Genomic DNA, 112,213 nt, shown 5'->3' with positions numbered 1-112,213 from the left:
ATCGGGGAAGACGGTCGATGAGCCCTCGCCGCACCGCAGTTGGCCTTCGGCGCCGCTTAGCGGCATCGATCCCGGCTCACTCGGATTCCGCCCCGGAAGATCCCGGACGAACCGGACCAACAGGAAACAGTGAGGCGACATGAGGGAAGCAGTCATCGTTTCGACGGCGCGGACGCCGATCGGAAAGGCCTACCGCGGCGCGTTCAACGACACCCAGGCGCAGGAACTCGCCGCCCATGCCCTTTCGCACGCAGTGCGGCGCGCCGGGCTCGACGGAGGTGAGGTCGAGGATGTGATCCTCGGCTGCGCCGTGCAGCAAGGGTCTTCCGGTGGCAACGTCGCGCGTCAGGCCGCTCTCCGTGCCGGACTTCCGGACACCGTGTCGGGGATGACGATGGACCGGCAGTGCTCGTCGGGCCTGATGGCCATTGCGACGGCCGCCAAGCAGATCGTCACGGACGGCATGCAGGTGACTGTCGGCGGCGGTGTCGAGTCGATCTCCTTGGTGCAGAACGAGCACATGAACACCCACCGCATGGTGGATCCCTGGCTGGTCGAGCACAAGCCGAGTATCTACATGCCGATGGTGCAGACGGCGGAGATCGTCGCCGAACGCTACGGCGTGAGCCGGGAACGTCAGGACGAGTTCGCGCTGGTGTCGCAGCAGCGCACCTCGGCGGCGCAGGAGGCCGGCCGGTTCGACCGGGAGATCGTCGCGCTCAACAGCGTGAAGAAGCTTCTCGACAAGCGGTCCGGGGAGGTGCGGGACGAGGAGGTCACCCTGACCCGGGACGAGGGCAACCGCGCGTCGACGACGCGCGAAGGCCTGGCCGGGTTGGCGCCGGTGCTGCCCGACGGTCGGGTGAGCGCGCATTCCAGCGTGACGGCGGGCAATTCCTCGCAGTTGTCGGACGGGGCTTCGGCATCGGTGTTGATGGAGTCGCAGGAGGCCGAGCGCCGCGGACTGGAACCGCTTGGCGTCTACCGGGGTATGACCGTTGCCGGGTGCGGGCCGGACGAGATGGGCATCGGTCCGGTGTTCGCCATTCCGAAACTGCTGAAGCAGCACAACCTCTCCATCGACGACATCGGCCTGTGGGAACTCAACGAGGCGTTCGCTTCCCAGGCGCTGTACTGCCGTGACGAACTGCACATCGACCCGGAGCGGTTCAACGTCAATGGCGGCGCGATCTCGGTCGGTCATCCGTACGGAATGACCGGTGCCCGGCTGGTGGGGCATGCCCTCATCGAGGGCAAGCGCCGGGGTGTCCGGTATGTGGTGATCTCGATGTGTGTCGGCGGCGGAATGGGCGCAGCCGGACTGTTCGAGGTCGCCTGAGCTTTGCATCCCTGCTGGATACGGGCAGTGGCAAAGACCGGCCGCGTGTGCGGTACCGGGGGCACTCCATGAGAGCCGACGAAATAGGGCTGCCGTCGCATGGGCCGAGGGTAAGCCGACCGCGAGAGAGGCAGAGAGAGACGTGGATACTGTGTCGAACGTGGTGGAAAAGACCCGAACCGCCGTCCTGGTGGACTTCGGTGGCGTCATCACCTCCAGTGTGTTGCGGGCTTTCATCGACTTCGGCGCCTCGCTCGGCGGCGACCCGCGCCTGCCGTTGGACCTCCTCGGCCGGGACCAGCTATCACGCACCCTCCTGGTCGACCACGAATGCGGCCGTATCGACGCCGAAGCCTTCGAGCGAGGATTCGCCGAACGTCTCCGCGTCCACGGGGCCGACGTATCGGCCGAGGGGCTCACGGCCCGGATGCAGGCGGGAATGTCGATCGACCGGGACATGCTCGCACTGCTCGGTGATCTGCGAGCCGCCGGCCATCCCGTTGCGCTCGTATCCAATTCATTCGGTACCGGAACCTATGACGGCGTCGACCTCGCCGCTGTTGCCGATGCGGTCGTCATCTCCGCCGAGGTCGGGATCCGCAAGCCCTCCCGGCGTATGTACGCGATCGCATGTGAACGCCTCGGTGTCGACCCCGAGGAAGCAGTCATGATCGACGATCTGCAGCAGAACCTCGACGGAGCGGCACGGATCGGAATCGGGGGCGTACTCCACATCAGCGCCGCCGACAGCCGCCGCCAACTCGCCGAACGCTTCAGGATCACCGCCTGACGGTCGGCCGACCGGGCGCAACGAGGTGGGTCATCCGGCCGCACCGTTCGAGGGTCATGGAGAGGCCGGGCCAAGCCGACTGGTCGGCGAGGGTGAGACCCGTACCGTCACCTGCTCACCTCCCGGAAGGCGCCGCCCATGACAAGTGTTTACGAGTGATCGCACGGCACGGCCTCGACCCCGCCGTCGTGGGTGCGGCCGAGGCGCTCACGGTGTCCTTCTGGACGCTGTCCCCAGGGCGTCGGTTGCCGGCGCAACCCCTGTGTGCCCCGCGCGCCCTACGGCTTTGTGACTATGGCGTCGGATTCAAGTAGAGTTTCCGGGATGGACACCACCGCGCCCGAGGGGATCGAGGGCGAGCAGGCACCGCCCATGGCGCCCCTCTCGCACCTTCGCGAGCCGCCTGCGACGAAGCGCGGGGCGCGGACACGGGCCGCTTTGGTGAAGGCCGCGCGGAAGGTGTTCGAACGGGACGGCTACCTCGACACCCGCCTGACCGACATCACCAAAGAGGCTCAATGCGCGGCGGGATCCTTCTACACCTACTTCGCCAACAAGGAAGAGGTGCTTGCCGCCGTCCTCCTGGAGGCGCAGGAGGACATGATGCACCCCGGCATGGGCCGGGTGCCGGGTACCGGCGATCCTCACGCGGTACTCGAGGCGAGCAATCGCGCATATCTCGAGGCGTACAAACGGAATGCGAAGCTGATGGCCCTGCTTGAGCAGGTCGCACAGGTGGAGCCGGAGTTCCGTAAGTTCCGAAGCCGGCGCGCTGACGCGTTCATCCGCCGCAATGCCCGCGGCATCGCCGACCTGCAGGCGCGTGGTGTCGCGGACCAGGAGGTCGATCCCATGATGGCCTCCCGGGCGCTGTCGGGCATGGTCAGTGTCATGGCCTACAACGCCTTCGTGCTCGACGAAGGGCAAGAAGAAGGTGCGCCGGTGGACTTCGAGGAGCTGGTGTCCACGGTCACCCGTCTCTGGGCGAACGCCCTGCGGTTCCCCGGCCACCGCTGATCCGGCAGCCCGACCCGGGGGCGAGGCCTGCCGCTCGCGGCCGTTCGACGGTGCTGGCGCCGAGGCGGCACGAGGATCAGCGTGCGTGAACGCGCGCTCGACCGCCTGCCGCATCACACCCGGGTGCCCCCGGGTGCCTCTCTCCTTCTTGTCTCCTCCACGGGACGTGACGGTCATGCCAGGCGCATGGCCGTTTCCCTGGAAGCGAGCTCCTCGACGATCCGTTCGGTAGCCCGGCGATGCCGACGGTGATTTCCGCGTCCGCAATTCAGTGGGGCCGGGCGGCCCTCTCCGTGTGGTGGCGCGCCCGGTTCGCCGGGGCCCTCGACGTGAACCTGTGGGCTCCCGTCCTGGCGTACCCGTTCTCGGCCGAGGTGCAGTCCCCGGTGTGCGTGTCGCCGACGCACACCGCCACGACCGCCATCATCGGCGAGCGGAGTCCGATGTCGTACGCCTGCGCCGCGGCGAACAGCGGACCGCGCGTCGGTGCCACGCCGGCCAGGAGCTGGTCCAGGAGATCCCGGCGCTCCCGGTCCACGTCCGCCACCACGTGCTGCTGGTACTCGACGCGCAGCCCGGCCACGGAATCGACGAAGACGGCCGGGGCAACCCGTACCCGTACTGGGCGGCAAGGAAGGGGGCGCTCAGGTTGAGCGAGAGCTCGCGTTCCCACCGCTGCGGTGAGGTGTCCGTCAGGCCCGCGCCGAGGCCGATGCCGACGTTGACCACCACCGCGTGGAGTGCGCCGAGTTCGCGGAGAGCCTCGGCGAACATGGCCGAGGACTGGCCGGGATCCGTGGCGTCACCGATCACGGGGAGACGACGGGCACCTTCCTCACCGAACAGGGCGGCGGTGGCAGCCGCGGCGGAGGGGGAGACGTCGGCGCAGGCCACGGAGGCTCCCTCGCAGGCGGCCAGCATGGCCACCGCCCGCCCGTTGCCCGCGGGGGCCTTCGGCTTGTCGCCGGGGCGGGTGCCCTCACCGACCCGGTCCTGGCCGCGGTGCACTGCTCCTTCCGTGCCGCCGGCAGGGTGCTGGAAGCCGACTGTGGGTACGGTCTGCGCGGCGTGTACGGCCTGAGGCGCGCGAGCTCTCGAGGCCCGGACGCACTGACGATCACGCGCTGTTCATCGTGACCCGCTTTCGTGAGGTGCGGTCCATCGTGCCCGTCGTCATCCCTCAGGTCCGCCACGCCGTGCCACGCGGCGGGCGAAGCCGCGGACGCACCGGGTTTCAATAGGCTTACATGGCATCAGCAGGGCAGCGCGCATTGGGGAACGCCGAGCCACCGCCCGGACGCAGTCATGCCGGTCATCGGCGGCGGTCTGGACCCGCGGCAGAACATCGATGACCGAGTACAAGGTGGTGTCCAGCGGTGGAGGAGCGGATGAAGGAGTTCAGCCAAAGCCACGACGATCCGTTCGCCCTGCACCTCGCCGCCTTGGCCGTGCTCGACGACCGGGGAGCCGTGGTCGGATGGAGCCGGCGCGCCCAGGAACTGCTCGGCCATGCGGACACGGCCGTGATCGGTCGGCCGGCTTTCGAGGTCCTTGTCGATCCTCGCGATCTGCCGGCCGTCAGGGAGGCCGCGGCGAGCTCCAGGAGAGTCGGCGGCTGGTTCGGGATGCTCAACGTGCGGCACAGCGACGGGCGGTTCGTGGAGATGGGGCTCAGGGCGCAGGCGCTCTCGCGCCATGACCGGGTCCGTGAGTGGATTCTCGCCGGGGCACTCGCGGTTGACGTCCTGGAGTGGCAAAGAGACCGTGCGGTTCTCGACGGGTTGTACCGCCGGTGCCCGGTCGGTCTGGTCGTCCACGGCCCCGACCTGAGCATTCTCCGGGTCAACCGGGCCATCGAACGCGTCACAGGCGTCCCGGCAGCAGACTTTCGGGGGCTGCCCACGGGCTGTTTCCTGGTCCCCGATGACGCACGCGAGGCCGTGGACCGTGTGCGCCAGGTGATGGACACCGGAAGGCCATGGGTCTACTCAGAGCAGTTCGTTCGCCTGGAGCGGGATCCGGCACAAGAGCGCGTCGCGATGGTCTCGTCCTTCCGGATGGAGGACCCCTCCGGCCGCATCCTGGGTGTGGCCGAGATGATCGAGGACATCACCGAACGCCATCGAGCCCAGCGTCGGCTCGCGCTCCTCGACCAGGCCGGCAGCCGTATCGGAACCACCCTCGACGTGGCAGAGACCGCCCGTGAACTCGCCGAGGTGATGGTGCCTCACCTCGCCGACCATGCGTCAGTGGACCTGTTTCAGTCGGTGACGCGCGGTGAGGAACTGACGCGTGCCCTGGCAGGGCCTGTGGTGCGAGTGGGGGCCTGCAGCGTCGGTGCCCAGCAGCCTGGCCCACCCCACCCCCAGGGCGAGCCGGTGGAGTTCGGGCCCGACACACCGCAGGCCAGGTGTCTGGCCGAAGGGCGGCCCGTCCTGGAACCGGTTCTCCGGCCCGACTGGTTCTCCATGGCAGGTCGCCAGGGGGCCCATGCTCCGGACCTCGGCGTCCACTCGCTGATCGTGGTACCTCTTGCCGCACGTGGCCTGGTGCTGGGCGTGATGACCCTGTGGCGTTCGCTCCGTCCCGATCCCTTCGAGTCGGACGATCTCACCCTCGCCCAGGAACTCGCCTCACGTGCCGCCGTCGCCGTCGACAACGCCCGGCGCTTCACCCAGCAGCAGCAGACCGCGTTCACCTTGCAGAGCAGCCTTCTGCCCCGGGCGGTTCCGGACCAGTCGGCTGTCGAGGTGGCCCTGCGCTACCTGCCGGCCAGTGGGGCTCCGGGCCTGGGCGGCGATTGGTTCGACGTCATTCCCCTGTCCGGGGCCCGAGTCGCCCTCGTCGTCGGTGACGTGGTGGGACGCGGCATCCATGCTGCCGCCACCATGGGCCGGCTGCGTACCGCCGTGCATACGCTCGCCAGCCTCGACCTGGAACCGGACGAGGTCCTCTCCCGCCTGGACGACCTGGTCAACATGCTGGCGGCCGAACAGGAGGCAGCCGGCGAACGGCCCGTGGGCGAGCAGGTCGTCGGTGCCACCTGCCTGTACGCCGTGTACGACCCTGTCTCCCGGCGCTGTTCCGTGGCCCGCGCCGGTCACCCACCGCCGGTGGTGACGACTCCGGACGGTGAGGCGGCTCCGCTCGACCTGCCCGCCGGCCCACCGCTCGGCCTGGGCGGCCTGCCGTTCGAGGCCCGGGAGATCGAACTGGCCGAGGGAAGTCTGTTGTGCCTGTACACCAACGGAGTCATCGGCGAGCGTCACATCGATGCCGACGTCGGCCTGACGAAGCTGTGCGCGGCGCTCACCCGCCCTGCGGACGCGCTGGAGCGGACATGCCAAGCGGTGGTCGACTCGCTCGTGCCGTCGCGCCCCAGCGACGACGTCGCTCTGCTGATCGCCCGCACCCGCGTGCTGCCACCGGACGATGTCGCCTTCTGGAGTCTGCCGCTGGAGCCTGCCAGCGCCGCTCGGGCCCGGGAATTGGTCTCGGCCAAGCTGACCGAATGGGGTCTGGAGCACTTGGCGTTCACCACCGAGTTGATCGCCAGCGAACTGATCACCAATGTCTACCGGTACGCCAGCGGGCCTGCGACTCTGCGGCTGATCCGTGAACGGTGTCTGGTGTGCGAGGTCAGCGACACCAGCCACACCTCACCACACCTGCGCCGCGCCCGTGCCACCGACGAGGGCGGGCGCGGTCTGTTCCTGGTGGCCCAGATGGCCGAACGCTGGGGTGCCCGCTACACCCGTGAGGGCAAGACGGTGTGGACCGAACAACCACTGACCGGCCCACCCACCTGACCGCTTCAGGCCGTGCCGGGCTCTGGCGGGGGCAGGACGCGGAGCGCCGATGCGGGCGTACGGCGACAGGGCCGGAGCGAGCTGCGCTTCCGGGGGTCGGGCCGAGGACCACGAGAACATCGGGCAGCCGACACGGGCCGCCTCCGGGGAACTGTCCGAGAGCCGCAATCCAGCCCGCGTCGATGTCATGAGCACAGGTGGCCTCGACGCGCGGCCGGCATGAAGGGGCCGCGCGACGGGACTTGCCCCCTGGGCGGACCACGGCCGCGGCACCGAGGCCGCTCGCGTAGCCCGCCCCCGCCGGCGTGGTCATTCGGCTGCGGCGAGCAGCCGTGCCTCGCTCTCGTCGTACAGCCGCCGGTTCTCGTGACTGTCGGCGGCGCGGCGCCGGTGGTCAAGACGGCTGCCCAGCCAGCCCGCCAGGTAGCCGAACGGGATGGAGACCAGTCCGGTGGACTGCATGGGGAACAGGTCGAAGTCGGCGTTCGGGAAGACGGCGGACGGCGTGCCCGAGACGGCCTTGGAGAAGACCATCAGCAGCAGTGCGCAGGCGGCGCCGCCGTAGAGGGTGGCGAGCAGGCCGGTTCGAGTGAATCCTCGCCAGAACAGGGAGTAGGTGAGCGCGGGTGCCACCGCCGATGCCCCTATGCAGATGGCCAGAGTGGTCAGTACGCCGACGTCCCAGTTCTGGACCAGGGTGGAGAGCGCGATGGCAACGGTTCCCACGGCCACACTCGTCCACCCCGCCACCGTCATCTCCGTGCGCGGCTCCGCCCGTCCCCGTAGCACCGCATGGGCGAACAGGTCGTGGGCGAGCGACGAGGCCGCGGCCAGGGTCATCCCAGCGACCGACGACAGCAGCGTGATGAACACCATGCCCGCCACGGCCGCGTAGAGAATCGTCGCGCCTGCGGAGGCAGGGGCCCCGCCGAGTACCTGCGACAGCATGAGCACCGATGTTCTGCCTTGCGGGTCGGCCGCGGTGATATACCGCGATCCCACCAGCGCCGCCGCGCCCGTACCGATGATGATCACGAGCAGGCAGAACGCGGTGACCGTGCCGACTGCCCACGACATGGAGCGACGCACGGCCGGCACGTCCTGCGCGGAGTACAGACGCATCGTGATGTGGGGCAGACAGGCCACGCCGAGGACCACGGTGATCTGGAGACTGACGAAGTCCAGCCGGTCAACGGCCGAGGTGCCCAACTGAAGGCCCTGCCGGAGGAAGGCGGGGCCCGCGCCGCTGCCGTGCTGGGCGGCGCTGAGGACGTCGCCGGGGCTCCAGTCGAAGCGGTTCAGGACGAGAGCGGCGACGACGACGCTGGTGCCGAGCAGGAGCACAATCTTGATCATCTGTATGAGAGCGGTTCCTCTCATACCGCCGAGCGCCGCGTAAATGATCATCAGGCTGCCGACGATGACGATGCACGCCGTCCTGGCGCCGGCCACGTGCGGGATGTTGAGGATGAAGGTGAGCAGCGACCCGGCCCCGGAGAGCTGGACGACCAGGAAGGGCAGGGTCGCAGAGAGCGTCACCAGGCAGGAGGCGATACGCACGGCCCGCCCCGGCATGTTGCGGGCCAGGACGTCGCCCATGGTGAACCTGCCGGCGTTGCGCAGGGGTTCGGCCAGCAGGAACATCAGCAGCACCAGCGACAGGGCAGTGCTGACCGCGAGGACATAGCCGTCGTAACCGGCGAGCGCGATGATGCCCGTGGTGCTCAGCACCGTGGCCGCCGAGATGTAGTCGCCCGCGATCGCCAGGCCGTTCTTGAGCGGGGTGAGCGAGAGGTAGCCGGTGTAGAAGTTCGTCAGGTCGTCGCGGTCCGGTCCCGCCATGATGCACATCAGCAGCGTGACAGTGACCAGCGTGGTGAACAGAATCAGGACGGTGGCCTGCGTCCCGGAGTTGAACTGGTTCATCTCGCCGCCTTCGGGTTCCGGCCGGTGGGGACCGTCCGCTCCCTGACGGCGCGGGCCAACGGATCCACCGAGCGTTGTGCGCTGCGTCCGTACCAGAAGACCGCCGCAAAGGTGACGACGAGCTGGAGGACCCCCAGAGCCATTCCCAGGCTCAGCTCTCCGGCGATCTTGGCCCCCATCAGGCCTGGCGCATAGCAGGACAGCACGACGTACACCACGAAGGAGCCGAGCGCGGCGAGTGTGGAGATCCGTCGGAGCAGGCGGTAGGCCGAGCGCAGGGCGTCGAGGTCGGCACTGCGCCGATGCGTCTCGTGCGCGTACGGCTCATCCCAAGGGGCTGGCCCGTACGACCCGTACCGAGGGGCGTCGTGCCCGTACGACTGGGGCGCGGTGTGGGGCAGCGGCCATCTCGTCGCTGATTGCGGGTACTTGTTCTCATCGGGGTATGTCATCGCCTGGCCTTCCGCTTCGGCTCGGATCCGTGGAGGTGAACTGGGGGGAACGGGTTGGGCGGCGCACGATACCGACTGGTTGGAATGTCTGTAAGTCCACCAGGGGTTACGTTTCAGGGTCGATGCGGTTCCCCGGCAAAGATCGGCCGACCGCGTACGGATCAGGCCGACGGCCCTGCAGGACGGCTGGTGAACTCCGAACGAACCCTCATGCAGCTCCCAACGTGGGCCCAGGCCCTGGTCGGTGGCACGCGCGCGGTCGACATAGGGCTGGCGCCGGGTCGTCGCACTGACGAGGCCAGGAGGAAGTCGCGCTCGCCGGATCGCGTCCGCGGGACCGCCCGCGCCAACTCGATCACCGGCACCGGACCGCTCGGACCCGGCGCCTGTCCAGCCAGACCCGTCGCTCCACTCCACTCCTCACCGTGCCCGCGTCGCGGAACTTGAGCCAGAACCGATTTCCGCGAACAAAGCGCAGCGGAAGGTTCCGCAGCTCGTCGTCGGTGATGGGGATGACCTGCGCCTTGGTCAGCTCGTAGCCCTTGTCTTCGACTTGGGCGAGTACGGCATGCGAGGTGCTGGGGCTCAAGATTCACTTGGCAGAGGGGCGCCCGTTCGTCCGTGGGCGCCGGGAAAGTGGTGGAAGACGAGTGGCCCGTCCTGTCCGCCCTCCGGTGAGCTGAGGATGCAATCAGGCGTGACGGCCCGGTCCACCTGACCGGACCTTCTTCTCCTGGCCGATCGTCGGGCACGTCCAGGCTGTCTCTCGGGTGAGGTATCGAGGGCTCCCTGGGGGCGGCTACGAGTCGCGGCCGGGACCGTCTCGTCCGAAGGCCGGCCCTGTGGCGCGCGGTTCCCCCTTGCCTAGGGCGTCGGTGTGACCGAGCCGTTGCCCCCGTCCGTCGGTCAGCGGGTGTGGCGGCGGACCGCGTCGAGCAGCTGGTCGATGTCGGCGGCGCTGTGGGAGAAGGCGGTGACGAGCCGGACGATCCCCGGTTCCCAGCGGTCGTGGTAGAACACGTAGCCCTCGGCGAGGAGTCCTTCGGTGACCTGCTGGGGCAGGCGGCAGAAGAGGATGTTGGCCTGTGGGGTGGCCAGAAGGCCGGTGCCGGGGATGGACTTGAGGCCGTCGCCGAGGCGGGTGGCCATCGCGTTGGCCTGGCGGGCGTTGCGCAGCCACAGGCCGTCGGTGAGGTAGGCGTCGATCTGGGCCGCCTGGAAGCGCATCTTGGAGGTGAGCTGGCCGGCACGCTTGACGCGGAAGGCGAGTTCGGCGGCGAGTGCGGGGTCGAAGGAGACGATCGCGTCGGCGGTCATGGCGCCGTTCTTGGTGGCGCCGAAGGACAGGACGTCGACGCCGGCCTTCCAGGTCATCTCAGCCGGGGTGGCGCCGAGGTGGTCCAGGGCGTTGGCGAAGCGCGCTCCGTCCATGTGGACACGCAGTCCCGCGTCCTTGGCGATGGCGGACAGGCCGCGGATCTCCTCCAGGGTGTAGACGCTGCCGCTCTCGGTGGCCTGGCTGATGCTCACCGCAGACGGCTGCACGCTGTGCACGTCGCCGGCCCGGCGGCGCACCGCCACCCGCAGCACCTCGGGGTCGATCTTGCTGTCGGGGCCTGGCACACCGACGAGCTTGGCGCCGTTGGTGAAGAACTCCGGAGCGCCGCACTCGTCGGTGTTGATGTGGCTGTCCGGGTGGGAGAGCACGCTGCCCCACGGCGGGGTGAGGGCGGCCAGGCTCAGGCCGTTGGCGGCGGACCCGGTGGAGACCGGGAAGACATCGACGTCCCGCTCGAAGATCTCGCCGAGCCTGCGGCGGGCGCTGTCGGTGAAGGGGTCGTTGCCGTACGGCAGGACCTGTCCGGCGGCCGCGTCGGTGACGGCCTGGGCTATCCGCGGGGACGCCCCGGCCATGTTGTCGCTGATGAAGGCACGGCTGGAGGGGGTGATGGCGATGGCGGCGCTCATGAGGCGTCTTCCTTGGTCTCAGGTGGTGATGGGGGAGGCGAAGACGACGGTGATGTCCACTTCCTCCGCGCCGGTGCGGTAGAAGTGCGGGGCGTCCCCCGCGAAGGCGAGCATGTCGCCGGGGCCCAGATGGTGCGGGGCGTCGACGGGGCCGGCGGTGACGTGCCCGGTGGCGATGAGCAGGTGCTCGATGGTGCCCGTGGCGTGCGGGACGCCGGGCAGCTCCGTCTCGGGCGGAATGCGCAGCCGCCAGATCTCCAGGCTGTTGCCGCTGCTGATGCGGCGCAGCAGTTCGCGGGAGACCTCGCCGGGCTCGATGTCCGTGCCCGGTCGGAAGACCGGCCCGGTGTCGGCGTCACGCGCCAGCAGGTCGGCGATCGGAATGCGCAGGGCGATCGCGATCGCATCCAGGGTGTCGATGGTCGGATTGCCGTTGCCGGCCTCCAGCTGCGACAAGGTGGCCTTGCTCAGCCCGGCGCGCCGGGCCATCTCCGCGGCGCTCATGCCGCGCTGCTGGCGGCGCAGGCGGATCTTCGCGCCGACGGCGGCTGCGGTACTGCTGACCGGCCGGCGGCCGGACGGAGGGGGCGTCATCAGCGGCTCCTGGGGGTCGCGGTGCGAGGCACACCGATGCCGGCCGGAAGAACCCTGATCGAATGAACCATGCGTTCACTATACCGAACCCATCCGTCGAAGTGAACGAGGCGTTCGATTTAGTGAACAGCCCTGATTGAGGGAGATGCGCGCCACCGGTGGCTCATACGCAAGACCCGTGTCGGCCGGCCGCTGTGCTGCGGTCGGCCGACACGGGTGCCCCTCGCGGTTCGGTGCTCCGTCGGTGTCAGGAGCCGGTGAGGTCAGCCCGCCGTGATGCGCAGCCTGATCGTGCGGGCCTCGGGACGCAGGGCGAACTCGGGCCACACGTCCGGGCCGCACGACCGCGAACCGAGTCCGTGCTGCACCGCGTCGATGGTCAGACGGCTCGTCGTCGAGGCGGGGAGCTCATACGGATGTCCGGCCCGTGCGAGTTCCTGGGGCGTGTGGCGGCTGAGCGTGAAGCCGGGCCGCCGTCCCTGCGTGTCGGGCAGGGCCTCGACACGGAACACCTTCGCGCCCGTGCTCGTGAGGGTCAGCCGGCGCAGGCCGGACCGGTGTCCGGTCTCCTGGGGACGTGCGTAGTCGACCGAGAGGTCGTCGATGCCGGAGGAGAATCGGCCGGTGCGCGCCGCCCGCAGGCTGTCGGGGTACGACTCCGACGGGCCGAGCCCGAACCACTCGGCGCCGTCGACGGGTGCCCCGCCGTCGGGCAGGTCGAAGCGGATGCCGATCCGCGGCCACACCGTGCTCCAGCCCCTCGAGGGCTCGATCTCCACCCGGAGTTCGAGCTCACCGGCTTCGAGCGACCAGACGGACTCCACCATCACGAACAGGGCGGAGTTCGCCGCGGAGACCTTGTCGAGCGTGCGCAGCGCGTCCGCCGTGTCGTGGGGCCGCTCCACGGACACACGACGTGCGGTCAGCCGGTCGAGACCGTCGCGACGCCACAGCTCGGCGTTGGACACCCCCGGGACACTCGCGTCGCTCTCCTCCACACCGTCCGACGGGCTCTCGTCGTTGTCGGTCGGGGCACGGAACAACTCCAGCCGTGGTCCTGTCACGGCGCGGCCGGCCAGGCTCACGAGGCGTCCGTCCACGAACTCGGCGGCCCCGAGCGTCAGCGTTCCGGTGTCCGGTCGCCAGCCCGTGCGGTGCCGCACGGCGGGCACGGGGATGTGAGGCGAACGGTCCGACTGGACGGTGGCCACCACATGGCCCTGGGAAGCCCAGGGGGAGGCGGTCGCCAGGACCGCGTCGATCGTCAGCCATGTCTCGCCCTCGGGCGCCACCGGGACCGGCGGGAGGGACACCCACCCCGACTCGCCCGCCGCGACCACCGGGACCTCCAGGTCCCCGGCGTCCACAGGCGTTCCGTCGTGCTCGACCCGCCAGCGAAAACGCAGATCGGAGGTGTCGGCCGAGTGCCGCAGGTTCGTCACCGCGACCTTGTCGCCGTCGAAGACGAAACGGACCGGCTGTACGACCGCCTTGTACTCGTACAGGCTGGGCGTCGGGACGTCGTCGCTCAGCAGCATGCCGTCCATCACGAAGTTGCCGTCGTGCACGACCTCACCGAAGTCGCCTCCGTAGGCCTGGTACGCAGTGCCGTCCGGGGCCGTGGCCAGGATGCCGTGGTCGCGCCATTCCCAGACGAACCCGCCGTGCAGCCGCGGATGTTCGTGCACCAGCGCCTCGTACTGATCGAGCGCCCCCGGCCCGTTGCCCATGGCGTGGGCGTACTCGCACAGCAGGAACGGCTTGGCCCGCTGCCGGGCGCTCTGCGAGGGGGTGCAGTTCAGCAGCGGCGTCTCCGTGCCGTCCGTGCCGATGCGCTCGGTCTCCGGCACCGACGCGTACATACGCGAGTACACGTCGGTGTACTCGCCGGTGTAGTCGCCCTCGTAGTGCACGGGGCGTTCGGCGTCCCGTGCGTGCACCCAGGCCGACATGGCGGCGAGGTTGCTACCGGTACCCGACTCGTTGCCGAGCGACCAGATCACGATGCTCGGGTGGTTCTTGTCCCGTTCGACCGTCCGCCGGATGCGGTCGAGGTACGCCTCCCGCCACGCCGGGTCGTCGCTCGGGTTGCCCACCCAGCCGAGCTTCTCGAAGCCGTGGGTCTCCAGGTCGCACTCGAGCACGACCCAGAAGCCGAGTTCGTCGGCGAGGTCCAGCAGGCGCGGATGCGGCGGGTAGTGGCTGGTGCGGATGGCGTTCACGTTGAACCGCTTCATCCGGGCCAGGTCCTCGCGGGCGTGCTCCTCGTCGAAGACCCGGCCGCGCACGGGATGCGCCTCGTGGCGGTTGACCCCGTGGAACACGACACGACGGCCGTTGACCAGGAACCGGTCACCGCGGATCTCGACCGTACGGAAGCCCACGCGCAGCGCGATGCTCTCCGCCGCCGTCGACACGGTGGCGTCGTACAGGCGGGGCCGCTCGGCCGACCAGGGCTCCACCTCGCCGGCGTCGACCGGCGTCACGTCGGCCGCGGTCGCCCAGACCTGCTCGACGCCGAGTTCGGGGATACGCAGGGTGACCGGGAACGCGGACGCCTCGGCGGTGATCTCCGCCTCGACACGCCCGCGGCCGTCGCGGAACCCGGTCCGCAGCCAGACGTCCTCGATGCCGCCGAGCGGCCGGGCGGTCAGCGTGACGTCGCGGAAGATGCCCGGCAGCCACCACTGGTCCTGGTCCTCGACGTAACTGGCCGCCGACCACTGATGCACCCGTACAGCGACGACGTTGTCGCCCGGACGCACCGCCCGCGTGACGTCGAACTCGTGGGCGAGCCGGCTGCCGCCGGCGCTGCCGATGTCGACACCGTTGACCCAGACCCGGAAGAGCGACTCGACACCGTCGAACCGCAGCACGATCCGCTCGGCGTCGGACCAGTCGGCGGGTAGGGCGAAGTGACGCCGGTAGTCGCCGGTGGGGTTCTCGTCCGGGACGTGAGGCGGGTCGATCGGGAACGGGAACTGGATGTTGGTGTAGATCGGCCGGCCATGGGCTCCGTCGCCCTCCAGCACCCAGTGGGACGGCACCGGGATGCTCTCCCAGACGTGGTCGTCGAATTCTTCGGCCGCGAAGTCCTGTGCCACCGACGCCGTGGGCGAGAGCCGGAAACGCCAGGCTCCGTTCAGCGAGAGCGAGGGAGCGTCGGAGTGCAGCCACGAGCGCGCCGGGCGTAGCGCACCGCGCCCGGGTGTGGGGTCCGAAACGTACGCGGAAAGCTCGGAGGGCAAGAGGTCACAACTTTCTTGGTGGCAGCGGGGAGATTCTTCGAGGGCTAGCGGAGGACCACGGTGCGGATCTCCCAGGGGCCGAGGGCGAGTTCGAGGCCGTCGCCGGACGGTTCCGCTTCCGCGGAGAGCGGTCTTCCGAGCAGGTCGACCGCCGTCGCCTCGGTGAACGAACCCGTCACCCGGACGACCGAGCCGGTGTCGCTCATCGCGGCCAGCCGCACCTCGGTTCCGGACCCGCGCTCCTCGTCGGTGACGCGGCGGACACTGGAGACGAGGACGTCCCTGCCGTCGACCCGGAGCCCGGTCGCGTCGTCCGGCAGGTCGCCTCCGCCGGGCGCGGTGCCACGGGTGACGAGCACGTCGCCCCGGAACTCCTCGGCGAGGGCGACCGCGTCGGCCCCCTGCCAGCCGGTCGAGGAGGGCAGCACGGCGAAGCGGTTCGCGATCCGCATGCCGAGGTCCTGCGCACCCGGCGCGGCGATCTCGCTCGCCGCGGGCTCGTCGCGCAGGGGATGGATGTTGACGCTGATCGAGCCGATCGCGCGCAGCAGGGTGACGGCCAGTTCCGTGCCGTCGCCGACGAGTTCGTACTCGCTGGAGTGGTCGAGCAGCACGGTCGCCGGTCCGGCCGACACGAACGAGCTCGCCGGGAAGGTCGGGAGCGGATACTCGCCCCAGCCGCCCTCGGCGGTGAGCCCGCGCTCGGTCACGGCGAACTGACCGGCGGACGCGGAGACGGTCACCGGCTCCGGCAGCGGCACGTGGAAACGCAGCCGGTGGTCGGCGGACTGGTTCAGGAACGACGTGGAGACCCGGACGAACGGCTCGCCCGCGCGCACCTCCACGAGCGTGTCCACCGGAGTCGCCACGGTCCGCTCGGCGCGCAGATCGCGGTCGTCGCACAGCGCGGCGGGCCACGCGTAGACGCGGGTGATCCGCAGCCGGGAGCGCAGCGGACCCTCTTCGAGGACGTCGACGGTCGTCTCCACCGGCTCCGACACGAGTACGTCCCGTGCCGGGGGCGCGTAGTTGTAGCTGTCGCCGCGGTCACCGCCGTCGACGAGGCGGCCGACGCCGCTCAGGACGGTGCCGTCGGCGCCGGTCACGGTCAGGGTGCCGTCGGCGGCGACCTCGACGTCGACCAGGCCGTTGGACACTCCGCGAGGCGTCGCCGTGGCATCCGCGAGGGTGGCCGACGGGGCGGCCGGCCGCTCGCTCGGCGCGACCCGGAAACTCGCCAGCCCGGAGGCCGGCACGTGCACCGGCACCAGCGCGGTCGCCCGCGCCTCCTCCAGCGTCAGCACCCGCCACTCGCCCGGGTGCGCGGCGGCCGCCTCGGCGACCTCGCGGCGCAGGATCAGCAGGTCGAACGGTCCGCTGGTGGGCACCTCGGCGAGGTGGAAGACGAGCGAGTTCGGGGTGAGTTCGTAGTGGTCGATCAGCCGGCCGAACAGCTCCCGGCGGTGGATACGGCGCAGGACGCGTTCGAGCCGGGAGGCGTCCATACGCTCGTCGCTGAGCACGGTCGGATCCTGCGAGATCAGCTGCACGGAGCGCGTGGAGCCGTCGGCGGCGGTCGCGACAAGACCGGCTCCCGCAGGTGGCGCCACCACGTCCACCTCGACCAGCGCCGTACGGGCGAACGGCAGCGGGTTGGCGACGAGATGAGCGTCGCTCGGCACCCGGGCGGCGGGCTCGGCGAGCGCGGCGTCCCGCACGGCACGCGCGGTCTGCGCGGCCTCGGCCAGGCGGGCGTCGACCTGGTCGCAGGTCTCGTCGGTACCCGAGCCGACGACCGAGTCGTGCGCCGTCGACTCGATGATCTTGTGCCAGGCGAGTGACAGGAACGGCGTGTCGTCCCGCCGGGACCACAGGGCGTTCGCGCGCTCGGCGTGGTCGACGGTGCGTTCGGCGACGGCCATCCGCTGCTTGAGCCCGAGCCGGACGGAGAGTACGCCGGGCAGGATGTTGCCGCGGACGTGGCTGCGCAGCTCGCCGGTGACGACGGCGGACACCTCGTCCCGCACGTGCGCGCGGATGTACTCGTCGAGGGTCGCGATCGTGATGGCGCGCTCCTCGCCGGAAGCACGCCGCAGCCAGTCCGCGAGCCGCGGGTCGGGCGCGTTGTGGTCGGTGCCGGCCATCGCGAGCACCGGGTCGCCGCCCCATCGCTCGGCCGTCATCCGCGCGTAGTCGTCGAGCGCGCGGCCGATCCGGTCGGGCACGAGCAGGACGTCGAGACCGTTGTCGTAGCCGTCGAAGAGGAACTCGGTGCGCACCTCGGAGCCGTCCGGCGCGCGCCAGCGGAAGGCGTGGCCGTCGACGGAGCCGGGCACACCGCGCCACAGCGCCGCGTGCTCGATCCCGGCGCGGGCGAGGATCTGCGGCATCTGCGCGATGTGGCCGAACATGTCCGGCAGATACCCGACGGGCATCGCACCGCCCAGTCGCTCCGCCGCGTCCCAGCCCATCCGGAGGTTGCGCACGATCGTCTCACCCGAGCAGAGGAACTCGTCGAGCAGGATCAGCCACGGTCCGATGGCGAGCCGGCCCTCGCGCACCAGCGCCACGAGGCGGTCGCGGTTCTCCGGCCGCATCTCCAGGTAGTCCTCGACCGCGGCCATCTGCCCGTCGACGGTGAACCGGAAGTCGGGGTTCGCCTCAGCTGTCTCCAGCACGGTGTCCAGGGCGGTGACGAGCCGGTGCCGGAACACCTGGAACGGCTCGTACCACTCCCGGTCCCAGTGGAAATGGGGCACGAAGACGGCGGAGTTCTGCATGGCGAGGGGGACCTTCTGTGCGGACGTGCGGGGGAGAGCGGTCACTTGAGGGAACCGGCGGCGAGCCCGGTGCGCCAGAACCGCTGGAGGAGGATGAACACGATGATCACGGGCACGATCGACACCAGCGAGCCGGTGATCACGGACTCCTGGAGCAGCGGGGCCCGGGCGGTCTGGCCGTTCCACTCGTACAGGCCGAGCGTGATCGGGAACAGTGACTCCTTCTGGAGCATCACCATCGGCAGGAAGAAGTTGTTCCAGATGGCCACGAACTGGAACAGGAAGATGGTCACCAGGGCCGGCGTCATCAGCCTGGACGACACCGAGAAGAACGTACGGAACTCGCCCGCGCCGTCCAGCCGCGCCGACTCGATCAGCTCCTGCGGGACGGCGGCGTTGGCGAAGATGCGCGCCAGGTAGACACCGAACGGGCTGACGATGCTGGGCAGGAACACCGCGAGGTAGGTGTTGACGATCCCGGTCGCCGAGAAGAGCAGGAACAGCGGCAGGGCCAGCGCGGTGGTCGGGACGAGGACACCGCCGAGCACGACGGAGAAGAGGAACTCCCTGCCTCGGAAGCGGAACTTGGCCAGCGCGTAGCCGCACAGGGCCGAGATCAGGGTGCCCACGGCCGCGCCCAGCACCGCGTAGATGACGGTGTTGACGGCCCACCGCCCGAAGACGCCGTCGCTGCGGGTGAACAGGATGCGCAGGTTCTCGAACAGGTTGAAGTGCGAGAACGCCAGCCCGTTGGTGGTGGCGAGCTCACCCTGAGGCTTCGTCGCCGCGACGACCAGGAAGTAGACCGGCAACAGGAAGTAGACGGCCAGGAGGAACATCAGGGCCATGACGGCCGTACGGCTGCCCCGGCTCTCGCGGATCGTGGAGGGGTTGCTCACAGTCCCGCCTTCTTCGAGGTGAGTCGCATGAACCCGAAGCTCAAGACGAAGGTGATGACGGCGATGACCACCGAAATGGCCGCGGCCTGCTGGTAGTTGTTCCCGGAGGCCACCGCGTACGCCAGCATGTTCGGGGTGAACGTGCTGGAGATGTTCGAGGAGATCTGGCGCAGCACGGCCGGCTCGGCGTAGAGCTGGAGTGTGCCGATGATCGAGAACACCGTCGTCAGGACGATCGACGGCGCGATGATCGGGACCTTGATCCGCCACGCGATCGTCCAGTTGGTCGCGCCGTCGATCTTGGCGGCCTCGTAGAGCTCCTGCGGGATCGACTGGAGCGCCGAGTACATGATCAGCATGTTGTAGCCGGTCCAGAGCCAGGTGGAGACGTTCGCCGCCGACCACAGCACGGCGCCCGGACCGAGGAAGTCGGGGTGCAGACCGATGCGCTGGAACAGGTCGACGACGGGGCTGAGTTGCGGCGAGTACAGGTACGACCACATGATCGCGGCGATGACGCCGGGCACGGCGTACGGCATGAACGCGGTGATGCGGAAGAACGCCTTGAGCTTCAGCAGGGGTGTGTCGAGCAGCAACGCCATGACCAGCGCGACGAACAGCATGACGGGCACCTGCACGATGCCGAACAGTCCGATGCGGCCGATGCTGTTCCAGAACTCGCTGTTCTGGAACACCTGCGTGTACTGGTCGAATCCACCGAACGTCGTGTACGAGGTCCCGTACTGGCCTCCGGTGCGGCGCACGACGCGGAAGCTCTGCCAGAGCGCGTAGCCGACGGGCACCAGGTAGAACAGCACGAACGGCAGGAAGAACGGGGTGAGGAACGCGATGACGGTGCCCGCCCGGGGGCCGCCGCCGCCTGGACGGCGGCGGCCACCTGACGTCACCGCGCGGGGTGCGATGTGGGTCATTCCGAGGTCACTTGCCCGCCGTGGCCGGGATCGCCTGGGCCTTCATCGACTTCAGGGCGGCGGCCTGGGCGGCCGAGAGCGCGTCGGTCAGCGTGCCGTCACCGGCCGCGGCCTTGGCCATCGCGTCCTGGAGTGCCAGGTTCACCGTCTTCTGGGTGGGGCCCCAGGCGAAGTTGGTGTCGATCTTCCTGGAGGAGTCGGCGAAGACGTCGAAGATCTTCTCGTTGTTGTAGTACGGCACACCCTTCGACAGCGCGGGCAGCTTGAGCCCCGCGTCGGCCGCCGGGTAGAGGCCGCCCAACTGGTTCTCCAGTGCCAGCGCCTCCGGGTCGGAGTTCAGCCAGGTGTTGAACTTGACCGACTCGTAGAGGTGCGTGCTCCCCTTCATGAACGCGACGGTCGAGCCGCCCCAGTCACCGGAGGCGCCGTTCGCGCCCCACGTCGGCATCGGTACGATCGACCACTTGCCGGACTGCCTGGGCAGGTTGTCGCGGAACATGCTGTAGCCCCAGGCGGCACCGACGTAGCTGGCGATCTGGTCCTTCTGGTACGCGGCGTACATCTGCGTCGAACCGTTGGCGAGGTCGGTGCGCACCAGCTTGCCGGCGATCAGCCTCTGCCAGTAGTCGGCGACCTGCTTGCTCTGGTCCGACGCGACGGTGACGTGCCACTTGTCGCCGGAGTAGCTGTACATCTGGGCGCTGTTCTGCCAGAGGAGCCCGTTGAACCACTCGGCGTTGTTCGGGTCGAAGAACGTGATGTCGAGGCTGGGGTCCGCCTTGTGCAGCTTCTGCGCGGCCGCCGCGTACTCGTCCCAGGTCGTGGGGATCGCGATGCCGTACTTCTTGAAGATGTCACTGCGCACGTACAGGGCCATCGGACCGGTGTCCTGCGGGAGCGCGAAGACCCCCGTGCCGCCGAAGCTGGTCTGCGACCAGGTCCACGGCACGAACTTCGACTTGGCCGCGGTGGCCGCCGAGCACGCCGAGGCGTCCACGAAGGCGTTCTGGGTGCGCAGGGCGGGGAGCTCGTCGTAGCCCACCTGAGCGAGGTCCGGCGCCTTGCCCGCCTTGAGGGCGTTGCCGAGGGTGCCGTACTGGTCGTTGGAGATGTTCTTCGTCTGGACCTGGATGTCCGGGTTCTTCTTGTTCCACAGGTCCACGACCTTGTCCATGCCCGGAACGGTGTTCCAGTACTGGAGGGTGACCTTCCCCTTGGCGGGGGTGCAGGAGGCCGCGGACGCCTTGTCCGACGGAGCGGACGACGAGCAACCGGCGAGGGCGACGAGAGTGGCTGCCGTGGCGACGGCGGCGAGACGGGTGCGCGTGACTGTCTTGCTCATGTTTTCCGTTCCAGAGAACGACTAGCGGCGGCGCTAGGCGGGTCGACGTTGACAGCTCAGGCGGGGATGCCTTCTGGTTGGGATAAGATTCGTGAGCGTTCACGTGAACGTTCACGGGAGCGCTCACGGAGGCGTGGCATGAAGTGATTCGGAGTTTGCGCCGCGGCACGGCCGAGTGTCAAGACTCTCGAGTCGTCCATGGGTCCGGCAGGTTAAGGAGAGCCCACATGACGCCGCTGACCACCGGTGATGGCCTGGCGCCACCGACGAAGGCCTCACCACGGCCGTGATCGTCGAGCACCCGCGCACAAGGTCGCACCATGGCTTCGGACCGGTGCATACTCAGTGTCCCTACGGCGCGCCTGCGTCGACACAGGTACGGAGGTAGTGATGGCGTCGTCGGGGACCGGACCCCGCAGAGTGACGATCAACGATGTGGCCCGGACCGCAGGAGTGTCCCGGCAGACGGTGTCACGGGCGCTCAACGACAAGGGCGAGATCGACGTCACCACCAAGCAGCGCGTCCTCGACGCGGCGCTCGCGCTGGGGTACCGCCCCAGCAGGTTCGCCAGGGGGCTCGTGCGACAGGACACCATCAGCGTGGGGCTGGTGATCCCCGACCTGCTCAACCCGTTCTTCACCGAGGTCGCCGCGGCAGCTCTGGACGCGGCGCGGTCCCGTGGCTGGCATGTCGTCGTGTACGACACGGGTGACCGCATCGAGGAGGAACGCGGCACACTCCAGGTGATCGCCTCCCAGGTGGACGCCGTGGTCGGCTATCTGAGCCAGCCCGAGGACGAGATCGACAAACTGGCACGCGGGCTGCCCGTGGTGCTCATCGACCGGGAGCACCGTACCGAACGGTTCAGTTCCATCCGGATCGACGGCGAGAAGGGCGTCCGCGCGGCCATCGCGCACCTCGTCGAGTCCGGACACCGAAGCATCGGCATGCTCGACCACGCGGGCCGCTCCGAGCCCAGCATCCGCCACGCCTGGTTCGCCGACGCGATGGCCGCCTGCGGGCTCGACGCCGGCCCGGTGAGCCGCGCCGACCAGAGCGTGGAGGGCGGGGAGAGCGCGCTGAAGGACCTGCTCGCCGAACACCCGGACGTGACAGCCGTGTTCGCCTTCAACGACATCGTCGCCATAGGTGCGCTGCGCGGAGCGCGCCGGCTCGGACGCGAGGTTCCTCGCGACCTCGCGGTGATCGGCTTCGACGGCCTCCAACTGGGGGCGCTCGTCGAGCCGCCGCTGTCCACCGTGGCCCTGGACACGCGGGCGCTCGGCGCTCTCGTCGTGGAACAGACGGCGCGGCTGCTGACCGGCGAGGATCCGCTCGGCCATGACGAACTGGTGGTGGGGGCGGAGCTCAGGTTGCGTGAGTCCGCGTAGGCCGTGTTCGCAGAGCGGCTCGCACGGCTTGCCCCGCGCCGCGATGCTCACGCAGTGCGGCGGGGCGGTGCGGACGGCCGGGGGAGAGCCTTTCCTGTTCCGGCCGAGGGAGGGACTGGCCGCCCGTCCGGCCGACGGCGGCCGTCCGTGGTCGGCTCCGTGGCGGTGACCAGCGCCCTCCCGGCGGACCCTAGTCGTTGATGTCGAGCGCCGTGCCGTACAACCGGTCCACCTTCAACCGGATGACCAGCCGACGCTCGTCGATCAACTGCCGCAGGAACGCGGCTTCGTCCGCCGGCTTCGAGTCCTTGGGGACCATCCCGAGGAGTTCCCGCCCGACCGCGTCACCGGGAACCGTCGTGATCCCGGAGACGGAGGCCGTGCCCTCGGCGGCGGCGAACGACCACACGTCGCCGCCGTGCACATGCAGCGCGGCATGCGGGTCGCGCCGCAGGTGCGTGACCTTGACGCGGTCGGCCGTCGTCGAGAACCGCAGGATGCGGGCTTCGGCGTCCCAGCTGTAGAGCATGGTGGTCAGGTGGGGATGGCCGGTGCGCTTGACCGTGGCGAGGGTGCCGAACTGCTGCTTGCCGAGCAGGCGGGAGAGGGCTTCGTCGGACAGGGGGCGCGGTGCGGGACCTTGAGTCATGATGTGAGCAACATCCGCTGCAGGCCTGGCATTTCTTGCGTTCCGTCAGCCCGAAGTCGCGGCCTTCGAGAGGAAGGCCGTCGGCTCCGCCGCCGAGCGGGGTGCGGACCTCGACGAGATCCCCGGATCGGAGAGAAGGTCAACGACGTCACCCGATCCATGGGCATGGCGCTCACCGCCTGCACGCCACCGGCGAAGGGCTCGCCGCTGTTGGACCCGCCGGAGGACGCGGTCGAGATGGGCGTGGGCATTTACGGCGAGCCGGGCCGTAAGCGGGAGAAGCTCCAGTCGGCGAAGGCGATGGTGGGCGAGCTCGTCAGTGCGGTTGTGGACGACCTGTCCAATTCGGAGCGGTCAGCCGAGGCACACCAGGAGCAGGCAGATCTGTGAAGGTGAAGTCGCTGTCGGCGTGGGGGCCGCCTGCGGTGGTCCCGACGCCGTGCCGGCGGACGCGGCCGGCACCTGCGCCGACGTACTGGTGCGGTCGGGCACCGTTCCGACGGAGGTCGGGGAGGCGGCCCGAGGATGCGGGGTCGCCGACGCGGACGCCGCCGTCGGATGAGGAGAGGCAGCGGCGAACGGCTGAGCGCTCGTCGGCGTGAGGTGGGACGGGGCACCGGCGGACTGCCGGCGTGCGAGTTCGGTCGTGGTCGACTGCACGGGGGGAGTGTGCGAAGACACGTGGGTTTCGGGTTGTGTCGACGACGGGCCGGGCTGCTCGGTCGCCTGTTCGTCCGCGGTGCCCATGGTCGCGACGTCAGGAGCTGTCGCCGCCTGGGCTTGGGCGGCGGAGTGCCGGTCCATCGAGGCGACGGTCAGGCCGCCTCCGACGAGCGCGACGGCGGTCGCGACCACGGCCCGGCGCTGGTTCTTCTTCCAGCGGGCCATCTGGCGACGCCGCGCGGCCCGCCCTTGTGGTGCGGGCGTCGCGCCCTCGATGTCGCCGTACGGGTTGGTCTGCGGGGCGTCCTCCAGGTCGGCCGCGACCGCTGCCTCGTCATCAGGACGGCCGTCGTGCCACGCCTCCGAGGCCGCGTACTCCCACGGCACCGATGCGCTCACGGCCGTGCCCGTCGGCGCCATGCCCACCCACGTCGGGGCGACGCCACGGTCGGCAGTGGCCGGTGCGATGTCCGGAGCGTAGGCGCCGCATCCGGGACATACCAGGGCACCATTGAGATGCCGCCGACACGAGGAGCAGTAGTCCATTTGCGGTCTTCCTGAGTTGACATGCCATCGCCCCGCCGGGCCTGGTCGCGTTCACACGTGAGGTCGAGCAGCCAGCAACGCTAACGAGGCTTTCGAAAGCCTGTGTGCAGTCCGTGTGGCGCTGTTGTGCGGATTCTCCGGGCCGGGCCCGCGAGGACGGCACGGGGCCCCGGCTTGCGCGGTCGCCCGATCCGGTGCCGGGGGATGGGGCGGGTGGTGCGGCGGGTGGTGGGGACGCGTCGGCCGCCCCGGGGCAGGCCCGGGGCGGCCGAAGAGTGCCTGGACGTCAGCCGGAGGTCAGAGCGACGTCATGACGTGCTTGATCCGGGTGTAGTCCTCGAAGCCGTACGCGGAGAGGTCCTTGCCGTAGCCGGACTTCTTGAAGCCGCCGTGCGGCATCTCGGCGACGAGGGCCATGTGGGTGTTGATCCACACACATCCGAAGTCGAGGTTCTTCGACATCCGCATCGCCCGCGCGTGGTCCCTGGTCCACACGGAAGAGGCCAGCGCGTAGTCGACGCCGTTGGCGTACCGCACGGCCTGGGCCTCGTCCGTGAAGGACTGGACGGTGATGACCGGCCCGAAGACCTCGTTCTGGATGATCTCGTCGTCCTGCTTCAGCCCGGAGACCACGGTCGGGGCGTAGAAGTACCCCTGCTCGCCGACCCGGTGGCCGCCCGCTTCGATCCTGGCGTGCTCGGGGAGGCGCTCGATGAAGCCGCTGACCTGGGCGAGCTGGCCCGCGTTGTTCAGCGGTCCGTACAGCACGTCCTCGTCGTCCGGCAGCCCGGTCCTGGTGTCGGCCGCGGCCTTGGCGAGGGCGCCGACGAACTCGTCGTGGACCGACTCGTGGACCAGGACGCGGGTCGCGGCCGTGCAGTCCTGACCGGCGTTGAAGAAGCCGCCGACCACCAGGTCCTCGACCGCCTTCGCCAGGTCGGCGTCCTCGAAGATCACCGCCGGGGCCTTGCCGCCGAGCTCCAGGTGGACCCGCTTGACGTCCTTGGCCGCGCTCTGGGCGACCTGGATGCCGGCGCGTACCGAACCCGTGATGGAGGCCATCGCGGGGGTCGGGTGCTCCACCATCAGGCGGCCGGTCTCACGGTCGCCGCAGATCACGTTGAAGATTCCGCGGGGCAGTGCCAGCTCCTCCAGGACACCGCCGATGATCTCGGCGATCAGCACGGTGGAGGCCGGGGTCGTGTCCGAGGGCTTGAGGACCACCGCGTTGCCCGCCGCGAGCGCCGGGGCGAACTTCCACACCGCCATCAGCAGGGGGTAGTTCCACGGCGCCACCTGCGCGCACACACCGACCGGCTCGCGGCGGATGAGGGAGGTCATCCCCTCCATGTACTCGCCGGCGGAGCGGCCCTCCAGCATGCGGGCCGCGCCCGCGAAGAACCGGACCTGGTCGATGGCGGGGGCGAGTTCCTCGCTGCGAGTGAGGTGGAGCGGCTTGCCGGTGTCCCGGCTCTCCGCGGTGACCAGTTCGTCGGCCCGTGCCTCCATCGCGTCGGCGATCTTCAACAGCGCGCGCTGCCGCACGGACGGCGTGGTGTCGCGCCAGACGGGGAACGCCGCGGCCGTGGCCGCCATCGCCGCGTCGACGTCGGCCGCCCCCGAGAGCGGGGAGGTCGCGTAGACGTCACCAGTGGTGGGGTCCACCACATCGAGCGTGCGACCGTCCGAGGCGTCCGCGAACGCACCGTCTATGTAGTTGCGGAAGGTGATGCACATGACTCGCAGCTACTGGTCTCCGCCCGCACCTGGATGGAGCGCGACCGCCGTACCGAGACGGCTGCGGCGGCGCTGCACATCCACCCCAACACCCTCGCCTACCGGCTGCGCCGCTTCGGCGCCCTCGCCGATCGTGACCTGACGTCGACGGGAGCCCTGGCCGAGGTCTGGCTGGCGATCCAGGCGGCGGGTGCGCTGGGCCTCACCGACTGAGCGGGGCAATGGCAGGCCGGGGGAGGCGGTTTCGCTTGGATCTCCGGGCGAACGAACGAGGGGCACCGTCGGCGGGCGGCCCGAGCGGGTCGCTGCCGTCACCGGCCGAGGGACCCGCCGCGGACGGCGGTACCCGCACACCCCCGTCCGTCGCCTTCAGCCCTCGACGGTGATCACCTTCGCCCGCGTCGCCGCGATGGGCTTCGGTGCGGTGGGTTCGGGCAGGGCGCGGAACAGCAGCCGGCTCAGAGCGGGCATCAGGATGAGTGGTGTCAGGGCGGTACGCAGGGAGGTCACGTCCGCGACGGTGCCGATGGGAGGGCTGGCCAGGCCGCCGATGCTGACGGTCAGCCCGAGGGCGATCCCGTCCGGCGGTGCCGACACGCGTGGACGAGAAGTCCCAGATCCAGGCGCTGGACCGGTCCCAGCCGGTGCTCCCGATGATGCCGGGCATGCCCGAACACCGTACCCACGACTACTACCGGCACGGCATCACCAGCCCGTTCGCCGCCTTCAACATCGCCGACGGCAGCGTCATATCGGAACTGCACCGCCGCCACCGGGCCATCGAGTTCAAGAAGTTCCTGGTCACGATCGACAAGGCCGTGCCCGTCGGACTCGACGTCCACCTGGGTGTGTCAGGTATACCCGGCGTACACCCGGCTCGTCTGCCGCTGCTCTTGGGAGGCGGCGCCAGTCCCGCTCGGCATCCCTCCTCCCATCCCGCCCCGCTGCACCACCCCAGGTGAGGGACGGTTCGGCATCCCCCTGTCCCGCTTCTCCGGTCCCCGGTGCGCCTCGCGGCAGCCGTTCCGACAATGGCTTGGTCCGCCGGTCGACCGCAAGTGACGGGCAACGGGAGTCGAGCGGTCGATCGGCGCATCGATGCACCGAACGAACCGACCGATGAGGAGTGCCACATGAGCAGATCCGTCACCCGCCGAACCGTGCTCGGACTGGGCGGCACCGGCGCGATGGCCGTCTTCGCCGCGGCGGCAGGGCTGGTCGGCGTCACTCGTGCCGCCGCCTACTCGTGGCCCGCTGGGCTGCGGCGCGGGGCGTCCGGTGCCGCCGTCAGGGAGTTGCAGATCCGGGTCGCCGGCTGGGCCGCCGACTCGGCCCAGCACGCCTGCGTGGCCGTGGATGGGGCGTTCGGCGCCGGGACGGAGGCGGCGGTGCAGCGATTCCAGAGGGCGTACGGCCTGACGGCGGACGGCGTCGTCGGCGCCCGTACGCAGTCGGCGCTCAACGCGCTGGGAGGCGCGGACGGTTCCACCGCGCACTTCGACTGGGCGGAGTTCCAGAGCAAGGACGGGGCCGGCTTCTCCGGCGGGAACGTCGACGCGGCGACCGTGCGGGAGAACGTCCGCCGCCTGATGTACAAGCTCGAAGCGCTGCGCAAGAAGGCCGGCGACCGGGCCGTCACCATCGACTCGGGCTTTCGCAGCAAGGCCCACAACGCCTCGGTCGGAGGCCGTCCCAACTCCATGCACCTGTACGGCGTCGCCGCCGACACCATCGTCGCCGGGCTCGCCACCCGCAGCGTCTACCGCCTGGCCGAGACGTGCGGCCTCTCCGGCCTTGAGGCCTACACCCACTCTTGGCAGCACGTGGACAGCCGGGTCGAGTACGCCTACGGCGCGCAGTCCTGGTGGTGGGAGAGCGGCACGGTGTGACCTGCTCGACCTACCGGAGGTAAGCCCTCGAACTGGTGGACGCACCGGGCCGGTTGGTGCACCGTTGGACTCCACTTTGGTATGGCGCCGACCAGTGGAGGTACGTGCGTGTCGGAGTTACGGGCGGCCGGGTCCCCCTACGCGCGGGAGTTCACGAATCTGCTGCAGACGCTCAAGAGCCGGGCGGACTGCAGCTATGAGGCACTGGCACGCCGGTCGGGGGTGAGCGGTTCCGCCTTGCAACGCTACTGTTCGGGCGTCGGCGTGCCCAACGACTTCGATCCCATCGCCCGGTTCGGCAAGGCATGCGGGGCCGGCCCTGGAACTCCTGGAGCTGCACCGGCTCTGGGTGCTCGTCGACGCCGGCCGAAGACGCGGGGCGCCACGGGCCGAACAGGCCTCGGGTGCCTCCTCGGCTGCGGGGCCGACTCCGATTCCGGCGCAGATTCCCGTCACCGCCGACATCGAGTTGGCGGAGATGTCGGTCAAGTTGCCCGGCACCGAAGCCGAGTCGGCGGCATCAGCTGTGAACTCATCTGTCTCGCCTGCCGGGTTGAAGACCGGTCCGGCGAGTTCCGTCGCCCCGGGATCCGAGCCGGCGCGGGTGCCGTTCCGTCTCCGGCTGCGGTATCTGCGCCGATGGCCGGTCCTCGTCGGTAGCTTGCTCGTCGTCGGCGCGGCGGTGGCGGGCACCGTTCTGCTCACCGGCGGGCGTCCGGCCGGCGCCGACGACTCGCCGAACCGTCCGCTGCTGTCGGCCAAGTGCCGGTTCGTCGCCATGGGCCATCAGGACACCTGCGTCCGTGAGCTCCAACTCCGGCTCAAGCAGGCCGGACTCGACCTCGACGTCGACGGTGCCTTCGGCCCCTTCACGCAGATGCGCGTCGTCGTCTTCCAGCTCCTCGCTGGGCTGGAGCCCGACGGAGTGGTCGGCGACGGGACCAAACGCGCTCTCTACGCCGGCCGCGTCAAGGCGCATCCGTGGTCGCCCGAGAGGGTCGACCGGCGGGTCCGCGAGGTGTTCACCGAGGACGCGGACCGCGCCGACGGCATCGCCAAGTGCGCCTCGAACCTGGACCCGCTGTACAGCCTGGGAAACACCAACGGCACCCGGAACTGGGGGGTGTTCCAGCTGTACGACGGCACCCTGCGGGAGCTGGGCGGCACGCCCCGCAAGGCGCTCGACCCCGAATGGAACATCCAGGCCGCCCACCGTCTCTGGGCCCGTACCCACGACTTCCGCGCCTGGCCGTCGTGCGACAAGGCCTACCAGGCGGGAGCGTCGAAGTCGGGCACGTCCAAGGGACCGAAGGGGAAGCCGGAGCCGAGCGCCACGCCCTGACCCCCGAGCCGGCGTCGCGAACCGCAGCGGACGAATCCCGGCTCCCCCCAGCCCACCTGCCATCCCAGCCCACCACGTCACCGCAGGTGGGCGGGGGTGAAATAGCCCGCTGTCCCGATGTCCGGCAGATCATTGTCCGCACCGCCCGGGACTGCCATCGTCCTTTTCCGTCGCCCGCCCCGGGCGGCCTCGACGAGGCGAAAGGGCGAAGGACGGTGGGCAGTTCCCTGCATTCCGGCGGGCGGTCGTACGGGCGGACGAGCCGACGGGCGGTGTTATTGGGCGGCGCGGTCGTGCTGGGTACGGGGATCTCAACAGCGGCCGTGCGGTACGCCGGACCGGCGAGGGCCGCGGCGGAGCCGCCGGTCTCAGGCTGCGACCGCTGGGGCGCCCGGCCGCCCTCCCGGCCGGTCACGGTGCACTCCGCGCGCCCGCACAAGGTGATCGTGCATCACACGGACAGCCCCAACGTCCAGGACGGCTCGCAGGCGCACGCCTTCGCGCTCGCCCGGTCGATCCAGGACTCGCATCTCGGCCGGGGCTGGATCGACTCCGGCCAGCACTTCACCATCAGCCGTGGCGGACACGTGATGGAGGGTCGGCACCGCAGCCTGGAGACGCTGCTCGGCGGCGCTGCCACGGTCGAGAGCGCGCACACCACGGCACAGAACACGGTCGCCATCGGCATCGAGAACGAGGGCACGTACGACACCGCCCAGCCGCCCTCGGCGCTGTACGCGTCCCTCGTGGATCTGTGCGCCACCCTCTGCACCCGGTACGGCCTGCGGGCGTACCAGATCTACGGGCACCGGGACTTCAACGACACCGACTGCCCGGGCGACCTGCTGTACGCCCGCCTGCCGCGCCTGCGGGCCGACGTCGCCGCCCGCATCGGCGGCAGCGCGGTGGCCCCTGTCTGGCCCACGCTGACCGTGGGCGCCACCGGGGAGCGCGTGCGCAGCCTCCAGTACCTGCTTCGTCAGCACGGATCCGGGCTCCTCGTCAACGGGAGCTACGGCAGCGTCACCGACAACGCCGTCCGGGCCTTCCAGGACGCCGTCAAGGCCGGGGTGGACGGTGTCGCCGGACAACAGACCTGGAACCAGCTCGTTGCGCCGCTCGCCACGGGCGGTTCCGGAGAGGCCGTCCGCGCCGTGCAGAGCCAACTGGCGGCGCGCGGCGCCGGACTGCGGATCGACGGTGCCTTCGGGCCCGCGACCCGGTCGGCGGTGGCCTCCTTCCAGGCCGGCGCGTCACTGCCGGCCGACGGCGTCGTGGACGCCCGTACCTGGGGCGCGCTCGTCACCTGAGAACGCCTCCGCCCGACTCATCATCAACCAGCCAAGGAGAAGAAGCACTTGAACACGAAGACCAAGCTGGGCGCCGCCCTGACCGGCACGGTGCTCGCGACCGCACTCACGGCCACCGGCGGCTCCGCCTGGGCGGCAACCGACGCGCCGACGGCCGCCGCCTCCCCGACCGCCGTGACCAAGCTCGGCCAGGCGGAGGCCGCGAACCGTCTCCGGGGCGCGGGAATCACCTGGTCGTCCAGCGGCAACTGCACCAACCGCAACAACCCCACCTGCACGTCCTTCGAGCAGATCAACCTCTCGACGGTGCAGGGCGCCATCACGCTGAAGAACGCCAGCCGCTGTGCGCTCAACATCACCGGAGGCACGGAGACCGGGCACGCCTCCGGCACGTACAGCCACTGGAACGGCTACAAGCTCGACTTCAACCCGAACGCCTGCCTGAGCAACTACATCACCGGCACCTTCACCTACATCGGCAGGCGGGCGGGCGACGGCGCCCCGCAGTACCGGGCCGGCTCCGGAAACATCTACGCCCGCGAAAGCACCCACTGGGACGTCCTCTTCTACACCTGCGGCTGCTGAACGTCCGCACTCGTCGCCCCCCACCCCAACGAACAAGGAATTCCCGCATGTTCGGCAACCGCAGTACTTCCGGCCACCGCGTGGCCACCCGTCCCCGCACGACCCTGCGCCGTGCGGCCATGAGTACGGCCGCCGTCTGCCTGCTGGCCGCGGCGGGCGTCGCGGCGCTGCCCACGGCGCAGGCCTCCGCGGCGACGTCGGCGTTGTGCTCGACCACACTCAGCCAGGGCGCGAGCGGGTCGTGCGTGTCCGCGCTGCAGACCAGACTCGACCAACTCGGCGCCCACCTCACGGTGGACGGCTCCTTCGGTCCGGCCACCCGCAACGCCGTCGAGGCGTTCCAGGGCCGTGCCGACCTGGCCGTGGACGGTGTCGTGGGCCCGGCTACCCAAAGCCGTCTCGGCAATCCGGGATCGGTGAACCTGAACACCCGGTCCGCCGCCCAGATCGAGGCGATGATCCGCCAGACGTTTCCCGACAACCTGGAAGCCAAGGCGATCCGCGTCGCCCGCTGCGAGTCCGGCCTCAATGAGATAGCCGTCGGCCGCAACAACAACGGCTCGCGCGACTTCGGCGTGTTCCAGTTCAACAACGGCGGGACGCTGGAGTCCTACCTCGGCACCACGTCGCGTGCCCTGGACGCCCCGCAGAACATCGCCGCGTCCTACCGTCTCTACCAGGCCCGGGGCTGGCAGCCCTGGACCTGCCGCAACGCCTGATCCCTCCCCGAGCGGCCGCGGCCTCGTCCCTGTCCGGGCCCCTCTCCCCGCACGACCCACGGCCGTGGTCCGCGCCGCCCGCTGAACCATTCGGCGGGCGGCGCCCCGCGACCGAACCCACGCCGCGACGGGCCTCGCGGCGAACGCGTCACGCATCTCGGCCTCGTTTTCCCTGACTTGCCGGTCCAGACGGCGCAGGTCGCTCAGCAGGTCACGGGAGCCCTCCGGGCACTTGATCGCGCAGCGCTGCCGCCGCTGCTGGTGTCGATCACGACGATCAGCGCGGGGAGGTTCAGGCCGACCTGCCCTGCCAGACTGAGGACCACCTCCTGGATGTTCCTCATGCCCCGCGCCGACCGGGCCCCTCAGTGTGACGGTGTCGCTGAGCGGTCTGTGGCTGTCCAGAACATCCAGGCTTCTGCCATGGGGCCGGCGCGGTCACCAGGACCGATGAAACCGACCCTGATCGGGCTTGATGCCGGTCAGCGGACGATGTCGCTCGCCAGTTCCCACAGGCGCTCGGCGTTCGCCGGGTCCAGTGCGTAGGGGGCCACGCCGGGGACGCCCAGCCGGGTGGGCCGGGCGTGGACGAGAGGGGCCTCGTTGACGTCTTCGAAGTAGCGGCCGCCGATGCCTGCGACGAGCGGGGAGGCGGCGAGGAACACGGTGGTCGCGGCGCCCTGCTCGATCGTCTTGCGGTAGGGCTCCGGGGTCCGCAGGCCCCCGGTGTGCCGCTGGAGGTTGGTGGCGATCGCACCGGGGTGCAGGGAGTTGGCCGTGATGCCGTCGCCCGACCAGCGGCGCTGCGCCTCGACGGCCAGGAGGATGGAGGCGGTCTTGGACTGGCCGTAGGCGACGAGCGCGTCGTACGGGCGGAAGCGGAAGGCGATGTCGTCGAAGACGATGGGAGAGAAGAGATGGCCGCTGGAGGAGACCGAGACCAGGCGCGCCCCGTCGCCGTCGGCGAGGGCCCGGTGCAGCCCCAGGGCCAGGGCGAAGTGGCCCAGGTAGTTGGTGGCGAACTGCTGCTCGTGGCCGCCGATGCCCCGCTCGAGGTCCGGAGGCATCATGATGCCGGCGTTGTTGATCAGGATGTGCAGCGGACCCTGCCAGCCGGCGGTGAACGCCCGCACCGATTCCAGGTCGGCCACGTCCAGACGGGCGACGTGGATCGCGTCGTTCCCGGTGGCCTTGCGCAGGTCGGCCGCGACCTGCTCGCCGGCTTGGGGACGGCGGACGGCGAGCGTGACCTCGGCGCCGTCGGCCGCCAGAGCGCGGGCGGTCTCGACTCCGATGCCCGAGCCCGCGCCCGTGACGATCGCCCGCCTGCCTGACAGGTCGACGCCTTCGATCACCTCCGAGGCGGTGCTGTCGCGGCCGAACAGGGTCGTGAAGAGCTGGGACATGTGATGCATTCCTCCGGTCGTTCGAACTGCGCCGACATACTGCGCCGAAGGCTGTGGGGCGAACCAGGACGGGGTGAGACTGGGACTGGCAGGGCCACCCATGAACCCGGAGCGCGTTCGTACGCTGGAAACATGACAGCCGCCGGAGACGCGAACCCACTGGGCCGGTATCTGCGCGCCCGCAGGGCACTGGTCCAGCCCGATGAGGTCTGGGATCAGGGCAACCGGCGTGTCCCGGGGATGCGCCGCGAGGAGGTCGCCTTCCTCGCGGGCATCAGCTCCGACTACTACAACCGCTTGGAGCAGGGCCGCGACAGAAACCCCTCGGAGCAGGTCCTGCGCAGCATCGCCCGCGCCCTGCGACTGGACGAGGAGGCGACGACGTACCTGCTGGAGATCGCCCCACGCAAGAGTCCGCGGCGCAAGCGGCCCCGAAGGCCGGAGCAGGTCGGTGACGGCCTGCGCACGCTCATCGACTCCTGGTCACTCACCCCTGCATACATCCACGGCACATACATGGACGTCCTGGCCGCCAACAGCCTCGCCATCGCGCTCTCACCGTTCAACGCGCCGGGGCGCAACGGCATTCTGGCCGCGTTCCTGGAGCCGGAGATGCGGGAACTCCATCAGGACTGGGAAGACATGACCGCCCGGGTCGTCCCGTACCTGCGCTCGGTCGTCGGCGCGGACATCGAAGATCCGCGCCTCGTCGAGATCGTCGGAGAGCTCTCCCTGCGCAGTGAGCGCTTCCGCACGCTCTGGGCCCGGCAGGACGTCAAGCACAAGACGACCGGCACCAGCTTGCTTCGTCACCCCGAGGCCGGCCCTATGGAACTGCACTACGAGAAGCTGCTGGTCCCGGGCACCGGCGGGCAGACGCTGGTCACCTACCACGCGCAGCCGGGCAGCGCCTCCGAAGAACGCCTGCGTCTGCTCGCCAGCATGCACGCCCCCGACCACGTGGTCGGTAGACGGCCGGCCGGCGACCAGACCGGAACGCCAGGACACACCATGCCTTGACGTGCTTCCCGGACATCGGCGACCGGTCCGGTCGCCGACGCACTCGCCGTTCTTCCTCACGCCGGATGAGCCGGCCGCCGCCTCACACGGTCGGCTCTCAGCGTCACTCCTCCGCCCCGTCAGCCCTCCGTACGGGCGGGCAGCCGCCATCCCGGACGCGGGAAGTGGCAGGTGTAGCCATCGGGGTAACGCTCCAGGTAGTCCTGGTGCTCGGGCTCGGCCTCCCAGAAGGGGCCGACCGGCTCGACCTCGGTGACGACCTTGCCCGGCCACAGTCCGGAGGCGTCCACGTCCGCGATGGTGTCCTCCGCGATCCGCTTCTGCTCGTCGTCCACGTAGTAGATCGCCGAGCGGTAGCTGAGACCGATGTCGTTGCCTTGACGGTTCTTGGTGCTCGGGTCGTGGATCTGGAAGAAGAACTCCAAGATCGTGCGGAAGTCGGTCTTCTCGGGGTCGAAGAGGATCTCAATGGCCTCCGCGTGGGTGCCGTGGTTGCGGTACGTCGCGTTCGGCACGTCACCCCCGGTGTATCCGACCCGGGTCGCTGTCACGCCCGGGAGCCGCCGGATCAGGTCCTCCATCCCCCAGAAGCATCCGCCCGCCAGTACGGCCCTCTGCGTCTGCGCTGCCATGTCGGCCCCTCCAATGTCTGTCGCCTCGGTCACTCGGGCTGCTCGGCTCGCCCACCGGCGGCATCCCATGCCCTCTGGCTTCATCAGCGCGTGAGGGTTCCAAACAATTCCGCGCCCGCCCACCCCGCCGGCGATCAACCGGGCGTGGGGCACCGCCGCGGCCTGCGGAAACCGTCCGGGGGCGGTGCCTACGTCACCGCGGGATCCCGTTTTTAAGTTAATTAGCAATTAATATTGACAGGCCTGAGGGGCCTGGGCACAGTTTCCGCCGTGGCACCGACGCCCAGGCACGACCGGAGCGGGGTGCCCCGTACCCCCAACTCTCGGGAGAATTCAGTGGCTTCGCATCGTGCAGGGATGGCACGACCGCGGCGGACCGCGGTGGTGCTCGGTGCCGTGGTGCTGGTCGGGTCGGCGGTTCCGGCGGCACACGCCGCGGACGACCAGGGCGCGCCGCAGTACTACGACAGCGGTCTCGCCTCCACGCCGTACATGGGATGGAACACCTACTACGGGCTCGGCGCCCCGACGGAGGACCAGGTCAGGAAGGTCGCCGATCACCTCGTCAGCAGCGGGCTGCGCGACAGCGGTTACAACATTGTCTGGCTGGACGGTGGTTGGCAGGCTGACCAGCCGCGCGATCCGCAGACCGGCCGGCTCGTGGCCAACCCGACCCGGTTTCCCTCCGGCATCCCCGCGCTGGTGACGTACCTTCACAAGCGGGGCCTCAAGGTCGGCATCTACACCGACGCGGGTGAGTACGACGGCGGGAAGTGGTGCGGCCTGGGCAGTCGCGGTCACTACGCGCAGGACGCCCGCCAGTTCGCCGGGTGGAAGGTCGACGCCATCAAGGTGGACTTCCTGTGTGGCATCGGCGCGGGGCTGGATCCGGGCCCGGCCTTCAAGGAGTTCAGCGACGCCGTCGCCAAGTCCGGACGGAAGATGCTGCTCAATCTGTGCAACCCGCTCACCGACGACTGGGGCATGCCGCACACCCCGGAACAGGACGCGCACAATACCTTCGTCTACGGTCCGACGGCAGCCGACTCCTGGCGCACCGGCACCGACATCGCCTGGGGCACTCCGACCGCGGGGGAGTGGCCGAACATCCTGCGCAACATGGATGCCAACGCCTGGCATCCCGAGGCCCAGGGGCCCGGGCACTGGAACGACCCGGACTACCTGATCCCGATGCGCAAGCTCGCCGAGGGTGGCTACGAGCTGACGGAGGAGGAGTCCACCACTCAGTTCGTGATGTGGGCCGAGATGGCCTCGCCGCTCGTGCTCGGCAGTGACCCGCGCACCCTGGCGCAGTCGATGATCGACACCCTGCGCAACCCCGAGATCATCGCCGTCGACCAGGACCCGCTGGGCATCCAGGGCGCCCGCGTGGCGACCGACTCGGTCGGGGACGTCTACAGCAAGGTGCTGCAGGGCGCGGGCAAGCGGGCGGTCGTCCTGCTCAACCGTTCCGATCGGGCGCAGGACCGCACGGTGACCTTCGCGGACGCCGGCCTCGCGGGCAAGGTCGCGGTGCGTGACCTGCGGGCCCGTGCCTCGCGTGGCACCTTCACCGGCTCGTACACGGTGCGCGTCCCCGCCCACGGCACGGCCTTCCTCAAGCTGACCGGCACCGACGAGGCCCCCGGCACGCAGCTTCCCGGGCGCTCGTCGGCGAGCCCGGCCCTGGTGCGCGACGGTGACACGCTCACTGTCTTCACCCGCGGCACGGACGGCGCGCTGCGCGCGCAGACCGCGCACGGTGGTGACTGGGCCACGTCCCGGACCACCGATCTGGGTGGCCCGACGCGCGGCCGCATCCTGGGTCAGCCCGCGGCGTACGCCTCGGCCGGGGGACGGATCGACGTCTTCGTGCGCGGCGCCGACGACACCGCCTACCTGCGCGTGTACGCGAAAGGGCACTGGGGGCGCTGGCAGAACCTCGGCGGGACGCTGACGGACGCGCCGACCGCGGCCTTCGCGGGACCGGACGACTGGACCCTGTTCGTGCGCGGTGCGGACGGCAACGTGTGGTCGCGTGGCCCGGCCTCCGGCTGGACCTCGCTCGGCGCTCCGCAGGGCCGGCCGTTCTACGGACGACCGTCGGCCGTCGTCGACGACGCCGGACGGCTGCACGTGGCCGTGCGCACCCCCGACGACTCGGTGTGGTCACGTACCCGCGACACCTCCGGCACCTGGTCGGACTGGACGGCCCTCGGCGGCACGACCAGTGGCAGCCCGACGTTGGTGGCCTCCGGCGGCACCGTCCACCTGTACGCGCGGGCCGGCGACTACACGCTCTGGACGCGCAGTTGGACCGCCGACGGCGACTGGGCCGGCTGGAGCAAGGACACCGACTTCGTCAGCGGTGCCTTCGACGGCGCGCTCGGTGCCGTAGCCGGGCCGGACGGCGGCGTACTGGCCGCCTACCGCGGGGTGGACGGCCGCGTCCACCAGACCGAGCTCTGAGCTCCGCGCGCTCGCTTCGATGTGCCTCCGGGCCTTGTTTCGGTCCGGAGGCACACCCTCCGAGAAATAAATTAGTAATTAATCTTGACGATGCCCGGACCCCTGCGACAGGCTGTGCCTGCTGCAGGCAGAGCCGGGCCGTCAGGGGGCCTCAGCTCCGTTCCGTGGGCACTTAGGGAGTACATAGATGACCGCCTTCAACGCCAACCGCCGCAGATTCCTCGTAGGAGCCGGCGCAGTCGGTGCCGGAGCGCTGCTCAGCAGCTGCGTCACCCAGAGCCCGTCCGCCTCCGGAGGAAAGTCCGGCGGCCCGGTGACCCTGCAGTCCAACCTCTCCTCCCCGCAGGCCAAGACCGCGATGCAGGCGGTCGTCGCCGCCTTCGACAAGCGCGGCGGCGCCGGGGCGCAGCTCAACACCGTCGCGTCCGAGACCTTCCGCACCCAGCTGCCGACCTACCTCACGTCGGTCAACCCGCCGGACGCCTACACCTGGTACCCCGGCTCCGTGGCCGAGTCGTACGCGAAGAAGGACCTGCTCCTCGGTCTCGACGACGTATGGGAGAAGCCCGAACTCGCCGGCTACTCCGACGCGCTGAAGAAACTGTGCACCTCGGCCTCCAGCGGCAAGAAGGTCTTCGTGCCCACCAGCTACTACTGGTGGGGCGTGTTCTACCGGAAGTCGAACTTCGCCAAGTGGGGCGTCAAGGAGCCCAAGACCTGGGACGAGTTCCTCGGCCTGTGCGACAAGCTCAAGAGCAAGGGCGTCGCCCCGATCGGCCTCGGCGCCGGCGGTGACACCCCCTGGGTCGCCTCCACCTGGTTCGATTACCTCGACATCCGCGTCAACGGCGCCGCGTACCACCGCGAACTCCTGGCGGGCAAGCACCGCTTCGACGACCCCGAGGTGCGCAAGGTCTTCGACAAGTGGGACGAGGCCCGCCCGTTCTTCGACCCCAACGGCACGGCCATCCCCTTCCAGGACGCCACCACCGCCCTCCTCCAGGGCCGCACCGGCATGATGCTCATCGGTACCTTCTTCGCCGACGCCGCACCCAAGGACGCCCTGGACGACCTGGACTTCTTCCAGTTCCCCATCATCGACCCGAAGGTGCCGGTCGCCGAGGAGGCGCCCACGGACGGCTACTTCGCCAGCGCCCGCACCAAGCGCGCCGACGGCGTCAAGGAACTGCTGCGCTACCTGGCCTCCGCCGAGGCGCAGGAGCTGTACCTCAAGAACTCCTCCGGCACCGCGCTGCCCACGCACCCGGACGCCAAGGACGCCGGCACGCCGCTCGTCCTCAAGGGCCGCAAACTCATCGAGAGCGCCACCGACGTGACGCAGTTCTTCAACCGGGACTCCAGCGACGCGCTCCAGCCGACCGCCGACACGGCGCTCGTGCACTACCTGGCCAAGCCCAAGGAGATCGGCTCCATCCTCACCACCTGGCAGCGCAGCGCACAGAAGATCTGGAGCCAGTGACAATGGCTTTGATCGGCTCCACACGACGGTCCAGGGCCACGCGGGTGCCCCCGGTGGTCCTGGCCTTCGTCCTCGTCCCGCTGCTCGTCGAGGCGTTCTGGGTCTTCTGGCCGGCCCTCCAGGGCTTCTACCTGTCCCTGACCTCTTGGGACGGTCTGTCGGCCCCGAAGTTCGTCGGCCTCGGCAACTTCAGCGAGATGGTGCACGACGAGGTCTTCCGCACCGCTGCGATCAACACGGTGCTGTGGCTGCTGCTCTTCGGCGGGCTGTCCGCCGCCCTCGGGCTCGGTGCCGCGCTGCTGCTCCAGCAGGACCGGCGCGGCATCGGGTTCTACCGGGCGGCGCTCTTCCTGCCGGTGGTCTTCTCACTGGTCGCGACCGCGCTCGTGTGGCAGGCCATGTACCAGCCGGACGGCCTGATCAACAACGTGCTGGGAGCCATCGGCCTGGGTGGCTGGAAGCACGCGTGGCTCGCCGACCAGGACACCGCCTTCTACGCGGTGATCGTGCCCGCGCTGTGGCGCCAGGTCGGCTACGTGATGGTGCTGTACCTGGCCGGCCTCAAGGGCATCGACCCCGTGCTGTACGAGGCGGCGAAGGTCGACGGCGCCACCCGCCTGCAGCAGTTCCGGCACATCACCCTGCCGCAGCTGCGCAGCGTCAACGCGGTCGTCCTTTCGGTGATCGTCATCGACTCGCTGCGCTCGTTCGACGTGGTGTGGGCGCTCACCCGCGGCGGCCCGTACCACTCCTCCGAACTGCTGAGCACCTACATGTACTCCACCGCGTTCCAGTCGCTGCGTCTGGGATACGGCTCCGCACTCGCCGTCGTCATCTTCGTGCTGGCCTTCGGCGTCATCGCGAGCTACCTCGTGCGTGCCTTCCGGGAGGCCGACTCATGACCGCCACCCACGCCACCACGGACCTCAAGGACGCCGAGGGCCCGGCGGGCCGGGCCGGCCCCGCCAAGGTCGTGGCGCCCCACCGCCCCGCCCCGAGCGGCCGCGCCCTGCGCACCGCCGGCTTCCACCTCTCCGCGGGCCTGCTGTCCGCGCTGTGGCTGCTGCCGATCGCCCTCGTCCTGGTCACCAGCACCCGGACGTTCGACGACATCGCCGCGCACGGCGTCGGCAGCCGGCCGCACTCGTTCACCTTCGACAGCTTCCGGCAGGCGTGGGTGGACGGCGGCCAGCAGCGCGCCCTCATCAACAGCATGCTGGTCACCATCCCCACCGTGCTGCTCTCGCTCGGCCTCGCCTCCATGGCGGCCTTCGCGCTCAGCCGCTACGACCTGCCCTTCCGGCGCGTCCTGCTGCTGCTCATGCTCGGCGGCAACCTGCTGCCCCCGCAGATCCTGCTGATCCCGGTCTCCAAGCTCAGCGAACTGCTCGGCATCTACGACCAGTTGTACGCCCTGATCGGCGTGCAGGTCGGCTTCGGCGTCGGCTTCTACGTCTTCGTCCTGCACGGCTTCATGCGCGCGATCCCCGGCGAGATCCAGCAGGCCGCCGTCATCGACGGCGCGAACCCGTGGCAGATCTACTGGCGGGTCATCCTGCCGCTGGCCCGCCCGGCGCTGGCCGCGCTGACCGCCCTGTCGTTCACCTGGATCTTCAACGACCTGTTGTGGGCCATCACGGTGCTGCGCACCGACACCCAGATGCCCATCACCGCCTCCCTCATCGGGCTGCAGGGCCAGTACGTGTCCATGTGGAACGTGATCGCGGCCGGCTCGGTGATCGCCGCCGCCCCGACGGTGGCCGTCTTCCTCCGCTTCCAGCGCCACTTCGTGGCCGGACTGAACCTCGGAGCCGTCAAGTGACCGTGCACGACCGGTGGCTGCTGCGCACCGACACCACCACCTACGCGGTCACCCTCGGCGGCGACGACCGCTGGGCCGAACTCGCCGCCTGGGGCCCGCACGGTGTCGAGGACGGGCCGTCGCCCATGGACTGGTCGCGGCGCACCCACTTCGTCGTCCCCGCCGATGCCGCGCCGGCCGAGTACATCCCGTACGGACTGCGGCCGTTCACCGGCGCCGACCTGGTCGCCTCCCGCCCCGGCGGCGACCGCGGCAGCTGGTGGCGATTCACCGGCGCCACGCAGGACGGCGACCGGGCGCTGCGCCTGGAGTTCGCCGACGACGTCCTCGGGCTGCGCACGACGCTCCGGTACGAGACGGTGCCCGGCACGGACGTCGTGCTGCGCTGGACGGAGCTGACCTGCACCGGCGAGACCGAGGTACGCCTGGAGCGCTTCGACTCCGCCGCCGTCAATGTGCCCGTCCAGGGCGGCGCGCGGCTGACGTACCTGGCCGGACAGTGGTCGCAGGAGTTCCAGCTGAAGCACGTGGAGCTGGAGCGCGGCCGCTTCGAGATGGAGAGCACCCAGGGTTCGGCCGGGCACGCCTACCACCCCTGGCTCGCGGTCCAGGACGCCGCCGCCCCCGCCGAGGGCGCCACCCCCACGTACGGCATCGCCCTGGAGTGGTCCGGCAACTGGCGGATCACCGCCGACGCCGAGCCCGGCGGCGCCGTACGGGTACGTGCCGGGCGCGTACCCCACGAGGGCGCCGTCCGACTCGCCCCCGGCGCCACCCTCGTCGCACCCCGGCTGGCCTGCGCCTTCAGCCAGGACGGGCTCGACGGACTGGCCCGCGTCTGGCACCGCTACGAGCGACACCTCACCGGCGGGCGCATCCACCGGCCACGCAAGGTCCTCTACAACTCGTGGGAGGCGACCGGCTTCGACGTCGACGCCGCCGGGCAGCTGGAGCTCGCCAAAACGGCCGCGGACCTGGGCGCCGAACTCTTCGTCGTCGACGACGGCTGGTTCACCGGACGCTCCGACGACACCGGCGGTCTCGGCGACTGGGACCCGGACCCGGCCGAATTCCCCGGCGGGTTCGACCGGTTCGTCGAGGACGTCCGCGCCCTCGGCATGGACTTCGGCCTGTGGGTGGAGCCGGAGGGCATCAGCCCCCGCTCCAGACTCTACGCGGAGCACCCCGAGTGGGTGTACCGGATCGAGGGCCGACCCGCGACGCTCGTACGCAACCAGCTCCTGCTCGACCTCGGCCGCGAGGACGTCCAGGACTTCGTCATCGGCACGCTCGACCGGCTGCTCGGCTCGTACGCCATCAGCTACCTCAAGTGGGACATGAACCGGCCGCCCACCGAGCGCGGCCGCCCCGGCCACCCGGCCGGTCCCGACCCCGAGCGCCAGGACCTCGACGCCGCCCACGTCGCCGGCTACCTGCGCGTCCTGGACCATCTGCGCACCGCCCACCCGCACGTCACCGTCGAGGGCTGCGCCGGCGGCGGCGCCCGCGTCGAGCACGCCACCCTCGCCCGTACCGACGTGATGTGGCCCAGCGACAACACCGCGCCCATGGACCGGCTGCGCGTCCAGTACGGCTACCTCCACGCGCACGCCCCGCACACCATGAGCTCCTGGGTCACCGACGCCCCCGGCGTCTTCGACCCGCGCCCCCGCTCCCTCGCCTTCCGGTTCGTCAACTCCATCGCCGGAGTCCTGGGCATCGGCGCCGACATACGCCACTGGACGCCGCAGCAGCGCGCCGAGGCCACCGAGTGGATCGCCCGCTACAAGGAGATCCGCGACATCGTCCACCGCGGCGAGGTGAGCCTGCTCGGCAGCCCCGCCGACCCGACCTGCGGCATCCAGTACGAGGAACCGGGCGGCGCCCGTCTGGTGGTGACGGCCTGGAACACCGGCCCGCTCGACGGCGCGTCCCTGGTGCCCGGCCGGGCCGCCCGGCTCCGACTGCGCGGCCTGAGGCTGGACGCCGGCTACACCGACACCGCGACCGGCACCCGCTACAGCGGCGCGTACCTGCTCCACTCGGGGCTGCCGTTCGCCTGGACCACCGGACACGACGCGGAGCTGACCGTGCTGGCCCGGCAGTGACGACAACGGAAGAATTCGCACCGACTCTCGAACATCCGCACCCCACCTCCCTCTCGAACAGGAGACGACCCACCTCATGAACCCAGCCGCCCGCTTCACCAACCGCGTCGCCGTCGTCACCGGCGCCGCGTCGGGCATCGGCGCGGCCACCGCGGCACGCCTCGCCGCGGAGGGCGCGGCCGTCGTCCTGGTCGACATCGCCGCCGAACGCGGCGAGGAAGCCGCCGAGCGGCTGCGCAAGGACGGGGCCCGGACCCTCTTCGTCGCCGCCGACGTCGCGAGCGAGGACGACTGGCGGCGCGTGATCACCGCCGCCCACAGCTTCGGACCCGTGGGCGTCCTGGTCAGCAACGCGTACACAGTGGCGGTCGCACCGGCCCACGAGACCAGCCTCGCCTCCTGGGAACGGCAGCTCTCGGTCAACCTCACCGGCGCCTTCCTGGGAGTCAAGGCCACCCTGCCCGACCTGCGCGAACATCAGGGGGCCGTGGTGCTCGTCTCCTCCGTCCACGCACACCGGGGGATCCCCGGCCACCCGGCGTACGCGGCGAGCAAGGGAGCACTGCTGTCGCTGTGCGGTCAGCTCGCCGTCGAGTACGGCCCCGATGTTCGCGTCAACGCCGTGCTGCCGGGACCGATCCTGACCGCCGCCTGGGACCGGGTCCCGCAGGCCGAGCGCGAGCTCAGCGTCGCCGAGACCGCGGCCCGCCGCTTCGGCACCCCCGAGGAGGTCGCCGCCGCCGTCGCCTTCCTCGCCGCCGACGAGGCCTCCTACATCACCGGATCGAGCCTGCTCGTGGACGGCGGCTGGAGCGTCAGTAAGGCCTCCGCGTGACGGGACCGACCGCTCCAGCCACCGACCGACCAGCAAGAAAGGCAAACACATGACGCCATACGCGCGCCGCGGAGTGCACGGCCAGACCGTGGAGACCCTTGCCCGCCGGGTGCTCAGCGGCGAGATCCCCGAGGGAGCGACGCTCGACATGGCGGCCCTGCAGAGCGAACTGGACGTCAGCCTGACCGCCCTGCGCGAATCGCTCAAGGTGCTCGCGGCCAAGGGCATGGTCGACGCCCGGCAGAAGCGCGGCACGTTCGTGCGGCCCCGCTCCGACTGGAACCTGCTCGACGCCGACGTACTGCGCTGGCAGTTCTCCGAGAGCGACGGTACCGGCGCCGACCCCGCGCTGCTCCGCAACCTCGGCGAGGTCCGCGGCATCATCGAACCCGCCGCCGTGCGGCTGGCCGCGGCCCGCCGCACCGACGCCGACCTCGAGGCGTTGGAGGCGGCACTGACATCGATGGGCCGGGAGGGCGGCGCGAGCGACGCCGTCGAGGCCGACCTCGCCTTCCACCGGGCGCTGCTCGCGGCCACCCACAACGAACTGCTGGAACGCATGGAGATGGTCATCGAGTCGGGCCTGGCCCAGCGCGACCGGCTCGTGCACAGCGCCCCCCACAGCGAGGACCCGGTCCCCAGCCACCGAGCCGTCCTCGACGCCGTGCGCGCCCGGGACCCCGACGGTGCGGAACACGCCATGCGCGCCCTGCTCGACCAGGCGACGCGCGACCTCGACAAACTCAGCGGTCCGTCCACGCCCGAGGGCACGGACGGCTCCACCGACGAGAAGGACGGCCAGGCACAGTGAAGATCGCGCGCGTCGAGACCTTTCTCGTCCCGCCCCGGTGGCTGTTCTGCCGCATCGAGACCGACGACGGCGTCGTCGGCTGGGGCGAGCCGGTGGTGGAGGGCCGGGCCGAGGTGGTCCGGTCGGCCGTCGAGGTGCTGGCCGAGTACCTGGTGGGCCAGGACCCGCTGCGTATCCAGGACCACTGGCAGGTGCTGAGCAAGGGCGGCTTCTACCGGGGCGGCCCGATCCTCTCCAGCGCCGTCGCCGGCATCGACCAGGCCCTGTGGGACATCGCGGGCCGCGCCCTCGGGGTGCCGGTGCACACCCTGCTCGGCGGCCCGGTCCGCGACACGGTCCGGGTGTACGCATGGGTCGGCGGCGACGAACCCGCGCGGCTCAAGGAGGAGGTCACCGCCCAGGTGGAGGCCGGCTTCACCGCCGTCAAGATGAACGCCGCCGGGCGCACCCCGCCGATCGGCAGCCCCGCCGAGACGGCCGCCGTCGTCGAGCGCGTGGCGGCCGCCCGCGAGGCCCTGGGCCCGCACCGCGACGTCGCCGTCGACTTCCACGGCCGCTTCAGCGCCGCCAACGCGCGCCGCGTACTCCACGAGATGGCCCCGCTGCACCCGCTGTTCGTCGAGGAACCCGTCCTGCCCGAGCAGGCACACCTGCTGCCCGGCCTTGTCGCCGCCTCGTCCGTGCCGCTGGCCACCGGCGAACGGCTCTACGGACGGGCCGACTTCCTCCCGGTGCTGACCGCGGGCGTCGCCGTGGCCCAGCCCGATCTGTCGCACGCCGGAGGGATATCGGAGGTCACCCGGATCGCCTCGCTCGCCGAGACCTTCGGGGCCCACCTGGCGCCGCACTGCCCGCTCGGTCCCATCGCGCTGGCCGCCAGTCTCCAGGTCGCCTTCGCCACGCCCAACTTCCTGATCCAGGAACAGAGTCGGGGCATCCACTACAACAAGGACGCCGACCTGCTGTCCTACCTGGTCGACACCGAGCCCTTCCGCTTCGTCGACGGCCAGGCGCACCGCACCGGACTGCTCGGACTCGGCATCGCCGTCGACGAGAACGCGGTCCGCGCCGCCGACCGGTCAGGTCACGCCTGGCGCAACCCCGTCTGGCGGCACGTCGACGGCTCCTTCGCCGAATGGTGAGCGCCACGCGGTTGCCCGTCCGCGTCGCCACCGACCCGGACCACGGCGGACGCTGGACGTCGCTGACCGCCGGTGGCCGCGAGTGGCTGTGGCACCGCGACGAGCCCCGCCGCCGCGTGGTCCGGCCCGGTGACCCCTTCGCCGACGCCGGCGGCCTGGAGGAGTGCGTGCCCACCGTGCGCGGGCTGCCCGACCACGGGGACGCCTGGTCGCGGCCCTGGCGAAGGGCGGGGGAGGAGGACGTCGCGGAGTGCCCCGACTTCCGCCTGACCCGGCGCATCGGAGCGCGAGGGGACGCGGTCGTCGCCGACTACACGCTCGCCGCCGAGCCCGGCTACCGCTTCGTGTGGGCCGCCCACGCCCTGCTCGACCTCTCCCCGGCCGCCCGGATCGACGTCGTCGGACCGGCGGTGACCCGGCTCCACCCGGACGAGGGCGACCGTTGGCTCGCCGGCAACTGGCCCAGCGTCGACGGCGTACCGCTGGACCGACTCGGCCCGGACGACGGGAGCGCTGTCGGAGCGGTCGTCCTCACCTCCCGGGTGTCCGTGCACGACGGCGCCGACACGCTGAACCTGTCCGTCGAGGCCGACGGGCAGCCCGTCGCGGTCGCCCTCTGGCGCAACCTCGGCGGCTTCCCCCAAGGCGCGCCGTACCGCTCGATCGGCGTCGAGCCGATGCTCGGCCGCGTCTTCGACCGCGCCGCGGCGGACGACGGCGACACCGCCGTCGTGCCGCCGGCCGGTGAGGTCACCTGGCGGCTCACCGTCACCGCGACCCGACGCACCTGAACCACCGTCACCAGAAGGGATCTCGGATGAACCTGCTCGCCGCGTTGCGCGCCCACCGGCTGCTCGCCATCGTCCGCGGCAGCGACCCGGACGCCGCGCTGACCACCGTACTCACCCTCGCCGAGGAGGGCGTCACCCTCATCGAGGTCTCCCTCTCCGGGCGCGACGCGCTCGACGTCATCGCGCGGGCCCGCACGGCGCTCGGCCCCGACGCGACGCTCGGCGCCGGAACCGTGCTCAGCTCCGACGACGCCCGAGCCGCCCAGAAGGCCGGCGCCGCCTTCCTCGTCACCCCGGGGGTCAGCGACGGCATCGCCACCGGGCGGGAACTCGAACTCCCCGTGCTCGCCGGCGTGATGACGCCCACCGACATCCTCCAGGCACAGCGGCTCGGAGCCGACGCCCTCAAGCTCTTCCCCGCGGGCAGCGCCGGGGGCCCCGGCTATCTGCGGGACCTGCGCGGACCCTTCCCTGACCTGCCCTTCGTACCCGTCGGGGGAGTGGACGCGCCGGCGGCCGCCGACTACCTGCGCGAGGGAGCCACAGCCGTCGGCGTCGGATCGCCCCTGATCGGCGACGCCGCCGAGGGCGGCGACCTCACCGCCCTGCGTGAGCGCGCCCGCGCCTTCCTGGACGTCGTCCGCGCGGACGCCCGCCCGTGACCGCCCCCGCGGTCCTGGGGACCGACCGCCTCGAACTGGGTGAGGGCATCCGCTGGACGGACGGCCGCGCCGTGCTGACCGACATCCTCACCGGCCGACTGCTCGCGCTGCCCGACGGACCCGACGCGCCGCTCGCCCCGATCACCCGACTGCCCTGCCCGCTGGGCGCCGTGGCACCGGTGGAGGGGCACCCCGGCCACTGGATCGCGGCGGCGGGCCCCGGCATCTGCCGCATCGACCCCGCGGGCCGCGTCGACTGGATCGCGCGCCCCGAGGAGGGCGCACCCGTGCCGATGCGGATGAACGACGGCGTCGCCGACCCGCACGGCCGCTTCTGGGCGGGCAGCATGGCGTACGAGGCCACCCAGGACGCGGGCTCCCTCTACCGCCTGGACCGCGACGGCCGCGTCACCCGGGTCCTGCGGGACGTCACGATCCCCAACGGCCCGGCCTTCAGCGCCGACGGCACCGTCATGTACCTAGCCGACAGCGCCCGGGGCGTCATCCGCCGCTATCCGGTCGACCCCGTGAGCGGCGACCCGGGCACGCCCGAACCCTTCGTCACCCTCGGCTCCGGCAGCCCCGACGGTATGACCACCGACATCGAAGGCTGCCTGTGGACCGCCGTCTGGGGCAGCGGGCAGGTCCACCGCTATCGCCCCGACGGGGGCCTCGACCGGATCGTCGACCTGCCCGCCGGGCAGCCCGCGGGACTCTGCCTCGGTGGCCCCGACGGCCATACGCTCCTCGTCACCAGCGCGCACATCGGCCTGCCCGTCCCGGGCCCTCTCGACGGCGCCGTCTTCGCGCTCCGGGTCGATGTTCCCGGCGCCCCGGCCGCCCCGTACCGCCCCGCGGTCCCGTCCGCCCCGGCCCCGGCGGATCGCGCCGGCACTCTCTAGGAAGCCCACCATGAGTACCCACCGGCCACTGCGCCCCGGCCCCGTGGTCTGCGTCGGCGAGACCATGGCCGCCCTCGCCCCCGACCCCCTCGGGCCGTTGGACGGCGCCGACCTGCTGCGCGTCGACATCGCGGGCGCCGAGTCGAACGTCGCCCTCTACCTCGCCGACCACGGCATTCCCGCCCGCTGGGTCTCCGCGGTCGGCGACGACCCCTTCGGCCGCCGCATCCGCGCCCGGATCGCCGCGGGCGGCGTCGACGTGAGCGGCGTCCGCACCGACCCGCAGCGGCCCACCGGACTGCTGGTCAAGGACCCGGGCCCGGCCGGGCACGGCACCCGCGTCCACTACCACCGCGCCGGATCCGCCGCCTCGGCCCTCACCCCCGACGCGCTCGACGACCCGGCGGTGACGGGCGCCGCGCTCGTCCACCTCAGCGGCATCACTCCCGCCCTGTCGCCCGGCTGCCGCGGCCTCGTCGAACACGCGCTGCGCCCCGACCGCCCGTGGCCCGTCAGCTTCGACGTCAACCACCGCCCCGCGCTGTGGGACGGCCGCTCCGCCGCCGACGTGCTGCGCCGGCTCGCAGACCGGGCCGACATCGTGCTCGTCGGCCTCGACGAGGCCCAAGCCCTGTGGGGGGACGGGATCACCGACGCCGAACGGGTCCGTGAACTCCTGTCCGGCCCGCGCGTCCTCGTCGTGAAGGACGGGGACCGCGCCGCCACCGCCTTCGTGGGGGCAGCTGTCCACAGCGTGGCTGCCCTGACCGTGCGCGTCACCGAGCCGGTCGGCGCCGGAGACGCCTTCGCCGCCGGATTCCTGAGCGGCCTGCTACGGCACCTGCCCGTGGATCGCGCCCTGCGGCTGGGCCATCTGACCGCGGCCTCGGCCCTGCGGGTCGCCGCCGACCACGGCCCCCTGCCGGACCCCGCCCTCGTCGCGGCTCTCCTGGCTGCCGACGAGGAGACCTGGCGGGCCGCCGTCATCGACTGATCCCTCCGGAAAGGACCGTCCGGAGTGCTTCGAGTGCAGGCTCAGCGCCGGTTGTCTTCCTGACGAGGGGAGCCGGGCGTGCCGCACCGACTCCCACACACATGACGGCCACGACGACGCAGGTGCGGGCCGGCGGCCGGTAGAGCCCGCGGTCCACGTGCCAGACGCGCAGGGAGGCCGCGAGCACCATCGTCGCGCAGAGCACGACGGCCGCGCCCCCGCAGAGCACCCAGGCCGTGGCGGTGGGAGTCCGGCTGTCGTGGGCGTGCTCGACGAGATCGACCATCGCGGCGCCCATGACGGCCACCGCGGCCGTGAGCGGCATGTGAACCAGCATCCACTGCACGGTGCTTGCGCGGGTGGGCCTCGGCTGCCGGTGCCCGGCGAAGTCGAAGTACGTCCACCAGGCACCGAAGCCGATGACGACGGCGACGAGCCCGACGGCGAGGGTGAGTGCGTTGGTCGGCTCGTGGGCCAGTCCGTCGACGACGCGGGTCACGGTCTCGCCGAGCACGATGATGATGAACAGCCCGAACCGTTCGGTGAGCGCGTCGGTCACGCTGAGCGCGACCGCCTGCACCGGAGTGGCCGAACCGATCATGACCGCGAACCCCGTCAGGTACGCGACGGCCAGAAGACCCCACGTCAGTACGCGGACGTCCGCGGGGAGGGCGGCGCTCGCGCCCAGGACGACGGCGCAGGCTGCCGTCCCGGTCACGAACAACCTGCTGGGGCGGCGGAATTCGGGGCTGTCACCGCGTCCGGCGAGCAGCCACAGCACCGCCAGCACCGCGAACAGCACCCCCGCGGTCACGGCGAACGCGATCCCGCGTACGCCGCCTGCCTCGGGGATGAACGCGCCCGACGGGACGAGTACGAGGATCTGCAGCAGAAACACGCTCCGGCCGCGGGCATCCTCGTGGCCGTGCAGTTCGTGGTGGAGGGTGCCGTTGAACCAGGCGATCCACACCAGCGCGAACACCGCGGCGAACAGACCCAGACCGTGCCAGTCGAGGTCCCCGGCCAGGTGGTGGGCGGCCTGGGCGACCAGCACCACCACGACCAGGTCGTAGAACAGTTCCAGCGGGCCGACCACGCGCTCGCGCGGCTGCTCGCCATGGGCGCGCGGAGGCTGCCACAGTTGACGGCGCAGCCGGGTCCACTAGTGTCGTGAGGTCATGTCGGCAGCGTAGAGCTCTAGTGGACCAGGGCTTCGGACACGGACCACAGCCGGGCGGCGTTCTCCGGGTCCAGGGCGTACGGCGCGACGCCGGCGACGGCACCGGCTCGCTCGGCTACCGGCTCGGACTGCGCACAGTCCTCGAAGTAGCGGCCGGTGATGCCCTCCACCGACGGTGAGGCGGCCAACAGCACCGAGGTCGCGGCGCCCTGCTCCACGGTCTTCTGTGGTGGCAGTGCGAGTTCGCCCGAGGCGATGAAGTCGGCCACCTGCTGCATGTCCATGTGCCGGGCCAGCGACGTGTCGGCGATGTTCCCCGGCATCAGGGCGTTGGCGGTGATGCCGTCGTCGGCCCATCGCTCGGCGGCACCGACGGCGAACAGGACGTTGGCGGTCTGCGACTGCCCGTAGGAGGTCCAGGGGTCGTACGGCCGGAAGCGGTAGTCGAGGTCGTCGAAGACGACGGGGGAGAAGAGGTGGCCGATCGAGGCGACCGAGACGATCCGGGCGCCGTCCGCCGCCGCGAGCGCCGGGTGGAGGCCGACGGCGAGCGCGAAGTGGCCCAGGTGATTGACGGAGAACTGCAATTCCCGGCCGTCAGGCGTGCGGATGAGTTGCGGCGGGGCCATCACTCCGGCGTTGTTGACCAGGATGTGCAACGGGCCCGTCCAGTCGGCCACGAACGCGGCGATCGTCGACCGGTCGGCCAGGTCGAGCCGTCCCACTGTCAACTTCCCCGACGCGGAGGGGAGTTCAGCCTCCAGGCGCGCCACTGCACGGGCGCCCGCGTCGGTGTCCCGTACGGCCAGGGTGACGTCGGCGCCAGCCGAGGCGAGCGCCCGGGCCGTCTCCACCCTGATTCCGGAACTGGCTCCGGTCACCACGGCTCGGCGGCCGTGCAGGTCGACGCCATCGATTGTCTCGGCGGCGGTGGTGGTTGCCCCGAACATGTGGGGCTTCTGAGGCACTGACATGAGGTGAGACTCCTGATGTGAGTGAGGTGGGTTACTTGAGTGACGTGAGAGAACCGGGGGCCGTGATGTGTGCGGCTCAGTTGCCGATCGCGTTCGGCGCCTCGCCGACGGGAGCCCAGGCGTGCGCGTCGCCCACCGAAGTGACACGGCCGAACACGTCGTCCGTGAAGTGCCCGGCGGCGATCACGGTGTCCGGCCGCTGGAGCACGCGGTTGCGGGACACGATGCCGCTGCACGTCCGCACGTGGACGTGCGACTGTGGCGTGACCCACGACCGGGACGTGAACGCGGCGCACAACCTCCTGGCCGCCGGGCTGGCGGTGACAGTCTGTGGAGCTGGTGTAAGACCTCAACGGAGGACTCCGGACGGGCAGTCGGCAACGAAGCAGAAACCCTCACGGCGCGAGCCGTAAGAATCCCCTCCCTTCAGGAAGGGGAGAAGTCAAGTTCCGCTCCTTCAGATCGATTCGATCTCGATCGAGAATCCGATGGCGTCAGTACGTACGACGCTAGGTCGCAGCGGAGGCATCGCCACTGGGCGCGGAATACCACGTTTCTTACCGATTTGGTGCTCTCGTGACAATTTGCCCGGCGACCCCTGCGCGTCAGCCTTGCGGCACGGCACAGAAGATCTACGCCTCGGCGACCGCGCACGACCTCAGCGCAGCCGAGTCCGTGGCATACGGGTGCCGGCTGCACCGGATGACCGACTCCGCCACGGAGGCCAACCGCTTCGCCGCGAGTACGGCGTTGTGCGCGGCCAGGCTCAGGCCAGGGCTGAGGTGCCTCCGGTCGCCGACGGGCCGCCGTCGGTGACCGGCGAGGCCGTGCGGGGTGGGCAGCCCCGGTGACGCCGCATCGAACCGCAGCAAGGCAGGCAAGGACCCGGCAGAGCGGCCACCGAGCCCCGAAGTGACGTGCCGCTGTCTGTCGGAGCGGCTCGACGCCAGAAGTGATGGGGCCTGACCGCCGCCGCCGACGACGCAGCCGTGTGACCCGGTTCGTCGAGGCCTGCGTGACCGCGACCGTCGTTTGCCGGACCGCCCCCTGGACGACAGCCTCCGCCGTGAAAAGACGCGGTCCGCACGGGAACGCCCCCGGACGCGCCGCGACTGCCTCGGCGTCGTTGAGGGCCTGGGCCCCTCTCAGGCGGTGAAACGACTCTGGATGTCCGGGCGCTCGGCGAGGTGCTGGGGATAACCAGGGCCGAGGCGCGGGTGGGTGTCGTCGGCTGTCATCGGTTCCTTGCACGAGGCGCAAACGACCTCGGCGTCGCTCTGGTGACCGCAGCGGTCGTGGTGGAAGACCACCGGCGGTCCCTGCTCGCCGCTGAGCCAGCGGTTGCCCCAGGTGTTCATGGCGGCCAGCACGCCGAAGAAGTCGCGCCCCTTCTCCGTGAGCACGTAGTCGTAGCGCACCGGCTCGTGCTGGTAGGCCTTCTTCTCCATGAGGCCCTCATCGACCAGGCGACGGAGACGGTCGGTCAAGGTGTTGCGAGCGATGCCGAGCTCCTGCTGGAACGCGTCGAACCGTTTGATCCCGTAGAAGGCCTCCCGCAGGACCAGCGGCGTCCACCAGTCCCCGAGCATGTCCATGGTCCGCGCGACTGAGCACGGCCAGTTCGCGAAAGAGGTCCGCCTCATGGCCTCAGCATAGAGGTCTCACCATAGGACTCGGCATTTCAGACCGTGGATTCGCAAGCCGGGCGGTGGGTATCCGCAGGCGTGTTCGCCACCGCGGCGACACGCAACGGTGGTCGAGTACCAGATCGATGGCGACGCTTCCATCGGTCGACGTTCAGGCTGTCGGGACCCCGCTTGTCGAAGCCGAGCGGGGTCCCGCAGCTGAGTGCCACCTTGCCCGCGGATTGGGCGCGCAGCGACGCGACCGGCTCCGCATGACCGTCGTACGGCACTGCGAACAGCATTACGTTCTACCGGCCCGGCTCGCGTTCCATGGCGCGGACCAGGTCGAGGGCCCGGCCCAGGGTGGTGAGCCGGGCGTCCAGCGTCTCGCCGGCGGGGTAGAAGCGAACGGTGTCGACGCCGGCGTCGCGCCACACCCGCAGCCGGTCCCGCACCATGTCCTCGGTGCCGATGAGCGTGGTGCCCAGCACCATCTCGTCGGTGACCAGTTCGGCCGCGCCGTCCCGGTCGCCGGCCTGCCAGCGCTCGCGGACCTCGGCGGCGACGTCGGCCCAGCCCTGGCGGCTGTAGGCGTTGTTGTAGAAGTTGGTGCTCGCGGAGCCCATGCCGCCCAGGCTGAAGGCCAGTTCCTTCTTCCGGCCGGCCACCATCGTCCGCAGTGCGTCCTCGTCCTCGGCGAAGGCCACCTCGGCGCCCTGGCAGATGTCGAAGTCCGCGCGTGCGCGGCCGGAAGCGGCGAGGCCCGCGTCCAGGTGGTCGAAGTAGGCCCCTTTGGCGCCCTCGGGCACGAAGCTGGTGCCGAGCCAGCCGTCGGCGATCTCACCGGTCAGGTGCAGCATCCTGGGCGAGAGGGTCGCCAGGTAGATCGGGATGTCGTGCTCGGCGCGCATGGACAGGCGCATGGGCTTGGCATCCTTGCCGGGCAGCGGGATCCGGAACTCCCGCCCGGTGTGGAGGACCTTCTCGCCCGCGGCGGCCTGCCGCACGATCTCGACGGTCTCCCGCATCCGTGACAGCGGCCGGTCGAAGGGTACGCCGTGCAGTCCTTCGATCACCTGCGGGCCGGATGGGCCGAGTCCCAGCAGGAAGCGCCCCTGGGAGATCTGCGACAGGGTGATCGCCGCTCGGGCGATGGCCGTCGGCGTGCGGGTGGCGAGCTGGATGATCCCGGAGCCGAGCAGCATGCGCTCCGTCCGGGCGGCGAGATACCCCAGCGGCGACGGTGCCTCGGAACCCCACGCCTCCGCCACCCAGCAGATGTCCAGGCCCAGCTTCTCCGCCTCGATGACGAAGTCCACCGTCTCGGGCCAGCTGCCCCCGGATGCCTCGATCGTGGTCGACGTACGCATCACACACTCGCCTTTCCGGACTTCTCCGCAAGCTTCTTGATCGCCGTGAGAGTGACGCCGATGTTGGTCTCGAACTCCCGCATCCGCACGAAGACGATCTTCTGTTCCTTCTCCGGCATGCGGTCAATGGCGAACGAAAGACCGGAGCGGCCCGGTCCCAGCTGCATCCACTGCCGCAGCAGCGTCCCGCCGTCGTCGGGGTCGAGGGTGAATCGCCAGATCGCCGAAGGTTGCTCGGGGTCCTCAACCGCCCAGGCGAACACCCTGGGAGGCTCGTACTCCACCACGTGGGAGGTGGTGGCCCACTCACCCAGCGCCTCGTGGCTGCTCCGGCCCACGAAGCGCACCCCCGGCGCGGGCTGTGTCGCCCCGTCCAGCCACTCCACCGACTGCAACTCCGCACTCAGGCTCGGCATCAGCTCGATGTCGGTCACCAGCCCCCATACACGTTCCGGCGGGGCGGCGATCCAGATCGGCACCTCGACCGTCGGCTTGTCCGCGTAGCGCGCGCCTGTCCATTCCATGGCCCGGCGGCCTCCTCGTTCGGTAGTGAGGATCCCCGTAGAGTAGGGATCTGAACAGTCACGTTGTGTAGATGGACTTTGTGTCAGGTCGTGGGCTGCGGCGCCGGCGGGCAACTGGCGCAGCCCGCCAACCGCGCGGTCGCGGGCCGCTCGCCGCGATGTGACAGCCCGTAAGGCCGATGTCAGGACCCATGCGCCGATCCGAGTAGGCGCTCGGCGAGTACGTCGAGCCGGTGGGCCGGTGAGCCGAGTAGTGAGCGCCGCGCACGGGCGCGCCTGAGCAGTACGTGGGACCGGTGCTCCCAGGTGAAACCGACGCCACCATGGGTGTGCAGGGCGTCGGCCGTCACTGCCTCGACCGCGTCGGCCGCCGCCGCGAGCGCGGTACGAGCCGCCACGTCGGCGTCAGCACGCTTGCCGTCGAGGGAGTGGGCCGCCCCCCGGACGAGCATCCAGGCGGCGTCGAGCTGGACGGATCGGTCGGCGAGTACGTGCTTGATGGCCTGGAACGATCCGATCGGCCGCCCGAACTGCCGCCGCTGCCCGGCATACTCAACGGCGCCCTCCAGCGCGCGTCGCCCGGTGCCGATGAGCTCGGCCGCCAGCACGGTGAGCAGGCGGGCGGCCGTAGGTGCGCCGAGCGGCCCGAGCGGTAGGGCGGGCGCGCCGGTCAGCCGCAGGCTCGCCATCGGCTCGGTGACGTCCAGCGACTCCACGGAGGTCCGCGCGGTGGTCGGTTCGGCGAGCTCCACGAGGACCGGCCGCGCCGGGGCACTGCCCTCGTCGGCGAAAGCCAGCAACAGTTCGGCGTCGAGGCCGAACGGCACCGCTGCCAGCATGCCGTGCGCCGCCGAGCCGTTCAGCGTCAGTGAGCCCGCTCGCCGACCGGGCACCATGTCGGCAGGGAAGGTCTCCCAGGCCGGTACGGCGACGGTGGAGCCGCTCACGACGTCGGCCAGCGCGGCCCGCGTGGCGGGACTGTCGGCGTGCTCGGCCAGCACTGCGGCGACGGTCGCGGTGGCGGCGAACGGGAGGGTCGGCAGGGCCGCACCCACCCGCTCGGCCAGGACACACAGGTCCGCTACGCCGCCACCCGAGCCGCCCAGTCTCTCGGGCACGGCCAGGCCGAGCAGTCCGAGGTCGGCGAGTGAGGCCCACAGCTCACGGCTGAGGGTCTGGGGGATGGCTTCCCAAGGCGGAGGAAGGGTGTTCCTGCGGGCGTGGGCGGCGAGCAACCGCGATGCGGTCCGGCTCAGTTCGAGCTGTTCGTCGGTTGGCGCGAAGCGCATCGGGGGCCCTCCTCGCGTCGGGGAAATCCACGGCGCCCAGCATTGACTAGTGAGTCTATCTACGCAACTGTTCTGGTCATTCGCTTACCGAAGACGCCGGGAGGGTGTGGTGGAACCGCAGGCAGCGAGCGGGCGGAGCGCTTCCGCGCTTCGGTGCAGGCGTTCGTGGCGGACCTGGTCCCGCGGGACTGGCGGGGCATCGGCGCCCTCGACCCGATCGAGCGCGGGACGTTCCAGGAGAAGACGCGGACCGCGCTCGCCGAGCGCGGCTGGGTCGCCCCGGCATGGCCGCGGGAGTACGGCGGCGCCGGCCTCGGACCGGCGGAACTGGTCGTCGTCATCGAGGAGCTGACCGCAGCCGGCATTCCGTACGGCTCGGACAACGACGAGTTCGGCATCACCATGCTGGGCAACACCATGCTGCGCTGGAGCGACCCGAGCCTGTTGCGTCGGTTTCTGCCGAGGATTGTCTCCGGCGAGTACGTCTTCGCGCAGGGCTTCTCCGAGCCGGGCGCCGGCTCGGACCTGGCCTCGCTCTCCCCGCGGGCCGAACCGCACGGCGACCAGTGGGTACTGAACGGGCAGAAGCTGTGGTCCTCCGGCGCACACAAGGCGAACTGGACGTTCGTCCTGGCCCGGACCAATCCCGACGCCCCGGCGCACCGCGGCATCGGCATGCTCCTGGTCCCCTTGGACCAACCTGGTATCGACATCCGCCCGATCCGCAACCTCACCGGCGAGGCGGACTTCAACGAGGTCTTCTTCGACAACGCGACAACCGAACTCGGCCTGGTCGTGGGAGGGGTCGACCGCGGCTGGACGGTTGCGATGACGCTACTGGGCTTCGAGCGCGGCGCGACCGCGCTCAAGGCACCGATCCGCTTCCGCGACGAGCTGGACCGGCTGATCGAGCTGGTCCGGGAGCGCGGGCTGCACCGCGCCCCCGACATCCGCCGTCGGATCGCCTGGTGCCATGTCCAGGTCGAGCCACTGCGCTGCCACGGGCTGCGCGCCGCCGCCACACTGATCGCCGGAGAGGAGCCCGGCCCCGCCGCCGCGTTCAAGCTGCTCTGGAGCGAGTACCACCAGCGGGCCACCGAGCTGGCCGTGGACGTCCTCGGCCTGGACGCGCTGACCCCGACCGGGCGGTCCTCGCCGAACTGGTTCCACACCGACGACCCCGGTGCGCCGAACTCGTCCGCGTCCTGGACCAGCGTCTACCTCAACGCCCGCGCCGGCACGATCTACGCAGGCTCCTCCCAGATCCAACGCGGCATCGTCGGGGAGCTGGTGCTCGGTCTGCCGAAGGAGCCCCGACCCGCGCCCACTGCCGCACGCTGACTTCCGAGAGCCGAGGAGTGCGTTGATCATCCGCGGTCCCTACCCGGACATCGCCATCCCGGAGGCCTGCCTGCCGGAGTACCCGTTCGCCGAACTCGGCACCGATGACGCCGACCGCCCTGCCGTCATCGACACCTTCCGTCGTGGCTGCACCTACGGTCAGTTGACCGCCGCAATCGGCCGGGTCGCGGCTGGTGTGGCCGAGCGCGGTCTGGGCCGCCACGACGTGGCCGTCGACTTCTCTCCCAACTGCCCGGACTGCCCCGCGGTCTTCCACGGTGTGCTGAGCGCCGGCGCCGTTTGCGCACCGGCAATGCGCTCTACGCGCCGGCCGAACTGGCCCATCAACTCCGCGATTCCGGCGCCCGGGTGCTGTTCGCCTCCGCCGATTTCCTGGACCGGGCGCGCGTCGCGGTCGCCGAGGGCAAGGTCCGGGTGGAGGAGATCATCGTGCTCGGCCCAGCCCGGGGTGCGCCGGCCCGGTCCGGGAGACCGGCTTCGACGGCCTGTCCAAGGGCGGGCCCGGAACTCAGGGCGACTTGTGGTGCCGCGGTCCGAACATCATGCGCGGCTCTCTCGACAACCCCTGGGCGACCGCTGCCACGATCGCCGACGTCGCTGTGGTGGGGGTGCACCACGATGGAGAAGAAGTGCCCAAGGCATTCGTCGTGCGCCGCGCCCCCCGGTCTGGATGCCGAGGAGATCCACGCGTTCGTCGCGGCCAGGGTCGCGCCGTACACGAAGGTCGGGCGGGTCGAGTTCCTGGACCAGATCCCGAAGCTCCTGGCCGGCAAGATCCTGCGCGAGGACGGCGTCTACGGGAGTCGGCGATGTGACGGGCGGCGAAGGGGCCCGAACGCGGGACCGGCGGCAATGCCTGCGTCGATGATGAAAACGTCGGCCGCGTGGTGCACTCCTCGGCAGGCGCTGATGTCCTGTGCGCCGCCGCTTCGGGGTGCGACCGTGTCGGTGACGGCTCCGTGCGAGCCGTGGACGAGTTCGCTCGGCTCGTGTGCCCGAGCGGTTCGCTCGGTCGACGAAAGAGGACGATGAGATGGCCGCGCATGTGATCGTGTTGCCAGGGGGCGGTTATGAGGTGCACGCCGCTCACGAGGCCGAGCCGATCGTCGATTGGCTGATCGGTTTGGGCTTGGAGGCGAGCGTGTTCCGGTATCCGCTCCACTCGCGGCATCCAGCGCCGCTCGCGGCACTTCAGACCGAGATCCGGCGCCTGCGGGACAAGGGGGCCGACACGATCGGGGTCGTGGGCTTCTCGGCCGGTGGGCACCTCGCGGGCCTGGCGGCCCTCGCTTCGGACGTCGATGAGCGGACATCGGTTCAGTTCGCCGTTCTCGGCTATGCGATCACGTCGATGGAGACCGAGACGTACCGTCCTTCGCGGCTCATTCTGCTGGGTGAGGACGCGTCGCCGGAGCTGCGTCGTTCGCTCTCGCTCGACGCGTTGGTCACTTCGTCGGCTCCTCCGTTCTTCCTCTGGCACACGGCGGAGGATCCTTACGTTCCGCCGGAACACACGTATCGCCTTGCTGCGGCGTTGGCCGCCGACAACGTGCCCCACTCGGTGCACGTCTTCCCCCACGGCCCCCACAGCCTGGGCCTTGCTCATGGGGCTGGAGCGGCATCGACCTGGACGCGCTTCGCCGCGTCATGGATGGGCGAGCAGACCGGTGCTCGAACGCCTCACGGAGCTTGACAGCGCCGGCCCCATTGCGATGCCGGGGAGTCTGATCGGGAGTTCCCTGGGATGCCGAACATCGAGCGGCCTCACTGGGGCGGCGCGATGTCTAGGTCGATCCCACGCTCAAGCAACCTGTACGTGCGTGTCTTCTCCGACTACTGCCGAGACCTCGTCGCCCAGGCCCGCGAGCAGCTGCAGGGCGGCCCGAAAGCTGCGCTTCCCTCACCCATGGCGCGACTCGAGTACTACCTCGTCTCCCTCGCCCTCGCCTTCGCCGGCGAGTCGCCCCACCGTGGATTCTTCCTCACCAAGGTCACCGTGGACCGTGCCGGTGAGGACGAGGAGGTGGCGCAGACGGCCCGCCGCGCGTTCGACGATCTCGCCGGCGTCCTCGCGGGCGCGATCCGCGACGCCCAGGACGCAGGGGAAGTGGCCGACCATGTCGACTCCTCGGCTCTGGGGTATCTGCTGCTGAGCGTCATCAGGGGCATCGATTCCATCGCCAAGGCGGATGTCGACGCCACGACGCTCGAGCAGGCGGCGCGATCCGCCGTGGCCCTGATCCCGAGGGCAGAGCCACCTCGTGCGGAGGTCTGACCCCCGCTGAAGCGCGGCGGCCTGCTTCCGCAACGGCACGCGGTCCAAGACAGCAGGAACTCGGCCGTCTGGTCGACGGTATGCAAGCGATTGCCGACGGCCGGAGCGAAGTCCTCGCCGACGAGCCCACCAGGCAGCTCAGAGCTACCCTCACCCAGTCCCCTCAGCGTTGACTCGGGCGACCCGCTCGCGGTTCACGCGCTGTCCCACACGCCGCAGTTCGGCGTGGGTGCGCGGGACGCCGTGGGTCTGGCGAGAGGCGACGTGGATGGCGGTGATCTCGTGGGTGAAGACCGTCAAGACAGCATGCGAACAGGTGTCCCGGCATTCCACGCGGCGATGTCCTCGACCGCGTCCCGATAGAAGACCTCGTACAGATCCCGACTTACGTAGCCGATGTGAGGTGTCACCACAGCATTGCTCAGTGAACGCAGAGCGTGGTCGGCCGGCAGAGGCTCGCGATCGAAGACATCCAGCGCCGCTGAACCGATCCTCTTCTCGACCAACGCCCTGAGCAGCGCCGCCTCGTCCACCACAGGCCCACGCGAGGTGTTCACCAAAATCGCCGTCGACTTCATGAGGCCCAGTTCACGCTCACCGACGAGGCCGCGCGTGCGTTCACTGAGTACTACGTGAATACTCAACACATCGGAGCGCGTGAACAATTCGTCTCGCGAAACGTATGTCGTTCCTTTCGCCTGCGCGTCCGCGGGGATCAGGTTCTTGCTCCAGGCGATGGTCTCCATGCCGAAAGCGCGTCCAATCTCCGCTACCGCAGTCCCCAGTCGCCCGAGGCCCAGAACTCCCAGAGTGGCACCCCTGAGACTCACCCCCAGCCCCTCTTGCCATCCACCTCGGCGAACGGAGTCGACCTGCTGTGGGATCAGGCGTGCTGCGGAAAGAATGAGTCCCCAGGTGAGTTCAACCGTCGGGTACGAGAAATACCCCGTACCGCACACGGTGATACCCAGACGGTGTGCGGCATCCAGATCGATTGCCGCGTTGACCGGCCCGGTGGTGACGAGCAACTTCAGACGGGGCAATCCTTTGAGGGTTGAGGAGGGGAAAGGGGTCCGCTCTCGCATGGCCACCACTACCTCGTACTCGGCGAGCGCCATCACAACCGCCTCCTCGTTCTCGAAGGCTTCAGCGAAGACATGCACCTCGGCGGGGAGCGAATCCCAGTCGGCCAGGCCCAGCGCAACGCCTTGATAGTCGTCCAGAATCGCGATTCTCATGCGGAATCCTCCCATTGTTGCCGATTGGACCGAAGTGTCGGTGGGCGGGGTTTGCACTTCCTGACGCGGCTGGTCCGGCGAAGCACAGGGGAGCCTCGTCCAGCCGCCCGCGGGGGAAGGAGCATTCAAGGTTCACACGCTACGGACTGTCGCGGCCGGAGCGTGAGCGGCAGTCAGCCGCGATCAGACGAGGCTTTCAGCATCGTGGCGGGTTCTTTCGGCGGCACGGTGAACGCCGGGTGCCGTGTGGTGCCGTTGCCTGGTGCGGAGTGTCTTTCGTCGGTGTCGGCCCAGTGGGCTATGGGTGTGTCGTCGGTTGTGGCCCGGTGTGGTGTGGGGGCTGCCGGGCGTTGTTCGGTGGTGCGGAAGGCCAGCAGGACTGCGGAACCCGCGGCCCACAGGATGAGTGTCGCCAGCGGGGCGAGGACGTGGGAACTCTGGAAGTAGCTGAGGTCGGCGATGGCGCGGACGGCGGCGCCGGGGGGCAGCAGTGCCGACACGGTCCGTGCTCCGCTGGGCATCAGGTCGGCACCGACGGTCGCGCCGCTGGTGGAGTTGCCGACGGTGAGCAACAGCAGGGTGGCGAGAGGGATACCGAGGGGGCCGACGTAGGTGGCCAGCATCTTCGTGGTGAAGGCCGCGGCGGCGGCCAGCAGGGCCAGGACGAAGGCGAGGGGGAGATACGGTGCGGGGACGGCGTCGAGGATGGGGCCGGCGATGGCGGCCGCGACAAGGCCCGACGCTGCGGCGAACCCGGCCATGAGGGTGAAGCGGTGCCGCAGGTGGAGCAGGCCGCTGAGTCCCACGACGTTCTGGGCGAGGGCGAAGCCGGAGAGGGTCACCCCGAAGGAGACGTAGAACCCGGCCAGGCCGCGGGCGTCGTACCGGTCGAGCGGCACGATGTCGGAGACGCTGAGGTGCTGGTCGGCGCCGTGTGCGTAGGCGGTGACGAGTGTGGTGACGGCGGTGGTCGTGGACAGTCCGTTCGCGCTCGCGACGTCGAGTTTGAGGTCTTTGCCGTGAGGGCCGGTGCCGAGCACGGCCACGATGTCCCGGTGGCGCAGCGCATCGCGTGCCTCGGTGGTGGAGTCGGCGCGCCGGACGTCGATCGAGTCGCCCAGGGCCTGCTGGACCTTGTTCGCCAGCTGCGATCCCGTGACCGCCACGGGGATCCGGTGGGGCTGGGGGTCGCGCATGAGTCCGACGTAGCAGCTGACGAACGCCGAGACGATGACCAGGCCGATCAGGAACGGCTGCAGCCAGATCCGGATGGGATGGCGGCGCCTGTGATGCGGGGGGCGGGGCTGGGGATGCACTCCGGGTTTCTCCATGACTGGTGGTGGGATCGACGACAGGGGGACCCGTTCGCGGTAACACCATTGGGTTCCTCACCGCCGGGTCACCCCCTCGAGCCGGGCGGCGGTGGCGACGGCCTCGGCGATCGCGGTGCACACCTGGGCGACGCCGGGGGAGTAGGAGGTCGTCGCTGTCGCGCCGTGCCACGGCCGATGTGATCGCCGTCTTGCCGCGGCGGTGCAGCGCGAAGACCGGCTTGCTGTCCCGGCCGACGGCTTCGCGGTGCTCGCCTGACGTGGCGCTTTCTGCGTTCATGACTGCAGTTCCTTCGTGCGCGTCGCGTCTGCATGCCCTGGGCAGGCGAACGCGACGGCTGCGGTGGAGGTCCGTTCCCCCCGGGCTGGTGCCGTGCGGTGGTGAAGGCCGGAAGGTGTCCATCACCTCGTCGGGGTGCCGGGTGCCGGCCAGCGGGACCGGGGTCACCAGGACCAGACCGAGAGCCCGGTCGGGGTGCTGTGCGGCCACCAGCTCGGCCACCGCCCATCCCAGGCTCTGCCCGACTATCACGAAGGGCTTGCCGAGGGCGTCGGCCACGGTGCGCACCTCGTCGGCGAACCGGGCGTAGGTGAACGGCCCACTCGCCTGCGTGCGGTCCCCGCTCTTGGCCAGGCCGAGGGTGACGCATGCGATGCCGGGGGTGGTGAGTTCGCCGACCAGGCCGTCCCAGACGTACTGGTCGTCCAGGAAGCCGTGGACGAACACCACAGCGAAGTCTCCCTCGCCCTGCCGCCGGAACCGCACATCGCTCGTTCCGACCCGCTCTGTCCTCATTGCCGCCCTCACTTTCCCGGGGCGACCCCGACCTCGCCCGAGGTGGACCATTCCTTGGTGTTGATCGGGGACGACGGCGGTGAAGAAGGAGATGGGCGCGAGATTGGCCACGCCATCGGTCGACACCGTGCTGACCCAGGCCACGGCGCGCGGAATGATGCTTCCGATCAGCAGTTTGTACGCGTGGGCGGCGTCGAGTTCTGCAGCGTCAATGATCATCGTCACACCTCCATCAGTGGGAACGCGGCAGGGGAACAGCGCTGCACGCCGTACGACCACTGCCGGGAGAGCGACTCATGGGTGGCGCCGGGGAGAGGGGGCGCTGCATCTCGAGTCCCGTTGAAATAATCGTATGCCTTTTGGCTATGTCGCGCAAGACGGACATTACGGCGCCGTATCACCGTGCCGGGAGAACGCAAGAACATAGCTGTATCGCGGTTGTCTCTGGCGGAGAGCGCCAGCGCCCGCTGTGGTGACACCCAAAGAGGAGTTGGCCGATGAGGATCCTGGTGGTGGGCGTCGACGGGAAAGGTGGACCGTCCTGTGTCCCCGCGTGATTGGAGTGCCCTGCTCATACCCATGGCGCGGAACAGAAATCTCAACTGGACGGCCACAGCCAAGAGTGCGGCCCGACCGCGGCCGCCATGTCGTCGACGGCCTGCTCAAGCCCGGCGGTCTTGACCGCCAGCAGGACGATGTCGTAGGGGGCGTCGATGTCCCGGGCGGACCTGGAGAGTACTGCTCGTACACCGGCAACCTGGGAACGGGCTCCGTGCTCTCCTCCTGTGCCAGGGCGACGGTGCGTCGGACCAGGTGGGGAACAAGCGATCCGGCCGTCGTGTCCGCGGGGGCGAGGGCGTCGGGTACCTCGGCGCCGACCATTGCAAAGAGGTCCGCCGTATGCAGACCGAGCACGGGAGTGAGCCCCCGAAGCAAAGATGGGTTCGGCGCTCCGCTGTTGAACACTGTGCGCAGTTCGAGCTCGGCGACGTCGGCGAGTTGGGCCAAGGCATCGATGTCCAGCTGCCTGAGACTCGCTAGTCGCTCCAGCACGCCCAGGTCCGCATCCCCCGCCATCCGGCCGGCCTAAAGGCTGTCCCACAATGATCAACTGACTCGACATGGTCAGCATCGACGATGCCCACCTTGGGTCGGTCTATCCGGCGAGCGCGAGGAGCATGGCGTGATGAACGCCGTCGCCCTTCAATCGGCAGTCGCGGCGGACCTTCCAGCTCTTCATGCTGGCGAAGGCGTGTTCGACGCGGGCGCGGACCTCGCGGTGTGAGCGGATGTGTTCCTCTTTCCAGGCCGGGAGGTCGACCTGGCCTGGTTCACGGCGGTGCGGGATCACCAGGCCAGTGCCGCGGTATCCGCCGCCAGCGATCACCGTGGTGTTGCCGACGACGGCCTTGGCTCCGGACAACTCCCATGCGATGTCGTGCAGTCGTTGCGGTTGCCAGGTCGAGGTCGGCCAACTGCGACGACCAGCCGTGTATCGGCGTCGATGACGACCTGGTGGTTGGTGGAGTACCGGTAGTTTTTCGACTGCTCTGCCACCGCATGGTCACGTGTGGGTACCAGGGTGCCGTCCACGATGAGCACGGTGTCCTTGCGGAACCGTCGGCGCGGCCGCAGTGTGAGCAGCGGTGCGATTCGGTTGATGATGCGGTCGGCCGCAGACTTCGAGATACCGACAGGGCCGCGAGCCGGCGCAGCGTCAAGTTGGTGCGCCAGTAAGCCGCCACCAGCAGGACGCGGTCTTCCAGAGGCAGGCTCCACGGCCGGCCTCGGCGGACCGTGTCCGCTCCCTCGCGGCGCAGGGCGGTCACCAGCTTGCCGAAGCAGCGCGGGCTCGGCCCGGTGAACGGGCCTGTCCAGGACGGCTGTGACGCCGTGATCACACCAGCCACGAGAAGATCGTCCCACCGCGCTACGAACTGCCGGAGAGGGAGGCACCCATGGAGACAGGCTTGGTCGGTCGTCTGGAAGAGGCAGCGAATCGTTTCATGATCCCCCTGCGCTTGAACGAGGGGTTCGATGAGCAGGCACTCCTTCAGCTACAGGAGGAGATCGATCACTGCGGGACGGCGTGGAGGGAAGGAACCCACGTACCGAAGCGTGCGGCGTTGATCCTCGCCGAACTCTTTCCAGCGATCGAGGCTTGCGCCTGGCTGTACGACGGGAACGTGCGCCAGCGGATCCAGGAGGCGGGAGCGATGGTGTCTGAGGCGGTGACCGCTGCTTTGGACTGAGCGCCTTCCTGTAGGCCCCAGCGCGAAGGGGCGCGAGCGGGCGGCTCAGCAGGAGCTGGGGACGAGCCCAGTGCGGCGGGACACTCTTAGAGGTCGTTAAGTCCGATCTTCCTTGGTTCGTGATCGCTCGATCGTGGTACTGATCGCCGCCCGGGCCGTCTGCCGCTGAGCGCCTGCGGGCAGGCGCTCAGCGGCCCTGGCCACGCCTCCAGTAAGCCGACTCCGACCCGGCGTTCTCCCGGGACAGCGGCGGGAGGGGAGGTACTGGCGTAGGCGGAGCAACAGTTCATAGAACACGTGGTTCAATGACCGCATGGTGGAGGACCGTACATTTCTGGGGCCGCTGGAACTGACCAACGGCCGTTGGGGAGTCGGGGACGCCACACGACCTGACGCCCACTGGGTGGAGTTCCGTCCGGACGGGCTCTACCAGCACGAGCCAGACTCCGAGGGACAGTTGATCCCGTGGTCCAGGATCATGAATGGCATCTGGATCACCTGGGGCAAGCACTCCTGGAACACAAACAGCAGAGGCGTATACACGCTGAGGGGAATGGTCGCCACGCGCAACGGCGGCTGGATGCACACGACACTGCGCCACCCGTACGAGGACCACCAGCTGCGCTTCGACCAGCACACGCGCCCGTACCGGGCGGTGGACGCCCTCCGGCTGGAGTCCCTGCTGCGGCAGCTCACCACTGAGGGAAAGCTACATCTCCTCGGCGACCCGGAATGGGTGGGTCGTGCCGCGGAGTACCTGGCCGGCGGGAAGAACCGCTGGATTACCGGCCGTGCACTGCGGCAGGTGGCGGCGGAGGCCCTGGCAGCAGCCGGCCCTGGCAGCCCCTGACAGCCGCCATCGCCATCGGCGCCGTGGGCGGACAACAGACATCAAGATTGCCACTGCGGACTGGGCACGGCCCTCACCCCGCCATCGCCGGAGAGCACCCTATCTGCGCCATGTGCAAGGTCATCAAGTCCGTTTCTGGTAGCGGCCTCGTTCGGGTTGGGCGAGGAAACCTTGCCGGGTGAGGCGTCCGAGGCGGCTGCGGGTGACGTTGACGGACGCCTCGCCGATGGGCATGTCGAGGAGTTCGTGCAGCTCACGAGCTCGGAACACTAGCGACCCTGGCAGCCCGTCCGGTTCTGGTAGAAGATCGCGTTCACGACCTCCTTCAGGTCGCAGGACCCGGGGTCCCCGGTCGCCGAACGCGCCACCCGATCCTGCTTCCAGGCCGTGATCATCGGCTCGATCAACGCCCCCTGCGCATCCGATAAGTCGCTGGGGTACGGCTCTCTCTCCACGCCCGCATCCGAACATGGACATGCCCATGAGGTGGCCCCGTGCAGCGATCATTACCACGAGCGGGCGATCGCAGACCGGGGAAGAGCGGACTTAACGCCCACTTGGCATGGTGATAAACCCGCAGCAGTAACCGAACGCACGCTGCTGGGGCCGGACAACGACGTATCCAGCCCTCTGGCCGGCGAAGTTACTCCGACGTGCGCCAGACGCGACCTCGACCGTACCGAGGACACGGAGCGCGTTTGAGGTCTACTTCCGCGCCAGTTCTGGTTGGGTAGCTTGATCGGCATGGATCAGGGGCGGGTAGTTGAAGCGTTTCGGCTTGAGGCGGGGCAGCTCGCGCAGGAGATGGCTGGGGTTTCGGCGGCCGAGTGGGGTCTGCCGACGCGGTGTGCACCGTGGAACGTGAGCGACTTGCTGGCTCATGTCCGGGTGGTGATTGCCTGGCTGCCGGGCATGCTGGCCGCGCCGGCGCCGATCCGGGCCGAGGTCTCGGCAGTGGAGTACTACCGGCCCGACGCCCGTTTCGCTCCGGGCGCCAACGCGGCTCGGATCGCTCTGGCCCAAGATCATGCGGCCGAACAGCTCAGCGGTGCCGCACTTGCCGACGACTTCAACGCCACTTGGCAAGAGGTGGACCGACTGTGCCGGGCCGAGCCCGAAGGGCGTGTGGTTCGCACCCGGCACGGCGATCCGATGCTCCTGTCGGCGTTCCTGCTGACACGCGTGGTTGAGGTCGCCGTGCACGGCCTGGACCTGGCCGACGCCCTGGGGCGCGAGCCGTGGCTGACTTCCGAGGCCGCAGATGTGGTGCAGGGACTTCTGCTCGGACCGGACGGGGCAGCGGCACCGGAGAAGCTGGGGTGGAGTCAGCTTCGCTTTCTGCGCAAGGCGACGGGGCGCGAGCCGATTACCAGGGAGGAGGCATCGGACGTCAGCCGCCTGGACATCCGCTGGCTCACGCTGGGTTGAGAAGTCGCCAACTGACGCCAGCCAAACGCTGCGGAACGGTTGCTGGATGCTGTCGACGATCCCCCCAGGGTAGGTCGATCTGGGCGGAGGGCTTCAGTGCAATCAGCGCAGTGCGCGCCTTGGCCACAGCGATTCGGGTGGTCATGGGCATACCGCCATCGTCTCGCCGCAGGACGATCACCTCTCCGGCAACGTCGACAACGGCCACCGCGGGCGGAGGGAGACCTCACTCCGCACCGACCGCCAACGCGGCTTGCACCAACCACCGTGCCTTGGCCAACTTCAGGTCACTTTCCCAGTAGTCCGACCGCTCCGTACCACACCGGACCCGGGTTGAGCAGATCCGGGTAGAGCCCTGTCATCCGGTCGAAGAACTCGCGGGCAGTCGGGTTTTCGTTGAGCAGCCGGATGGCGTCCAGCAGGTACTGCCGGGTTCTGTCGAGAATGGCGGGATCATCCGGCAGGTCCTTGTTCTTGTGGCCGGCCACAACCGTGCGCGGCTCGAGCGCGGCGACGCGATCGATGGCCGTAAGCCATTTCTGCAGGCCGCCATTGCCGCCTTCGAGGATGTACTGGTGCACCCCGTTGTAGGCGACGTCGCCGGCCACCACGAGGCCGATGGACGACACGTGCAGGACGGACGTCTCGTCGGTGTCCGTGTGCCCGACCTCGACGGCCTGGACGAGGTTGCGCTCCAGCTGGAAGCCATCGGCGGGAACGGGCTGGGCAAGAACCGGGCTGTCGGGGATCAGGCCGGGGAAGCGCTTGTCCCACATTTGTTCGCGCCCGTCGGTGGCCTGCTGGTGCATGACCTCGATGGTGCCGCGGGTCGCGTAGACGATGACGCCGTGGAATCGCTTGACGAGTTCCGCGGTGCCGAACCAGTGATCGCCGTGCCCGTGGGTGGAGTAGATGTGGGTCAGGCGCCTGCCGGACCGCTCGACCCAGTCACCGACCTGTTCGGTCTGTTCACGGGTGAAAGGCGGATCGACCAGGACGGCGTTCTCTTCCCCGAAGATCAGCGTCGAGGTCAGCGGTGAGGAGACGAGCCGGTCACCGTTCGGCAGGCGTTCCTCGCCGGCCCTGGCTGTGCCGTCCGAAACGAAGGTCTCGTACTCCAGAGAGCCGGGTGCGGATCCGGTCATGATGACTCCTCCCTGAGGGGCAACGTGCGGCCCACGCGGTCGTCTGGTCACTAGCTGCGGCGGCGGACCGCTTGCGCAGCGGAATTCAATGCCTACACGACGACGACCATGCGACATAATCACACGCACATGGGTTCTGTCATTGGATCGAGCTGCTTGCGGCTGGAGAAGTGCGACAGGCCAGGCAGCATTCACAGGTATCGATATGGCTGATCGGCTACAGCTCCCTCGTGGCTGCCTCTGAGTCCCAAGGAAGCGATCATGCCCGGAGCGCAACTGAGCTGGAGTGTCCACGTGGCGCCGTCGATCCCCACCGAGATCGCGGAGCTGCCGCCCGACGTCCCCCGGCGCATGTGGTCGCCCATCACGGCCACACTGATCGCAGGCGAGCGCGATGCGGTGCTGGTCGACGCGCTGATGACCGCCGAGCAGGCCGACCGGCTGGCCGACTGGGTTGCGGCGAGCGGCATGAATCCCACCACGGTCTTCGTGACCCACGGGCACGGTGACCACTGGTTCGGGCTGGGCACCCTTTTTGAACGTTTCCCGGGGGCGCGCGCGGTGGCGACGCCCGCGGTGGTGGAGCAGATGAAGAAGCAGATGGCACCCGAGTTCGTCGCGTCGTTCTGGGACAAGCGCTTCCCGGGCCGGATCCCGGACAGGCTCGTGGCCGCGGAGCCGCTGGCCGGCGATCGGCTGGAGCGGGAGGGCCATGACCTTGTCGTCGTGGGACTCGGGCACACGGACACCGATGACACCCCCTGTCTGCACGTGCCGTCGATCTGTCCGCACGTGTCGTCGATCGGCCTGGTCGTGGCCGGAGACGCCGTCTACAACGATGTTCACCTCTATCTCGCCGCATCGCCCGCCGAGGGCCGCCGAGCCTGGCTGGACGCACTCGACACCATTGCCGCGCTGGAGCCAGAAGCGGTGGTCGCGGGGCACAAGAACCCCGACCGTCCTGACGACCCGAAGGCAATCGCCGAGACCCGGCGCTACATCCACGACTTCGAGGCGGTCGCAGAGCACACCGAGACCACTCTCGACCTCTACCGCGGCATGTCGGAACTGCGTCCTGGCCGGGTCAACCAGGGGACTGTGGGGCTCGGCGAGGTCCGCCAAGGGCTGACCGGCCGGGCCGTGGCCGCCCGGTCACACCATGGTCGGGGCGCCCGGCGCTGGGAGGCGTCAGCCGAGTGCGTATCCGACGTGCAGATGCTTCTGCCCCCGACTCACCCGAGCGGCACAGCCTGCAAGGGCGAACCCACCGGGCCCGACGCGGAACTTCGGGAAACCGACACTCGTCATTCGGAGAGTTAGACTTCCAGACGTAATAAGTAAATAGGCTATGGACATGTTGCTGTAGCTGCCGTCACCGAAAGAGATCCGCGAATGTCCTGGACTGCGACCGCCCGATACGGCCTGGAGCCCGCCCCGGGCGGGCTGGCCTTCGTGCAGGACCTGCTCAACACGCTGTCCGCCGGCAAGCCCCGGGAGTCCGACCTTCTGCAGACCGCCGAGGGCGCCCGTGGTTGGCTCGACCAGGCATTGAAGAGCTGGAGTGGGGTGTCCCACCGTCCCGCACCCGGCATCGAACTGACAGCCGAGGACGTGCAGGGCCTGCGCGATTTCCGTCATGACCTGGGGCAGAGCCTCCACGCCCAGCTCGGTGACTCGGCGACGGAGGTCGGCCCGGCGGCTTCACTGATGACCTTGCCCACCGCGCTGCGGCTCGACGAACATGGGGCCATCCATGCCGAGCCCCGCGGCACGGGATGGCGGCAGGTGGCGTCACTCGCCCTCATCGAGGTCTACCAGGCGCAGTGCACCGACACCCTGCGCCGCCTGAAGGCCTGCCGAAACACGCGCTGCCTGGTTGCCTTCTACGACCGGTCCCGCAACAACAGCGGCGTCTGGCACGACGTCCACGTCTGCGGCAACGCGGCCAACCTGCGCAACTATCGTGCGCGCAAGCGGGCCGGCGCCGATCAGGTCTGACAGTCGGCCCTCCGGCGCGGTCCTCGCCGTTGTGCCTCGCTCGCCGGCACCTGAGCCGCCCGCCGCAGGAGGGCTTGCTGTCATTCGTATGTGCTCCCCGGCGAGGAACCAGGGCTCCCGCTTGGCTGGTGCTGTCAGAAGTAGTGGACGTCGCGCAGGTCGATACTGACCATGAGGTGATCGTGGTCGGGACGTCCGTCGGACCGGCGGAGGTACGCGCGACGCCTGGTCGGGAACTTGATTCCGTCTGCTTCATCGATGTCGTAGACGTACTGCGCGGCCGCGAAGCCGCCGGCGATGTCAACGTGGTAGTCGTGGCGCCTGAGCAGATAGTCGTCCCCGAAGTAGAAGTCCTGCACCGTGCTGTGGCTTGCGATGTCGTCCGGGAAAGTGACCCGCAGATGACGCCATCGCTCAGTCGACGACTCGTTCCACGGTTCCGCCTCCTCTACGCCCATGCCGCTCATGATCGCGAAGAACGGCGTGGTCAGGTACGTCCACAGGGCATAGCCGTTGAAGTAGGCGCGGTCCAGTGGATCCCAGGGCGTTTCCAGGGTGTGTCCCCGGAATGACGCTCGTGGATTGGAGCGCTCGGCTACGACGGTGCCGTCGTCGCGTTCGATCGCGATGCGGTCGGGTGTGAAGTCTGAGCGCTGTTCGGGAGCCCCGAAGGGGCGCACTGAAGCGTGTTCCTTGTGCATGTCGACAGTCATGCGGCGTGGCTGGAGGTCCTGGGGCAGGCCCTTGCCCGCAAATAGCTCTCCGTCACTGACGATGGTGGCAGTCACGGTTGCGTGCCGGCCCCACCGCTCGGTGCCGCCATGAGCCTTGAGAACTGCTGAGAGCAGGTTGGTCACATCTCCTCCAACAGCCGGCGAGCAGGGTGCTCGGTTTGCGCCTTACGGAGCCTGGAAGGGCTCGGAGACTTTGATGCCGAAGCTCGGTGGACGGGTTGCTCACCGTCTCCGGGCTGGGCGCGTACTGCGCCGGCAAGCACGCACTCGAAGCCATCGCCGCGACCCTGCGCGACGAGCTCACGCCCATCGGAATCACCGTCCAGACCATCGACCCCGGTCCGTAAGAAACCGGCTTCAACGACCGCATGGCCGACGCCGGTCCCGCCACAGGCGTGATGCGCCCGCCCCCTGGGAGGTACCGACCGGAGGAGCGAGTCGGCTCGGTCCGAACCGAAGGCCGACCGCCCAAGGGCCCGGCGATGTGTACTTGATCAGGTGAGACCGAGCTGGCGGAGCATGCCGAGTTCATCGCTGCTGCCCCAGCGCTCGACCATCTTCCCGTCGGCGAACCGGCTGATCTGCATGCCGCGGTAACTCACCGTCTTTCCCGTCGGACTGTGCCCCATCAGTTCACCGAGATGTGTGCCCGTGATGGTGTAGGCGAACGCGATTTCGTCGTCGGTGGCCATGACGTGCTCGACCTCGATGTGCAGATCGGGGAAGGCCCGCCGCATCGCGGCGAACATCTCCTCATAACCTTCCGGTCCCGGAACCTGGCCCGGGGCCGGGTCGTGGTCCACAGAGTCGGGCGCCACGTATTCCTCGAGCTCGCCGAGGTGGTCAGTGTTCACCGCTGATCCGAAGCCCTCCAGGACGGCGGCGTTGCTGCTGCGCGACATGACGCGCTCCTTGACGTTGCAGCCCTGGGCGTACACATCGACGATGTGCAGTAGCCCCTTCCTCCCCTCCACGATAGGTGTGGCGGCCTGAGGTGGCCTGCTGACGCCGGGGAGGGCGGCCAGGGCGTCGGCGGCTGCTTTCTTCACTTGAGGCCGCTGAGCATGACGCCGCGGATGTAGTACTTCTGGAGCAGCAGGAAGAGGATCAGGACCGGCAGGATGCTCAGGACGAGGCCGGCCATGACGATGGGCATCGTGCGGGTCGGGTCGACGTAGTCCTGCAGGAGCTGGATGCCGACGGGCAGGGTCATCACGTCCGGGTTGGCGGTCGACACGAGCAGCGCCCAGATGTACTCGTTCCAGGCGTCGACGAAGGTCAGCAGCCCGAGCGTCACCATGACCGGCTTGGTCTGCGGCACCACGATCCGCCACCACACGGCGAACTCGCCGGCCCCGTCGATGCGCGCGGCCTCGAGGACCTCGTCCGGGATCGAGACCATGAACTGGCGCATCAGGAAGATCCCGAAGCCGTTGACGAGAAAAGGCATGGCGAGTGCGGTGATGCTGACGGTCAGGCCCGCGCCGCCGCGCCCGAACAGGTCGTTGCCGCCCGCGAGCGGCCAGTGCACCAGGATCAGGAAGTGCGGGATGAAGAAGAGGAACGGGGGGAACATCATCGTCGACAGCACAAGGCGGAAGATGAAGTTCCGTCCGGGGAAGTGGAGTTTGGCGAGCGCGTAGCCGGCGAGTGACGACGTGAGCAGCACCGATCCGGTGATCACGGCGGTGGCGAGGACGCTGTTGCGGAAGAGCACCGGCAGATCGAGCTGGTGGATCGCCGCCCGGTAGTTGGACAGGTCGAACGCCTCGGGCAGGAACCGGTACGGCAGCGTCCCGGACTCGCCGGGCCCCTTGAAGGACGTCATCACCATGTCGAGAAACGGCACCACCGTGAGCACGGCGCCGGTCACGACCACCAGATACGAGAACCACGGGAAGCGGCGGCGGATCATGTGTCCTCTCCCTTGCGCCGGAAGATCCACAACTGCACGAGGGTGACCACGAGGACCACAAGGAACAGCACGAAGGCCGCGGCGCTCGCAGTGCCCCAGTCGCCGTACGAGAAGGCCTGCCGGTACATCTCCAGCGCGGCGACATTGGTCGCGTCACCCGGGCCGCCTTTGGTCATCACGATGATCAGCGCGAACGACTGCAGGCCGGTGATGAACTGGGTGATGCACACGAACAGCAGGGACGGTCGCAGCAGCGGCAGTGTGATCTTCCAGAAGACGGTGACGGGCCCGGCACCGTCGAGCGCGGCGGCCTCGTAGTACGACTCGGGAATGGACTTCAGCCCGGCGGTCAGGATGAGGATCGCCGTGCCGACCGAGGCCCAGGCCTGTACGACCACGACTGAGGGCAGCGCGGTGTCCGGGTCCTGGAGGAACCCCACCGAGCCGAGCCCGAGGGCGTTGAGGACGCCATTGACGAGGCCGCCCGGCTCGTACATGTACTTCCATACGTTGCCGATGGCGACGACGGTCGTGACGATCGGCAGGAAGTACAGGGTGCGCCACAGCCCCTGGAACCGCAGCTTGTCGATGCAGGTGGCGACGAGCACGGAGCCGGCGAGCGCGAGGGCCACGGTGCCCAGGGCGAACAGCAGCGTATTGGTGAGGATCGGCGTCAGGAACGTCGAACCGTCCACGAAGAGGTCGGCGAAGTTGTCCAGGCCGACCGGATCGATGTCGCCGAGGTCGAACCCGGCCCAGCGGGACATCGACAGCAGCAGCGCGAAGCCGAGCGGCAGGATCAGGAAGACCGCGAAGAACAGCAGCGTCGGCGTCAGGAAGAGATAGGCGACGACGGCCTGGCGGCGTCGGGGCCGGGTCCGGCGGCGGCCGTCGACGGCGGGCCCGGTGGACCCGGCGTCCCGGGGGCTGTGTACCCGCTCGGTCGTCTCCGGTGCCAAGGCGTTCACCATGAGCGCGACACCTCCTGATCGACCTGACGGCGGATGGTGCGCAGTGACTCGTCGACCGACTGCTGACCGGTCCACAACGCCTCGATGTTCTTGCGCAGCAGCGACTTGGCCTGCTGCGCGCCCGCTACGTTCGGCTCCGGCACCGCGTACTCCAGCGCGTCCAGGAACGGGCGCAGGTTCGGATCGCTGCCTTCGCTCAGGAGTGTCCGCATGTCCTCGGCGCGGCCGGTCAGGGAGCCGACCGACACCTGCAGGGAGCTCATCCGGGTCGCTGTCGCACCCTTCTTGGCGCTCTTGACGCTCACCTTCCCGGTGTTGAGCCAGCGCAGGAACTCCCAGGCCTCACGCGGGTGTTCACTGGCCGTGTTGACCCCCAGCATGAAGCCGGTGGAGAGTGTGGCGCGCCTGCCGTCCGCCTCGGGGACGGGCAGCGGCGCGACGCCGACATCGCGGTAGGCGTTGCCCATCTCGGTCTTCAGGCTTCCGGTCCACCAGCCGGCGCTGACCACCATGGCCACCCGTCCGGACTGGAACGCCTTGTAGACGTTGACGCCAGGGGCGCTCGCACCTTTGACGACGAGGCGGTGCTCCAGGTCGAACACGGCCCGGCCGGCCGGCGAGTCGATGGCGGTGCTCCTGCCGTCCGCGGAGACGAACGTTCCGCCGGCGGCGTTGAGCAGGGCGAGCGTCTGGCCGACGGTGGTGGAGTCGTCGTAGGTCGACAGCCCGAACCCCTGGACCAGCGTGTTGCCATACCGGTCCCGCTGGGCGGTGCGGTAGGCCGCCTCCTCCAACTCACGCCAGGTGCCCGGAGGACGCTCGAAGCCGGCCTCGCGCAGCAGCCGCTTGTTGTAGTAGAGGGCGTACGTCTGCACCTCGGTCGGGTAGCCGTAGATCCTGCCCCCCACCGACGAGGCACCGACCGCGGCCCCGCCGTAGCCGCGTCTGATCTCCTCGGCGTGCTCGGACGGAGCGGGCCGCAGGACGCCGGCCTGGACGAGCTGGCCGTTCCACAGACAGTACGGATGGAGGATGTCGGCGCCCTGGCCCGCGGCCTGCCGGACCATGAACGTGGTCAGCAGGTCCGTGAACTCGACGGCCTTCGTCCGCACCTTGACCCGGTCATGAGTGGCGTTCCACTCGTCGACCGGGCGCTGCAGGGCCTCCTTGAGCGCCCCGCTCGCGTAGTGGGAGAGCAAGGTGAGGACGATCGGATCCCCGGGCCGCCCGGTGCCCTGGTACGGCGCGGCGCATCCGGAGGCGAGCAGCGCCGGGGGCAGCAGCGCCGAGGTGAGCGCAAGCGCGAAGTGACGGCGGCTCAGGCCACCGATTCGGTGTGACGACGTCATCGGGCGGCCTCCCGACGCATCACGCGAAACACCCGGGTCGTGGTGAAACCGCTCTTGCGGTACAGGTGGCCCGCCGGGGACTGCTCGCCGGTCCACAGGAACCACGCGGAGTGCGCGCGGCGCGCCCGCATCCGCTCCAGGACCAGGTGGAGCAGGACCTTGCCGAGTCCGGTGCCGCGCATCTCCTCCAGCACGCCGAACGGCCCGAACCGCTCGTCCACCGAGTCGAACGTGCCGTGCATGGCCCAACCGACCAGGCGACCCGAAGGGTCCCGGGCGACGACGATCCGGTCGAGCGGTGTGCCCGCGGCCAGACACTGCCGGATCGTGCACGCCCAGTCCGGGCCGAAGTGGTTCCCGGCGAGCGCGAACAGGTCCACCAGGTCGTCGTCGTACGGAGTGGCGAACCGGTAGCCCTGCGCCGTCAGTTCGTCCAAGCGGCACGCGACATCCTCCGGGATGCGATAGCCGACCAGGCCGCGGTCCATCGCCGCCGCCTCGTACAGTGTACGAAAGCCCAGGGACTCAAGGAGCCCGGCCGCTTCGGGGTACGCCTCGGCGTCCAGGCCGGGGAGGACGTAGTTCGGGGTGTACGAGGAGAAGTCCACCCGGGTGCGGCCGTGGCCGTGCAGCCAGTCGAGGGCGTCGGTCAGCAGCCGGCGGCCGAGGCCGCGCCCGCGGACGGCCGGGTCGACGAAGAAGAACGGGATCCAGCCCTGCTCCGGCTCCAGGTCGGTGCCGGTCATCGGCGTCAGACGGCGCACCGCGTAGGCCGCGCCGAGGACACGGTCGCCGTCGACGGCGACCCGAAGGCCCTCCGGATCGAAGTTGGGGTCGAGCAGCACCAGGGAGCGGAAGCGGTCCGGGGTGATGGAGTCGGCCGGCGCACTCCGGCGCCACGACTCCACCAACCGCGGGCCGTCGCCCGGGCCGAAGCCACGCATCTCGACCCCGGATGTCGTCGTGCGATCGGTCGTCGACGGGGTGGTCGTCATCAATGGGGTTGTCCTTCCATACGCAGATCACGGACGGCGTCGAACGTCGCCCGCGGCGTCGGCGTCGGCGACGGGGCTGGTCGTGGTGTGGGTGATGACAGCGGGCAACGCGTCGCGGCGGCGGCCCAGGAGGTCTCAGGAGTAGAGCAACACGTCGTCGCCGGCCCACCGGCCGGGCGGCGCCGGTGGATCGCAGAGCGGCAGCGGGTCTTCGCCCGCGTCGACGGCGCGCCGCAACCGGTCGGACCCCCACAGCAGGTCGATGAAGTGCCGGTGGCCGGTCCCCTCCACGCCGCCGTCCGAGGCGCGCCAGTCGAAGTCTCCCGGGTACAGCCGCCGCAGCGTGGCCAGCATCGCGACAGCGGTACGCACGGGCGCGAACACCTCGCGATCGGTGATGTGGAGTTGGACCCCGCGCAACGGCCGTCCGGCGTGTTTGTGAAAGGTCGGTACGTACCGCAGATCACGGAAGTGCACTCCAGGCAGGGCGAGCTCGGCGAGCGAGGGCGCGAACCGCGCGTCGATGTACGGGGCCCCGACGATCTCGAAGGGCTGCGTCGTACCACGGCCCTCCGAGAGATTCGTCCCCTCGAACAGACAGGTGCCGGGGTAGAACGTGGCAGTGGTCGACGACGGGATGTTCGGCGAGGGCGCGACCCACGGCAGGCCGGTGGCCCCCGCGTCCATGGCGCGTTGCCAGCCGACGGCCTCGATCACCGTCAAGTCGGCTGCACTGCCCGCCACTTGGGGTACGGCCGAGGCGTTGAGATGCCGGGCGAGTTCACCGCAGGTAAGACCGTGGCGGACGGGTACCGCCGCGCGCCCGACGAAGCTGGCCCACGCCGGGTCGAGGAGCGGGCCCTCGCTGACGAGTCCACCGAGGGGATTCGGCCGGTCGGCGACCACGAACCGTACGCCCGTACGAGCCGCCGAGACCATCAGGTCGAACATGGTCCACACGTAGGTGTAGAACCTGGCCCCGATGTCCTGCAGGTCGTACACGAGGGTGTCGACGCCGCTGTCGACCAGTAGTTTGTCGAGGCGCTCGCCACTGCACCGGTAGGTGTCGTGGACCGGCAGGCCGGTGGTGGTGTCCGCCTGAGCGGCGTCGCTTTCGCCGGCCTGTTCGGTCCCGTGCAGCCCGTGTTCGGGACCGAACAGGGCGACCAGCCGCGCGCCGGCCTCGAGCAGTGCGGGCGCGGCCGGGCGCAGGTCGGGGAGGACGCCGGTGTGGTTGGTCACCAACCCGAGCCGTCCGGGCCCGGCAAGTCCGGGCGACGCGTGCAGCCGTGCGATCCCGGGCGTCACCGCGACGCGGTCGGCCGTGCTCATGCCTTGACCCGTCTGCCGGCGCCATCGCGAAGCAGTCGACGGAAATGTACTTGCATGTCCCGGAATGTTGCCACGATTGACCACCAGTTCGCGCCAAGGACGGCCGCGGGAATCTCTTGCGGCGGCCGGGGCGGCGCGACGGTGCGCGGAGCGCCGGAACGCCTCTGAGGGGAAGCAGCGAGCGGCGCCCCTCACCTCGGGCCGAACCGAGGGGCGCACGTCGAGCCGGACACGCCCAGGGTGATCGAGGAATGGAACAGCACGGAAGGGGTGACCGTGGGCGTCGGCGCACCCATGGGCGCAGAGCGCCGCCGTACGCGCGCTGGCCGTACCCGATCTGACCACGACCGTGCTGACGCTCACCATCACCGGCATCGCCTCCGACAGTCGTGCCGCCGGAGGCAGCGGCGGCAAGGCCCGTCGACGTCTGCTCTCGGCGGCGGCGATGTTCTCCGGTGGCCTCATCGGCGCCGTCACCGTCCTGCACGGGGGCCCGGCCCTGCCCCTGCTGTTCGCCGCGATGCTCCTCGCGGCCGCGACCATCGCCGCGTTCACGCTGACCCGCTCCGACGCCGCCTGGACCGACCCGCTGTGACCGACCCCGAGCGCCAAGACACCGAACGCCCGGAGCCCGAGTAGTCCGCCGCATCGAACTCCGGGTCCGAACCACCCCCGCCTGCGCGGGGACCGCACTGGAGGCTCGCTCCGGGTAGCGCCCGGCACCTTTGGAGCTCGCTCTCGCAGTCGGCCGGGGCCTCGAGCGAGGCCGGACCGGAGACCATCCGGCGCGCGCACGCGGTGCAGCCGGTCTCCGTCCTGCAGACCGGGTACTCCCTGTTCGAGCGGGACGTCGAACAGCTCTTCCCGGTCCTCGACGAACTCGGCATCGGCTTCGTCGCCTACTCCCCACTGGACCGCGGCTTCATCACCGGCACCGCCGAGCCCGCCGGAGAATACGACGCCACGGACGTGCGCAACTCCGATCCGCGCTGGGCTCCCGGCACCTTCGAGAAGAACGTCGAGGCCGTCAACCGGCTGAGTGACCTGGCCGCGAGCGAGGGCATCACCGTCTCCCAACTGGCCCTGGCCTGGCTGCTCACCGCGGCGAGCACGTCGTGCCCATCCCCGGCACCCGCAGTCCCAGGCGCATCGTCGGGCACAGCGGTCTCAGGTAGGGGACGGCCGGGCGGCCCTGTGCCCGCGTGGGGCCGGTTCCCGGACTCATGCCCGGGAACCGGCCCGAATTCGTCCGCGCGCGGCGCTCTTACTGGCCGAAGCCGTAGGCGAACAGGTGGTCGGTGCCCGTCGAGCCCGTCACCGGCAGCGTGATCGACGCCACCTGCTTGGACGCGTCGAGCGGGACCTTCGTGGCGAAGACGTAGGTCTTCACGTTGTCCCGGCCTCCGCTCCCGGTGTTTCGGTAGGCGGTCGTGACGGCCGTCGTGTCACCCGCGAGCGGCTTGCTCGACCCGCCGTTGAGCGTCCAGTCCGAGAAGCCGACGGTCGCCTGGGAGGTGGTGCCGTCGGTGTAGGTGACGGTCACCGTGCCCGAGACCCCGCTGCCGTCGGTCGGTGCGTTGGCCGCCGAGCCCAGCAGGCCCAGTGATGCACCCGACGTGCCGGCCGGCATCGGGATGGTCTGACCGGCCATCTCCAGGTTGTCGAGCTGACCGGATGTCACCGTTGGCCAGGTGTAGGAGATGCCGTCGACCGTGAGGGCGGAGCCGCTGGTGACGCCCGCCGCCGACAGCGCGTTCTGCGAGAACGCCCAGCCGCCGCCGTCGAAGCCGCCCGAGTAGCTGGTGCCGTCGGGGTAGATGCCCTCGTTGGTGGCGTACGGCCACAGCGCACCGGCCTTGGCCACGGCCACGCGGAGGGTGGCCCCACTGAGCGCCGCGCCGGTGCTGTGGTCGGTCAGCGCGAAGGTGACCGGGAAGGTTCCCTCGCTCGTGCCCGCCGTCACATGGACCTTCGCCTCGGCGCTGCCCGAGGCGGGCACGGGCACCGAGCCGGAGGCCGTGTCCAGTGTGATGCCGGAGGGCGTCGTCGCCTTCCAGTCGACCGTGACGGCCTTGCCGCCGAGGTTGGTCAGGTCGAGCGTGCCGTCACCGGACGCGCCCGGCCGGAGCACCAGGCCGTCACTGGAGGGGCCGGTCGCCGCCAGGACCCGGTCGCCGCCCGTGGTGTCGGACGGTGGTGCCGCCGATGGGTCGGACGCCCAGGACTTGTCGGGTTCGGTGCCGAGCGTGAAGTCGACCGTGCCCGCGCCCGCGAATTGCTGGTACGTCAGCCAGGAGGTGTCCCACTCGTTGCCCTTGACGCCGAGCGACTGCACGTACGGCGCGTCGGGCGCGGCCTGCGGAGCGTTGATCCGCACCGTCTTGCCGTTGCCGAAGGTCACCTTGGCCACCGGGAACGCCGGGCTGCCCAGCGCCAGGGTGTCCGTGCCCGGGGTCTCCGGGTACATGCCGAGCTCGGACCAGACGTACCAGGAGCTCATCGCGCCGAGGTCGTCGTTGCCGAACGAGCCGACCGGGGCGTTGAAGTACAGGTTCTGCTGGGCCTTGCGGACGGCCGCCTGGGTCTTCCACGGCTCGCCGGTGTAGTTGTACTCCCAGGGAATCTCCACACTGGGCTCGTTGCTCAGGTCGGCGTCCGTGTTGCCCGGGTGCGTGATGTTGTCGAGGAGGCTGTCCAGGTAGGACGAGTACGCCTTGGCACCACCGCGTGCCTGGATGAGTTGCTGCAGGTTGAACGGGACCATCGGCGTGTACTGCGCCGAGGTGCCCTCCACGAAGCCGTTGGAGGTGCCGGGGGTGAAACCGGTCGCGAACTGGCCGTCCTTGTTCTTGCCCTGGACGTAGCCGGTCTGCGGGTTGAAGACGTTCATCCAGTCCTGGGCGCGAGTGGCGAACTTCTCGTAGACGGCCGTCTTGCCCAGCGACTTCGCGAAGGCGGCGACGGCGTAGTCGGCGGAGTCGTACTCCAACTGCGTGGAGACCGGGCCGTAGAAGTTGCAGCAGCCGTAGTCGTTCTCGTCCAGTGGGAGATAGCCCTTCGCGTCCCGCACCGACTCGCCGGGGCGGTCGTTGTTCGGGGCGGTGGCCTCGTGCTGCAAGGCGGCGAGCGCCTTGTCGGTGTCGAAGCTCCGGGCGCCGAAGGCGTATGCGTCGGCGATGATGCCGGCTGCGGGGTCGCCGACCATCACATAGCTCTCGCCGTTGTTCGAGGCCCACTTGGGCAGCAGGCCCGTCTGGTCGTAGCCGTTGAGCATCGAGGTGACGACGTCGCTGGTGACCTTGGGCTCGACCATCGCCATCAGCTGGGTCTGGGAGCGGTAGGTGTCCCACCCCGAGTAGTTGGCGTACTGGGCCTGCTGGCCCTTTGCCAGTTTGTGGACCTGGTTGTCCATGCCCATGTACTGGCCGTTGTCGTCGGAGAAGACGTTGGGGTGCAGCAGCGCGTGGTAGAGCGCGGTGTAGAACTGCACCTGCTGGTCCGAGGATCCACCGCCGGTCTGGATCTTGTTCAGCACCGTGTTCCAGGCGTCGTGGTTCGCCTGCTCGACGGCACCGAGGTTCCAATTCCTGATCTCGGTGGTGAGGTTGTCCGCGGCGTTGGCGTCATTGGTGTACGAGATGCCGACCTTCGCACTCACCGTCGGGGTGGAGGAGGTGTCGAAGGTCAGGTACATGCCGTTGGCACCTGTGGTGGGGGGCTGGACGGCTTTGCTCGCGGCGGTCTTCCGGGGCGCGGCGTCGGCGCTGGGTGCCGGGGACGGCGTGCTCGTGGACGTGGTGCCGCTTCCGTGCACGGTCGGGGAGGGAGCCGCGGGAACGGTGAAATGCTTCTCCTTGAGCGGTTTCGACGGGTGCGTCTGCAGGGGCTGCTGGGCCCTGCCCGCCTTCAGCGACGTCGCGCCGGAGTTGATGGTGCTGCCGACCCAGGTGCCGCTCGCGGTGAACGGCTGGTCGAACTTGATGTCGAAGTGCAGCGTGTACCTGTTGCTCGCGCCGCAGAAGTGACCGCTGTCGATCGAGCCGCGGATCTCCTTGTCGTTCACCACCTGGACGCGGGTCCCGTCCACCTGTGTGGCGCCCCCGCTGAGCTTGAACAGCAGGTTCGCCTGCCGGCCCGTGGGGAAGGTGAAGGTGCCCAGGCCGGCGCGGGTGGTGTCGCTCAGCTGGGTCTTGACGCCGTTCGCGTCCGTGACTTTGTAGTACCCGATGCCCGCCTGCTCGTCGTCGTGGCTGAAGCCGACGGACGCATCGCCCAGGTTGCCCGACAGCGCGCCGGTCACCGGCAGGATGGGCAGGTCGCCCGCGACGCCGCAGCCGGGTCCCGAGACATGGGTGAGGCTGAAGCCGGAGATCTTGTTGTCGTCGTACTCGTAGCCGCCGCCCGAGGGACGGTCGGGCGTCGTGTCGGGCCCCCACTGCACCATGCCGGCCGGCATGTCGGGGCCGGGGAAGGTGTCCACCGCGCCGGAGGTGCCGATGAGGGGGTTGACGAGGGACGCTGGGTCCTTCACCAGCGCAGGCGTCGCGGTGCTCGCGGCATGGGCGCCTCCGATCGCCGGGAGTGGGAGTACGGCGATGCCCAGGACGGACACCACCACCAGACGTTGGCGGAATCTCATTCGGTCACATGGCGCCGTAGAACGTCGAGGTCTGACCATCGGTTGCCTCCGCAGCGGTTCACGATTCGCACATCGGTGCTGACGTCCCCGGGGAACGGGGAACGCCGGCGGGCGGCAACGGTGTCGGTCGCTCCGACGGCCTGACAACGTTGCCATGCACGAGTGTTGAGTGAAACGCGAGTGCTTGCGGCATGTCAACGAGGCCAACAGGACTTTCTGAGCGCGAAGTTCACAGCCGGGTGCTCTGAGTGTCGTGATCCCGAGGTCGGCGAGTGGTTACGCCTCCCTGGACCGGCGGGCGGCCCCGGGCCACCGGCGTGTCTGGCGGTCAGGCACGACAGGCCTTCACGCGCGGGCCTCCGCGGTCGAGAATATGTACCTGCTCCCTTCGCCGGACCAGCCAGGAGCCGGGCCGAGCCTTGGGGGAGTTGCCCTCTCTCGGCGAAGACTCCTTGCGCCCGCAGCCACGAGCACGCACCACCAAAGGCACCGGCAACGCACGGTTGTTCCCGTCGCGACGGGCATCATGCACAGCCTGTCCCGCCCTGCCCTGCTCGGCGCACGCCCACCCTCCGGCGTTTCACTCCTTCGCAAACGCGTCGGGTGGACGGCGCCTTGTCCAGGACGGTCGCAAGGGGGGCGTGGACCAACAAAAGGTACGAACGTGGCCGTCCATGCTCCGCGCTGCTCCTCCGCGACGCTCCCGTACCCTCCAGCCGTCCGGTGAGCCCGGGCGCGTACCGGAGAGGGGAGTCCACGCCGCACGCATGCATCGTCCACAGCGCTGGAGACAGTTCGGCATGCTGTGAGCGGCGACCCCGCACGGCCTCTCCCCGAAAGCTGCCTGCGCGGGGGCGTGCCCCTGTCTCTTTGGCCAAGGTGGTGGGTTGTTGTGGGCCGGAGACCGCCTGGCACTCTGTCTGCCATGAGCGATGGAGCATGTGTGGAAGAGCCGGTCGATGAGCGCATGCGACCGTGCGTCTTTTGCCATCACCCTGTTGTCATCGACTCGATCGACGAATGGGACTGCCCGGTGTGCGGCGTGCCTGACGAGGATCAGGATGAGGCGGCGGGCCGGGACTCGTAGAAGGTTCCGTCGCGGAGCATCGCGAAGATGACGTCTGCCCGCCGTCGGGCGAGGCAGAGCAGGGCTTGAGTGGGGTGCTTGCCCTGGGCGTTTTCTTGTCGCAGGAGGCCCGCGTTGCCGGGTCGCCCCACGCGGCGCATGCGGAGAGGAAGAGGGCCGGCTTGAGCTGCTAGTTTCGCCTCCTGGAGGGCTGTTCGCCGTGAATGGAGGACCCGGACTGCGGGTCGCCGGGGCGAGGCCGGCGTGGGCGGCAAGGTGGCCTGCGGTCGCGTCGGTCTTGGCCGCGCCCGGGTAGAGGTCGGCGATCCGCCTGCCGGACCCGAAAGCCGAGGCCTCATTGCGGAACCACGAAGTCGGTAACGGGGGGCGGCACTTGCGGTCGGCGGCGGGGTGGACCTTGGTGGTCAACCCGCCCGGCGCTTTCGAGAAGAGTGGCCATCAGTCGCAGCCTGCGCCAGGCCGGATGCGTCGTCGCACCTCCCACTCAGGAGCGAGAGTCGCGTTCGGCGAGTTCGCGGTGAGCCGGAACGGCCCCTCGGTGGGCCGCCGACGGCTTCGACGCCGCTGTGTCAGTCGCTTCCTCTACGGCCTGCCCATGACTCCTGAGATGTGGGACCTGTTACGTCCGTTCCGTGACGAGGCGATCGCGCGGGACATACCCGTCGATGACGTAGAGCGGTGGCTGGGCACCGCTCGCCCCTGCGCGATGTTGACGCGGGACGGGGACGGCCCGGTCATGGGCCGGTTCGGCGGCCCGCTCCTGCTTCCGGCCGATGTCCCGGACCCCGCCCACCCCTTCGTCGCCTCCATCGACCTGGCGGCCCTGCCCGCCGACGCGACCGACCTGCCCCTGCCTCCGGACGGCCATCTGCTGCTGTTCGCCTTCCCCGAGACCGCCGACGATGACGACACGGTGGGCAGCGTGGTGCACGTCCCCGTTCCGGCACGGCCGTGACGGAACGGGACAGGAACGCCTGGAACACCTTCGACTTCGAGGATGAAGAGGCGATGTTCGAGGCGTTCCCCCAGGGACCGCTGCGGGCGACGGCCAGCGTGTCGCTGCCCTACCACCACGCGGTCGAATTCCTCGGGGAGCCGGTTCCCTTCCGGGGCATCCCCGCGCCGAGGAACTCGTCGAGGTCTGGGACAGCCCCCAGGACACCATCGCCCCCGCGGGGCCGCTGCAGATCGGGGGATACGCCTGGGAGGAGGCCATCTACACCGATCCGATCGTCATCGCCGCGTTCCGTGCCGTGAAAGCGGCGGAGGCGGGCCGGTGGGACGGGCCGGTTTCGGGTGACGTCTCGGACTGGGTGCTCCTGGCCGACTGGCAGGCCGGCGTGGACGTGGAAGGCTGGGAGAGCGCCACCGTCCACTGGGTGATCCAACGCGAGGACCTGGCCGCGTGGCGCTTCGACCGTGCGTTCACCTCCGTTTTCTGGAACCCCTGAGCTGTTTTCTGGAACCCCTGAGCTGTTTTCTGGAACCCCTCATCTGTGCCTGGCCAGTTGGGCTTGCTTCCAGGCTCCGAACAGGTGACGTCGCGCTCTGCCTGCGCTTCAGGCTGTGGCTGCCGAGCCATGACTGACTGCTGAAGCCGGGCTGGAGCCGCCTGGCCGACTACGCGGATCCAGCCCCTCCGAGCGTGCCCAGCGGGGCAACTCCCGCGCCTCGCCGGTGGCGAGCTTGGCACTTGTCGGTCCGTCACGAATCGTCGCCGCTGGTGTCCGCGTATGTGCCGAAGGCCGCGACACCGTCATCGGCGCGCACCGAGGAGTTCAGGATCACCGACGCGCCGTCGTTCAGCAGCGGCAGCGCCTTCCGCACCGTGAACAACGTGCCCCGGACATTGACGCCGAAGGTCTCCTCGTAGTGCTCCTCGGTGACCTGCTCCAGCGTCGCGAACGACGCGGTGCCGGCGTTGGCGAACAGCACGTCCAGGCCACGGCCCCGGGCGCGGACCGTGTCGTACAGCCGGTCCAGGTCTGCCAGGTCGGAGATGTCACCCACCACCGCGGTGGCGCTCGCCGGGCCGATGGTCTCGACAGCCGCGTCCAGCACGGCCTTGCGCCGGCCGGTGATGAACACGTGCGCTCCCTCGGCTGCCAGTCGAACGGCGGCGGCCAGGCCGATCCCGGTGCCGCCGCCGGTGACGACGGCGGTCCTGCCTGCGAGCTCTCCCATGTGAATGACCTCAACAAAGTTCGGTACCGATCGGTACTGAACGGGACCGTAACACATCTGTACCGATCGGTACGGAAGAGGTATGATCGCTCGCATGGAGACGCGGCAGAAGGCACCGATCGGCCGACCGAGGAGTTTCGATACCGACGAGGCCCTTGAACACGCCATGCGGGTCTTTTGGGGACAGGGCTACGAAGGCGCCAGCCTCACCGATCTGACCCACGCCATGGGCATCACCCGCACCAGCATGTACGCGGCCTTCGGCAACAAGGAGGACCTGTTCCGCAAGGCCTTGGAGCGCTACACCGAAGGCCCCGCCTCGTACGGGGCCCGGGCCCTGGAAGAACCGACCGCCCGACAGGTGGCCGCCGCGTTCCTCAACGGCTCCGTCCGGGCCACCACCTGCCCCGGCTGCCCCGCCGGGTGCCTCGGTGTCCAAGGTGCCCTCGCCGCCGGTGACCCGGGAAGCGATGCCCGCGACGCCCTCATCGCCTGGCGCAACGAACACACCTCCCTGCTCCGCGACCGATTCCGGCAAGCCGTCGACGAAGGCGACCTCCCCCCGATGCCGATCCCGAACTACTCGCCCGCTACCTCATGACCGTGGCAAACGGCATCGCCGTCCAAGCCGCCGGCGGCACCGCCCACGACGACCTCCAGCAGGTGGCCGACATGGCCCTGCGAAGCTGGCCGCCTGCCTGACGGCCCTGACGACCGAGGGTGCCGGCGGAGAAGCTGCAGAGCGGAAGTGAAGATCGGTTGTAAGTGCGCGTGATGAGGGAGCTCGTGGCCGCGGGGGACAGGAGGACCTCTCCGGAGGTCAGGGTGCGGTTGACGTCGAGGAGCGCGTCGGCGGTGTGTGTTTGAGTTTGAGGAGGGGAAGTTCGGCGGTGACGGCGAAGCCGCATAAGGGGGCGGCGGCCCGCCTGCAGGTGGCCGCCGGGCGGACTGGGCGCGCTCCCGCATGCCGATGAGGCCGAACTGGAGCAGCCTCGCGAACGGCCCAGGACCTCATCGCCCCGATGCCTGGCAGGGCGAGTGCGGGCACCCGGGCCGCACGGCGGACGCAAGATTCATCTCCGCTCCGCCGTCCGACGACCGGGCCCACCCGCCGCCCCGGCGGACCTCGCCCGGAGCACCCGGCAGCTTGCGGATCCAGCGGCGCGGACCCGGCCGACCGCGCCGCCGTCAGGATCGCCCCCGTGCCGCGACAACCGCGCCTACCTGCGGCGTGGGGGGATCGAGCGAGTGGGGAATTTCGGCGAGCGTCGCGCCGGAGACGAGCCGGAGCCGCCCGCTCGTTCAGTGTCCGGGCCGCGCCGACCAGGGCAAGAGCGCCTTCGGAGTGATGGCCGGACCTGGTGTTCGGCGCTCCCGGCCGTGGGGTGCCGCAGGCGAGGTAGGAGTGCCGCTTGTCGGCGCGAGCGCCGGGGCGCGATGCGGTGTATCCAGGACATATGGTTTCTCGGCGACTCGGTAAGGATCACGGTTTGTCAGGGGAACCACGTCGTGCCCTGCTGGCGGTACCGATCGCGTTGATCGCGATGGTCACGGTGGTCGACGTACTCGCTCCGCCCAGCGTCCACCTCGGGCCCTTCCTGGTCGCCGCACCCGCTCTCACAGCGTCGTTCGCCGGGCCCTGGGCGACCGGTTTCGTCGGCGCGCTGGCCGTCCTGGCCCAGACCGCGGTCGCGGTGACGCGCACCAGCCTCCTTGATCTGAACCACATCTTCCAGCTCATCGTCCTGATCCTGATGTCAGCGCTCGTGACCGTCTTCGCCCACCTGCGAGGACACCATGAAAGGGAACTGAGCCGGCTGCGCTCGGTGGCGATGGCCGCGCAAGAAGTGGTGCTCAAGCCGATTCCCCACCGGATCGGCCCGTTGCGCATCGCCTGCGTCTACCTGGCCGCGGAGACCGAGGCACAGATCGGCGGCGACCTGTATGCCGCCGCCCGCACGGCCAAGGGAACCCGGATCGTCATCGGCGATGTCAGGGGCAAGGGCCTCGAGGCAGTCGGAGATGCCGCCCTCCTGCTGGGCGCATTCCGGGCCGCGGCCCACAAACAGGCCGACCTGCCCGAGTTGGTCGCCTTCCTGGAGGGAACCGTCTCCTCGGACCTGGACGACCCCGCGGGCCCCGAGGGCGAGGCCGAGGATCGTGGCGAGGCATTCATCACCGCCGCCGTGCTGGACGTCCCGGACCATGATCCGGCCATTCACATGATCAACTGTGGGCACCCCCCGCCCCTGCTGCTGCGCGGCGGCCAGGTCGGCCTGCTCGAAGTGCGCCACCCAGCACCGCCTCTGGGTCTCACCGAATTCGTGCGATCCCGACCCTCCCCGGAAACGTTCGCCTTCGAGCCCGGCGACATCGCCCTTCTCTACACGGACGGCGTCATCGAGGCTCGCGACCCGAACGGCACGTTCTACCCGCTTGTGGAACGGGTGGCCGGCAAGTCCGGCAAGGGTCCCGACGCTCTCCTGGCCCACCTGTGCGCGGACCTGTTGCACCACGCCGGCGGATACCTGGATGACGACGCCGCCATGGTGGCGATCGAGCGCATGCCGGGGTCATTGTGAGCAGCGGCAGGCGCAACTCGCCCCTCCAGCGGCCGAAGCGCCCGCTGCCCGACGGGAGGGCAGGAGAGTGCCTGCCCCACGCTGATCTCACCAAGTGGCTGTGCACGAATCGGGGTGGCCGATCGGCTGTCCTGGCCCTGAACGCCCCGGCCGGGACCGCCTACGCCGGGGTCGGCGGCCAGAACCTTCCCCTGGCGGACGTCACCCGGGCCCGCAGCCACTCCGCCGGATGCCCGGACCGGATCGAGTCGCTGACCGTCGAGGAGGCCGTACGACGGATGGGCCGATCGCCGAGGCGTTCGCCCTCGACCAGCAGCTCAGCGGCGCCCGGGCCCGCCGCGAGCTCGGCTGGACGCCACCCGTCTCGACGCCCTGGTGGAACTCGCGCAGGGCTGAGCAACCAGGGAAGAGGATGCCTGACCCGTAGGGGAGGCGGTGCCGAATGCGAAGCCTGGAAGTCATCACGGCAATTCTCGCGACCGTGCTGGCCATGACGTGGCCGGCTCGCCGCCTGCGCTGGAACGAGCCGGTCCTGCTGGTGGCGGGTGGCTGCCTGCTCGGTCTCACCCCCGGGTTCCGCACGATGGTCCTGCCGCCCCCGGTCGATCTGCTGCTCTTCTTGCCACCCCTGCTCTACTGGGAGTCGCTGACCACCTCGCTCCGCGAGATCCGGAGCATCTGCGCGGGATCGTGCTGCTCGCGACCGGCCTGGTGCTGGTCACCGCTGCCGCCGTGGCAGGGGTTGGGCACGCGCTGGGCCTCTCCTGGCCGCTCGCCTTCGTCCTGGGCGCCGTCGTGGCCCCCACCGACGCCATCGCTGTGCAGGCCGTCGCCCGGCTCCTGCCTCGCCGGATCCAGACCGTCCTCCGGACGGAGAGCCTGATCAACGACGGCACCTTGCCCTCTACGCGGTGGTCGTCGGGGTCGCCGTTCAGGGACAGGCCGTCACCTGGTGGGGCACCGCCGCACGCTTCCTGCTGGCCTACGCGGGTGGTGTCGCGATCGGCGCCGCCTGCGCCGCCGCCGTGGTGGCACTGCGCAGACGGTTGCGCGACCGCCTGTTGGAGAGCGCCCTGGCCGTGCGCACCCCCGTTCGCCATCTACCTGCCCGCGCAACTGCTGGGCGTCTCCGGCGTCCTGGCGGTGGTCACCTGCGGTCTCATCCTCAGCCAGGCCGGCTCCAGGGTGACCAGCGCGGGGGCCAGAGTGCACATCATCGGCTTCTGGGAGGTGAGCACCTTCATCCTCAACGGCGCCCTGTTCGTTCTGGTGGGCATCCAGACACCCGCCATCGTGAGCGCGATCAGCTCCGCCTCCCTGGGACACGCCGTGGTCACCGCGTTGCTGGTCGGCGGCGTGGTGATCGCCACGCGCCTGCTCTGGCTGTACTCGGTGCGCCCTACCTCCTCCGTGCCGTCGACCGCCGTCCGGTCCAGCGCACGCTGCGCTCCGGCGCCCGGGAAAGGTTCCCTGTGGCCTGGAGCGGGGTGCGCGGGGCCGTGTCGCTGGCGGCCACCCTCGGTGTCCCGGACACCACGGCCGCGGGTCGGCCGCTCGCAGGACATGGCCTTGTCGTCTTCACCGCCGTGGCCGTCATCCTGGTCACGCTGGTCGTCCAGGGCACGACCATGCCCGCGGTGATCCGCTGGACCGGACTGCGCGGAGATCCCGACGAGACCAGTGAGCACGAGCGCCGTGACCGTGCCGCTCTGGCCAGGCAGCAGCGTCGTCCGGCGAAGAAGGAGAAGGGCTCGGCGAACCGGGCCAGGGCCCGGCTGAAGGTCGCGAAGATCCACACCCGGATCGCCGACCGGCGCCGCGACAGCCTGCACAAGCTGACCACTCGGCTCGTTCGTGAAAACCAAACGATCGTGATCGAGGACCGCGGCGCGCTGGGCGAGCACCTCGCGGGCGGCCGCTTGGACCAGATCGGCCTTGTTGTTGTAGTGGGCGTAGATCGAGCCGGTCGAGAGGCCGGACTCGGCGGTGATGTCGGCGATCGAGGTCCGCTCCAGACTGTTGCGGCCGAAGCAGCGTACGGCGGCCTCGGTGATCTGGGCGCGCCGGAGTTCCTTGCGCGCGTCGGTGAGTCGCGGCACCACACCCCCCACAAAAAGAATCAGCATTCTTCTTGTGGATCACACCAACAGCACAGCCATTCTGTTTGCGGGACAAGATCGGCGATCTCGTGGACGGATGCAACTGAAGTCTCCTGCACCGGATTTGACGCAAGATCAGTTGCAGCGCCCGACGCGGCGGGCCGCCTGGCGTCAATGGGCAGACTTCCTTGTGCGAACTGGAACCGCAGGGTGGCACCTGGTGGTGGGCACCGTTCCCTGCGGTGGTTGATCACAGCCGGGTCAGTGAGTCCAGGAGTTCACGGCCATGCGGCCACGGGCCCAGGCCGCCGGCGGAGTTGATGTGTCCGCACGCGCCCGCCGGATGCCATCGCGCCGCCCATCGCTCCGCGAAGTCCACGGCTGCCTCGGGGGTGCAGTACGGGTCGTTGGTGCTGCCCACCACCAGGGCCGGGCACGGCAAACGTTGGGCGGACAGCTCGATGAACGTCGGAGCCGCCTGTCGTGGGAACGCCGGCCCCTGCGGGTCGGGCGGCGCGACCAGGAACGCGCCGTGTATCGGGCTCGCCGGGTTCTTGTTCAGCCAGGTGGAGGCCGCCCAACAGCCCAGACTGTGGGCTACCAGCACAACGCGGCTGTCCTGACGGCAAGCATCGTCGTACGCCGTCTGGACAGCGTTGACCCAGTCATCCAGGTCGGGGGCGGACCACGAGGCAGGGGAGATCCTCACCGCTGAGGTTCCCCACTGGTGCTCCCACAAGGTCTGCCAGTGCTGCTCGTCGGAGCCGTCGATGCCGGGGATGATGACGTACGCGACCACTGCTTGCCACCGTTTCACTCGTCGCCCCCTGCCATCCTGGGGGCGTCTGGCGCTGATTCTGTTGGAAACAACAGGACAGCGACAGCGACGCAAGCGATCTTTCCCGCAAGGCCAAGGGTTCGAAGAACAGGGCCAAGGCCCGAATCAAGGTCGTACGCCAGCACGCCAGCACGCCAGCACGCCAGGGGTGGCGGACCGGTGCCGGGACTTCCACCACGAGAGTTCGTAACAAGATCTTGTTGAGGTGCCCTGGTCGGGCGTAGCCGATGTGATGATGCGGCCGTTTGTGTCGTGTGACGACTCGGCCGTGGATCGTGGACGACGACCTCTGGGCACAGATCGAACCGTTGCTACCGCCCTGGCCCGAGCGGTCACCAGGGCCGAAACCGGTATCGGACCGGTTGTGCCTGCAGGGCATCTTGTACGTCTTGCGTCAGGACATCGCCCGGCAACTCCTGCCGCTGGAGTTCGGGTTCGGCTCCGGACAGACCTGTTGGCGACGCCTGGACCGCTGGTAGAGGGCCGGAGTCTTCGAGCAGCTGCACCGCATGCTGCTCGCCGAACTGCACGCGGCCGGCGAACTCGACTGGTCGCGCGCGTGCGTGGACGGCTCTCACGTCCGCGCGAAAATAGGGGGCGCCGCAACCGGTCCACCGCTGGTTGACCGGCGGAAGACAGGCAGCAAACACCACTTGGTCTGCGACGGGCGCGGCACCCCGCTCCGGGTCATCACAACTGCCGCCGACGTCAATGACATCACCCAAACCCTCAACCTGGTCGACGGCATCCCCCCGTCGCCAGACGGACCGGCCGCCCACGAAGGCGACCCGAGTCCGTCCTGGGCGACAAGGGATACGACTCATGCTCTGTGCGCCGTGAACTTCGGCGCCGCAGGATTCTGCCGGTGATCTCCCGCCGGGGCGCCAGGGCGTTTCAAGTTCCTGGTAGGGGCGGGCTGTCGGTGATGCCCCAGATCCAGACGGCGTGTTCTGGTGCGTCCCGGATCGCTCGGGTGGTCTTGGCGATGTTGTCGGCTCCCATCAGTCGTAGCCTGCCGACGCTCGGCCTCGGGATCGACCACCGCGGCGTAGCCGCGGATGACGCCGCGCGGTTCGAGTGTGCGCGACGGGCAAACGTAGTACGGGTTAGCCCGCGTCGACAGACACCCGGGTACGACCTGTCCGGCACCGCACAGCACCGTGACGCCCAGATGCGGCACACACTCATCCGGCTCCTGCACTGGGCGAAGCGGCACGACCTGGCGATCGCCGTCGAGGATTTGGACTTCACGGCGGACAAGACCCGGGAGAGGCACGGCCACCGTAAGAAGTTCCGCAAGCTCATCTCCGGTATGTCCGGCGGCGGACGATACGCCCCCGCACGACCGGAGCGATCGTGCGGGGCATCGGAGCGTCCAGGCCGGACCGGGCACCTGAAGACACCGGCCCCCGTATCCCTGGACCACGGACACGATCCGTGTCACGGGACACGGCGCGAAAGTGGGCGACCAGGACATCCAACACCGTTCGGGATGCCCGCAGCGACCAGGCATGGGTTCAAGACCCTCTCCTGCTCACTGATGAGGAACGGTAGTCCCTTGATCACGATATGAATACCCGGCAGTCTCGTTCCGTCTTCACGCAGTGACCTTCATTACGTGATCGCTAACATGTTCGTCCTCACCCCTGCCCACTGCGGCTGACCTTCGAGGAACCAGTGACAACACCGCCCGCCTACCAAGATCCTGCCTACTCCGTACAGCCGCAGGCTCCGGCGCCGCAACCGCCCAAGAAGGGCGCCCGCGCTCTCAAGAAGCTGCTGATCCGCTTGGGTATCGGGCTGATCGCTCTCGTGATCTGGATGATCTACGACGAGGTGACCGGTGACCCCTCTACCGCCAACGCCGGTGACTGCGTCCAGGTGAGCGGTACGGACGACAACCCGGATGTGCACGTGATCGATTGCAAGGACCCCAAGGCCGCCTACAAGGTCCTGCGGGAGGACACCGGCAACGGTGACCAGTGCAAGAGCGTTCCCGGTGTGGTGGCCTGGTACACCGAGACCGGCCGCGCCGACGTGGTGCTCTGCCTGGGCAAGAACCAGTAGGCATTCGCGTGACGGAGGTTGCGAGGCCGACACCACCGGCCTCGCAACCTGCCGAATCGCTCGTGCTCCGCTATTGCGGAGCTCGTTTTCCGCAGCACTGCGATGACGACGGGTTCGGGAGCTGCGCACCGTCCTGCCGTCCACCAGCGCGGTTTCAAGTTCCCGGCAGGAGCGGGCTGCCAGTGATACCTCAGATCCAGACGGCGTGTTCGGGTGCGTCCCGGATCGCTCGGGTGGCCTTGGCGATGTTGTGGGCTCCCAGCAGTCGTAGCCTGCCGATGGCCAGGTTCCGCAGAGCGGCCATCGGCAGGGCTGGCCTGGTGGGTGTCGAGGCTGGTGACGGCGTAGACCGTCCCCTGGGTCTGCCGCTTGCCGCTCTCCTGGCGGCGCCGGTGGATACGCAAGGCGAGCCGTGCTTCGGGGAAGGCGATCCCGCCCAGGTTCGCCGCGATGGCCATGGTCTTGATCGAGCGGGACTCCCGCCGCCCGTGCCCGGTACCGGAGACGGTGTGCGCTACGGGCACCTGCTCCCAGGGCAGGGTCTTGACCCGGGCCGACGCGGTGGGCTGGTTCCCCTTGATCACCGCGATGGAGTGGGCTTTCTTCTCCTGCACCAGCCAGCGCACCTGGTCCTTGACGCTGTGCAGGGCGTCGAAGGTGACCACGGCGTCGGTCAGATCGAGTGGTTCCAGCAGCGGGCGGAAGGCGGCTGTCTCGTTGGTCCTGGCCCCCTCCTCCCGCCGGGCCAGGGTGACGGTGGGGGCGTGGGTGACGGCGGACAGCAGGTGCCGGTGGCGCTGCCGGCGGTGCGCGGAGCCGGACAGCGCCTTGCCGTCCACCGCGATCGCCGTCCTGGGCGCCGAGCTGGTGCCGCCGGCATCGGTGTGGTCGCGTTCGGCCGGGTAGGCGCCGATCGCGGCGTCCAGGGCATCGCCGTCGAGGGCGGCCAGGAGCCGGGTGAGGGTGGCCTGGGACGGGGCGCGGCGACGTCCGGGCAGGTGGCGTCGGATGCCGAGCAGTTCCAGGACCGTGGTGGTGGCGCGCTGTCCCCACTCGGTGATCTCGGTGATGGCCCGAGCGCCGGAGACGACTGCGCAGGCGCAGATCAGCAGCAAGCCGCAGGGGACACCACCGTCCGCGACGCGAACGCGGGTCGGGTACGCGCTTGCAGGGGCGCCCCGAACATTAAGGGCCTTGGAAAGCTCCGCTACGTTGTCGAGCAGACCTTTGCCCTGCTGTACCAGTTCAAGCGCCTGGCCGTGCGGTGGGAGCGACGCCTCGACCTCCACAATGCCTTCGTCTCGCTGGGCCGCGGCCTCATCTGCTGGCGACGGCTCGACAAGGCTGTCGGACCGCGGAAGCCCCCGTGGCGGCAAGTTCCCTTGTAGAGGGCGGCGAGTACGCCGGGGCACCCTCCACGCGCTCGCTCGCTACTCACCTGTCTCGTGCTCCGAACGATCCCTGGCCGGAGGCTCGTTGTAGGTGATCACGACCGGCGCGTTTGCCTCCGCCCGTACGCGGTCCGACGCCGTCGCGATCTCCTCGTAGGTCCATTCCCTGTGCAGGCGCTCCCCGTGGGCATCGGTGATGTCGATGACCACGCGGGTCCACTTCTCGGCGGGCTGTTCGGGGACGAGCCCCAGCTCGTACGTAGCGTCCTGGAGGAGGGATTCGGTGACGCGTATGCCGGTGAGTCTCTCGGCCAGAGCGAGGACCGCCGCCTTCCGGTCGACGTCCGGGGCGCTCTCGTCGTGCTCTCCCTCGGAGGTCAGAGGGAAGCCGACTTCCCGCAGCAGGGGAACCAGTTCATCGGGGGTGTTGCCGTCGCGCGACGAGGGGCCCTCGAACGTCGTACGGAGCTCACCGTCCTCGAACCAATGGAAAAGGTGGATGGGCTTGCCGCCGTTGGTCGAGTGCGCCACGACCCGGCCGCCCTTCGACAGCGTCTCCACGCACGGCGCCGCGATCCCCAGGCCACCGTCGAAGCCGAGGACGAGTGTCCAGTCGCCGTTCTCGCCCGGAGCGCTGAAGGCGCCCGCGACGTAAGACTCGTCCCAGTAGTCGTAATCCACCTCGGCGCGGTGAGCGTCGTCCGCCTCGATCAGCCCGGCCGTTCCCTCCCCGGTGCCGCGCGGCTCCGCCTCCATCGCGCGCAGCACCTCGCGCGGGGTCCGCCCCCGTATCAGTGTCAGGGTGTATCCGCTCTCCAGCATGTGGCGGAAGAGCGGCGAGGTGCGGATCCAGGCGTAGTCGTGCGCGGTCACCAAGTTCATACGGCGCAGTGTGCCTGATGCCTCTGACAACGCCCGGTGCAAGCTGGTTCTTACAGCTGGAGCTGGTCCTCGGGTCGCGCCGCCAAGTCCGTGTCAGCAACATGATCGTGTTACGAGCTCCAAGGCTTCCGCACAGATCATCCGCGACAGCCAAGCGGTGTGTGTGGAAGACCTCGCGGTGTCCGGTCTCGGCCGCACCAGGCTAGCCAAGCCCGTGCAGGACGCGGGATGGTCCGCGTTCGTCGGCATGCTGGAGTGCAAGGCGGTCAGGCACGGCCGCACGTTCGCCAGGGTGGACCGCGCTTTCCCGTCGTCTCAGGTCTGCTCGGCCTGCGGATTCCGGGACGGCCCCAAGCCCCTGCACGTCCGGGAGTGGACGTGCGGCGCGTGCGGCACCGTGCACGACCGCGACCACGACGCAGCCTGCAACGTGCTCTTCGAAGGACGCCGTATCGTCGCCGCCGGACGGGCGGAGACGCCAACCGCCTCACAGAGCGCCGGTAGGACCGGGACGAAAGTCCCGGCAGAGCGCGTTGAAGCAGGAAGCCCCCGGAAGGGGCAGACGACCCAGGCCGGAATCCCTGGACTTCAGGCCAGGGAGCACGTCAAGGCCTGTGGGAACTCTCCCCGGGTGGTGCCTCCGGTGCCGGCCCGCCCGCAGGGCGGACGGAGGCCGTCGTCGGTCTCACGGTGGGAGGCCTTGGCCGCGCTTGCGATCGTGGACAAGGCCGGCTGTGCACGGAACGAACTGTCGCGGCCCCACTCGTCTGCTACCGCAGACTCCTCAAATGAAATGGCCTGTAAATCAAGCCAGTTCGGGTTGCGGTTCCGGATGCTGCGCTGGTGCGGCCTTCGGGTCCCACAGTTTGGCGGTCTGTACGTAGCCGTGGACCACTGAGGCCATCGCCAGAATGAGAAGTGGCCCGAACACCGAAGGATGTTCGGCCATCTGCACCGGCAGATAGCGATATGACACCAAGAGCGCGGCGAAGACCGTGGCACTGTAGATGACCAGCTGGATTCCTGACCGGTCCCAGCCATGGTCGAGCGAGCGCAACGCTGCCTCGATCGTGAGTGCGAACACCACGCCGGCAACGAGATCCACGCCGTAGTGGTAGCCGAATCCCAGCGTGGCGCCGAGTGTGGCAATCAGCCAGAACATGCCTGCGAATCGCAGAATCCGTGGGCCCTTACGGGAATGAATGAAAATCGCGGTAGCCCACGCTGTGTGCAGGCTGGGCATGCAGTTGCGTGGGGTGATCTCGTCGAATGGCAGCTGGTGCGGGGCATTGATCGGCGGCGGTGTGTTCGGCCACACGTTGGCCACCGCCCAGTGCCCGCCTTCCGCGCCGTAGGCGAAGACCGGTCCGACCACCGGGAAGATCATGTAGATGGCCGGCCCGAGGAGGCCGATGACCAGAAAGGTGCGCACCAGATGATGGCGCGGGAAGCGGCGCTCGACCGCCACGTTACGCAGCTGGTACAGCGCCACGATGACCGCGGCCACCGCAAGCTGAACGTAGACGGTTCCGAGAACATGGGCACCGATCGGGCCGGTGGCTGTGACGATCCGGCCTACCACCCACGACGGGTTGGCCAGTGCGTGATCGGCGGTTGCCACGTACTGGTCGAGCGTTGTCGGGCGGATTTTCGACGTGATGAGGAGCCAGGTATCGCCAGTCTTGCGGCCGGTCACCAGCAGCAGGCCAAGGCCGACGCCCTTCAGCAGCAGGACACGTTCCCGGCCGGTGCGGCGCGTGATGGCGATCACCGCATGGCCCAAAATCACCCACAACGCGCCGTTGCCGAAGGGGTGGCCCTCGGTCACCTTGGCGTCGACCGCCCACCGCACCAGGAAGAAGGCGACGTCGATAGCGATCGCGGCGCCGGCCGCGATGAACCGTTGCCGCCGGGTGAGCACGACCATCATCAACGCCATACCGGCGTACAACAGGAAACCCGACTTGGGAGCGAATATCACCTCTCGCGCCTGATTGGTGATCGGCCCCGGCAGGCCGTAACGACGCGCGGCGATCTCCAGCGCGATGAGGAACCCGAGGCCCGTCACGCCTGCCATGCCCCACAGCATCGCCCGCGGTTGGCGCCACGCAGCGAACGCAATTCTGCAGTTTATTCGCGAAAACACCCGCGATGATCTCGATATCAACTGTTTTGGCCGATTTGTTAGATGTTGGCTAAGTAGATCGATCATGATATCGGAGAGATGCGGGTGGGTTCCGCTGGTTAACGGATGACGCGAAGGTCAGTTGAACCGCGCTCGACGATCCAGCGTCTCGGGATGACCATGAAACTCTCGACGCTCGGCGGACATCGATGGCGTCATGGGTTGCGGGTTGCCCAGGGGCCTCGCCGCCGTGAGACCCGTTCACTTGTCCCGCGACGATGGGGTTGTGCAGGCGGGCGCTGTCGAGCAGGGCGTGGTGGACGTCGTCGCCCCTGCGGCGGCAGTTGCGGAGAATCTTCCAGGTCCTCGTGCAGGCGAGATTCGCTCAACGCGAGCGCGGACCTGTATGTGCGAGCGGTTGTGCTCTTACTTCCAGGCAATGACCTTCGGGATGCCGGCGCAGTGTTTTCCGCGATCCCGTCCTGCGCCCCGACATCGTCCGGATGTTGGCTCCGGCAAATGATCCGGTGTGCAGAACCTAGTCGTCCGAGCCGGCAGCCGATGGCGGTACCTCGACGACGAAGAACAGGAAGCAGGTCTTGGTCGAAAGGTCATCGAAGTCGTCGGGGAACAGTTCACGGGCGGCCGGGTCGGGCTGCGGCTCGCTGATGACGGAGAGGCGGAAACCAGCGGTGGTGAGGCATCGGTCATCGCGTGCAGCGGCTTGCGCCAGAACCTCATCGGGACGGACTGCCCGTTGAACGTCCAATCGAAGGTATAGCCGGTGGTCGCAAAGTAGTCGGGCCGAGGATCGTGGATCGTGTAGGCCACGAAAGGGTGGTCCACCGACGCGATCAGCCGGCCGCCGGGCCTGAGCATGCTGAGGTCGCGGATCGTCCTGGAGAGTGCGGACGGGCAGGCGATTGCGGAGGTCGCACGCCGGCTGGGCATCACCGCGGACACCGTTCGTGTCTGGCGCGGGCGCTTCCTGGAGTGTCGGCAGGCCGGCCTTCTCCCGGGCCTCGCGCTGTGCGAGCGCCGCTCGGACGCCCATCTCCACCACTTCGGGCCATACGGCTTCCGGCTTGTGGACGATGTCGTCGCGTCCAGGTGTTCCGGCCTGATGGTGTCGACCAGGCCGGGGCAGTCCGGGCAGTACACGCGGAATCCGTTGGCTCCGAGGAAGGGCGTCATCCAGCGCCGGCCGGCGGATCCCGAGGAGACCCCGATGTCGCCGTGCAGGAGGATGACCGCGGGTCTCTCCCCGCCGACGGGTGACTCGGATATCTGTCGTACGTATCGCCTGGGACTCGAGTGGAAGGAGGCGCGCACGGCGGACAGCTGTCTGACGGCCCCGCAGCCGCTGATGCTGCCCACGATCTTCTCGCAGAGCAAGCGTTGGTCCGCCGACGAACAACCCCGCGATGGTCGTCACCGCCTGGAAGCGTCTGGTCCACAACCGGTCGCCGGATCAGGGATCCCTCGGCTGCACCGTCGCAGACGCGGACTCCTGGCTGATGTAGGCGGTTGGACGCTCGTAGCGGTCGTGCTCGCGGTGCCCGCTGTTCCGGCGCCGCGACGTATGAACCCGCGGCATGCGCTCATTCAGGGGTGGGGCCGGGTGGTGTCCAGGCTTCTGCGGCTGCTCGTGCGGTGGGGTGGGTGGGGAAGACCTGGTCCAGCCCGACGATGTGGAGCATTCGGTTGACGCGGTCGGGGACCGCCGCCAGGGCGATGTCCGCCCGGGCGGCGAGGGCGTGATTGCGGGCGGCGATCAGGACGGTGATGCCGCTGGAGTCGCAGAAGGTGATGCCGGTCAGGTCGATGACGAGCTGCTGGCCTGCCTGGAGTTTCAGGCGGGGCAGGAGCGTACGTACGTCGGGGGCGCTGTCGTTGTCGAGTGCTCCGGACAGTTCGACGACGGGTCCGGCGGGGGTGGCGCGCGTGCGGACGGTCAGCTGGGTCACGGCTGCTCTTCACTGGTGGGCCGGGGCACGCTGATGGCGAGCACGGCGGTGTCGTCGTCCACTCCGGTGCCGAGTGTGTCGAGCAGGTCACGGACCGCGGCCACGGCGTCGGAGGCGGTCGTCGGTGCCAGGACTTGGGCGAAGTCGAGGAGAGCGTCGTCACCGTAGCGGTCGCCGTCCGTGATCTGGGCGGTGTGTGCTTCGGTGAGGCCGTCCGTGTGGAGCAGCAGGGTGTCGCCGAGGTCAAGGCGGACGGTGGTGGTGGCGATGTGGGCGTCGGGCAGGGCGCCGATGAGCTGCCCGCCGGGGGTGGGGAGGTAGTCGGCACTGCCGTCGGCCCGCATGAGCAGGGCAGGGGGGTGGCCGCCGCTGGCCAGGGTGACACGGAAGCCGCCTCGGTCTGCGTCGGGGACGAGCAGTCCGAAGACGACCGTGCAGAACCGCGGGTCCTGGCCGTTGTATTCGTGGTTGAGAACCGTGTTGAGGTTGCTCAGGACGGCGACCGGATCGGGGTCGTAGACGGCGGCGGCACGCAGGGTGTAGCGGGCCAGGGAGGTGACGGCCGCTGCGGCCGCGCCCTTGCCGCACACGTCGCCCAGGAACAGTCCCCAGGTTCCCGAGGCGAGAGGGAACAGGTCGTAGAAATCGCCGCCGACCTTGTCGGTCGAGGCGATGTGGTAGTGCGCGGCCACATCCAAGCCGGGCACATTCACCAGGGTCGGAGGCAGGAGGGTCCGCTGCAGGGTGGCGTTGAGGCGCTTGAGTTCCTCGCGTTCGCGTTCTGCTTCCTGCCGCGCGCGCAGCAGCTCGGTCTCGTAGGCGCGGCGGTCGCGGGCGTCGAAGACGGTGGTACGGATCAGCAGTGGCTGCCCGTCGCTGCCGGTCTTGACCGTGGAGGTCACCAGTACCGGCAGACGGCCGCCGTCGGCCGTCTTGAGTTCCAGAGCGATTCCGCTGACCTCCCCCTGCATGCGCAGCAGCGGAGCGAAGTGCGTCTCGTGGTAGAGCCGGCCTCCCACGGTGAGCAGGTCGGAGAAGGTCTTGCGGCCCACCAGGTCGCCACGTTGGTAGCCCAGCCAGTCGAGCAGCGTCGTGTTGATCTTCGCGATCGTGCCGTCCAGCAGGGTGGAGAGGTAGCCGCACGGCGCACGCTCGTACAGGTCCTCCGCGCTGTCTTCCAGCAGCGCGGAGAACGCCGCGTGGTCGTCGCGGCTCTCGCTGCCCCCGCCCTCACTGGCCTTGCGCATCATCGGCCCGCACCCGCGAAGGCGATGATCGCGGCAGCCGTCTCCTCCGGGGCGGCGAGCTGGGGGCAGTGCCCGGTCGCGTTCAACGTGACCAGGCGGCTGCCGGGGATCCGTGACTGCACGAAGGTTCCGACCTCCGGGGGCGCGATCGCGTCGCTGGAGCACTGCGCGACCAAGGTGGGCACGGTGACCTTGGCGAGGTCGTCGCGGTTGTCGGACAGGAAGGTCACCCGGGCAAACGTCCGGGCGATGTCCGGATCGGTTCGGCAGAAGCTGTTGGTGAGCTCCTCACTCAGTTCCGGACGCTCGGGATTACCCATGATCACCGGAGCCATGGCGCCTGACCAGCCCAGATAGTTCGCATCCAGCGATTCCAGAAGCTCATCGATGTCCTCGGCACTGAACCCACCCCGGTAGCCGGCGGCCGGATCGTCGATGAAACACGGCGACGGGGCGAGCAGGATCAGACCGGCGAAGGCCTCCGGCTCCCGCGCCGCAGCCAGAACGCCCATCATCGCGCTCACCGAGTGCCCCACAAAGATCACCGGCCCGAGCGACAGCTCATGGCAGATCTCCAGCACGTCATCGGCGTATCCCTCCATCGACGAATAACGCTCCATGTTCCACGCCGAAAGATCGGAACGCCCCGCTCCCACGTGGTCGAAGAGCACTACGGTGAAGTCGCGCTCCAGAAGCGGTACCACCAGGCGCCACATGTTCTGGTCGCACCCGAACCCGTGCGCCAGCATCAGTACGGGGCGACCGGACTGGCCGGTCACCGTCACATGATTCCTGCTCCGCACAGTCATACGCCCATCCTCGCAGACGGTTCTACGGCCCCCTCCCGGGACCGAGTGGCTTCAGTGGTGACCGGGCGCCCGGTCGGGGCGCCGATGGCGCGCACGCCGTGGCGCCAGTTGCCCGATTCGATGCCGATTTCGGCCAGCGCGTCACGGTGTGGCTCGGGGGTGCTCGGCCGCCAACCCATCCGTACGGGCGGTGAGTCGCACCGTCACCTTTGACCCGGAGCGGGCAGGGGACCGTGCTCCCGGTCAGCCTTCGCGGCTCGGAAGAATCTCCTTGACCTTGGCGATCGCGAAGCCCCACCCCTGTGCCACCGTCGGCTTGCCCGGCACGGCCACCTCCTCGGGGTTGGTCAGCACATCCAGCAGGACCGGTCCAGGGGTGTCGAGGGCCCGGCGCACGCTGTCGTGGAGGTCGGCCGGGTCGGTGACGCGGATGCCGGTGAGGCCGAGCGCGGCCGCGACCGCGGCGAAGTCGGGGTTGTCGAGTTCCGTGCCGAATTCAGGCAGGCCGGCCTGCTCCTGTTCGAGTTTGACCATCCCCAGCCGGCGGTTGTCGAAGACCACGAGCTTCACCGGCAGTTGGTACGTCTTGACCGTCATGAGGTCGCCGAGCAGCATGCTCAGCCCGCCGTCGCCGCAGAAGGCGACGGTCTGGCGATCGGGCGCCCAGAGCTGGGCCCCGAGGGCCTGGGGCATGGCATTGGCCATCGAGCCGAGGTTGTACGAGCCGATCAGGCGCCGGCTGCCGCGCATGGTCACGAAGCGCGACAGCCAGACGGTGGCCATTCCGGTGTCGGACGTGAAGACGGCGTCCTCGGCGGCGTAGGCGTCCACCGCGGCGGCCAGTGCCTCGGGGCGGATCTCATGGTCACGGTTGTCCAGAGCGGCCCTCAGCTTCCCGGTCCAGCGGCGCTCGTGACGCGGGTCGGCCAGGCGCCGCTGTCCTTCCTGCCAGTGGGCGAACCGTTCCCGCGCGTCGTCCAGGTGGCCGTGGTCGGGGACCGCCTTCAGCAGCGGGAGCAAGGCTCGTAGTGTCGCGCCCACATCGCCCGTCAGACCCACGTCCACGGGAACCCGGCGGCCCAAGTGTTCCTCACGGGTGTCGATCTGGACGACCTTGCACCCCTTCGGGTACCAGTCCCGGTACGGGAAGTCGGTACCCAGCATCAGGAGCACGTCGCCGCTGTCGAGCGCGTGGGAAGCGGCGGGGTTGCCTATCAGACCGGTCTGCCCCACCTGGAAGTCGTTCTCCCCCTCGAACCCCTCCTTCGCCTTGAGCGTGAGCACCATCGGCGCGGCGAGCACTTCGGCGGTCCGCAGGACCTCGGCGCGGGCGGCGCGCGCTCCGCGGCCGACGAGCAGCGTGACGCGGTCGGCGCCGTTCAGGAGTTCGGCGGCCTCCGCGAGCGCCGGGTCGTCCGGGCGGGTGACGGGGCGGGTGAGGGCGAAGCGGGCGGGCCGGTCGTCGCTCAGCTCCTGGTCGCCCAGGTCCCCGGGCACGGTGAGCACCGCCACTCCGCCTTGGCTGACAGCCGTACGTACGGCCGACTCCAGCATCCGCGGCATCTGGTCGGGGGAGGAGACCGTGGCACGGTAGACGGCCACGTCACGGAAGAGCAGGTCGTTGTCGACTTCCTGGAAGTAGTCGCTTCCCACCTCGGCGAGGGGAACCTGACCGCAGATCGCGAGAACGGGGGTACGGCTCTTGGCCGCGTCGTAGAGCCCGTTGAGAAGGTGTACGGAGCCGGGTCCCACCGTTCCCATGCACACTCCGAGAGTTCCCGAGAGCTGGGACTGCGCTCCGGCGGCGAAGGCCGCGGCTTCTTCGTGCCGGCAGCCGACCCAGTTCAGGTCGTCAGTGGTGCGGATCGCGTCGGTCAGTGGATTCAAGGCGTCTCCGACCACTCCGAAGACATGCTGGACGCCCAGGTCCTTGAGTGCGTCGACGATCACGCTGGCGACGGTTCGTGCCACGGGAGTGCCCTTCGGTCCGGTGCGGCCCTCGGAATGAGGGCCGGGTTCAGTGGGTGAAGCGGTCCGGGTCTGCTGCCTTCCAGTCGGCTGCCCAGCTGGAGGGCGCCGATGCGAGCAGTTGTCCGAGGGTGAGCCAGTCGTGGAGTTCCGCGTAGGAGCGGACGGTGTGCGGGTTCACCCGCTGGAGCAGCATGTGGGGGCGCAGCCCGCGCGGGTCGTCGACGCCCATCGAGGCCATGATCTGGAGAGCGCTCTTGACCGTTGCCTGCTGATAGCGCCGTACGCGCTGGGACTTGTCGGGAACATCAACGGCGCGGGCGCGTCGTTCGTCCTGGGTGGCGACCCCTACGGGGCAGGCGTTGGTGTGGCAGCGCTGGGCCTGGATGCATCCGATCGCGAACATCATGGCGCGGGCGGAGTTGGTGTAGTCGGCTCCCTGGAGCAGGCGCTTGACCAGGTCGCCGCCGGTGGCGACCTTGCCGCTTGCACCGATCCGGATCCGGTCGCGCAATCCGACGCCCACGAGGGCGTTGTGTACGGTCATCAGTCCCTCACCCAGCGGCAGGCCGACATTGTCCGCGAACTCGAGCGGCGCCGCGCCCGTGCCGCCCTCCGCGCCGTCGACGATGATGAAGTCCGGTGTGCTGCCCTCCTCCAGCATCGCCTTGCACACGGCGAGGAACTCACGGCGCGAGCCGACGCAGAGCTTGAACCCGACGGGCTTGCCGTCGGCCAGTTCGCGCATCCGGGCCAGGAAGCGCACCAGCTCGCGCGGTGTGGAGTAGACGCGGTGGAAGGGCGGCGAGATGACGGTCTCCCCTTGTGGAACCCCACGCACCGCGGCGATCTCCGCGTTCACCTTGGCACCCGGCAGGACTCCTCCGATGCCGGGTTTGGCGCCCTGGCTGATCTTCAACGACACGCACTTGACCTGCTGGTGCGCCGCCTTCTCGGCGAACTGCCGCTCGTCGAAGTCCCCGTCGTCGGTCCGGCAGCCGAAGTATCCGGTGCCGATCTCCCAGACGAGATCCCCGCCGGGGCGCAGGTGGTACTCCGACAGACCGCCCTCACCTGTGTCGTGGGCGAAACTGCCCAGCTGCGCACCGGTGTTGAGGGCCAGTACGGCATTGGCCGACAGCGAGCCGAAGCTCATCGCCGAGACGTTGAGCAGGGCCATGTCGTACGGCCGGGTGCACTCGGGCCCGCCGATTCGGACACGCGGCGCCTCGGCGCGCACCGATCGGGGGGCCATGGACGGGGTGAGGAACTCGCTGCCCGTCCGGTACAGGTCGAGTTCGGTGCCGAACGGTTCCTCGGCGTCGGTGCCCTTGGCACGCTCGTAGACGATGCTGCGGGTGTCACGGTCGAAGGGGCGGCCGTCGAAGTTGCGCTCGATGAAGTACTGCTGGAGCTCCGGCCGCAGCGCCTCCAGCGCGAATCGGAGATGCCCGAGCAGCGGGTAGTTCCGCAGGACGGAATGCCGACGCTGCACGAGATCGTGGACGGCCACGAGCGCGAGCACGAGCAAAGGGGAGGCCGCGGCCCACCACCAGGGTGACACCAGGACGGCGGTGACCGAGCCTGCCACCGCCAGCGAGCCGAGCAGGACGACCAGAAGTATCTTCAGCACATCGTGCGTGTGTCCCGAAGTCCGGCGGTCAATCCTCGTGCGCATCCCTCCGGCGCTACCGGTGTCCCAGCAGGTAGAGAGGGCGCTGAAGCCCGAGGAGTCCGGAAGGTCGCCCCGCGCCGTCGGGACGGCGGTCACCGCTCCTGTTGGCGGTGACGTCACCCCCTCGACGACAGACTGGGCGCGAAGGTCGGCGGCCCGGCGGTTGCCGGAAGGGTCCTGAGGGTCGACGCCGGTGGGGGCGGATGCGTCTCTGGTTCCGCTGGGGTGCCGGGAGCGGCCCTTGGGGTCGGTGTCGTGCATGCCCTTCTCGTCACTGCCGGCTTCGCTCCGTTCCTCTCCGCGATCGCTCGTGCTCTTCACGGGCCTACCGTGCGGGTCCCCGGCCTCTTCTTTGGAGACCTGGCGCCCGGGGCCCTTGTCGGGAGTGTGCTGGTCGGGATGGAACAAGCGGTGGCTTCCGTTTGTGCAGGTTCGTGGCCGCAGTGGGTACTCGGTTCCCCTGGGCGGCACGGGCCGTCCGGGAAAGCCGATGCGGAGGGATACCTGTGGACGGGATTGTGCTGCTCAAGGAAGACCACAAGACGGTGGAGAAGCTGTTCAAACAGTTCGAGAAGGCCGGCGACGGCGCTCATGCCGAGAAGCGGAAGATCGCCGACCAGGTGATCGAAGAACTCACCACCCATACCTGGATCGAGGAGAAGATCTTCTACCCGGCCGCCCGCGAGGCGGACCCCGACACCAAGGACGACGTCCTGGAAAGCGTCGAGGAACACCACGTCGTGCTGTGGATGCTCTCCGAGCTCAAGGACCTCGACCCGGCCGACGAGCGGTTCGACGCCAAGATGACCGTCCTCATGGAGAACGTCCGCCACCACGTCGAGGAAGAGGAGAAGGAATGGTTCCCCGATGTCCGCAAGGCCATGGGCCGCAACCGACTCACCGAACTCGGCGAACAGATGGAAGCGGCCAAGAAGACGGCCCCCGGTGAACCCCTCGCCGTTCCCAGCGCCGACCAGTAGACCGCCCAGGGCGGGTGCGCCTGCCACCCGACGGAACCCCTCGCCGACCTGCCTCCGCCCCGTCACTGGGCGCTCCACACGTTCCGATACGGCAGGAGGTTTTGTCGTATGGCTGTTCGTCATCATCTGATACGTCGTCCCCCGCATGCGGTGTGGGCAGTACTTGCCGACCCGGCCCGGTACGGGGAGTGGGTGGTGGGACCCTCCGAGTCCACGCCCCTCGACCAGGCCTGGCCCGAAGTGGGTTCCCGGATCCGCTACACGGTGCGGCTGGGTCCCTGGTCGGCGGACGGGGTCACGACCGTCCGCCACGGCGAAACGGGCAGGGAGCTGGAACTGGAGGCTTCATTCAAGGCGCTGGGCACTGCGCGGATCTTCCTCCAGCTCCGGCCGTGGGGCGAGGAGACCCTCGTCGTCTGCGACGAGCACCCGTTGCGAGGTCCGGGCGGCGCTCTCCACAACGCCGCGACCGAAGCGCTGCTGCAACTGCGGCACCGGGGCATGCTCGCCCGCCTGGCCAGGGTCGTCGAACAGCAGCACGAGGAGACCCGCCCTACCTGACGCGTCGCCGCCTCAAGGTGCTGTCGGCTGCGAACGGGAGCGTAGCGGCTCGGACCGGGCGGCCGCGCCCTCGGTGCCCCGCCGCACGGCGAGGCTCCGGTCCTCGCCGCTCGCTTCGGCGTTCGTTTCTTGCTGAGCACGGCCGCCGGGTGTTGTCCGCGTGTGCCCGACGCTGCGAGTCGGCTCTCACGCAGGGCTGAGCCCCAGGGGAGTGTCGGCCCGGATCAGGGATTGGGTTCGGATGTCGCCTCGGGTCCTGGAGTGTCCGTTTGGCTAGGTCTGGCGGGCTTTCGATGGCTGGTGTCGCACCACGGGTAGGTCCGGCTGCGGCGGCAGGTGCACAGGGCTACGCAGAATCGGTCGGACGACACGACGGTGCCGTCGTCCAGGGTGACTTCGACCGGGCCTTCCATGAGCAGAGGTCCTGTCCGCTGAGCGGTGATGCGTCGGCGTCGTTCAGAGGAGTCGTTCGGCACGGATGATCACCAGCTCTTCCTTGCCGTCATTGTCTTCCAGCAGGCCACGGCTGCGCAGCCAGCTGCTTCGGGAGCGAAGAACGGGCCCGACCGCGATGTAGCGGTGTTCCACGACGTCCGCGTTCAGGCCGGCCGCCCGCAACAGTCTCAGCGTCTCTTCCGCGCCGCTCAGGGCGGACTGGACGAGAAGCAGAACTCCGCCGGGCCGCAGGAACGCGGGTGCGTCCCGGCATATGCGGTCCAGCAGAAGACGGCCGTCATAGCCCGCGTCCCAGGACCGGGCCGCGCCGCGACGCGGGCAGTCGGCGTCCGGTGAGGGTACGTACGGCGGGTTGGACAGGACGAGATCGAAAGATCGGCCTGACACCGGAGCCAGCAGGTTGCCGCGCATCACACGCAGCGGAAGTCGCGCCAACGCCGCGTTGACCTTGGCGTTGAGAACCGCCCGCCAGGAGATGTCGACGGCTGTGACCTTCGCGCCCAGCCGTGCGGCGGCCAAAGCGACAGCTCCTGTACCTGTGCCGATGTCGAGGACATGAGCGTGCGGGGGGAGGGGTTCCTGACGCAGGGATTGCACGAGCAGATCGGTGTCGTGTTGTGGGGCGTAGACGCCAGGAAGAGCAAGGGGAGTCATGGGGGTTTCATCTCCGGTTCTCGGGGGGTGAGGAGAACCTGTTCGGGCCGGGCTCGCTGGTCAGACGGGCGTACGCAGCGATGACTCGCCTGCCCGCCACGCGCCGAGGAGTCGTTCGGCAAGGCGGTCCTCGACGTAGTTGGTGGCGTCCACGCCGAACGCGACGTCGCCGTCCAGGTGGGGTTCTTCCTCGAGGAGGCCCGCGACGACTTCCCGGCGTACGACCTGCTCATGTACGGCGTCGGCCTCGACGTGCTCGTCGTAGAAGTGCTCGGCGGCCGGTCCCGCGCCGGTGCGCCGCATGGCCTGGGCGAGCCGCCGTGAACCGGGCGACGAGGTGATCTCGACGGTGGCGAAGTGACCTACCAGTGCGCCTCTGAGGGCGCGGTGCAGTCCGAAGAGGGACATCAGGTTCACGACGGTGAGTGCCTCGGCGCCGGCAGAGTCGAGATAGCGCCCGTAGGCGGTGTCCAGGCCGAGGTCGGCCATGAGGTCGGCGAACAGCCGCGCGTGCACCCGATCCGCCCGGCCGCCGCCGAACTCGTCGAACTCCACGGCTGCCATTCCGGCCTTCGCCCGGCCCCACAGGCGAGGCAGCACCCAGGCGTGCGGGTCGGCCTCCTTGAGGTGGTACAGCGACCGCTGTGCGGCGTATTCGCGTAGCTGCCACAGTTCGCCGTCGTCCTGGAGGTAGTGGGTGACGCCGATGCCGTCCACGGGCTCGACGAGCAGGTCGTCCAGCGCCTCGGCGGCGCGTTCATGCCGTGTCGCCTGGTGGCGCAAGGCCTTGAGGAAGGGGCGCTCCAGGGCTGCTCGGGCCTTGAGGAGGTCGGGGTCCCATTCACGGGCGGCGTCCACGCCGGCGAAACCCCGGTAGTGCAGCTCGTAACAGAGATACAGGCCGAGCTGCCAGTCCTCGCTGAAGGGGGATGCGTCTGCGATCGTCCCGTCGTCGGGAGGTGGCCCTGTACTTCTCAAGTACTCGGCGATCGCCGTCGAAATTCTGCCGCGGCTCGGCGGCAGTGGCGGTTCCTTCGACCAGAAATTCATGTGTACGGAGTACCCGTGATCGAGAACGTCTCACATGGCCGGTCTTCTTCGCCGCTGGGCCGAGGGCACTCGCTCTCCTGCTGGAAGTGGAGCAGGTGCCCGTGGGCGCCGGCGCAGGCGGTCCGCGTTGCGGGGGTTCAGTCGGGGGGCGGCAGCAGTGTGCCCAGCGGCCCGAGGTCGAGGTTGAGGTCCTCCATGGTCAGTCCGTACTGGGTGCACAGGTCGCTCATGCGGTCGTGGAGGAGCATGAGGGTCGCTCCCAGGCGTTCTTCCTGTTCGTCGGTGAGGTCTCCTTGGTCGACGCGGTGCAGGGCCTGTCGTTCCATGAGCTGGCGCAGCAGTTCCACGAGAGTGAGGACGAGCTTCATGAGGTCCCGTTCGACGGTGTCGCGGTCGGAGCTGATCCGCCGAGCGGGGGAACGTGAGCCCTTGCCGGCCGGCGGGTCCAGGTCGCGTGGGGCGGCGGGCAGCAGCCGGAAGGCGCGTGCGGCGGCGTCCGCGACCTCGTCGGCGCGGCTCGGCGGCCGTCTGTCTCCCTCAGCTGTCATGGTCGCCGCCTCGCGGCGGATTCGTCCTCGTCCATGGCGAGGGGTTCTGCTCACTGATGGAAACGATCAGGGCACGCAGGGAGACGCGTACCAGATCGATGTCCGCGATGGACAGCACCACGTCACCGGTGAGGACGACCCCTCCGCTCAGAAGTCGGTCCAACAGATCGATGAGAGCGACCTGCCGCTGAGGCAGACGCTCCGCCTCGGGCGCACGGCCAGGCGTGATCACGGGGGTGCTCCCTCTGCAGCACCGCCGGATTCATCGAATGGCATGGCGAAGGAGTACGGAGCCCAGGGGCCGGTGGCCTCGACCCGCACCCCGTCCAGCCCGTCAGCGGCATGCGTCACGTCGGCCAGGAAGTCGTCGCAACGCTTCAGGGGCACAAGGTAGGCGTCATTCACGACGTTCTCGCCGACGGCGCCGCCCGCGTCGGCGAGAAGACCCTGCTGTACGCGATGCCGGACACGGTCGGAGGCGTGCTTGCGGCCCGCGGTCTCCACCCGCTCGGCGGCCTGTTGTGCCGCTTGGTACACGGTGTCGCGAAGACTTTGCTGTTGCCGGCGGTTGCGCAGGTAGGCGCGTCCGGGGGCAGGTCTGCTGTGGGAACAGCTGGGGCCGCGGGCGCCGCGGACGGCTCGACATAGATTTTGACCCCCCATTCGACATGCTCGGAGAGTCGGGCCAGGCGCTCCGCGAACATGGTCCGCCCGGCTTCCAGTACCTCCCGCGCCCGGTCGTCGTCGAGATAGACGGTTGCCAGGCGCAGCGGAAGGACGGTGGTGTGCTCGCCCAAGGCCTCGATGACGCCGTGGTGAGCGCGGGCCACCGCCTCCAGCCACTCCAGGTCCTCGAGATGCTGCTTGAGAGTGTCCTCCTGGAAGTCCTGTCCGGGCACGTGGCTCACCACGAGCCCCAGCTGATCGTCGCCGGTGTCGGTGACGAGGCTGACCGGAGAGTCGGCGACGCCTCGGAGCGGCACGGTTGCCTCCCGCAGTCCCTCGGCGCTGCGTACCACCGCATACGCGTAGGTCAGCAGGTCACTCATCGCGAGCACTTCCCCGGCGACGGCTGCCCCTGTCCCGCGGCGCCTCCTCCTTTGCGGTGAGGGCCTTGCCCTGGCGGATGGCATCGATCTCGGCCCGCAGCCGGCGGTTCTCCTCGGCCAGTGACTGTTCACCTCTGCTCCGCGAGGACAGCGAGGGGTCGTGCTCCCACCAGTCGATGCCCATTTCCTTCGCCTTGTCGACGGAGGCGACCAGGAGACGCAGCTTGATGGTCAACAGCTCGATGTCGAGAAGGTTGATCTGTATGTCGCCCGCGATGACGATGCCCTTGTCGAGTACCCGTTCAAGGATGTCGGCGAGATTCGCGGAGGATCCCTGCGCGTAGGGGGGCGCTGATCGGGACGGATAGGAACCAAGCCTGTTGGCCAGGGGTTCAGTCACGGTTGCGGCCTCGTATTCCCTCGTGCCGGATCAGGAGTGTCAGCCCTGCCGGTAGGCACGGATCTCCTCCAGCCGGTCGAGCAGTTCGTCCTCGCGCTGGTCGAACGTCTCCTCGTCGATGTCGCCTGCGACGAGGAGACGTTCGAGCTCGGCGAGTTCGCGGTGCACCGGAGCGGGGTCGTAGTACTGGCTCTCGGCTTCCTCCCGGACGCGCTCGACGACCCATACGACGCCGCGCACCGGCGCCAGGGGAAGGGTGACGAGCTGTGTGAACAGGCCCATGAGAACTCCTTCAGACGAAGCTGTAGGGGGGCAGGGGGCCGTTGAGCCGGAAGTCGAAGTCGTCACCCATCTGGTGGGCGACGCTCAACTCCGAGGCGAGGAACGTCTCTTCCTGGTCCTCGGTCACCAGGAACGACACGTTGAGGAAGTCCGACCCCGTCGGCTGGGATGTGTCAAGCGTCCGGGCGAAGGGCCGCAGTGCTTCGACCACACCCGCCGCCAGCGCCTCCTGCCGTGCCTGCACCTCCTGGGCGACCAGCTCACCGAGTCGCAGCGATGCGTCGGGGTCGGCGGTGCCGCCGCGGATCTCGTCATTGAGCTCTCGCGCCGCGTCCGACTCCCGCAGGATCTGCCGCAGGAGCGCGTCTTCGTCCTGCGACGCCTTGAGGTGGTACTCGGTGCACCCGTCCAGTACTTGAAGCCTGTCCGTATAGTCTGCGGCGTTCTGCTCCAGAGCCAGCCGGACGGCCTCGTCGTCCTCGGCGAGGAGGCCGAACCGCATGGGGAGCACAGTGCCGTCAGCCATGAGGCGCTTCTGCACTTCCTGGTGGGCGATGATGTCGCGACGCTTGGGGCGTAGATCCTCGGGCGCGTCGCTGACCACAGCGCACAGCGGCCCCGCCGTCACTGCCCGCAGGTCCGCCGGTGACTCACCGACTCCGCTGAGACCGTCGAGGCGGAGCGGGTGCTGTTTGCCGGTGATGGAGTAGATGTATACGGCCATGGCTCATTCCTTCT

General features: G+C 69.5%; 99 protein-coding genes and 22 pseudogenes. 56 read left to right on the top strand and 65 right to left on the bottom strand.

The window, feature by feature from the left end:
* Nucleotides 1–139 precede the first annotated feature (139 nt).
* The 3 genes from AAFF41_RS03645 to AAFF41_RS03635 all read left to right on the top strand — a co-directional run bounded on the left by AAFF41_RS03645 (nt 140) and on the right by AAFF41_RS03635 (nt 3,146).
* Nucleotides 140–1,339 carry an acetyl-CoA C-acyltransferase gene (locus AAFF41_RS03645; protein WP_319753116.1) on the top strand — a complete coding sequence of 400 codons (1,200 nt, stop codon included), beginning with the start codon at nt 140–142 and terminating at the stop codon, nt 1,337–1,339.
* A gap of 160 nt (nt 1,340–1,499) precedes the next feature.
* Nucleotides 1,500–2,129, top strand: a complete 630-nt coding sequence (locus AAFF41_RS03640) for an HAD family hydrolase (RefSeq protein WP_343323440.1) — start codon at nt 1,500–1,502, stop codon at nt 2,127–2,129.
* Between the two features lie 324 nt (nt 2,130–2,453).
* Entirely contained in the window at nt 2,454–3,146 is a 693-nt protein-coding gene (locus AAFF41_RS03635; RefSeq protein WP_319753114.1) for a TetR/AcrR family transcriptional regulator, read from the top strand.
* Between the two features lie 423 nt (nt 3,147–3,569).
* On the opposite strand, the gene AAFF41_RS03630 is transcribed toward AAFF41_RS03635, so the two are convergent.
* On the bottom strand, nt 3,570–4,154 hold the full coding sequence (locus AAFF41_RS03630; RefSeq protein ID WP_343323439.1) for an SDR family oxidoreductase: 585 nt from the start codon (nt 4,152–4,154) through the stop codon (nt 3,570–3,572).
* Nucleotides 4,155–4,534: 380 nt separating this feature from the next.
* Here AAFF41_RS03630 and AAFF41_RS03625 point away from each other — a divergent pair, with 380 nt between their 5' ends.
* The gene (locus tag AAFF41_RS03625) at nt 4,535–6,955 is read left to right on the top strand and encodes a SpoIIE family protein phosphatase (RefSeq protein ID WP_319753113.1); all 2,421 of its coding nucleotides are present in this window, start codon (nt 4,535–4,537) and stop codon (nt 6,953–6,955) included.
* Nucleotides 6,956–7,264: 309 nt separating this feature from the next.
* Here the strand turns inward: AAFF41_RS03625 and AAFF41_RS03620 are convergent, their stop codons facing one another.
* From AAFF41_RS03620 to AAFF41_RS03575, 10 genes are all read right to left on the bottom strand, one after another.
* Nucleotides 7,265–8,881: a sodium/solute symporter gene (locus AAFF41_RS03620; protein ID WP_343323438.1), complete on the bottom strand. Its 1,617-nt coding sequence runs from the start codon at nt 8,879–8,881 to the stop codon at nt 7,265–7,267.
* Nucleotides 8,878–9,333: a DUF485 domain-containing protein gene (locus AAFF41_RS03615; RefSeq protein ID WP_319753111.1), complete on the bottom strand. Its 456-nt coding sequence runs from the start codon at nt 9,331–9,333 to the stop codon at nt 8,878–8,880. Before AAFF41_RS03615 ends, AAFF41_RS03620 begins: the two co-directional genes overlap by 4 nt.
* Before the next feature lie 355 nt (nt 9,334–9,688).
* Nucleotides 9,689–9,922, bottom strand: a complete 234-nt coding sequence (locus AAFF41_RS03610; RefSeq protein ID WP_319753110.1) for a hypothetical protein — start codon at nt 9,920–9,922, stop codon at nt 9,689–9,691.
* A 317-nt stretch (nt 9,923–10,239) separates the two neighbouring features.
* Entirely contained in the window at nt 10,240–11,301 is a 1,062-nt protein-coding gene (locus tag AAFF41_RS03605; protein WP_343323437.1) for a threonine aldolase family protein, read from the bottom strand.
* A gap of 18 nt (nt 11,302–11,319) precedes the next feature.
* Nucleotides 11,320–11,895 (bottom strand): helix-turn-helix domain-containing protein, encoded by a 576-nt coding sequence (locus AAFF41_RS03600; protein WP_319753108.1) that lies wholly within the window; start codon nt 11,893–11,895, stop codon nt 11,320–11,322.
* 263 nt (nt 11,896–12,158) lie between these two features.
* Entirely contained in the window at nt 12,159–15,143 is a 2,985-nt protein-coding gene (locus AAFF41_RS03595) for a glycoside hydrolase family 2 TIM barrel-domain containing protein (RefSeq protein WP_319753107.1), read from the bottom strand.
* 44 nt (nt 15,144–15,187) lie between these two features.
* A complete protein-coding gene (locus tag AAFF41_RS03590; protein ID WP_487007377.1) occupies nt 15,188–17,968 on the bottom strand; it encodes a glycoside hydrolase family 38 N-terminal domain-containing protein in 2,781 nt (926 codons plus the stop codon).
* The gene (locus AAFF41_RS03585) at nt 17,965–18,771 is read right to left on the bottom strand and encodes a carbohydrate ABC transporter permease (RefSeq protein WP_240361450.1); all 807 of its coding nucleotides are present in this window, start codon (nt 18,769–18,771) and stop codon (nt 17,965–17,967) included. Before AAFF41_RS03585 ends, AAFF41_RS03590 begins: the two co-directional genes overlap by 4 nt.
* A gap of 47 nt (nt 18,772–18,818) precedes the next feature.
* Nucleotides 18,819–19,754, bottom strand: coding sequence for a carbohydrate ABC transporter permease (locus AAFF41_RS03580; protein ID WP_054235781.1), 936 nt, complete (start codon nt 19,752–19,754; stop codon nt 18,819–18,821).
* 7 nt (nt 19,755–19,761) lie between these two features.
* A complete protein-coding gene (locus AAFF41_RS03575; protein WP_319753106.1) occupies nt 19,762–21,096 on the bottom strand; it encodes an ABC transporter substrate-binding protein in 1,335 nt (444 codons plus the stop codon).
* Between the two features lie 390 nt (nt 21,097–21,486).
* Between AAFF41_RS03575 and AAFF41_RS03570 the strand changes: the two genes are divergently transcribed.
* Complete coding sequence (locus AAFF41_RS03570; protein WP_319753105.1) at nt 21,487–22,488, top strand: LacI family DNA-binding transcriptional regulator; 1,002 nt, start codon at nt 21,487–21,489, stop codon at nt 22,486–22,488.
* A gap of 190 nt (nt 22,489–22,678) precedes the next feature.
* Here the strand turns inward: AAFF41_RS03570 and AAFF41_RS03565 are convergent, their stop codons facing one another.
* Nucleotides 22,679–23,137, bottom strand: a complete 459-nt coding sequence (locus AAFF41_RS03565) for a pyridoxamine 5'-phosphate oxidase family protein (RefSeq protein ID WP_343323436.1) — start codon at nt 23,135–23,137, stop codon at nt 22,679–22,681.
* Between AAFF41_RS03565 and AAFF41_RS03560 the strand changes: the two genes are divergently transcribed.
* Complete coding sequence (locus AAFF41_RS03560) at nt 23,033–23,527, top strand: dihydroxyacetone kinase subunit DhaK (protein ID WP_319753103.1); 495 nt, start codon at nt 23,033–23,035, stop codon at nt 23,525–23,527. The genes AAFF41_RS03565 and AAFF41_RS03560 overlap by 105 nt on opposite strands.
* Here AAFF41_RS03560 and AAFF41_RS03555 read toward each other — a convergent pair.
* Nucleotides 23,492–24,346, bottom strand: a complete 855-nt coding sequence (locus AAFF41_RS03555) for an SCO2400 family protein (protein ID WP_425526099.1) — start codon at nt 24,344–24,346, stop codon at nt 23,492–23,494. The two genes, AAFF41_RS03560 and AAFF41_RS03555, sit on opposite strands and share 36 nt — an antisense overlap.
* Nucleotides 24,347–24,643: 297 nt before the next feature.
* The gene (locus AAFF41_RS03550; RefSeq protein ID WP_343323435.1) at nt 24,644–26,083 is read right to left on the bottom strand and encodes a gamma-aminobutyraldehyde dehydrogenase; all 1,440 of its coding nucleotides are present in this window, start codon (nt 26,081–26,083) and stop codon (nt 24,644–24,646) included.
* Here AAFF41_RS03550 and AAFF41_RS03545 point away from each other — a divergent pair.
* Nucleotides 26,015–26,296: a helix-turn-helix domain-containing protein gene (locus AAFF41_RS03545; RefSeq protein WP_343326243.1), complete on the top strand. Its 282-nt coding sequence runs from the start codon at nt 26,015–26,017 to the stop codon at nt 26,294–26,296. The two genes, AAFF41_RS03550 and AAFF41_RS03545, sit on opposite strands and share 69 nt — an antisense overlap.
* Before the next feature lie 156 nt (nt 26,297–26,452).
* On the opposite strand, the pseudogene AAFF41_RS03540 reads toward AAFF41_RS03545, so the two are convergent.
* Nucleotides 26,453–26,696 (bottom strand): annotated as a pseudogene (locus AAFF41_RS03540) (MFS transporter); the annotation flags it as partial.
* Between AAFF41_RS03540 and AAFF41_RS03535 the strand changes: the two are divergent.
* The 7 genes and pseudogenes from AAFF41_RS03535 to AAFF41_RS03510 form a co-directional block, all read left to right on the top strand.
* Nucleotides 26,668–26,928: pseudogene (locus AAFF41_RS03535) on the top strand (IS630 family transposase); the annotation flags it as partial. The pseudogenes AAFF41_RS03540 and AAFF41_RS03535 sit on opposite strands and share 29 nt — an antisense overlap.
* A gap of 288 nt (nt 26,929–27,216) precedes the next feature.
* Nucleotides 27,217–27,972 (top strand): D-Ala-D-Ala carboxypeptidase family metallohydrolase, encoded by a 756-nt coding sequence (locus tag AAFF41_RS03530; RefSeq protein WP_319753100.1) that lies wholly within the window; start codon nt 27,217–27,219, stop codon nt 27,970–27,972.
* 81 nt (nt 27,973–28,053) lie between these two features.
* Entirely contained in the window at nt 28,054–28,632 is a 579-nt protein-coding gene (locus AAFF41_RS51435; protein ID WP_425526098.1) for a helix-turn-helix domain-containing protein, read from the top strand.
* On the top strand, nt 28,577–29,314 hold the full coding sequence (locus AAFF41_RS03525; RefSeq protein ID WP_343326242.1) for a peptidoglycan-binding domain-containing protein: 738 nt from the start codon (nt 28,577–28,579) through the stop codon (nt 29,312–29,314). Before AAFF41_RS51435 ends, AAFF41_RS03525 begins: the two co-directional genes overlap by 56 nt.
* A gap of 215 nt (nt 29,315–29,529) precedes the next feature.
* Nucleotides 29,530–30,624 (top strand): peptidoglycan recognition protein family protein, encoded by a 1,095-nt coding sequence (locus AAFF41_RS03520; protein WP_415926021.1) that lies wholly within the window; start codon nt 29,530–29,532, stop codon nt 30,622–30,624.
* A 48-nt stretch (nt 30,625–30,672) separates the two neighbouring features.
* Nucleotides 30,673–31,209 (top strand): hypothetical protein, encoded by a 537-nt coding sequence (locus tag AAFF41_RS03515; RefSeq protein ID WP_319753097.1) that lies wholly within the window; start codon nt 30,673–30,675, stop codon nt 31,207–31,209.
* A 47-nt stretch (nt 31,210–31,256) separates the two neighbouring features.
* On the top strand, nt 31,257–31,928 hold the full coding sequence (locus AAFF41_RS03510) for a peptidoglycan-binding protein (protein WP_319753096.1): 672 nt from the start codon (nt 31,257–31,259) through the stop codon (nt 31,926–31,928).
* 482 nt (nt 31,929–32,410) lie between these two features.
* On the opposite strand, the gene AAFF41_RS03505 is transcribed toward AAFF41_RS03510, so the two are convergent.
* On the bottom strand, nt 32,411–33,334 hold the full coding sequence (locus AAFF41_RS03505; RefSeq protein WP_319753095.1) for an SDR family NAD(P)-dependent oxidoreductase: 924 nt from the start codon (nt 33,332–33,334) through the stop codon (nt 32,411–32,413).
* Between the two features lie 132 nt (nt 33,335–33,466).
* Between AAFF41_RS03505 and AAFF41_RS03500 the strand changes: the two genes are divergently transcribed.
* Entirely contained in the window at nt 33,467–34,354 is an 888-nt protein-coding gene (locus tag AAFF41_RS03500) for a helix-turn-helix domain-containing protein (protein WP_319753094.1), read from the top strand.
* Nucleotides 34,355–34,473: 119 nt separating this feature from the next.
* Here the strand turns inward: AAFF41_RS03500 and msrA are convergent, their stop codons facing one another.
* Entirely contained in the window at nt 34,474–34,986 is a 513-nt protein-coding gene (msrA, locus tag AAFF41_RS03495; RefSeq protein ID WP_319753093.1) for a peptide-methionine (S)-S-oxide reductase MsrA, read from the bottom strand.
* Between the two features lie 357 nt (nt 34,987–35,343).
* Here msrA and AAFF41_RS03490 point away from each other — a divergent pair, with 357 nt between their 5' ends.
* From AAFF41_RS03490 to AAFF41_RS03435, 12 genes are all read left to right on the top strand, one after another.
* Entirely contained in the window at nt 35,344–37,455 is a 2,112-nt protein-coding gene (locus AAFF41_RS03490) for a DUF8189 domain-containing protein (protein ID WP_319753092.1), read from the top strand.
* A 187-nt stretch (nt 37,456–37,642) separates the two neighbouring features.
* Nucleotides 37,643–38,935: an ABC transporter substrate-binding protein gene (locus AAFF41_RS03485; protein ID WP_343323434.1), complete on the top strand. Its 1,293-nt coding sequence runs from the start codon at nt 37,643–37,645 to the stop codon at nt 38,933–38,935.
* Between the two features lie 44 nt (nt 38,936–38,979).
* The gene (locus AAFF41_RS03480; protein WP_319753090.1) at nt 38,980–39,837 is read left to right on the top strand and encodes a carbohydrate ABC transporter permease; all 858 of its coding nucleotides are present in this window, start codon (nt 38,980–38,982) and stop codon (nt 39,835–39,837) included.
* Complete coding sequence (locus AAFF41_RS03475; protein WP_319753089.1) at nt 39,834–40,757, top strand: carbohydrate ABC transporter permease; 924 nt, start codon at nt 39,834–39,836, stop codon at nt 40,755–40,757. Before AAFF41_RS03480 ends, AAFF41_RS03475 begins: the two co-directional genes overlap by 4 nt.
* The gene (locus AAFF41_RS03470) at nt 40,754–42,865 is read left to right on the top strand and encodes an alpha-galactosidase (protein ID WP_343323433.1); all 2,112 of its coding nucleotides are present in this window, start codon (nt 40,754–40,756) and stop codon (nt 42,863–42,865) included. Before AAFF41_RS03475 ends, AAFF41_RS03470 begins: the two co-directional genes overlap by 4 nt.
* Nucleotides 42,866–42,941: 76 nt before the next feature.
* Entirely contained in the window at nt 42,942–43,700 is a 759-nt protein-coding gene (locus tag AAFF41_RS03465) for an SDR family NAD(P)-dependent oxidoreductase (protein ID WP_181647587.1), read from the top strand.
* 49 nt (nt 43,701–43,749) lie between these two features.
* Nucleotides 43,750–44,511, top strand: coding sequence for a FadR/GntR family transcriptional regulator (locus AAFF41_RS03460; RefSeq protein WP_319753087.1), 762 nt, complete (start codon nt 43,750–43,752; stop codon nt 44,509–44,511).
* On the top strand, nt 44,508–45,653 hold the full coding sequence (gene dgoD / locus AAFF41_RS03455) for a galactonate dehydratase (RefSeq protein ID WP_319753086.1): 1,146 nt from the start codon (nt 44,508–44,510) through the stop codon (nt 45,651–45,653). The genes AAFF41_RS03460 and dgoD overlap by 4 nt, the downstream gene beginning before the upstream one ends.
* Entirely contained in the window at nt 45,647–46,444 is a 798-nt protein-coding gene (locus AAFF41_RS03450) for a hypothetical protein (RefSeq protein WP_319753085.1), read from the top strand. Before dgoD ends, AAFF41_RS03450 begins: the two co-directional genes overlap by 7 nt.
* Nucleotides 46,445–46,470: 26 nt before the next feature.
* Complete coding sequence (locus tag AAFF41_RS03445) at nt 46,471–47,106, top strand: bifunctional 4-hydroxy-2-oxoglutarate aldolase/2-dehydro-3-deoxy-phosphogluconate aldolase (RefSeq protein ID WP_319753084.1); 636 nt, start codon at nt 46,471–46,473, stop codon at nt 47,104–47,106.
* A complete protein-coding gene (locus tag AAFF41_RS03440; RefSeq protein ID WP_319753083.1) occupies nt 47,103–48,008 on the top strand; it encodes an SMP-30/gluconolactonase/LRE family protein in 906 nt (301 codons plus the stop codon). Before AAFF41_RS03445 ends, AAFF41_RS03440 begins: the two co-directional genes overlap by 4 nt.
* A gap of 10 nt (nt 48,009–48,018) precedes the next feature.
* Nucleotides 48,019–49,002: a sugar kinase gene (locus tag AAFF41_RS03435; RefSeq protein ID WP_319753082.1), complete on the top strand. Its 984-nt coding sequence runs from the start codon at nt 48,019–48,021 to the stop codon at nt 49,000–49,002.
* Here AAFF41_RS03435 and AAFF41_RS03430 read toward each other — a convergent pair.
* The 3 genes from AAFF41_RS03430 to AAFF41_RS03420 form a co-directional block, all read right to left on the bottom strand.
* On the bottom strand, nt 48,992–50,098 hold the full coding sequence (locus AAFF41_RS03430; protein ID WP_343323432.1) for a low temperature requirement protein A: 1,107 nt from the start codon (nt 50,096–50,098) through the stop codon (nt 48,992–48,994). The two genes, AAFF41_RS03435 and AAFF41_RS03430, sit on opposite strands and share 11 nt — an antisense overlap.
* Nucleotides 50,099–50,199: 101 nt before the next feature.
* On the bottom strand, nt 50,200–51,156 hold the full coding sequence (locus AAFF41_RS03425; RefSeq protein WP_343323431.1) for an SDR family NAD(P)-dependent oxidoreductase: 957 nt from the start codon (nt 51,154–51,156) through the stop codon (nt 50,200–50,202).
* Nucleotides 51,157–51,232: 76 nt separating this feature from the next.
* Entirely contained in the window at nt 51,233–51,379 is a 147-nt protein-coding gene (locus AAFF41_RS03420) for a hypothetical protein (protein ID WP_319753123.1), read from the bottom strand.
* Between AAFF41_RS03420 and AAFF41_RS03415 the strand changes: the two are divergent.
* Nucleotides 51,315–51,569 (top strand): annotated as a pseudogene (locus tag AAFF41_RS03415) (zinc ribbon domain-containing protein); the annotation flags it as partial. The gene AAFF41_RS03420 and the pseudogene AAFF41_RS03415 overlap by 65 nt on opposite strands.
* Nucleotides 51,570–52,301: 732 nt before the next feature.
* On the opposite strand, the gene AAFF41_RS03410 reads toward AAFF41_RS03415, so the two are convergent.
* The 4 genes from AAFF41_RS03410 to AAFF41_RS03395 form a co-directional block, all read right to left on the bottom strand.
* Entirely contained in the window at nt 52,302–52,799 is a 498-nt protein-coding gene (locus AAFF41_RS03410; protein ID WP_054228522.1) for a winged helix-turn-helix transcriptional regulator, read from the bottom strand.
* 290 nt (nt 52,800–53,089) lie between these two features.
* Nucleotides 53,090–54,151, bottom strand: coding sequence for an LLM class flavin-dependent oxidoreductase (locus AAFF41_RS03405; protein WP_319753079.1), 1,062 nt, complete (start codon nt 54,149–54,151; stop codon nt 53,090–53,092).
* Nucleotides 54,151–54,675 carry an SRPBCC family protein gene (locus AAFF41_RS03400; protein ID WP_319753078.1) on the bottom strand — a complete coding sequence of 175 codons (525 nt, stop codon included), beginning with the start codon at nt 54,673–54,675 and terminating at the stop codon, nt 54,151–54,153. Before AAFF41_RS03400 ends, AAFF41_RS03405 begins: the two co-directional genes overlap by 1 nt.
* A 182-nt stretch (nt 54,676–54,857) precedes the next feature.
* Nucleotides 54,858–55,964, bottom strand: coding sequence for an acyl-CoA dehydrogenase family protein (locus tag AAFF41_RS03395; RefSeq protein WP_319753077.1), 1,107 nt, complete (start codon nt 55,962–55,964; stop codon nt 54,858–54,860).
* A gap of 78 nt (nt 55,965–56,042) precedes the next feature.
* On the opposite strand from AAFF41_RS03395, the gene AAFF41_RS03390 reads away from it, so the two are divergent.
* The 4 genes and pseudogenes from AAFF41_RS03390 to AAFF41_RS03380 all read left to right on the top strand — a co-directional run bounded on the left by AAFF41_RS03390 (nt 56,043) and on the right by AAFF41_RS03380 (nt 59,601).
* Nucleotides 56,043–57,305, top strand: coding sequence for an acyl-CoA dehydrogenase family protein (locus tag AAFF41_RS03390; RefSeq protein WP_343326241.1), 1,263 nt, complete (start codon nt 56,043–56,045; stop codon nt 57,303–57,305).
* Nucleotides 57,306–57,327: 22 nt separating this feature from the next.
* A pseudogene (locus AAFF41_RS51430) lies at nt 57,328–57,561 on the top strand (hypothetical protein); the annotation flags it as partial.
* A gap of 798 nt (nt 57,562–58,359) precedes the next feature.
* Nucleotides 58,360–59,019, top strand: a complete 660-nt coding sequence (locus AAFF41_RS03385; protein WP_343323430.1) for an alpha/beta hydrolase — start codon at nt 58,360–58,362, stop codon at nt 59,017–59,019.
* A gap of 123 nt (nt 59,020–59,142) precedes the next feature.
* A complete protein-coding gene (locus tag AAFF41_RS03380) occupies nt 59,143–59,601 on the top strand; it encodes a TetR family transcriptional regulator C-terminal domain-containing protein (protein ID WP_343323429.1) in 459 nt (152 codons plus the stop codon).
* Nucleotides 59,602–59,751: 150 nt separating this feature from the next.
* Here the strand turns inward: AAFF41_RS03380 and AAFF41_RS51425 are convergent, their stop codons facing one another.
* The 5 genes and pseudogenes from AAFF41_RS51425 to AAFF41_RS03365 all read right to left on the bottom strand — a co-directional run bounded on the left by AAFF41_RS51425 (nt 59,752) and on the right by AAFF41_RS03365 (nt 64,876).
* Nucleotides 59,752–59,934, bottom strand: coding sequence for an IS3 family transposase (locus tag AAFF41_RS51425; protein ID WP_415926020.1), 183 nt, complete (start codon nt 59,932–59,934; stop codon nt 59,752–59,754).
* A complete protein-coding gene (locus AAFF41_RS03375) occupies nt 59,898–60,839 on the bottom strand; it encodes a D-2-hydroxyacid dehydrogenase family protein (protein WP_343323428.1) in 942 nt (313 codons plus the stop codon). The genes AAFF41_RS51425 and AAFF41_RS03375 overlap by 37 nt, the downstream gene beginning before the upstream one ends.
* 173 nt (nt 60,840–61,012) lie before the next feature.
* Entirely contained in the window at nt 61,013–62,155 is a 1,143-nt protein-coding gene (locus AAFF41_RS03370) for a hypothetical protein (protein WP_319753072.1), read from the bottom strand.
* Nucleotides 62,156–62,558: 403 nt separating this feature from the next.
* Nucleotides 62,559–62,966, bottom strand: a pseudogene (locus tag AAFF41_RS51420) (alpha/beta fold hydrolase); the annotation flags it as partial.
* A gap of 1,156 nt (nt 62,967–64,122) precedes the next feature.
* A pseudogene (locus AAFF41_RS03365) lies at nt 64,123–64,876 on the bottom strand (transposase).
* Between the two features lie 48 nt (nt 64,877–64,924).
* Between AAFF41_RS03365 and AAFF41_RS03360 the strand changes: the two are divergent.
* Both AAFF41_RS03360 and AAFF41_RS03355 read left to right on the top strand, forming a co-directional pair.
* The gene (locus AAFF41_RS03360; RefSeq protein ID WP_343323427.1) at nt 64,925–65,218 is read left to right on the top strand and encodes a hypothetical protein; all 294 of its coding nucleotides are present in this window, start codon (nt 64,925–64,927) and stop codon (nt 65,216–65,218) included.
* A 313-nt stretch (nt 65,219–65,531) separates the two neighbouring features.
* Nucleotides 65,532–66,068 carry a hypothetical protein gene (locus tag AAFF41_RS03355; RefSeq protein ID WP_319752961.1) on the top strand — a complete coding sequence of 179 codons (537 nt, stop codon included), beginning with the start codon at nt 65,532–65,534 and terminating at the stop codon, nt 66,066–66,068.
* Between the two features lie 123 nt (nt 66,069–66,191).
* On the opposite strand, the gene AAFF41_RS03350 is transcribed toward AAFF41_RS03355, so the two are convergent.
* Together AAFF41_RS03350 and AAFF41_RS51415 are read right to left on the bottom strand one after the other, a co-directional pair.
* A complete protein-coding gene (locus AAFF41_RS03350; RefSeq protein WP_319752960.1) occupies nt 66,192–66,338 on the bottom strand; it encodes a hypothetical protein in 147 nt (48 codons plus the stop codon).
* Between the two features lie 14 nt (nt 66,339–66,352).
* Nucleotides 66,353–66,463 (bottom strand): annotated as a pseudogene (locus AAFF41_RS51415) (IS5/IS1182 family transposase); the annotation flags it as partial.
* 349 nt (nt 66,464–66,812) lie between these two features.
* Here AAFF41_RS51415 and AAFF41_RS03340 point away from each other — a divergent pair.
* A complete protein-coding gene (locus tag AAFF41_RS03340; protein ID WP_319752959.1) occupies nt 66,813–67,496 on the top strand; it encodes a maleylpyruvate isomerase family mycothiol-dependent enzyme in 684 nt (227 codons plus the stop codon).
* Here AAFF41_RS03340 and AAFF41_RS51410 read toward each other — a convergent pair.
* Both AAFF41_RS51410 and AAFF41_RS03335 read right to left on the bottom strand, forming a co-directional pair.
* Nucleotides 67,483–67,704 carry a heme-binding protein gene (locus tag AAFF41_RS51410; RefSeq protein ID WP_351519322.1) on the bottom strand — a complete coding sequence of 74 codons (222 nt, stop codon included), beginning with the start codon at nt 67,702–67,704 and terminating at the stop codon, nt 67,483–67,485. The genes AAFF41_RS03340 and AAFF41_RS51410 overlap by 14 nt on opposite strands.
* Nucleotides 67,705–67,783: 79 nt before the next feature.
* Nucleotides 67,784–68,641: an MBL fold metallo-hydrolase gene (locus AAFF41_RS03335; protein ID WP_343323426.1), complete on the bottom strand. Its 858-nt coding sequence runs from the start codon at nt 68,639–68,641 to the stop codon at nt 67,784–67,786.
* 294 nt (nt 68,642–68,935) lie between these two features.
* Between AAFF41_RS03335 and AAFF41_RS03330 the strand changes: the two genes are divergently transcribed.
* Both AAFF41_RS03330 and AAFF41_RS03325 read left to right on the top strand, forming a co-directional pair.
* Nucleotides 68,936–69,961 (top strand): MBL fold metallo-hydrolase, encoded by a 1,026-nt coding sequence (locus tag AAFF41_RS03330; protein WP_343323425.1) that lies wholly within the window; start codon nt 68,936–68,938, stop codon nt 69,959–69,961.
* Between the two features lie 72 nt (nt 69,962–70,033).
* A complete protein-coding gene (locus AAFF41_RS03325; protein ID WP_319752956.1) occupies nt 70,034–70,639 on the top strand; it encodes a CGNR zinc finger domain-containing protein in 606 nt (201 codons plus the stop codon).
* A 134-nt stretch (nt 70,640–70,773) separates the two neighbouring features.
* On the opposite strand, the gene AAFF41_RS03320 is transcribed toward AAFF41_RS03325, so the two are convergent.
* Nucleotides 70,774–71,496 carry a hypothetical protein gene (locus tag AAFF41_RS03320; RefSeq protein ID WP_319752955.1) on the bottom strand — a complete coding sequence of 241 codons (723 nt, stop codon included), beginning with the start codon at nt 71,494–71,496 and terminating at the stop codon, nt 70,774–70,776.
* Nucleotides 71,497–71,582: 86 nt separating this feature from the next.
* Here AAFF41_RS03320 and AAFF41_RS03315 point away from each other — a divergent pair, with 86 nt between their 5' ends.
* Entirely contained in the window at nt 71,583–71,720 is a 138-nt protein-coding gene (locus tag AAFF41_RS03315; protein ID WP_319752954.1) for an SDR family NAD(P)-dependent oxidoreductase, read from the top strand.
* Between the two features lie 147 nt (nt 71,721–71,867).
* Here the strand turns inward: AAFF41_RS03315 and AAFF41_RS03310 are convergent, their stop codons facing one another.
* The 6 genes from AAFF41_RS03310 to AAFF41_RS03285 form a co-directional block, all read right to left on the bottom strand.
* Nucleotides 71,868–72,422, bottom strand: coding sequence for an ester cyclase (locus AAFF41_RS03310; RefSeq protein ID WP_319752953.1), 555 nt, complete (start codon nt 72,420–72,422; stop codon nt 71,868–71,870).
* Nucleotides 72,419–73,288: a carbohydrate ABC transporter permease gene (locus tag AAFF41_RS03305; RefSeq protein ID WP_319752952.1), complete on the bottom strand. Its 870-nt coding sequence runs from the start codon at nt 73,286–73,288 to the stop codon at nt 72,419–72,421. The genes AAFF41_RS03310 and AAFF41_RS03305 overlap by 4 nt, the downstream gene beginning before the upstream one ends.
* Nucleotides 73,285–74,259 carry a carbohydrate ABC transporter permease gene (locus AAFF41_RS03300; protein WP_343323424.1) on the bottom strand — a complete coding sequence of 325 codons (975 nt, stop codon included), beginning with the start codon at nt 74,257–74,259 and terminating at the stop codon, nt 73,285–73,287. The genes AAFF41_RS03305 and AAFF41_RS03300 overlap by 4 nt, the downstream gene beginning before the upstream one ends.
* Nucleotides 74,253–75,608, bottom strand: a complete 1,356-nt coding sequence (locus AAFF41_RS03295; RefSeq protein ID WP_319752950.1) for an ABC transporter substrate-binding protein — start codon at nt 75,606–75,608, stop codon at nt 74,253–74,255. The genes AAFF41_RS03300 and AAFF41_RS03295 overlap by 7 nt, the downstream gene beginning before the upstream one ends.
* Nucleotides 75,605–76,603: a GNAT family N-acetyltransferase gene (locus AAFF41_RS03290; RefSeq protein ID WP_343323423.1), complete on the bottom strand. Its 999-nt coding sequence runs from the start codon at nt 76,601–76,603 to the stop codon at nt 75,605–75,607. The genes AAFF41_RS03295 and AAFF41_RS03290 overlap by 4 nt, the downstream gene beginning before the upstream one ends.
* A 135-nt stretch (nt 76,604–76,738) precedes the next feature.
* The gene (locus AAFF41_RS03285) at nt 76,739–77,935 is read right to left on the bottom strand and encodes an exo-beta-N-acetylmuramidase NamZ family protein (RefSeq protein WP_343323422.1); all 1,197 of its coding nucleotides are present in this window, start codon (nt 77,933–77,935) and stop codon (nt 76,739–76,741) included.
* A gap of 240 nt (nt 77,936–78,175) precedes the next feature.
* Here AAFF41_RS03285 and AAFF41_RS03280 point away from each other — a divergent pair.
* The 3 pseudogenes from AAFF41_RS03280 to AAFF41_RS03270 form a co-directional block, all read left to right on the top strand.
* A pseudogene (locus AAFF41_RS03280) lies at nt 78,176–78,283 on the top strand (hypothetical protein); the annotation flags it as partial.
* Nucleotides 78,246–78,530 (top strand): annotated as a pseudogene (locus AAFF41_RS03275) (DUF1275 family protein); the annotation flags it as partial. The pseudogenes AAFF41_RS03280 and AAFF41_RS03275, both read left to right, overlap by 38 nt.
* A gap of 164 nt (nt 78,531–78,694) precedes the next feature.
* A pseudogene (locus AAFF41_RS03270) lies at nt 78,695–79,086 on the top strand (aldo/keto reductase); the annotation flags it as partial.
* Nucleotides 79,087–79,199: 113 nt separating this feature from the next.
* Here AAFF41_RS03270 and AAFF41_RS03265 read toward each other — a convergent pair.
* Together AAFF41_RS03265 and AAFF41_RS03260 are read right to left on the bottom strand one after the other, a co-directional pair.
* The gene (locus tag AAFF41_RS03265; RefSeq protein WP_343323421.1) at nt 79,200–82,574 is read right to left on the bottom strand and encodes a lectin; all 3,375 of its coding nucleotides are present in this window, start codon (nt 82,572–82,574) and stop codon (nt 79,200–79,202) included.
* Nucleotides 82,575–83,630: 1,056 nt separating this feature from the next.
* A pseudogene (locus AAFF41_RS03260) lies at nt 83,631–83,928 on the bottom strand (transposase); the annotation flags it as partial.
* Nucleotides 83,929–84,256: 328 nt separating this feature from the next.
* Here AAFF41_RS03260 and AAFF41_RS03255 point away from each other — a divergent pair.
* Both AAFF41_RS03255 and AAFF41_RS03250 read left to right on the top strand, forming a co-directional pair.
* Entirely contained in the window at nt 84,257–84,616 is a 360-nt protein-coding gene (locus AAFF41_RS03255) for a hypothetical protein (RefSeq protein WP_343323420.1), read from the top strand.
* Between the two features lie 298 nt (nt 84,617–84,914).
* Entirely contained in the window at nt 84,915–85,112 is a 198-nt protein-coding gene (locus AAFF41_RS03250; RefSeq protein ID WP_343323419.1) for a YwqG family protein, read from the top strand.
* Between the two features lie 277 nt (nt 85,113–85,389).
* On the opposite strand, the pseudogene AAFF41_RS03245 reads toward AAFF41_RS03250, so the two are convergent.
* Nucleotides 85,390–85,845 (bottom strand): annotated as a pseudogene (locus AAFF41_RS03245) (SDR family NAD(P)-dependent oxidoreductase); the annotation flags it as partial.
* Nucleotides 85,846–85,939: 94 nt separating this feature from the next.
* On the opposite strand from AAFF41_RS03245, the pseudogene AAFF41_RS03240 reads away from it, so the two are divergent.
* From AAFF41_RS03240 to AAFF41_RS03220, 5 genes and pseudogenes are all read left to right on the top strand, one after another.
* Nucleotides 85,940–86,547, top strand: a pseudogene (locus AAFF41_RS03240) (TetR/AcrR family transcriptional regulator).
* A 755-nt stretch (nt 86,548–87,302) separates the two neighbouring features.
* Nucleotides 87,303–88,427, top strand: a complete 1,125-nt coding sequence (locus tag AAFF41_RS03235; RefSeq protein ID WP_343323418.1) for a PP2C family protein-serine/threonine phosphatase — start codon at nt 87,303–87,305, stop codon at nt 88,425–88,427.
* Nucleotides 88,428–88,862: 435 nt separating this feature from the next.
* A pseudogene (locus AAFF41_RS03230) lies at nt 88,863–89,774 on the top strand (cation:proton antiporter domain-containing protein); the annotation flags it as partial.
* A gap of 125 nt (nt 89,775–89,899) precedes the next feature.
* A pseudogene (locus AAFF41_RS51405) lies at nt 89,900–90,016 on the top strand (hypothetical protein); the annotation flags it as partial.
* A 93-nt stretch (nt 90,017–90,109) separates the two neighbouring features.
* A pseudogene (locus tag AAFF41_RS03220) lies at nt 90,110–90,310 on the top strand (transposase); the annotation flags it as partial.
* Nucleotides 90,311–90,400: 90 nt separating this feature from the next.
* Here AAFF41_RS03220 and AAFF41_RS03215 read toward each other — a convergent pair.
* A pseudogene (locus AAFF41_RS03215) lies at nt 90,401–90,553 on the bottom strand (hypothetical protein); the annotation flags it as partial.
* A gap of 223 nt (nt 90,554–90,776) precedes the next feature.
* Nucleotides 90,777–91,325: an RBBP9/YdeN family alpha/beta hydrolase gene (locus AAFF41_RS03210; RefSeq protein WP_343323417.1), complete on the bottom strand. Its 549-nt coding sequence runs from the start codon at nt 91,323–91,325 to the stop codon at nt 90,777–90,779.
* Nucleotides 91,326–91,618: 293 nt separating this feature from the next.
* On the opposite strand from AAFF41_RS03210, the gene AAFF41_RS03205 reads away from it, so the two are divergent.
* The 4 genes and pseudogenes from AAFF41_RS03205 (at nt 91,619) to AAFF41_RS51400 (ending at nt 93,431) form a co-directional block, all read left to right on the top strand.
* Complete coding sequence (locus tag AAFF41_RS03205) at nt 91,619–91,843, top strand: transposase (protein WP_319752939.1); 225 nt, start codon at nt 91,619–91,621, stop codon at nt 91,841–91,843.
* A 30-nt stretch (nt 91,844–91,873) separates the two neighbouring features.
* Complete coding sequence (locus tag AAFF41_RS03200; RefSeq protein ID WP_319752938.1) at nt 91,874–92,233, top strand: transposase; 360 nt, start codon at nt 91,874–91,876, stop codon at nt 92,231–92,233.
* A gap of 242 nt (nt 92,234–92,475) precedes the next feature.
* Nucleotides 92,476–92,918: pseudogene (locus tag AAFF41_RS03195) on the top strand (IS200/IS605 family accessory protein TnpB-related protein); the annotation flags it as partial.
* 123 nt (nt 92,919–93,041) lie between these two features.
* Nucleotides 93,042–93,431, top strand: coding sequence for an LppU/SCO3897 family protein (locus AAFF41_RS51400; RefSeq protein WP_425526097.1), 390 nt, complete (start codon nt 93,042–93,044; stop codon nt 93,429–93,431).
* Between the two features lie 377 nt (nt 93,432–93,808).
* Here the strand turns inward: AAFF41_RS51400 and AAFF41_RS51395 are convergent.
* A pseudogene (locus AAFF41_RS51395) lies at nt 93,809–94,720 on the bottom strand (ISAs1 family transposase); the annotation flags it as partial.
* A gap of 141 nt (nt 94,721–94,861) precedes the next feature.
* The gene (locus tag AAFF41_RS03185; RefSeq protein ID WP_319752936.1) at nt 94,862–95,704 is read right to left on the bottom strand and encodes a DUF6461 domain-containing protein; all 843 of its coding nucleotides are present in this window, start codon (nt 95,702–95,704) and stop codon (nt 94,862–94,864) included.
* Nucleotides 95,705–95,951: 247 nt separating this feature from the next.
* Between AAFF41_RS03185 and AAFF41_RS03180 the strand changes: the two genes are divergently transcribed.
* The gene (locus tag AAFF41_RS03180) at nt 95,952–96,602 is read left to right on the top strand and encodes a zinc ribbon domain-containing protein (protein WP_425526230.1); all 651 of its coding nucleotides are present in this window, start codon (nt 95,952–95,954) and stop codon (nt 96,600–96,602) included.
* Here AAFF41_RS03180 and AAFF41_RS03175 read toward each other — a convergent pair.
* The 3 genes and pseudogenes from AAFF41_RS03175 to AAFF41_RS03165 form a co-directional block, all read right to left on the bottom strand.
* Entirely contained in the window at nt 96,510–97,793 is a 1,284-nt protein-coding gene (locus AAFF41_RS03175) for a phosphatase PAP2 family protein (RefSeq protein WP_343323414.1), read from the bottom strand. The two genes, AAFF41_RS03180 and AAFF41_RS03175, sit on opposite strands and share 93 nt — an antisense overlap.
* Nucleotides 97,794–98,097: 304 nt before the next feature.
* Nucleotides 98,098–98,255 (bottom strand): annotated as a pseudogene (locus AAFF41_RS03170) (IS5/IS1182 family transposase); the annotation flags it as partial.
* 112 nt (nt 98,256–98,367) lie between these two features.
* Nucleotides 98,368–98,708: pseudogene (locus AAFF41_RS03165) on the bottom strand (SAM-dependent methyltransferase); the annotation flags it as partial.
* Here AAFF41_RS03165 and AAFF41_RS03160 point away from each other — a divergent pair.
* Nucleotides 98,707–99,537: a helix-turn-helix domain-containing protein gene (locus AAFF41_RS03160; RefSeq protein ID WP_343323413.1), complete on the top strand. Its 831-nt coding sequence runs from the start codon at nt 98,707–98,709 to the stop codon at nt 99,535–99,537. The pseudogene AAFF41_RS03165 and the gene AAFF41_RS03160 overlap by 2 nt on opposite strands.
* On the opposite strand, the gene AAFF41_RS03155 is transcribed toward AAFF41_RS03160, so the two are convergent.
* The 5 genes from AAFF41_RS03155 to AAFF41_RS03135 all read right to left on the bottom strand — a co-directional run bounded on the left by AAFF41_RS03155 (nt 99,431) and on the right by AAFF41_RS03135 (nt 105,498).
* On the bottom strand, nt 99,431–99,796 hold the full coding sequence (locus AAFF41_RS03155; protein ID WP_319752932.1) for an STAS domain-containing protein: 366 nt from the start codon (nt 99,794–99,796) through the stop codon (nt 99,431–99,433). The two genes, AAFF41_RS03160 and AAFF41_RS03155, sit on opposite strands and share 107 nt — an antisense overlap.
* Entirely contained in the window at nt 99,793–101,046 is a 1,254-nt protein-coding gene (locus AAFF41_RS03150) for a SpoIIE family protein phosphatase (RefSeq protein ID WP_343323412.1), read from the bottom strand. Before AAFF41_RS03150 ends, AAFF41_RS03155 begins: the two co-directional genes overlap by 4 nt.
* A complete protein-coding gene (locus AAFF41_RS03145) occupies nt 101,043–101,852 on the bottom strand; it encodes an alpha/beta fold hydrolase (RefSeq protein ID WP_343323411.1) in 810 nt (269 codons plus the stop codon). Before AAFF41_RS03145 ends, AAFF41_RS03150 begins: the two co-directional genes overlap by 4 nt.
* Before the next feature lie 243 nt (nt 101,853–102,095).
* Nucleotides 102,096–103,823, bottom strand: a complete 1,728-nt coding sequence (locus tag AAFF41_RS03140; protein ID WP_319752929.1) for a thiamine pyrophosphate-dependent enzyme — start codon at nt 103,821–103,823, stop codon at nt 102,096–102,098.
* Between the two features lie 46 nt (nt 103,824–103,869).
* A complete protein-coding gene (locus tag AAFF41_RS03135) occupies nt 103,870–105,498 on the bottom strand; it encodes an FMN-binding glutamate synthase family protein (RefSeq protein WP_425526229.1) in 1,629 nt (542 codons plus the stop codon).
* A gap of 503 nt (nt 105,499–106,001) precedes the next feature.
* Here AAFF41_RS03135 and AAFF41_RS03130 point away from each other — a divergent pair.
* A complete protein-coding gene (locus AAFF41_RS03130; protein ID WP_060895560.1) occupies nt 106,002–106,475 on the top strand; it encodes a hemerythrin domain-containing protein in 474 nt (157 codons plus the stop codon).
* A 108-nt stretch (nt 106,476–106,583) separates the two neighbouring features.
* Entirely contained in the window at nt 106,584–107,036 is a 453-nt protein-coding gene (locus AAFF41_RS03125; RefSeq protein WP_319752927.1) for an SRPBCC family protein, read from the top strand.
* A 224-nt stretch (nt 107,037–107,260) separates the two neighbouring features.
* Here the strand turns inward: AAFF41_RS03125 and AAFF41_RS03120 are convergent, their stop codons facing one another.
* The 10 genes and pseudogenes from AAFF41_RS03120 to AAFF41_RS03075 all read right to left on the bottom strand — a co-directional run bounded on the left by AAFF41_RS03120 (nt 107,261) and on the right by AAFF41_RS03075 (nt 112,199).
* A complete protein-coding gene (locus AAFF41_RS03120; RefSeq protein ID WP_319752926.1) occupies nt 107,261–107,512 on the bottom strand; it encodes a CDGSH iron-sulfur domain-containing protein in 252 nt (83 codons plus the stop codon).
* On the bottom strand, nt 107,493–108,146 hold the full coding sequence (locus AAFF41_RS03115) for a HemK2/MTQ2 family protein methyltransferase (RefSeq protein WP_319752925.1): 654 nt from the start codon (nt 108,144–108,146) through the stop codon (nt 107,493–107,495). The genes AAFF41_RS03120 and AAFF41_RS03115 overlap by 20 nt, the downstream gene beginning before the upstream one ends.
* Nucleotides 108,147–108,206: 60 nt before the next feature.
* Complete coding sequence (locus tag AAFF41_RS03110) at nt 108,207–109,196, bottom strand: iron-containing redox enzyme family protein (RefSeq protein ID WP_319752924.1); 990 nt, start codon at nt 109,194–109,196, stop codon at nt 108,207–108,209.
* A gap of 137 nt (nt 109,197–109,333) precedes the next feature.
* The gene (locus tag AAFF41_RS03105) at nt 109,334–109,744 is read right to left on the bottom strand and encodes a gas vesicle protein K (protein WP_319752923.1); all 411 of its coding nucleotides are present in this window, start codon (nt 109,742–109,744) and stop codon (nt 109,334–109,336) included.
* Complete coding sequence (locus AAFF41_RS03100; protein ID WP_097288621.1) at nt 109,734–109,973, bottom strand: gas vesicle protein; 240 nt, start codon at nt 109,971–109,973, stop codon at nt 109,734–109,736. The genes AAFF41_RS03105 and AAFF41_RS03100 overlap by 11 nt, the downstream gene beginning before the upstream one ends.
* Nucleotides 109,973–110,407: a GvpL/GvpF family gas vesicle protein gene (locus AAFF41_RS03095; RefSeq protein WP_343326240.1), complete on the bottom strand. Its 435-nt coding sequence runs from the start codon at nt 110,405–110,407 to the stop codon at nt 109,973–109,975. The genes AAFF41_RS03100 and AAFF41_RS03095 overlap by 1 nt, the downstream gene beginning before the upstream one ends.
* A gap of 23 nt (nt 110,408–110,430) precedes the next feature.
* A pseudogene (locus AAFF41_RS03090) lies at nt 110,431–110,793 on the bottom strand (GvpL/GvpF family gas vesicle protein); the annotation flags it as partial.
* Nucleotides 110,786–111,193 carry a gas vesicle protein gene (locus tag AAFF41_RS03085; protein WP_343323409.1) on the bottom strand — a complete coding sequence of 136 codons (408 nt, stop codon included), beginning with the start codon at nt 111,191–111,193 and terminating at the stop codon, nt 110,786–110,788. The gene AAFF41_RS03085 and the pseudogene AAFF41_RS03090, both read right to left, overlap by 8 nt.
* A 39-nt stretch (nt 111,194–111,232) precedes the next feature.
* The gene (locus AAFF41_RS03080; RefSeq protein ID WP_054229542.1) at nt 111,233–111,475 is read right to left on the bottom strand and encodes a gas vesicle protein GvpG; all 243 of its coding nucleotides are present in this window, start codon (nt 111,473–111,475) and stop codon (nt 111,233–111,235) included.
* A gap of 10 nt (nt 111,476–111,485) precedes the next feature.
* Nucleotides 111,486–112,199 (bottom strand): GvpL/GvpF family gas vesicle protein, encoded by a 714-nt coding sequence (locus AAFF41_RS03075; protein WP_319752920.1) that lies wholly within the window; start codon nt 112,197–112,199, stop codon nt 111,486–111,488.
* Nucleotides 112,200–112,213: the final 14 nt, after the last annotated feature.

Origin of the sequence: Streptomyces mirabilis (assembly GCF_039503195.1) — a bacterium.
In the GTDB taxonomy this organism is placed as follows: domain Bacteria; phylum Actinomycetota; class Actinomycetes; order Streptomycetales; family Streptomycetaceae; genus Streptomyces; species Streptomyces mirabilis_D.
This window is presented reverse-complemented; position numbering and strand designations above follow the sequence as displayed.

Excerpts from the sequence above, each read along its gene's own strand:
- AAFF41_RS03160 (WP_343323413.1), top strand. The coding sequence starts at position 98,707 with ATGCTGAGGTCGCGGATCGTCCTGGAGAGTGCGGACGGGCAGGCGATT.
- AAFF41_RS03110 (WP_319752924.1), bottom strand. The coding sequence starts at position 109,196 with ATGAATTTCTGGTCGAAGGAACCGCCACTGCCGCCGAGCCGCGGCAGA.
- AAFF41_RS03360 (WP_343323427.1), top strand. The coding sequence starts at position 64,925 with ATGGAGACAGGCTTGGTCGGTCGTCTGGAAGAGGCAGCGAATCGTTTC.
- AAFF41_RS03555 (WP_425526099.1), bottom strand. The coding sequence starts at position 24,346 with ATGGACTACTGCTCCTCGTGTCGGCGGCATCTCAATGGTGCCCTGGTA.
- AAFF41_RS03635 (WP_319753114.1), top strand. The coding sequence starts at position 2,454 with ATGGACACCACCGCGCCCGAGGGGATCGAGGGCGAGCAGGCACCGCCC.
- AAFF41_RS03570 (WP_319753105.1), top strand. The coding sequence starts at position 21,487 with ATGGCGTCGTCGGGGACCGGACCCCGCAGAGTGACGATCAACGATGTG.
- AAFF41_RS03135 (WP_425526229.1), bottom strand. The coding sequence starts at position 105,498 with ATGCGCACGAGGATTGACCGCCGGACTTCGGGACACACGCACGATGTG.
- AAFF41_RS03115 (WP_319752925.1), bottom strand. The coding sequence starts at position 108,146 with ATGACTCCCCTTGCTCTTCCTGGCGTCTACGCCCCACAACACGACACC.
- AAFF41_RS03550 (WP_343323435.1), bottom strand. The coding sequence starts at position 26,083 with ATGTGCATCACCTTCCGCAACTACATAGACGGTGCGTTCGCGGACGCC.
- AAFF41_RS03285 (WP_343323422.1), bottom strand. The coding sequence starts at position 77,935 with ATGAGCACGGCCGACCGCGTCGCGGTGACGCCCGGGATCGCACGGCTG.
- AAFF41_RS51435 (WP_425526098.1), top strand. The coding sequence starts at position 28,054 with ATGGCGCCGACCAGTGGAGGTACGTGCGTGTCGGAGTTACGGGCGGCC.
- AAFF41_RS03375 (WP_343323428.1), bottom strand. The coding sequence starts at position 60,839 with ATGAGAATCGCGATTCTGGACGACTATCAAGGCGTTGCGCTGGGCCTG.
- AAFF41_RS03340 (WP_319752959.1), top strand. The coding sequence starts at position 66,813 with ATGGATCAGGGGCGGGTAGTTGAAGCGTTTCGGCTTGAGGCGGGGCAG.
- AAFF41_RS03600 (WP_319753108.1), bottom strand. The coding sequence starts at position 11,895 with ATGACGCCCCCTCCGTCCGGCCGCCGGCCGGTCAGCAGTACCGCAGCC.
- AAFF41_RS03300 (WP_343323424.1), bottom strand. The coding sequence starts at position 74,259 with ATGGTGAACGCCTTGGCACCGGAGACGACCGAGCGGGTACACAGCCCC.
- AAFF41_RS03625 (WP_319753113.1), top strand. The coding sequence starts at position 4,535 with ATGAAGGAGTTCAGCCAAAGCCACGACGATCCGTTCGCCCTGCACCTC.
- AAFF41_RS03585 (WP_240361450.1), bottom strand. The coding sequence starts at position 18,771 with ATGGCCCTGATGTTCCTCCTGGCCGTCTACTTCCTGTTGCCGGTCTAC.
- AAFF41_RS03255 (WP_343323420.1), top strand. The coding sequence starts at position 84,257 with ATGACTCCTGAGATGTGGGACCTGTTACGTCCGTTCCGTGACGAGGCG.
- AAFF41_RS03175 (WP_343323414.1), bottom strand. The coding sequence starts at position 97,793 with ATGCTGTGGGGCATGGCAGGCGTGACGGGCCTCGGGTTCCTCATCGCG.
- AAFF41_RS03355 (WP_319752961.1), top strand. The coding sequence starts at position 65,532 with ATGGTGGAGGACCGTACATTTCTGGGGCCGCTGGAACTGACCAACGGC.
- AAFF41_RS03150 (WP_343323412.1), bottom strand. The coding sequence starts at position 101,046 with ATGATGCGCAAGGCCAGTGAGGGCGGGGGCAGCGAGAGCCGCGACGAC.
- AAFF41_RS03185 (WP_319752936.1), bottom strand. The coding sequence starts at position 95,704 with ATGAACTTGGTGACCGCGCACGACTACGCCTGGATCCGCACCTCGCCG.
- AAFF41_RS03565 (WP_343323436.1), bottom strand. The coding sequence starts at position 23,137 with ATGACTCAAGGTCCCGCACCGCGCCCCCTGTCCGACGAAGCCCTCTCC.
- AAFF41_RS03075 (WP_319752920.1), bottom strand. The coding sequence starts at position 112,199 with ATGGCCGTATACATCTACTCCATCACCGGCAAACAGCACCCGCTCCGC.
- AAFF41_RS03425 (WP_343323431.1), bottom strand. The coding sequence starts at position 51,156 with ATGTCAGTGCCTCAGAAGCCCCACATGTTCGGGGCAACCACCACCGCC.
- AAFF41_RS03620 (WP_343323438.1), bottom strand. The coding sequence starts at position 8,881 with ATGAACCAGTTCAACTCCGGGACGCAGGCCACCGTCCTGATTCTGTTC.
- AAFF41_RS03475 (WP_319753089.1), top strand. The coding sequence starts at position 39,834 with ATGACCGCCACCCACGCCACCACGGACCTCAAGGACGCCGAGGGCCCG.
- AAFF41_RS03485 (WP_343323434.1), top strand. The coding sequence starts at position 37,643 with ATGACCGCCTTCAACGCCAACCGCCGCAGATTCCTCGTAGGAGCCGGC.
- AAFF41_RS03385 (WP_343323430.1), top strand. The coding sequence starts at position 58,360 with ATGGCCGCGCATGTGATCGTGTTGCCAGGGGGCGGTTATGAGGTGCAC.
- AAFF41_RS03450 (WP_319753085.1), top strand. The coding sequence starts at position 45,647 with ATGGTGAGCGCCACGCGGTTGCCCGTCCGCGTCGCCACCGACCCGGAC.
- AAFF41_RS03125 (WP_319752927.1), top strand. The coding sequence starts at position 106,584 with ATGGCTGTTCGTCATCATCTGATACGTCGTCCCCCGCATGCGGTGTGG.
- AAFF41_RS03460 (WP_319753087.1), top strand. The coding sequence starts at position 43,750 with ATGACGCCATACGCGCGCCGCGGAGTGCACGGCCAGACCGTGGAGACC.
- AAFF41_RS03445 (WP_319753084.1), top strand. The coding sequence starts at position 46,471 with ATGAACCTGCTCGCCGCGTTGCGCGCCCACCGGCTGCTCGCCATCGTC.
- AAFF41_RS03180 (WP_425526230.1), top strand. The coding sequence starts at position 95,952 with ATGCTGGAGTGCAAGGCGGTCAGGCACGGCCGCACGTTCGCCAGGGTG.
- AAFF41_RS03410 (WP_054228522.1), bottom strand. The coding sequence starts at position 52,799 with ATGAGGCGGACCTCTTTCGCGAACTGGCCGTGCTCAGTCGCGCGGACC.
- AAFF41_RS03105 (WP_319752923.1), bottom strand. The coding sequence starts at position 109,744 with ATGACAGCTGAGGGAGACAGACGGCCGCCGAGCCGCGCCGACGAGGTC.
- AAFF41_RS03615 (WP_319753111.1), bottom strand. The coding sequence starts at position 9,333 with ATGACATACCCCGATGAGAACAAGTACCCGCAATCAGCGACGAGATGG.
- AAFF41_RS03295 (WP_319752950.1), bottom strand. The coding sequence starts at position 75,608 with ATGACGTCGTCACACCGAATCGGTGGCCTGAGCCGCCGTCACTTCGCG.
- AAFF41_RS03080 (WP_054229542.1), bottom strand. The coding sequence starts at position 111,475 with ATGGGCCTGTTCACACAGCTCGTCACCCTTCCCCTGGCGCCGGTGCGC.
- AAFF41_RS03510 (WP_319753096.1), top strand. The coding sequence starts at position 31,257 with ATGTTCGGCAACCGCAGTACTTCCGGCCACCGCGTGGCCACCCGTCCC.
- AAFF41_RS03605 (WP_343323437.1), bottom strand. The coding sequence starts at position 11,301 with ATGAGCGCCGCCATCGCCATCACCCCCTCCAGCCGTGCCTTCATCAGC.
- AAFF41_RS03405 (WP_319753079.1), bottom strand. The coding sequence starts at position 54,151 with ATGCGTACGTCGACCACGATCGAGGCATCCGGGGGCAGCTGGCCCGAG.
- AAFF41_RS03095 (WP_343326240.1), bottom strand. The coding sequence starts at position 110,407 with ATGGGGGGTCAAAATCTATGTCGAGCCGTCCGCGGCGCCCGCGGCCCC.
- AAFF41_RS03305 (WP_319752952.1), bottom strand. The coding sequence starts at position 73,288 with ATGATCCGCCGCCGCTTCCCGTGGTTCTCGTATCTGGTGGTCGTGACC.
- AAFF41_RS03325 (WP_319752956.1), top strand. The coding sequence starts at position 70,034 with ATGTCCTGGACTGCGACCGCCCGATACGGCCTGGAGCCCGCCCCGGGC.
- AAFF41_RS03575 (WP_319753106.1), bottom strand. The coding sequence starts at position 21,096 with ATGAGCAAGACAGTCACGCGCACCCGTCTCGCCGCCGTCGCCACGGCA.
- AAFF41_RS03435 (WP_319753082.1), top strand. The coding sequence starts at position 48,019 with ATGAGTACCCACCGGCCACTGCGCCCCGGCCCCGTGGTCTGCGTCGGC.
- AAFF41_RS03290 (WP_343323423.1), bottom strand. The coding sequence starts at position 76,603 with ATGACGACCACCCCGTCGACGACCGATCGCACGACGACATCCGGGGTC.
- AAFF41_RS03560 (WP_319753103.1), top strand. The coding sequence starts at position 23,033 with ATGGCCGGTGCGCTTGACCGTGGCGAGGGTGCCGAACTGCTGCTTGCC.
- AAFF41_RS03500 (WP_319753094.1), top strand. The coding sequence starts at position 33,467 with ATGACAGCCGCCGGAGACGCGAACCCACTGGGCCGGTATCTGCGCGCC.
- AAFF41_RS03200 (WP_319752938.1), top strand. The coding sequence starts at position 91,874 with ATGCTGCTCGCCGAACTGCACGCGGCCGGCGAACTCGACTGGTCGCGC.
- AAFF41_RS03465 (WP_181647587.1), top strand. The coding sequence starts at position 42,942 with ATGAACCCAGCCGCCCGCTTCACCAACCGCGTCGCCGTCGTCACCGGC.
- AAFF41_RS03145 (WP_343323411.1), bottom strand. The coding sequence starts at position 101,852 with ATGACTGTGCGGAGCAGGAATCATGTGACGGTGACCGGCCAGTCCGGT.
- AAFF41_RS03335 (WP_343323426.1), bottom strand. The coding sequence starts at position 68,641 with ATGACCGGATCCGCACCCGGCTCTCTGGAGTACGAGACCTTCGTTTCG.
- AAFF41_RS03265 (WP_343323421.1), bottom strand. The coding sequence starts at position 82,574 with ATGAGATTCCGCCAACGTCTGGTGGTGGTGTCCGTCCTGGGCATCGCC.
- AAFF41_RS03580 (WP_054235781.1), bottom strand. The coding sequence starts at position 19,754 with ATGACCCACATCGCACCCCGCGCGGTGACGTCAGGTGGCCGCCGCCGT.
- AAFF41_RS03395 (WP_319753077.1), bottom strand. The coding sequence starts at position 55,964 with ATGCGCTTCGCGCCAACCGACGAACAGCTCGAACTGAGCCGGACCGCA.
- AAFF41_RS03530 (WP_319753100.1), top strand. The coding sequence starts at position 27,217 with ATGAGCAGATCCGTCACCCGCCGAACCGTGCTCGGACTGGGCGGCACC.
- AAFF41_RS03490 (WP_319753092.1), top strand. The coding sequence starts at position 35,344 with ATGGCACGACCGCGGCGGACCGCGGTGGTGCTCGGTGCCGTGGTGCTG.
- msrA (WP_319753093.1), bottom strand. The coding sequence starts at position 34,986 with ATGGCAGCGCAGACGCAGAGGGCCGTACTGGCGGGCGGATGCTTCTGG.
- AAFF41_RS03400 (WP_319753078.1), bottom strand. The coding sequence starts at position 54,675 with ATGGAATGGACAGGCGCGCGCTACGCGGACAAGCCGACGGTCGAGGTG.
- AAFF41_RS03645 (WP_319753116.1), top strand. The coding sequence starts at position 140 with ATGAGGGAAGCAGTCATCGTTTCGACGGCGCGGACGCCGATCGGAAAG.
- AAFF41_RS03505 (WP_319753095.1), bottom strand. The coding sequence starts at position 33,334 with ATGTCCCAGCTCTTCACGACCCTGTTCGGCCGCGACAGCACCGCCTCG.
- AAFF41_RS03235 (WP_343323418.1), top strand. The coding sequence starts at position 87,303 with ATGGTTTCTCGGCGACTCGGTAAGGATCACGGTTTGTCAGGGGAACCA.